This window comes from Pseudomonas sp. BMW13 (assembly GCF_013357275.1).
GTDB classification, from domain to species: domain Bacteria; phylum Pseudomonadota; class Gammaproteobacteria; order Pseudomonadales; family Pseudomonadaceae; genus Aquipseudomonas; species Aquipseudomonas khazarica.
Map to the genome: position 1 here is coordinate 172732 of NZ_SUKD01000012.1, position 115343 is coordinate 288074.

A 115343-nucleotide genomic window follows, 5' to 3' on the forward strand; every position below is an offset into this window, starting at 1 on the left:
CCGTCGGCGTTCTATCTCGGCCTGCGCCTGGACAAGGCGCGCCAGCTGCTGCGCCAGAGCGATCTCAGCGTGCTCGAGGTGAGCCTGGCCTGCGGTTTCGAGTCATCGAGCTACTTCTCCCGCAGCTACAAGGCGCACTTCGGCAGCACGCCAAGCAGGGACAGGCACGAGCACCCGTCCCACGCCTGAGCGGGGTGCTAGACGGAGCGGCCCATTTCGGCCAGCGCGGACTGCACCAGGGGGTGCAGGTTCTCGCCGTGGCGCTCCAGTTGCCAGGCCATCAGTTCGATGCGCATCGCCGGCGTCCAGAAGTTCTGCAGGTGCTGATGAACCCCCTTGACCGCCTGCTCCCTGTCCGGCTCGGTGGCGAAGAACTGGGCGATCTGATTGGCCATCTTGACCAGGTTCTCGGCGCTCATCGACGCACCTCCGCTTTCTCCTGCCTGCGCCGCTCGGCGAGCAGACGCCGCTGCTCGTCACTGAAGGCCTGGTAGCGTTTCTGCCACTCCGAAGGCTGGTAGACCCGGGTGACCTCCACCGCCGTGACCTTGTACTCCGGGCAGTTGGTCGCCCAGTCGGAGTTGTCGGTGGTGATCACGTTGGCGCCGGACTCCGGGAAGTGGAAGGTGGTGTAGACCACCCCCGGCGCCACGCGCTCACTGACCCGCGCGCGCAGTACGGTCTGCCCGGAGCGGCTGCCCACGCCGACCCAGTCGCCGTCGCCGATACCGCGGCTCTCGGCATCGCTGGGGTGGATCTCCAGGCGGTCCTCCTCGTGCCAGGCGACGTTGTCGGTACGCCGCGTCTGCGCGCCGACGTTGTACTGGCTGAGAATGCGCCCGGTGGTGAGCAGCAGCGGGAAGCGGCTGTTGACCTTCTCTTCGGTCGGCACGTAGCCGGTGAGCATGAAGCGCCCCTTGCCCCGCACGAACTGGTCGATGTGCATGGTCGGCGTACCGTCCGGCGCGGCATCGTTGCACGGCCACTGCAGGCTGCCGTGACGGTCGAGTTCGGCGTAGCTGACACGGGCGAAGGTCGGCGTCAGGCTGGCGATCTCGTCCATGATCTGCGCCGGGTGCTGATAGTCCATCCGGTAGCCCAGCGCCTCGGCCAGGGCGATGGTGGCCTGCCAGTCGGACTTGCCGGCCAGTGGTTCCATCACCTTGCGCACCCGCGAGATGCGCCGCTCGGCGTTGGTGAAGGTGCCGTCCTTCTCGAGGAAGGAACTGCCCGGCAGGAACACATGGGCGAACTTGGCGGTTTCGTTGAGGAAGATGTCCTGCACCACCACGCACTCCATCGCCGACAGCGCGGCGGTGACGTGCTGGGTGTTGGGGTCGCTCTGGGCGATGTCCTCGCCCTGGCAGTACAGCGCCTTGAAGCTGCCGCCGAGCGCGGCCTCGAACATGTTGGGGATGCGCAGGCCCGGATCGGGTTGCAGGGTGACGCCCCAGGCCTGTTCGAACTGGGCGCGGACCTCGGCGTTGGAGACATGCCGGTAACCCGGCAGCTCGTGCGGGAAGGAGCCCATGTCGCAGGAACCCTGCACGTTGTTCTGCCCGCGCAGCGGGTTGACCCCCACGCCTTCGCGGCCGATGTTGCCGGTGGCCATGGCCAGGTTGGCGATGCCCATCACGGTGGTACTGCCCTGGCTGTGCTCGGTGACGCCCAGGCCATAGTAGATGGCCGCATTGCCACCGGTGGCGTACAGGCGCGCCGCCTGACGAATCAGCTGCGGCTCGACGCCACAGACCGGGCCGAGCACCTCCGGCGAATTCTCCGCCTGGCCGACGAAGGCGCTCCAGCGGGCGAAGTCCGCGGCTTCGCAGCGCGCGTCGATGAATGCCTGGTCGAGCAGGCCCTCGCTGACGATGACGTGCGCCAGCGCGTTGAGCATGGCCACGTTGGTGCCCGGACGCAGCGCCAGGTGCAGCTCGGCGCGGGCGTGCGGCGAATCCACCAGGTCGATGCGCCGCGGATCGATGACAATCAGCCGTGCGCCCTGACGCAGGCGGCGCTTGAGCTGGGAGCCGAACACCGGGTGCGCGTCGGTGGGGTTGGCGCCGATCACCAGGATCACGTCGGCCTGCATCACGGAATCGAAGTTCTGCGTGCCGGCCGACTCGCCGAGGGTCTGCTTGAGGCCGTAGCCGGTCGGCGAGTGGCAGACGCGCGCACAGGTATCGACGTTGTTGTTGCCGAAGCCGGCTCGCACCAGCTTCTGCACCAGGTAGACCTCCTCGTTGGTGCAGCGGCTGGAGGTGATGCCACCGATGGAGTCACGCCCGTAGGCCAGCTGGATGCGGCGGAACTCGCTGGCGGCGTAGGTCACCGCCTCGTCCCAGCTGACCTCCTGCCACGGATCGCTGATGCGTTTGCGGATCATCGGCTTGGTGATGCGATCCGGGTGGGTCGCATAGCCCCAGGCGAAGCGCCCCTTGACGCAGGAGTGGCCGTGGTTGGCCTGGCCGTTCTTGTCCGGCACCATGCGCACCAACTCGTCGCCCTTCATCTCGGCGCGGAACGAGCAACCGACACCGCAGTAGGCACAGGTGGTGATCACACTGCGCTCGGGCTGGCCCTTCTCGACCACGCTCTTTTCCATCAGCGTCGCGGTCGGGCAGGCCTGCACGCAGGCGCCGCAGGAGACGCACTCGGAGCTGAGGAAATCCTCGCCCCCCGCCGCCGCCACTCGCGAGTCGAAGCCACGCCCGTCGATGGTCAGGGCGAAGGTGCCCTGTACCTCCTCGCAGGCCCGCACGCAGCGGCTGCAGACGATGCACTTGCTCGGGTCGTAGTCGAAGTAGGGGTTGGAGACGTCCTTGGCCTCGCTCAGGTGGTTGGCCCCCTCGTAGCCGTAACGCACCTCGCGCAGGCCGACCTGGCCGGCGACGGTCTGCAGCTCGCAGTTGCCGTTGGCCGAGCAGGTCAGGCAGTCCAGCGGGTGATCGGAGATGTACAGCTCCATCACGTTGCGGCGCAGGGTCGCCAGCTTCGTGGTCTGGGTACGCACCACCATGCCCTCGCTGACCGGCGTGGTGCAGGACGCGGGGTAGCCGCGCATGCCCTCGATCTCGACCAGGCACATGCGGCAGGAGCCGAAGGCTTCCAGATTGTCGCTGGCGCAGAGCTTGGGAATGCTGGTGCCGAGCATCGCGGCGGCGCGCATCACCGAGGTGCCGGCCGGCACGCTGATGCTGCGTCCATCGATGTTCAGGCTGACCTGCACCTCGCTCTCGCGAGCAGGGGTGCCGAAGTCGGTGTCCGTGGCGGGGTCGAAGTAGCTGATCATTGTTCTGCCTCCGAGGTCTTGAGCCCGAAGTCGCCGGGGAAGTGCTTGAGCGCACTGCTCACCGGAAAGGCCGTCATTCCACCCAGGGCACACAGGGAGCCGTGGGTCAGGGTGTCGCACAGGTCCTTGAGGATGATCACCTGCTCGTCACGGGCAGCGTCATCGCTGGCCGCCAGCAGGCGGTCGACCACCTCGACGCCGCGGGTGGAGCCGATGCGACAGGGCGTGCACTTGCCGCAGGACTCCTCGGCGCAGAACGCCAGGGCGAAACGCGCCATCTGCGCCATGTCCAGGCTGTCATCGGCCAGCACCACGCCACCGTGCCCGAGCATCGCGCCCATGGCGGCAAAGGCCTCGTAATCCAGCGGCGTGTCGAACTGCGCCGGAGGCACCCAGGCGCCCAGCGGGCCGCCGACCTGCGCCGCCTTGATCGGCCGGCCGCTGGCGGTCCCGCCGCCGTAGTCCTCCACCAGCTCGCGCAGGGTCAGGCCGAAGGCGCGCTCGACCAGGCCGCCCTGGCGGACGTTGCCGGCGAGCTGGAACGGCATGGTGCCGAGCGAGCGCCCCATGCCGAAATCGCGGTAGAAGGCGGCGCCACGCGCCAGGATGACCGGCACCGAGGCCAGGGTCAGCACGTTGTGCACCAGCGTGGGCTGGCCGAACAGCCCCTGCAGCGCCGGCAGCGGCGGCTTGGCCCGCACCGTGCCACGCTTGCCCTCGAGGGATTCGAGCAGCGAGGTCTCTTCGCCGCAGATGTAGGCGCCAGCGCCGACACGCACCTCCAGGTCGAAGGCGCGGCCACTGCCGCCCACATCGGCGCCGAGCCAGCCGGCTGCGCGGGCGACCTCGATGGCCTCGCGCAGGACCTGCACGGCCTGCGGGTATTCGGAGCGCACGTAGATGTAGCCCATGCTCGCCTCGACCGCCAGGCCGGCAATCGCCATGCCCTCGATCAGCACGAAGGGGTCGCCCTCCATCAGCATGCGGTCGGCGAAGGTGCCGGAGTCGCCTTCGTCGGCATTGCACACCACGTACTTCTGCGCGGCCTGGGCGCCGCGCACGGTGCGCCACTTGATGCCGGCCGGGAAGGCCGCGCCGCCACGCCCGCGCAGCCCGGAATCGAGCACCTCGGTGACGATGGCGTCGCCGTCCATGCCGATGGCGCGGGTCAGCCCCGCGAATCCGCCGCTGGCGCAATAATCCTCCAGCACCGTGGGCCGGGTCAGACCGGCACGGGCGAAGATCAGTCGTTGCTGGCTATGGATGAACGGCAGCGCCTCGACCAGTCCGACGGCAGCCGGCGCCGGGTTGCCGGCATCGGTCAGGGCATCGAGCAGCGCGCCGGCCTGGTCGGCAGACAACGGGCCGAAACCCTGGCGCCCTTCGGCGCTGTCGACCTCCACCAGCGGCTCCAGCCAGTACATGCCGCGCGAACTGCTGCGGCGGATCTCCAGCGGCAACTGGCGGCGCTCGGCCTCCTCGCGCAGGGCCTCGGCCAGCAGATCGGCACCCACTGCGCGGGCGAGCGAATCGCAGGGAACATGGAGCGTCAGCATGATTCTTTCTCCAGGCAGCCTTCGACCAGTTCGTGCAGGCGCTGCGGCGTCACCCGCGCATGCACCTGGCCATCCAGTTCCAGGGCCGGAGAACAGGCGCAGGCACCCAGGCAGTAGACCGGGCGCAGACTGATCTGGCCATCCGCGCTGGAGCCGTGGTCATCCAGGTCGAGGTGCTCGCGCACCTGGGCGGCCAGCGCCTTGGCACCACGGCTCTGGCACGACTCGGCGAGGCACAGGCGCAGGATGTGCCTGGCCGGCGCGACGCGGCGGAAGTCGTGGTAGAAGCTGATCACGCCGAGCACCTCGGCCTGGGTCAGGTTCAGGGCATGGGCGATCTCGCCGATGGCGATATCCGGTATGTGACCGATACCGTCCTGGATGGCGTGCAGCACGGGCAGCAGGGCGCCGGGGGTGTCCTTGTGCGCGTGCAGAACGCCTTGGATCAAAGGCAGGTGAAGCGTCTCATCAGGCATTACAGCGTTCCTCTGTCACAGGCCGTTGTTGTTCTTGGGGCCTGGAGGTTTCGGCTGTGGCGAGCGGCCCGCCACGGTTGCGGGCCGATCACCATCGAAGATGGCCAGGGCGGTGCATCTGCGCGCACGCGCCTGGGCATTGGCTGAGCTTGCCATTCCCGCACCGGCGGGATTGCACCGCAGCGACGCCGCGCATACTGAAACCGACGCCCGGCGACGAAGCACTGCCACACCCATCCTTTATAGGCGTTGACGACAGGATTCGCCGCGCCATCGCGCCCGTCATCGCGAACGCGCCATGGCCCGGAGCCCGCCAGGCAGACGCGAAAGCGGCGCAGCGAAGCCCGCATGTCTATCCGCGACCGGTTTGACGTTTTCGGCAATACCCCAGTCGTTTTTACGCGATAGCGCCCAAAGTCCCGGGGATATGCTCCCCCCAAAGCGCCGACAGTCGATTCGGCGCAGAAGAACCCAAGGGGACAGCCTGATGAGCCCAGCCGAATTGCACGCCGACAGCATCGTCATCGACGGTCTGATCATTGCCAAATGGAACCGCGAACTGTTCGAAGACATGCGCAAGGGTGGCCTGACCGCCGCCAACTGCACCGTGTCCGTGTGGGAGGGTTTCCAGGCCACCGTCAACAGCATCGCCGCCAGCAGCAAGCTGATCCGCGAGAACAGCGACCTGGTGATGCCGGTACGCACCACCGCCGACATCCGCAAGGCCAAGGAACTGGGCAAGACCGGCATCCTCTTCGGCTTCCAGAATGCCCATGCCTTCGAAGACCAGATCGGCTACGTGGAGGTGTTCAAGCAGCTCGGCGTCGGCATCGTGCAGATGTGCTACAACACCCAGAACCTGGTCGGCACCGGCTGCTACGAGCGTGACGGCGGCCTGTCCGGGTTCGGCCGCGAGATCGTCGCCGAGATGAACCGTGTCGGCATCATGTGCGACCTGTCGCACGTCGGCTCCAAGACCAGCGAGGAGGTCATCCTCGAATCGAAGAAGCCGGTCACCTACTCCCACTGCCTGCCGTCCGGCCTGAAGGAGCACCCGCGCAACAAGTCCGACGAAGAGCTGAAGTTCATCGCCGACCACGGCGGCTTCGTCGGCGTGACCATGTTCGCGCCGTTCCTGGCCAAGGGCATCGACTCGACCATCGACGACTACGCCGAAGCCATCGAGTACGTGATGAACATCGTCGGCGAAGACGCCATCGGCATCGGCACCGACTTCACCCAGGGCCACGGCCAGGACTTCTTCGAGTACCTGACCCACGACAAGGGCTATGCCCGTCGCCTGACCAACTTCGGCAAGATCATCAACCCGCTGGGCATCCGCACCGTGGGCGAATTCCCCAACCTCACCGAGACCCTGCTGGGGCGCGGCCATTCCGAACGCGTGGTGCGCAAGATCATGGGCGAGAACTGGGTACGCGTTCTGGCCGATGTCTGGGGCGAGTAAGCCCTTCACGATAATCAATCGACTGCATCTCGTAGGGTGGATGACGCTTCTTTCATCCACCAACCCCGCACGCGGCGGGCTTAACGCTGCGGTGGATGGATGAAGCGCCATCCACCCTACCTACAACCTGATTCCGGAGTTGCCAACATGTCCACCCACGCCCCCGAAATGCCCATCCTGGTCGACGACGAAACCGGCGTCTGGACCACCGACGCGCTGCCGATGCTGTATGTGCCGCGCCACTTCTTCGTCAACAACCACATGGGCATCGAGGAAGTGCTCGGCGCCGACAAGTACGCCGAGATCCTCTACAAGGCCGGCTACAAGTCCGCGTGGCATTGGTGCGAGAAGGAAGCCGAGTGCCATGGCATCGAAGGCGCGGCGGTGTTCGAGCACTACATGAAGCGTCTGTCGCAGCGCGGCTGGGGCCTGTTCGAAACGCAGAAGCTGGACCTGGAGACCGGCTACGCCGAGGTCAAGCTCAAGCATTCGGCCTTCGTCTACGTGTACGGCAAGGTGAACCGCAAGGTCGACTACATGTTCACCGGCTGGTTCTCCGGCGCCATCGACCAGATCCTGGCCGCCAAGGGCAGCCCGATCCGCACCGTCACCGTGCAGGAATACAGCGGCTCCGAAGAAGGCCATGACGACGGGCTGTTCATCACCCGGCCACTCTGAGTCACCCATAAGAAATCCGCGAGAGGGCCTCAGCCGCGACGGCAGCCCTCTAGCGGAACCGCTACAGCGCTTACCGTGAGGATGCCGTAATGGCCTTCGAAGCAATGTTCCAGCCGATCCAGATCGGCAAGCTCACCATCCGCAACCGCGTGCTCTCCACCGCGCATGCCGAGGTCTACGCCACCGATGGCGGCATGACCACCGAGCGCTACGTCAAATACTACGAAGAGAAGGCCAAGGGCGGCATCGGCCTGGCCATCTGCGGCGGCTCCTCGGTGGTGGCCATCGACAGCCCGCAGGAATGGTGGAGCTCGGTGAACCTGTCCACCGACCGCATCATCCCGCACTTCCAGAATCTCGCCGACGCCATGCACAAGCACGGCGCCAAGATCATGATCCAGATTACCCACATGGGTCGTCGCTCGCGCTGGGACGGCTTCAACTGGCCGACCCTGATGTCGCCGTCCGGCGTGCGTGAGCCGGTGCACCGCGCCACCTGCAAGACCATCGAGGTCGAGGAAATCTGGCGCGTGATCGGCAACTACGCGCAGGCCGCACGCCGCGCCAAGGAAGGCGGCCTGGATGGCGTCGAGCTGTCCGCCGTGCACCAGCACATGATCGACCAGTTCTGGTCGCCGCGGGTGAACAAGCGTACCGACGAATGGGGCGGCAGCTTCGAGGGGCGCATGAAGTTCGGCCTGGAAGTGCTCAAGGCCGTGCGCGCCGAGGTCGGTGACGACTTCTGCGTGGGCATGCGCATCTGCGGCGACGAATTCCACCCGGACGGCCTGTCCCACGAGGACATGAAGCAGATCGCCGCCTACTACGACGCCACTGGCATGATCGACTTCATCGGCGTGGTCGGCTCGGGCTGCGACACCCACAACACCCTGGCCAACGTCATCCCCAACATGAGCTACCCGCCGGAGCCCTTCCTGCACCTGGCGGCCGGGATCAAGGAAGTGGTCAAGGTGCCGGTGCTGCACGCGCAGAACATCAAGGACCCGAACCAGGCCACGCGCATCCTCGAGGGCGGCTACGTCGACATGGTCGGCATGACCCGCGCGCACATCGCCGACCCGCACCTGATCGCCAAGATCAAGATGGGCCAGGTCGACCAGATCAAGCAGTGCGTCGGTGCCAACTACTGCATCGACCGTCAGTACCAGGGCCTGGACGTGCTGTGCATCCAGAACGCTGCGACCAGCCGTGAATACATGGGCGTGCCGCACATCATCGAGAAAACCACCGGGCCCAAGCGCAAGGTGGTGGTCGTCGGTGGCGGCCCGGCCGGCATGGAAGCGGCGCGCGTCGCCGCCGAGCGCGGCCACGACGTGACCCTGTTCGAGAAGCAGGACCAGCTGGGCGGGCAGATCACCCTGGCAGCCAAGGCGCCTCAGCGTGACCAGATCGCCGGCATCACCCGCTGGTACCAGCTGGAACTGGCGCGCCTGGGCATCGACCTGCGCCTGAGCACTCCGGCGGACGAGGCGACCATTCTCGACCTGCGCCCGGATGTCGTGCTGCTGGCCAACGGCGGCCACTCCTTCCTCGAGCAGAACGAACACTGGGGCGCCGCCGAAGGGCTGGTGGTGAGCAGCTGGGACGTGCTGGCAGGCAAGGTCGCACCGGGCAAGAACGTGCTGGTGTACGACACCATCTGCGAATTCACCGGCATGTCGGTGGCCGACTTCCTCGCCGACAAGGGTGCGCAGGTCGAGATCGTCACCGACGACATCAAGCCGGGCGTGGCCATGGGCGGTACCACCTTCCCCACCTACTACCGCAGCCTGTATCCGAAGGAAGTCATCATGACCGGTGACATGATGCTGGAGAAGGTCTACCGCGAGGGTGACAAGCTGGTGGCGGTACTCGAGAACGAGTACACCGGCCAGAAAGAGGAGCGCGTGATCGACCAGGTGGTGGTGGAGAACGGCGTGCGTCCGGACGAAGGCCTCTACTACGCGCTCAAGGAAGGCTCGCGCAACAAGGGCCAGATCGACGTCGAGGCGCTGTTCGCGATCAAGCCGCAGCCCTGCCTCTCCGAGCCGGGCGACAGCTATCTGCTGTTCCGCATCGGCGACTGCGTCGCGCAGCGTAACGTGCACGCGGCGATCTACGACGCCCTGCGGCTCTGTAAAGACTTTTAAGCAGCCTCCTGTAGGAGCCGGCTTGCCGGCGACAGACGATGACGTGACTGCGTTGCTCGCGCGTCCGAATCGCTGGCCAGCCGGCTCCTACAAGACCCTTGCGGGAGCTTCACCATGCTTGGCACTCTACTTCCCATCCTGCTCTTCGCCGCCCTCGGCCTCGCCGTGCTGGGCGCGCTGAAGCGCTTCTTCATGTGGCGCCGTGGCCGGCCGGCCAAGGTCGACTGGATCGGCGGCCTGCTGCAGATGCCGCGCCGCTACCTGGTCGATCTGCACCATGTGGTCGAACGCGACAAGTACATGTCCAGGACCCACGTCGCCACCGCCGGCGGCTTCGTCCTGGCAGCCGTGCTGGCCATCCTCGTGCACGGTTTCGGCCTGCACAACCGCATCCTCGGCTTCGCCCTGCTGGCGGCCACCGTGCTGATGTTCAGCGGCGCCCTGTTCGTCGCCAAGCGTCGTCTGGACCCGCCGTCGCGCCTGTCGAAAGGCCCATGGATGCGTTTGCCGAAGAGCCTGCTGATGTTCGCGGCCAGCTTCTTCATCGCCACCCTGCCGGTGGCCGGCATTCTCCCCGCCGGTTTCGGTGGCTGGGTTCTGGCCATCCTCCTTGCCGTTGGCGTGGCCTGGGGCGTGTCCGAGCTGTTCTTCGGCATGACCTGGGGCGGGCCGATGAAACATGCCTTCGCCGGTGCCCTGCACCTGGCCTGGCACCGCCGCGCCGAGCGTTTCGCTGGTGGCCGCTCCAGCGGCCTGAAAGCGCTGGACCTGAACGACCCGAAAGCACCGCTGGGGGTGGAAAAACCCAGCGACTTCACCTGGAACCAGCTGCTTGGCTTCGACGCCTGCGTGCAGTGCGGCAAGTGCGAGGCCATGTGCCCGGCCTTCGCCGCCGGCCAGCCGCTGAATCCGAAGAAGCTGATCCAGGACATGGTCATCGGCCTGGCGGGCGGCAACGACGCCAAGTTCGCCGGCAGCCCCTACCCAGGCAAACCGCTCGGTGAACACAGCGGCGGCCCGCACCAGCCGATCGTCTCGCTGCACGGCAAGGCGCTGGTCGATGCCGAAACGCTGTGGTCGTGCACCACCTGCCGCGCCTGCGTCGAGGAATGCCCGATGATGATCGAGCACGTCGACGCCATCGTCGACATGCGTCGCCACCTGACCCTGGAGAAAGGCGCCACGCCGAACAAGGGTGCCGAGGTGCTGGACAACCTGATCGCCACCGACAACCCCGGCGGTTTCAACCCGGGCGGCCGCCTGAACTGGGCCGCCGACCTGAACCTGCCACTGCTCGCCGACAAGGGCGAGACCGACGTGCTGTTCTGGGTCGGTGACGGCGCCTTCGACATGCGCAACCAGCGCACCCTGCGCGCCTTCGTGAAGATCCTCAATACCGCCGGTGTCGACTTCGCCGTGCTCGGCCTGGAAGAACGCGACAGCGGTGACGTGGCCCGTCGCCTGGGTGACGAGGCGACCTTCCAGCACCTGGCCAAGCGCAATATCGCGACCATGGCCAAGTACCGCTTCAAGCGCATCGTCAGCTGCGACCCGCACAGTTTCCACGTACTGAAGAACGAGTACGGCGCGCTCGGCGGCAACTACCAGGTGCTGCACCACAGCACCTTCATCGACGAGCTGGTGCGCAATGGCTCGCTCAACCTCGGGCAGAGCAAGGCCGCCAGCGTCACCTACCATGACCCCTGCTACCTGGGTCGCTACAACGGCGAGTACGAAGCGCCGCGCGCGGTGCTCAGGGCCATCGGCATCGAGGTCAGGGAGATGGAACGTTCGGGCTTCCGTTCGCGCTGCTGCGGCGGCGGTGGCGGCGCGCCGATCACCGACATCCCCGGCAAGCAACGCATCCCCGACATGCGCATGGTCGACATCAGGGAAACCGGCGCCGAGCTGGTCGCCGTCGGCTGCCCGCAGTGCACGGCGATGCTCGAAGGCGTGGTCGCACCGCGCCCGGAAATCAAGGACATCGCCGAACTGGTCGCCGAGGTGCTGATCGAGCCCACCGAAGTGCCGGCCAAGCGCCCGAACGCCCAGCGTGCAGCCGCGGAGGTGCAGTGATGAACGCGAGCGACGCAGGGCGGGGGCAACCCGCCAGCACCTGTCCGGCGGGTTGCACCCGCCCTACGCACCGTCTGGAGGCCATGCAATGAGCGACATCATCCGCCGCGACCCACGCGCCGAGTGGATCGCCCGCAACCGCCTGCATCCGCTGCATGCGTCGATGCAGAAGGCCGAGACCAGCTGGATGGGCCCCAACGGCATCATCCGCAAGAACCCGCACGCGCTGGCGGCCGGCTTCATCGGCCCGGCCGGCATCAAGCGCATCGACCGCAGCGGCGCCCAGCAGGGCACCAGTGGCAAACGACAGAGCGCCAGCGTGGAGGTGCAGCTGCCGCTGCACGTGGTCGAGCAACCGGCCTACCACATCGTGGTGGTGCCCGACATGGTCGGCGGCCGCCTCTCCAGCCACGACAAGGACCTGCTCGGCCTGGCCCACAAGCTGGCGGCCGATGGCGGTGCAGTGGTCGCCGTGCTGTTCGGTGACGACAAGGAAAGCGCCTTCGATACCGCCGGCGTGGACCGCATCCTGCGCATCGCCGGCGACACCTTCGACGGCTATGCGCCGGAGGCCCGTGTGCTCGCCCTCAGCGCCGTCGAGGCGCAACTGGCGCCGCGCCACTGGTTGCTGCCCGACAGCCGCACCGGCGGTGGCGAGCTGGGCCGACGCCTGGCCGCCAAGCTCGGCGAGCGTCCGGCCACCCGCGTCTGGCAGGTAGCTGGCGAACAGGTGACCGGCCGTGCCGGCAGCGGCCAGCAGGACCTGCAGCGCGCGCTGCCCCGGCTGCTGCTGGCCGCCGCCGAATGCGCCGAGCCGGTCAGCGAAACGCGTCATGAGGCGCGCCCGCTGGAGCTCAGCAGCAAGATCGCGCAGAGCCTGCCACGCATCGAGGACCTCGGTTCCGTCGCCGTCGACCCGGCGCAGATTCCCATGGCCGAGTCCGAGTTCATCCTCTCCGGCGGCAACGGCGTGAAGGACTGGGAACTGTTCCACCAGGCCGCAGTTGCCCTGGGCGCCACCGAAGGCGCCTCGCGCGTGGCGGTGGACGACGGTTTCATGCCGCGCAACCGCCAGGTCGGCGCCACCGGCACCTGGGTTACCGCCCGCGTGTACGTTGCGGTGGGGATCTCCGGCGCCATCCAGCACCTGCAGGGCATCGGCGCCTGCGACAAGGTGGTGGCGGTGAACATGGACCCCGGCTGCGACATGATCAAACGTGCCGACCTCTCGGTGATCGGCGACTCGGCGCTGATCCTCCAGGCGCTGATCGAACGTGTCGCCGCCTGGCGCCAGGAGGGCAAGCGCGATGCAGCCTGAAACCTGCGTAGCCCGGATGCAATCCGCAGCCCTCACAACCCATCCCCGGAGTGCATCCGGGCCAAGGGGGAGCCATGCCTGATCTGAATATCGTCGCCCTGGTTTCGGTTGGCGCACACCCGACCTCGGGACGGGCGCGCCGCGCCGAACAGGACGCCCGCGCGGTGGAACTCGGCCTGCGCCTGGCCGGACAGAATCTGCAACTGCTGCATGCCGGCGACCCACAGGCCGAAGCGCTGCGCGGCTACCTGGGCATGGGCCTGGAGCAGCTCGACGTCCTCGAACAGACCGAGGGCGCCGACGCCCTGCCGTTGCTGGTCGACTACCTGCAAGGCAGCCGTACCCAACTGGTCCTGACCGGCAGCCAGGCGGAAACCGGCGAGGGGTCGGGCATGCTGCCGTTCCTCCTCGCCGAGCACCTGGGCTGGCCGATGGTGGTCGGCCTGGCCGAAGTGGAGAAGGTCGAGAATGGCGTGGCGCAGGTACTGCAAGCCCTGCCCCGTGGCCAGCGGCGACGCCTCAAGGTCCGCCTGCCGTGTGTCGCCAGCGTCGACAATGCCGCCCCCGTGGCGCGGCAGAGTGCCTTCGGCCCGGCCCGACGCGGCCTGATCGAGGCGCATGAAGTCGCGGTGGTGGACGACCCGCTGCTGGCCGCAGCCAGCCTGCAACCGGCCAGGCCGCGCCCGAAGCGGCTCAAGGTGATCAAGGCCAAGACCGGTGCCGAACGGATGAAGGCCGCGACGGCCAAGGCCAGTGGCGGCGGCGGTCAGGTGCTCAAGGATGTCTCGCCACAGGAAGGCGCAGAGGCTATCTTCAAGCTATTGATCGAAGAAGGCGTACTGCGCTAGCAGGCGGCTGAACGACGACCTGCGCTGCCAAGAGGAGCCACGACCATGATGCATGCCGACCTGATCGACCAGGAAGACTTCCGCGAACACCTGATCGCCCTGGGCCTGAACATCCCCCCGGGCGCCTCGCCGGAACAGGCCTGCGAGCTGGCCGTCAGCGGGCTCAGCGCCGAGCGCGCCATCGCCCTGCGGCGCCTGGTGGAAGAACTGCTGGGCGGCAGCGCCACCCTGCTGCCCAACGTGCGCGAGGCCATCAGCCGGCATCTGCTGCCGGCGCTGGTGCCCAAGCCCAGCTGAACGCTACAGCAAAGCTGCCTCCCAGCAGACTCCTGCTGCGTGGGAGGGGCAAAAAAAGGGGCGCCACTGGCGCCCCTTTTTCATTGCCGCGCGGTCAGATGCGCACGCTGGCGAAGGTCGACTCGCCCTGGGCTCGGTTCAGCGCCAGCACGGCACTGGAGTTGACCTGCTGATCGGGGATCGGCAGCAGCACCACCAGGTTGTTGCCCTGCTGACCCGCGCGCTCGTCACGCGGCGGAATACCGAAGTACTCGCGGTAGCACTTGGAAAAGTGTGGGGTGGAGACGAAGCCGCAGACCGAGGCGACCTCGATGATCGACATGCTGGTCTGCTTGAGCAGCTGGCGTGCGCGAATCAGGCGCAGCTTGAGGTAGTAACGCGACGGCGAGCAGTGCAGGTATTTCTGGAACAGGCGCTCCAGTTGGCGCCGGGAGATGTCGACGAAGCAGGCCAGTTCGTCGAGGTCGATCGGCTCCTCCAGGTTGGCTTCCATCAAGGCGACGATTTCCTGCAGCTTCGGCTGATTGCTGCCCAGCATGTGCTTGAGCGGCACGCGCTGATGATCCTGTTCGTTGCGAATGCGTTCGTAGATGAACATCTCGGAGATGCCGGCGGCCAGTTCACGACCATGCTGCTGGCCGATCAGGTGCAGCATCATGTCCATCGGCGCGGTACCGCCGGAGCTGGTGTGACGATTGCGATCGATGGAGAACAGACGCGTGGTGATGGCCGCACGCGGGAAGGCTTCCTGCATCGACGCCAGGCATTCCCAGTGCACACTGCAGTCATAGCCATCGAGCAGGCCGGCCTTCGCCAGCGCCCAGCTGCCGGTGCACACCGCACCGAGCTGCCGGCCCTGGCGCGCCTGCAGTTGCAGCCAGCTGACGTGCTCGCGCTTGACGCTGTGCTGGATGTCCACACCGCCGCAGACGATCACCGCATCCAGCGCCGGCGCGTTGTGCATGGCCGTGTCCGGGGTGATCTGCAGGCCGTCGCTGGCGCTGACCGGCTGACCGTCGTGGGTCAGGGTGTGCCAGCGGAACAGTTCCTTGCCGGAAAGCTGGTTGGCCATGCGCAGCGGTTCCACCGCCGAGGCGAGGGAAATCAGGGTGAAGTTGTCCAGAAGCAGGAAGCCGATGGACTGAGAAACGCGATTCTGGGGTTGTCCCCCCTGGCCTAACTGCGACATCGATGAACACCTCACGCCAAGCACGGTATGAACCCCGCTCGAGGAGGGGCTCTCTTCTAGTTCTGCCGCCGATCAAGGGACCCGCGCAGCTATGCAAATTCACGCAAAGGCCATGCCTAAATTGATTACGCGTTCAAAAATAAATCGCGCGCGACGCACACCGCGAAAATGCCGGCTCGGACTGCCTGGAAAGAGGCGACCCAGGCACACGCAAAGCCACGTGAGCAGAGGGTTTGAGCATTTCGGTAGCACTCGTCTGACAACGTGCTACGGGGCGCCGTTCGCGCAGTAACGCTTGCCCGGTAACAGCCGCGACCGACCGGTCATTTTGCATGATCTGGGCGCCCGTATCGGCCGCACCAAAATCTCGCGAAAGAGGGCCATCTGGGGCGACTTTGCACCAGCAAGGATCAGCACGCGCCGGCACATCTGAACGCACCTCTCGAAGCCCCGCGAGGCCGCGCGCGTGACGCCTGCGCAACGCGAACAGCGTCGACCCGAGCGCGCCGGAATCCGGCTGCACATCTGCTCGCCGCACGCTGCCCATGATCGGGTTTTCACCATCCGCATCACGCCTGACACCGACCCCGGCATGCTCGGGCGCGGCGCCGCGGCAGGCGCACCGGCCACGTCTCGATTCGGCATGCGGAGGTCGTTTTTCAGGCGGCCCGGCGGCCTGTCTCTTGCTACGAAATAGCCCGCACGCGCTGCACCGCAAGAGGATCTACCCATCTCTGGCCACCCCGCACACAGGACTGCTCATGAACAGACTTAGCCCGCTGCTGCTCGCCACCACCCTGCTCTGCTCCGCCACGCTGCAAGCCGCCGAAGATGCACGCTGCGAGCTGGTACGCCTGAGCGATGTCGGCTGGACCGATATCACCATGACCACCGCAGTGGCCCGACTGGTACTCGGGGAAATCGGCTATCGCACCCAGGTGCAGCGCATGTCCCTGCCCGATACCTACCGCAGCCTGTCGGAAGGTCAGCTGGATGTGTTCCTCGGTAACTGGATGCCGGCACAGGCCGACCTGGTCCAGAACCACCTCGACAGCGGCAAGATCGAAAAACTGCACACCAACCTGCCGACGGTGCGTTACACCCTGGCCGTGCTGACGCCAGGCTACGAGGCCGGACTGAAGGATTTCGCCGACATCCACCGCTTCAAGGACCAGCTCGGCGGGCAGATCTTCGGGATCGAGCCCGGTAACGAGGGCAACGAGATGGTCAAGGGGATGATCCGCGACAACACCTTCGGCCTTGCCGGTTTCACCCTGGTGGAGTCCAGCGAGAGCGGCATGCTCAACCATGTCGAGCGCGCCCAGCGCCTGGACAAGTGGGCGGTCTTCCTCGGCTGGGAACCGCACCCCATGAACGAGCGTCTGAAAATGAACTACCTGGCAGGCGGTGACGACTTCTTCGGCGCCAACTACGGTGCCGCCCAGGTCAATACCGTGGCCCGGGGCGACTTCAGCCGGCAATGCCCCAACCTGGCGCGACTGTTTCGCAACATGACCTTCACCATCTCGGCGGAGAACCACCTGATGAGTGCGGTACTGGAAGGCAATACCAACCGCCGGCGCGTAGCCAAGCAATGGATCGAGGAGAACCCGCAGATAGTGGCCAGCTGGCTCGAAGGCGTCACCCGCTACCAGGGCGGGCCGATTACCACCGCCTTTGATACGCCTTTGGCCTCCAGCAACTGAAAAACGGCGAAAAGACGAGAATAAGCGATAAAAATCACTCATCTTTCAAGAACACAAGAAAACCCAGACACCTTCGCCGACGTGTTCCCGCGCAGCGCGGTTCCGCGGTCCGGGTGACTCCCGAGTCAGCTCGAACCGATAGCCGTTTTCACTCGCCACGGAGTGGGCGAATGCACCTTTCTGTAAATTTTTTTCAACATCGCCACAGCCCCCGCGATACGCTGCCTGAGCCACTCTGGAAGGGCAAGAACCACGCCCGGCGCGGCTTCCAGCCTTGGCCAAGGGGTAAAAAAGTCTGTTAAGGTTTTTAAGGCACGCGCTCGAAACCGTCTCCCGGCACCTGCCCGGAAACGGTTCGAGAGCGCATCGAGCAGTGGAATCGGGAGCCCGGAAAACGTCAGAACGACGGGAATGCACACCACGTGATGGGGTATGTCGTCGCCCAACACGTCAGGGTCGCAAATCGACAATTGCGCAGACCCCAAGACTATATCGTTGAGTCAGCCGATGACGTCGCTGCCGCATCTCAAGAGAGAGCGGCAGACCGGGGCCCTCCGCCCCGGACCGAAGAACAGAACAAGCGCTGGCCCCCCCGCGATTGGGCGCCAGCCCAACAAGAAATTTCGGATGTACGCATGCGCCAGGATGGCGCATGAAATCCCAAGGGAATGGGCTTCGAAACACTGCCAGAGGGTTTGGAAAGCGGTTTGCAGCACGGCAAGACAGTGGTCACTCATCAACAGGTCGCGACGACGCAGCGGGCAGTTCCTGCCAACGGCCGCGTGCGTTGCGGTGTGCCCGAGTGTCACCAACCCGGCCAGCAGCGAAACGCCCACCAGCCTCGACACTTCAGCAAACACCCACACAGGTATCAGAGACCTGACACAGCTGACCTACGCTTCGACGACGCGTGCTCGGCCGTGCCAGCGTGACCTGAATATCGCTTGAAGGGGAAACGTCCCATGCAGTCTGGAAAGATCGTGGTCGAACACCTGTACAAGGTTTTCGGCTCAAACCCACAAGAAGCCATCGACTTGCTCAAGGAAGGCTGGAGCAAGGAGAAGATCCTGGCCGAGAAAGGCGCCGTGATCGGCGTCAGTGATGTCTCGTTCAGTGTCGAAGAAGGCGAAATCTTCGTTCTCATGGGCCTCTCCGGCTCTGGCAAGTCCACCCTGATCCGCCTCATCAACCGCCTGGTCGAACCCAGCGCCGGCGATGTCTACATCGATGGCCAGAACGTCGCCAAGCTGCCGCAGTCGCAACTGATCGACCTGCGTCGTCGCGACATGAGCATGGTCTTCCAGTCCTTCGCCCTGATGCCTTCGCGCAGCGTGCTGGACAACGCCGCGTTCGGCCTCGAAGTCGCCGGCGTCGGCCGCAAGGAACGCGAGAAGCGCGCCATGGACGTGCTCACCCAGGTCGGCCTGGACACCTTCGCCCACAAGTACCCGCATGAACTCTCCGGCGGCATGCAGCAGCGCGTTGGCCTGGCCCGCGCGCTGACGGTGAACCCGTCGATGATCATCATGGACGAGGCCTTCTCCGCCCTCGACCCGCTCAAGCGCCGCGAAATGCAGGACGTGCTGCTGGAGCTGCAGAAGACCCATCGCCGCACCATCATCTTCGTTTCCCACGACATCGAAGAAGCCATGCGCATCGGTACCCGCATCGGCATCATGGAAGGCGGCAAGCTGATCCAGGTCGGCACCCCGCAGGAGCTGATCGAGAAGCCGGCCAACGAGTACGTGCGCAACTTCTTCGACACCGTCGACACCAGCCGCTACCTCACCGCCGGCCAGCTCAAGGCCGACAGCGTGCCGACCTACGTCTACAACGGCAAGGCGCCGGATGCGGCGAAGATCTGCAAGGAACTGCAGGCGCTGGACAAGCACTACGCCTTCATCGTCGACGAGCAGAACAATTTCCAGGGCTCCATCAGCCTGGAGAAGATCGCCCTGATGGTCGATGGCGACGAGCCCAGGCCGCTGGAAAGCGAGGCGCTCAAGCAGGTCGTTCCCGTTCCGGAAGACATGCCGCTGGAAGACGTCATCACCCGTCTCGTGGACAACGAGGGGCCGATCCCGGTGGTCGACGCCGAAGGCCACTACTGTGGCGCCATCAGCAAGGGCCGCCTGCTGACCCGACTGCAGGGTGAAGCCAATGAATGACAAGAAGCTCGACCTGGGTAGCTGGGTCAACGACGTCGTCCAGCACCTGCTGGACAACTACAGCGGTGCCTTCGACAGCATCGGCCAGGTCGTCAGCGGCTTCTCCGAAGCCATCGAAAACCTGCTGATGCTGCCGCCGGCCTGGCTGCTGATCGCCATCTTCGTCGCCCTCGGCCTGTGGCGCATCGGTGCCCGCTTCGCCGTGTTCACCGCGGTGGCCTTCATCCTCATCGTCATGACCGGCTTCTGGGAGCAGACCGTCGTGACCCTCGGCCTGACCTTCTCCTCGACGCTGATCAGCCTGCTGCTGGGCATCCCGCTGGGCATCTGGGCCGCCAGGAGCGAGCGCGTGGCGACCATCATCCGGCCGATCCTCGACTTCATGCAGACCATGCCGGCGTTCGTCTACCTGATCCCGGCGGCCATGCTCTTCGGCCTGGGTCGCGTGCCCGGCATCATCGCCACGGTGATCTTCGCCATGCCGCCGGCGGTACGCCTGACCAGCCTGGGCATCCGCCAGGTGAACAAGGAAATCGTCGAAGCCGGTCAGTCCTTCGGCTGCACCAGCCGCCAGCTGCTGTTCAAGGTCCAGCTGCCCAATGCCATGCCGTCGATCATGGCGGGCGTCAACCAGACCATCATGATGGCCCTGTCGATGGTGATCATCGCCTCGATGGTCGGCGCCGGTGGCCTGGGCAACGACGTACTGGCCAGCATCCAGCGCCTGGATATCGGGCTAGGCTTCGAAAGCGGCATGGCCGTGGTGTTGCTGGCGATCATCCTCGACCGCATTACCGAAAGCTTCGGCACCCCGCAAACGAACAAGCGCGGCATCGTCGCCTGGTTCAGCGGCAAGCTGCAGCGTCAGTCCACCTAATTCCGTTTCACTTCACAGGGAACCGCAGATGAAAACGATCAAGACCACCGCCGCCATCGGCCTGCTGTCGTGCGCACTGATGCAGGGTGCGATGGCAGCCGAGCCGGCCAGCTGCAAGCAGGTGCGTTTCGCCGAGATCGGCTGGGCCGACATCGCCGCGACCACCGGCGTGGCCATGACCCTGGTCGAAGGCCTGGGCTATCAGCCGCGCAAGATCATGGCATCGGTGCCCATCGCCTTCACCGGCGTGAAAAGCGGCCAGGTCGATGTGTTCCTCGGCTACTGGGCCCCGTCGATGGACTCGGTGATCGAGCCGTTCCTCAAGGACAACGGCGTCAAGGTGCTGGAGAAGGCCAACCTCGAAGGGGCCAAGTACACCCTCGCGGTACCGACCTATGCAGCCGAGGCCGGCCTCAAGAGCTTCCAGGACATCGCCAAGTTCAAGGACCAGCTGGGCGGCAAGATCTACGGCATCGAGCCGGGCAACGACGGCAACCTGCTGATCGACGGCATGATCAAGAACAACCAGTTCGACCTCGGCAGCTTCCGCATGGTCGAGTCCAGCGAGGCTGGCATGCTGGTGCAGGTATCGCGCGCCATCAAGAAGAAGGAGCCAGTGGTCTTCCTCGGCTGGGCGCCGCACCCGATGAACACCCAGTACGACATCACCTACCTGTCCGGCGGTGACGACGTGTTCGGCCCCGACTACGGCGCAGCCAAGGTCTACACCGTGGTCCCGCCGGACTACGAGGCTCGCTGCGAGAACGTCGGCAAGCTGCTGGGCAACCTGCAGTTCACCGTGGAAATGGAAAGCCAGCTGATGGAGAAGGTGCTGGAGAAGGAGAACCCGCAGACCGTCGCCAAGGAGTGGATCAAGGCCAACCCGGCGATCCTCGACCAGTGGCTGAGCGGCGTCACCACCTTCGACGGCCAGGACGGTGTAGCTGCCGTGAAGAAACACGTCGGGCTGTAACAGGCCACGACCCGATTCAGGCCCGCGACCTCAGGTCCGGGCCTGGAATCTCCCCTCCAGCACCCAGGTGCCGACCTCTGGTCGTGGCGGGGAGAATCTGCCCGCGAACCGGCAATCTGCTGCGCAACACGGATTCGCAAGGCCCGCAATGAGAACGAGCCAGTCAACGATATTGCAACTGCCACTCAACTGACGGAGCACAAGAACATGCGCGTATTCAAGCATCTCTGCCTCGGCGCCGCCGCCCTGGCCATCGGCATGGGCAGCGCCCTCGCTGCCGAAAAACCCACTCTCAAGATCGGTTACGTCAACGGCTGGGACGACAGCGTCGCCGTCACCCATGTCGCCGGCGAGATCCTGCAGAGCAAACTCGGCTACAAGGTCGAATTGAAGCCGGTCGAGCCGGCCATCATGTGGCAGGGAGTGGCCCGTGGCGACCTCGACGCCACCCTCTCCGCCTGGCTGCCGGCGACTCACGGCGAGTACTACGAGAAGCTCAAGGACAAGGTCGAGATCCTCGGCACCAACTACTCCGGCGCCAAGATCGGCCTGATCGTGCCTGAGTACGTGCAGGCCAAGAGCATCGAAGACCTGGAGAAATACGCCAAGGACTTCGACGGCAAGATCACCGGCATCGACGCCGGTGCCGGCGTGATGCGCCGCACCGAAGACGCCATCAAGGAATACAACCTGGCCAGCATCAAACTGATGCCGAGCTCCGGCCCGGCCATGGCCACCGCCCTGACCCGCGCCGAAAAGGCACAGAAGCCGATCGTGGTCACCGGCTGGATCCCGCACTGGATGTTCGCCAAGTGGAAACTGCGCTTCCTCGAAGATCCGAAGAAGGTCTACGGCGATGACGAGCGCGTCGACACCGTGGCCAACCCGGAACTGAAGGGCAAGGCCGCCGACGCCGCCGCGTTCCTCTCCAAGCTGTCCTGGAGCGGCGAGGAAGTGGGCGCCGTGATGCTCGCCATCCGCGAAGGCGCCAAGCCGGAGCAGGCCGCCAAGGACTGGATCGCCGCCCACCCGGAGCGCGTCGACAGCTGGCTGAAGTAAGGCTCGGTTTCATCGAGCAGACGCAGCGGGCCCCTGGCCCGCTTCGTCGTTTCTGACGCTCGCTCGAGCGCAGGTTTAATTGATCGCCCGATCAAAATCCGCCTAGACTTCGGCTCCCCCGCCCGCACGGAGAGACCGATGCCCAAGGTCGGCATGCAGCCCATTCGCCGTTCTCAACTGATCGCCGCCACCCTGGAAGCCGTGGACCAGGTCGGCATGGCCGACGCCAGCATCGCCTATATCGCACGCCTGGCCGGGGTCTCCAACGGCATCATCAGCCACTACTTCAAGGACAAGAACGGCCTGCTCGAGGCGACCATGCGCCACCTCATGCAGGCGCTGCGCGACGCCGTGGCCGAACGCCGCCTGGCACTCGGCGACGACGCCCCCCGCGCCCATCTGCGCGCGATGATCGACGGCAACTTCGACGACAGTCAGGTCAGTGGCCCCGCCATGAAGACCTGGCTGGCATTCTGGGCCAGCAGCATGCACCACCCGGCGCTGCGGCGCCTGCAGCGGGTCAACGACCATCGCCTCTACTCCAACCTCTGCGGCCAGTTCCATCGCGCCTTGCCGCAGGATCAGGCACGCCTCGCCGCTCGCGGCCTGGCCTCGCTGATCGACGGCCTGTGGCTGCGCGGTGCGCTCTCCGGCGAAGCCTTCGACACCGGGCAGGCGCGCCGCATCGCCTACGACTACCTCGACCTGCAGCTGAGCAAGACGCCATAAGCGCGGTGTAACCCGCCGCACAGCCCCCCGGCCTGGCTGACTCCGGGATCAGTCGCCATGTCGTGATTGGCTGCGTGCTGTCGTTTTTATTGATTGATCGTTCAATTTAAATAAAATAGGCTGTTCTCAAGCAGATGACCGAATCCAGAGGACAGCCCATGCCCCGTTTCGCCGAACAGCAGCTCTACATCGGTGGCCAGTACGTCGCCGCCAGCAGTGGAGAAACCTTCGACAGCATCAACCCGGCCACCGGCGAGGTGCTGGCCAAGGTGCAACGTGCCAGTCAGGCGGATGTCGACCGGGCCGTGGCCTGCGCAGCCGAGGGCCAGAAGGTGTGGGCGGCGATGACCGCCATGCAGCGCTCGCGCGTGCTGCGCAAGGCGGTGGACATCCTGCGCGAGCGCAACGACGAGCTGGCCGAGCTGGAAACCCTCGATACCGGCAAGCCGCTCTCCGAGACCCGCTACGTCGACATCGTCACCGGCGCCGACGTGCTGGAGTACTACGCCGGCCTGATTCCGGCCATCGAGGGCGAGCAGATTCCGCTGCGCGACACCTCCTTCGCCTACACCCGCCGCGAGCCACTGGGCGTGGTCGCCGGCATCGGCGCCTGGAACTACCCGATCCAGATCGCCCTGTGGAAATCCGCCCCGGCCCTGGCCGCCGGCAACGCGATGATCTTCAAGCCCAGCGAGGTCACCTCGCTGACCGCCCTGAAGCTGGCCGAGATCTACAGCGAAGCCGGTCTGCCAGCCGGCGTGTTCAACGTGCTCACCGGCAGCGGCCGGGAGGTCGGCCAATGGCTGACCGAGCATCCGGGCATCGAGAAGGTCTCCTTCACCGGCGGCACCGTCACCGGCAAGAAGGTCATGGCCAGCGCCTCCAGTTCCAGCCTCAAGGAAGTGACCATGGAACTGGGCGGCAAGTCGCCGCTGATCGTCTTCGAGGACGCCGACCTGGACCGCGCCGCCGACATCGCAGTGATGGCCAACTTCTACAGCTCCGGCCAGGTCTGCACCAACGGCACCCGCGTGTTCGTGCCGCGCATGCTGCAGGCGCGCTTCGAAGCCAAGGTGCTGGAGCGGGTCAAGCGCATCCGCCTCGGCGACCCGCTGGCCGACGCCACCAACTTCGGTCCGCTGGTGAGCTTCGCGCACATGGAAAGCGTGCTCGGCTACATCGACAAGGGCCGCAGCGAAGGCGCGCGCCTGCTGATCGGCGGCTCGCGTGTGACCGACGGCGACTACGCCAGCGGCGCCTACGTGGCCCCCACCGTGTTCACCGACTGCCGGGACGACATGACCATCGTGCGCGAGGAAATCTTCGGCCCGGTGATGAGCATCCTCGTCTATGACGACGAAGAAGAAGTGATCCGCCGCGCCAACGACACCGACTACGGCCTCGCCGCCGGCGTGGTGACCCGCGACCTGAATCGCGCGCACCGGGTCATCCACAAGCTGGAAGCCGGCATCTGCTGGATCAACACCTGGGGCGAATCGCCGGCCGAGATGCCCGTCGGTGGCTACAAGCAGTCCGGCGTGGGCCGCGAGAACGGCCTGGTCACGCTCGGCCACTACACGCGCATCAAGTCGGTGCAGGTGGAGCTGGGCGACTACGCCTCGGTGTTCTGACCACCCGCCAGGGCAGGAGCGATCCGCACCTGCCCGAATTGCCGCCCCCTAGCCCCGGCCCTGATCCGGGGACAGTCACCCGCGTTCTCCCGGATAACCGCCGGGCAACAGGAGGAGCCATGCCTCAGGAATTCGACTACATCATCATCGGTGCCGGTTCGGCCGGTAACGTCCTGGCCACCCGCCTGAGCGAAGACGCGGACGTCAGCGTCCTGCTGCTCGAAGCCGGCGGCCCGGACTACCGCCTCGACTTCCGTACCCAGATGCCCGCCGCCCTGGCCTACCCGCTGCAGGGGCGCCGCTACAACTGGGCCTACGAGACAGACCCCGAGCCGCACATGAACAACCGGCGCATGGAGTGCGGGCGCGGCAAGGGCCTCGGCGGTTCGTCGCTGATCAACGGCATGTGCTACATCCGCGGCAACGCCCTGGATTTCGACAACTGGGCCAAGGCCAAGGGCCTGGAAGACTGGACCTACCTCGATTGCCTGCCCTACTTCCGCAAGGCGGAAACCCGCGACATCGGACCCGACGACTACCACGGCGGCGACGGCCCGGTCAGCGTGACCACGCCCAAGGCGGGCAACAACCCGCTGTTCCACGCCATGGTCGAGGCCGGCGTGCAGGCCGGCTACCCGCGCACCTCCGACCTCAACGGCTACCAGCAGGAAGGCTTCGGCCCGATGGACCGGACCGTGACCCCGCAAGGTCGTCGCGCCAGCACCGCACGTGGCTATCTGGACCAGGCCCGCGAGCGTCCTAACCTGACCATCGTCACCCATGCCACCAGCGACCGCATCCTCTTCGACGGCAAGCGCGCCAGTGGCGTCAGCTACCTGCTCGGCAGCTCGAACGACACCCACACCGCCCACGCCCGCCGCGAGGTGCTGCTGTGCGCTGGCGCCATCGCCTCGCCGCAGATCCTGCAACGCTCCGGCGTCGGCCCCGCGGCGCTGCTCGGCGAACTGGACATCGCCCTGGTCCACGATCTGCCAGGTGTCGGCCAGAACCTGCAAGACCATCTGGAGATGTACCTGCAGTACGCCTGCACCAAGCCGGTGTCGCTGTACCCGGCGCTGAAGCTGCACAACCAGCCGGCGATCGGTGCGCAGTGGCTGTTCGCCGGCAAGGGTATCGGTGCCAGCAACCAGTTCGAGGCTGGCGGCTTCATCCGCACCCGCCCGGAGTTCGCCTGGCCCAACATCCAGTTCCATTTCCTGCCGGTGGCGATCAACTACAACGGCAGCAACGCGGTGAGCGAACATGGCTTCCAGGCCCACGTCGGCTCCATGCGCTCACCGAGCCGTGGCCGCGTCCAGCTCAAGTCCAAGGACCCGCGCCAGCACCCGAGCATCCTCTTCAACTACATGAGCAGCGAACAGGACTGGCAGGAATTCCGCGACGGCATCCGCCTGACCCGCGAGATCATGGCGCAACCGGCACTCGACCCCTACCGCGGCCGCGAGCTCAGCCCGGGCGCCGACGTGCAGAGCGACGCGCAGCTCGATGCCTTCATTCGCGAGCACGCGGAAACCGCCTTCCACCCGTCCTGCTCGTGCAAGATGGGCGAGGACGACATGGCGGTGGTCGACGGCCAGGGCCGCGTGCATGGCCTGCAGGGCCTGCGCGTGGTGGATGCGTCGATCATGCCGGAGATCATCACCGGCAACCTCAACGCCACCACCATCATGATCGCCGAGAAGATCGCCGACCGGATTCGCGGGCGCCAGCCCCTGCCGCGCAGCACCGCGCCCTACTTCGTGGCGGGCGAGCGCCCGGTACGCGAGGCGCCGCTGCGCAACGCCAACGACCGCCTAGTCGGGTAGTTCCTGGCGGATCATCCAGTGCCCCTCGGGCGGCATCAGCCGGCCGAGGTCGAAATGCCTTAGCGAGGCGGCATCGAGCATCTCGATCTGCGGGCTGACCAGCTGCGGCAGCTTCTCGCCGTGCAGGCCACGCACCGCCAGGTCCAGCGCAACGCGCGCCTGGATCACCGGCGAATCGGTCGGTGCGGCCAGCACCTGACCCTCGCGAATCTGCTCCAGCACCCGCTCGGTGGCATAGAAGGACAGCACCTGCGCCCCGGAACCGGTGTTGCGCACCAGCTGCGCAGCGAACGCAGCCGCTTCGGCATTGCCGATCAGGTAGTCGAGTTGCGGATGCTGCTTGAGCAACTCGCGAACCAGCTTGGCCTGGCGGCTGCGATCCACCGGCCCGTAGCCGCCATGGGCCAGGGTGATGGCCTTGCCAGCCAGCGCCTCGCGTAGCCCGCGCTCGGCATCCTGCACCCAGCCGGCATCGGCCGGACCTGGCAACCAGCCGACCCGGATCGGCCGGCCGCCACTGACGCGCACCAGGTAGTCCAGCGTGGCGCGTGTCATGTCGGCGAAATCGACCCGCGAATGGGCACTGAGCCCCGTGCAGTCCAGGCGATTGATCAGATCGATGACCGGCCTTCCGGCCTGCAACTGCACTTTCGCGGCACTGCACAGGTCATAGGTGTTGATGCTGGCGACGACGAAGGCATCGGCCCCTTCGGCCACACAGCGGTCGAACTGTTCGAGCTGCACGTCGCCATGCTCGTAGCCGCCGGCTTCGTAGATGCCGAGACGCACACCCAGGCGCTGCGCCTCCTGATCCAGCCCCCAGGCGACGCCCCACCAGTAGCGGTCCTTGCCGTGCGGCAACAGCGCGCAGATTCGCCATGGCTGGGCGGCCGCCGGCAACGGCCGGTAGTCCAGCATGCGGCCATCGGCCTGAACCGGGTAGGGAAACCATTCCGCTGCCAGGAGCGATTGGCACGCGAGGGAAAGCCACAGGGATATCCAACGCATCAAGCCATCCTTAGCCCGTAACGGGCGATATGCCACCAGAACCAGCGTAGCACCCTCTCCGCCCCACGTTCGGGTTTGCCTGAGCGCTGGCGGCAGCCTAGAGTGAAGCGCGCAGATCACGAGAACAGCATGACCAGCCCCACCCCGCTCGATCCGAGTACCGCCCGCCTGCTGCCATGGATAGTCGCCATCGCCTTCTTCATGCAGACGCTGGACGGCACCATCCTCAATACCGCCCTCCCGGCCATGGCCCGCGACCTGGCCGAGGACCCGCTGCGCATGCAGTCGGTGGTGATCGCCTACATGCTCACCGTGGCGCTGCTGATCCCGGCCTCGGGCTGGATCGCCGACCGTTTCGGCACACGGCGCATCTTCTTCGGCGCCATCGCCCTGTTCAGCCTGGGCTCGCTGCTGTGCGCCCTGTCCACCTCGCTGGGCATGCTGATCGCGGCGCGCGTGATCCAGGGCCTCGGTGGCGCCCTGATGATGCCGGTGGGGCGCCTGGTGGTGCTGCGCGCCTACCCGCGCTCGGAGCTGGTGCGCATCATGAGCTTCATCACCCTGCCCGGCCTGCTCGGACCGCTGATCGGTCCCACGCTCGGCGGCTGGCTGGTGGAAGTGGCCAGCTGGCACTGGATCTTCCTGATCAACCTGCCGGTCGGGCTGCTCGGTTGCTGGGCCGCACTGCGGCACATGCCGGACCTGCGCGGCCCGGAGCGCAGCCGCTTCGACACGGCGGGCTTCCTGCTGTTCGGCGCCGCCATGCTGCTGATCACCGTGGCCCTGGAAGGCCTCGGCGAACTGCACCTGCCGACCCTGCGCGTGGTCCTGCTGCTGCTCGGCGGCATGGCCTGCCTCGCCGCCTACTGGCTACGCGCCGGGCGTATCGAACACCCCCTGTTCGCCCCTTCGCTGTTCCACACCCGCAGCTTCGCCGTGGGCATCATCGGCAACCTCTTCGCCCGCCTGGGCAGCGGAGCGCTGCCCTTTCTCACGCCGCTGCTGCTGCAACTGGCGATGGGCTATTCCCCGGCTCAGGCCGGCATGAGCCTGATTCCCCTGGCCCTGGCCGCCATGGCGGTGAAGCCCCTGGCCAAGCCGCTGATCGAACGCATCGGCTACCGCAACATCCTCACCAGCAACACCCTGCTGCTCGGCACCCTGATCGCCAGCCTGGCGCTGGTGGATGCCGGGACCTCGACCCTGCAACTGATCGTCCAGCTGAGCCTGATCGGCGCCTGCAACTCGCTGCAGTTCACCGCGATGAACACCGTGACCCTGATCGACCTGGACAACCGCGACGCCAGCAGCGGCAACAGCCTGCTGTCGGTGGTGGTGCAACTGGCGATGGGCCTCGGCGTCGCCTCCGCAGCCGCCCTGCTCAGTGGCTTCAGCCAGGAATTCGCAGGTGACGGCCAGGTGCTCCAGGCGTTCCAGGCCACCTACCTGTGCGTGGGCCTGCTGTCGATGCTGGCCGCCGCGATCTTCCTCCAGCTGGATCCCCGGGAGGGACGCGGCGGGCGGACCGTGCAGCTGCCGACGGACGACTGAAGAACTACCGGCATCGTTACAGAAGCGCCGGACCCGGCCTGCTACACTGCGGCCCTGTTTCACCAGCCCCGAGCCCTTGCCGTGACCGCCAACGCCTTCGCCAACCTTCCCCTTTCCGCCGCCATGCAGGCCAATCTCGCCGCCATCGGCTATGCCGAGATGACGCCCATCCAGGCCGCCAGCCTGCCGCTGATGCTCAAGGGCCGTGACCTGATCGCCCAGGCCAAGACCGGCAGCGGCAAGACCGCGGCCTTCGGCATCGGCCTGCTGCATCCGCTCAACCCGCGCTACTTCGGCTGCCAGGCCCTGGTGCTGTGCCCGACCCGCGAGCTGGCCGATCAGGTGGCCAAGGAACTGCGCCGCCTGGCGCGAGCCGCCGACAACATCAAGGTTCTCACCCTCTGCGGTGGCGTACCCTTCGGCCCGCAGATCGGCTCGCTGGAGCACGGCGCGCACGTCATCGTCGGCACACCGGGACGCGTGCAGGAGCACCTGCGCAAGGGCACGCTGAAGGTCGACGGTCTCAACACCCTGGTGCTCGACGAGGCCGACCGCATGCTCGACATGGGCTTCGTCGACAGCATCAGCGAGATCATCGAGCAGACCCCGGCCCGGCGCCAGACGCTGCTGTTCTCCGCCACCTATCCGGCCGGCATCGAACAGCTCGCCGCACGTTTCCTGCGCAACCCGGAGCGGGTCGAGGTCGAGGCACTGCACGACGACGGGCAGATCGAACAACGCTTCTACGAGATCGCCCCGAGCCAGCGCATGGAGGCGGTCAGCACCTTGCTGCGGCATTTGCGCAAGCAGCCGGTCGTGGCCTTCTGCGCCACGCGCCAGCAATGCGACGAACTGGCCAGGCAACTGGAGGCGGAGAAGATTTCCGCCGCAGCCCTGCACGGCGACCTGGAGCAGCGCGAACGCGACCAGATCCTCGCCCTGTTCGCCAACCGCAGCCTCAGCGTGCTGGTAGCCACCGACGTCGCCGCACGCGGCCTGGACATCGCCGGCCTGGAGATGGTGGTCAACGTCGAGCTGAGCCGGGATGCCGAGGTGCACATCCACCGCATCGGCCGCAGCGGACGGGCCGGTGAGAAAGGCCTGGCCCTGAGCCTGGTGGCGCCGGCCGAAGCCGGCCGCGCCCAGGCCATCGAAGCCCTGCAGGGCAAAGAACTGGCCTGGTACCCGCTGCCCGCCGCGAAAGCCAGCGGTGAGCCGCTGCTGCCGCCGATGCACACCCTGTGCATCGCCGCCGGGCGCAAGGACAAGCTGCGCCCGGGCGACATTCTCGGCGCGCTGACCGGGGACGCGGGCATCGGCGGCGACCAGGTCGGCAAGATCGCCCTGTTCGATCACCAGGCCTATGTCGCCGTTCAGCGCGACGTCGCCCGCAAGGCCCTGAGTCGCCTTGCGGAGGGCAAGATCAAGGGCCGATCTTTGCGTGTGCGTCTAGTGTAAGGCTGATATAAAGCATTAAATGGCCTGGGGCCGGAGTCACCCATGCGCAATATTCTGGTCATCGAAGACAGCCCGCTGGTACTGAAGATCCTCGAGCATCTGTTCCGCCAGGAACCGGATCTGGAGCCGATCTTCTGTGCCTCGCTGGCCGAAGCCGAAGTGATGCTGGACACCTCCTCCGACCTGTTCTTCGCCGCCATCGTCGACCTGCACCTGCCGGACGCGCCCAATGGCGAGAGCGTCGACCTGGTGATGCGCTATCACCTGCCCTGCATCGTGCTCAGTGGCAGCTACAACGAGCAGCGCCGCGACGAGCTGCTGATGAAGGGCGTGGTCGACTACGTGCTCAAGGAAAGCCAGCACTCCTACGAGTACGCCTTCCGCCTGTTGCACCGGCTCGATCACAACAGTCACATCAAGATCCTCATCGCCGACGACTCCGACGCCCAGCGCCACTACATCCGCCATATTCTCGAGCCGCACCACTACCAGATCATCGAGGCCCGCGACGGCAAGGAGACCCTGCGCCAGCTCAACGAGCATCCGGACCTCGACCTGCTGGTGCTCGATCACTCCATGCCCGGCGTCAGCGGCTTCGAGCTGGTCAAGCTGCTGCGGCAGAAACTGCGGCTCAACGACCTGATCATCATCGGTGTCTCCGCCGACCCCAAGGGTTCGCTCAGCGCCCAGTTCATCAAGCACGGGGCCGACGATTTCCTGCGCAAGCCGTTCTGCCCCGAGGAACTGAACTGCCGGGTGATGTCGACCCTGGAACGCCGCGACCTGCTGCGCGCCCTGAAGAAAGCCGCCGAATACGATGCCCTGACCGGGCTGAGAAACCGCCGTGCGTTCTACGAACAGGGCATGCAGATTCTGCAGCAGGCCCAGCGCGACAGCCGCCACATCAGCGTGGCGATGCTCGACCTCGATCATTTCAAGCAGATCAACGACGGCTTCGGCCACGCCAGCGGCGACAGCGCGCTGGTGGTCTTCGCCCGCGCTCTGAGCAGTTTTTTCCCGGACATGCTCCTGGGGCGCCTCGGCGGCGAGGAATTCGCCCTGCTCACGCTGCACGGCGCCGATCACGTGAACCAGGCACTGGAGAAGCTGCGCCAGCACTGCGCCGGCCTGCACTACGCCGTCGGTGCGCCGCCGCTGTCGTTCAGCGCCGGGCTGTACCACGGTGAGCCGGAGGACCTGGAGAGCCTGCTGCACGAGGCCGATATCCGCCTGTACCGGGCCAAGCAGCAGGGCCGCGCCCGCACCGTTCTGGCCTGATCAGAAGCCGTGGCGGCGAAACGTCGCGGTGTAGCTGCCATCGTCGCGCATGGCCTGGATCGCCGCATCGAAGCGTTCGACGATCGCCTTGTGCTCGGGATGACTCAGGCGCACCAGAATGTGCAGGCCGTTCTCGCTCAGCGGCTGCGGCAGGAACTCCAGGCCATCACGCAGCATGCTCAGGCTGCGCCCTAGCTGATGCCGCGCCACCAGTTCATCCTCGAGCGCCAGCTCCACCCGCCCGGCGTTGAGCATGCGCGCGGCGATCTCGAAGCTGCTGACGCCGACCTTGTGCAGGTCCGGGTCGTTGTCGAATGCCTTGGAGTAGGCGTAGCCCCTGACCACCGCAATGCTGTGCGGATAGAGATCGGCCAGGCGCTGAAAGCGGATATCGCCGCCCTTGCGCTGCAGGAAGCGGATGCGATTGATCAGGTACGGCTGCGAGAAATGACCGAACCGCGTGCGTTCCACGCTGTACCAGGCATTGATCAGCACATCGTAGTCACCCCGCTTGAGCCCCAGCACGGCACGCTCCCAGGGCACCTCGGCATAGTGGGTACGGTATCCGGCACGCTCGAGGGCCTGCTCCACCAGGTCACTGGCCAGGCCGTTGCCGGGTAGCCGCTGATCGGTGAACGGTGGCCAGGGGTCGGCCACCAGCCGCAACGATTCGGCCGCCGCCAACGCAGGCAACGACATCAGCAGCAACAGCCAGGCGCGCAACAGGGGCATCGACGGCGGTCCATCCGGGGTGGGCCCCTGTAGTGATAGCAGCCCTGATGGCCAGCGTCACTGTCTCGCCCCTGACACAGCCACAAATGCCCTGGGATCTGCACACTTCGCCGCCATGCCGGCCTCGACCGCTTCGGGTAAACTTCGCGGGTTTTCGCGCAGCCGATCCTGCGCCAGCCAGGGGAATCTTTCGTGTTGCAAACCGAGGTACTGATCATCGGCGCAGGTGCCGCCGGCCTGATGTGCGCAGCCACTGCAGCGGCCCGCGGGCGCAAGGTGCTGGTGCTGGACCATGCCAACAAGGCCGGCAAGAAGATCCTCATGTCAGGAGGCGGGCGCTGCAACTTCACCAACCTGTACTGCGAGCCGGCCAACTTCCTCTCCGGCAACCCGCACTTCTGCAAATCGGCGCTGGCGCGCTTCACCCAGTGGGACTTCATCGGCCTGGTGGCCAAGCATGGCGTGCCCTACCACGAGAAGAAACTCGGCCAGCTGTTCTGCGACCACAAGTCCAGCGACATCCTCGAGCTGCTGCTGGCCGAATGTGCCGAGTCAGGCGCCGAGATTCGCCTGAACACCGCCGTGCAGAGCATCGACAAGGCCGCACAGGGCTTCCTCCTGCACACCGACCTGGGCGAGGTGGCCTGCCAGTCGCTGGTGATCGCCACCGGTGGCCTGTCCATCCCGACCCTGGGCGCCAGCGGTTTCGGCTACCAGGTGGCCAGGCAGTTCGGCCATACGCTGCTGCCGACCCGCGCCGGCCTGGTGCCCTTCACGGTCACCGAACCGCAGCTCAAGGCACTGTGCACGGAACTGTCCGGCACCTCGGTGGAGGACTGCCGGGTCAGTTGCAACGGCCAGAGTTTCGTCGAGAACATCCTCTTCACGCACCGTGGCCTCTCCGGCCCGGCGATCCTGCAGATATCGTCCTACTGGCAACCCGGCGACACCCTGCATATCGACCTGCTGCCGCACATCGACCTGCCCGAGTGGCTGGCCACGCAGCAGCGCGAGCGGGGCAACAGCGAGCTGAAGACCCTGCTGGCCGAGCTGTTCACCCGCAAGATGGCGACGCTGCTGGTCGACAGCTGGTTCGTCAACAAGCCGCTGAAGCAGTACACCCCGGCGGAACTGACGGCGATCGCCGAGCGCCTGTCCGACTGGCAACTGGTACCGGCCGGCACCGAGGGCTATCGTACCGCCGAGGTCACCCTGGGCGGGATCGACACCCACGAGGTGTCCTCGAAGACCCTGGAGTCGCTCAAGGTCCCCGGGCTGTACTTCATCGGCGAGGTGCTGGACGTCACCGGGCATCTCGGCGGCTTCAACTTCCAGTGGGCCTGGGCCTCGGGCTACGCCGCCGCCCAGTTCGTCTAGCAGAAGGCCGGGAACTGCCGGGGCAGCGCGCACTCTGCTACATACAGCACATGCGCCCGTGCGCACCACAAGGACAGTCCCGCCCCATGACCCTCGAACAAGGCCAGATCTTCGCCATTCTCGTCGCCAGCATGGGGTTGTTCATCTGGGGCCGCTGGCGGCACGACGTGGTCGCCCTCGGCGCCCTGCTGGCCTGTGTCATCGTCGGCCTGGTGCCCGAGCGCGAGGCCTTCACCGGCTTCGGCCACCCGGCGGTGATCACCGTGGCCTGCGTGCTGGTACTCAGCTACGGCCTGCAACGTACCGGCGCGGTCAACCGCCTGGCCCTGCGCCTGATTCCCAGTGGCTCCGGCGTGCTGCTGTCGATCGCCGCCCTGACCGGCCTGGGCGCCCTGCTGTCGGCGTTCATGAACAACGTCGGCGCCCTCGCCCTGCTGATGCCCATCGCCCTGCAGATCGCCTCGCGCCTGGAAATGCCGCCGGGGCGCATCCTCATGCCGCTGGCCTTCGGCACCATCCTCGGCGGCATGACCACGCTGATCGGCACGCCACCGAACCTGATCGTCTCCAGCTTTCGCGCACAGCACGGCGACGGCCCCTTCGCCATGTTCGACTTCAGCCCGGTCGGTGTCGCCGTGGCGCTGGCCGGCGTGCTGTTCATCACCCTGCTCGGCTGGCGCCTGGTTCCCAGACGCGAGGTCGGCAATGCCGCCAGCTTCGATACCGGCCACTACCTGACCGAGGCCCGGGTCAAGGAAGGTGGCGTGGCACAGGGCAAGACCCTGCGCGAGATCGAGCAGTTGCTCGACGAAGCCGACGCCCAGGTGGTCGCCATGGTGCGCAACAAGCTGCGCCTGAGCGCGCCCAACCCGCGCCGGGTGCTGCAGGCCGACGACGTGCTGGTGATCGAGGCCGACCCGGAGGAGCTGGGTGAAGTACTCAGCCAGCTGGACCTGCTGCTGGAGGCCGCACGCGAGGCCGAAGAAGCGGAACAACGCGAGGAGCAGGACAACGACAAGGACGCGGAAAAGAAGGACAGCAACGGCGACGAACGCACCCTGCTGGAACTGCTGGTCAAGCCGGACTCGTCGCTGATCGGACGTTCCGCCAGCAGCACGCGCCTGCGCAGCCGCTACGCCATCAACCTGCTGGCCATCTCGCGCCAGAGCCATCGTTCGATCAAGCGCCTGCGTTCGACCCTCATCCAGAACGGTGACGTGCTGCTGATGCAGGGCAGCGCCGAGGACATCGGCGAGTTCGCCAACGACTACGGCTGCGTGCCCCTGGCGGCGCGCGCCATCAACATCCCCGACCCGCGCCAGGCCAACCTGGCCCTCGGCATCATGCTCCTGGCCATTGCCGCAGCAGCCTTCGGCCTGCTCTCCGCGGCGATAGCCTTCGCCACCGGCGTACTGGCCTACATGCTGCTGCGCCTGGTACCCCTGCGCGCCGTCTACGAGGCCATCGACTGGCCGGTGATCGTCCTGCTCGGCGCCCTGATTCCGGTGGCCGGGGCGATGTCATCGAGCGGCGCGGCCGACCTGCTGGCCCGCCTGCTGATGGAGCACCTGGCCCAGGGCAATCCGATCATCATCGTCACCCTGCTGCTGGTGGTGACCATGACCCTGTCGGACTTCATGAACAACGCCGCTACCGCCGCCGTGATGTGCCCGATCGCGCTGAGCGCTGCGAGCCAGCTCGGTGTCAGCCCGGATGCGCTGCTGATGGCCGTGGCCATCGGTGCCTCGTGCTCGTTCCTGACCCCCATCGGTCACCAGAACAACACACTGATCCTCAGCCCCGGCGGTTTTCGCTTCGGCGATTACTGGCGCCTGGGCCTGCCACTGGAGATTCTCGTGGTCGCGCTGAGCGTACCGATGCTGCTGTGGGTCTGGCCGCTGTAGAGGGTCGTCAGGGCGGCAGCGGCAGGCCGGGCAGCCATTTGTGGTAGATGGCGGCGAAGCTGCCATCGGCCTTCATCGCATCGAGCGCCTGTTGCCAGCGCGCCAGCAATCGCGGGTCGGTGTCCTGCGAAAAGGCGATGTAGGAATCACTGTGCAGGAACACCAGCAACTGCTCCACCTCCCCCACGGCCAGCCCGCCGCCGTCGAGCAGGGCATTGAGGCTGAGGTCATCCAGCGCCATCAGCTTGACCCGGCCACGCTTGAGCATGCGTATCACCTGGTCCGGGCCCGCGACCGGATACAGGTTGGTGAAGCCATGCGCCAGCAGGTGCTGATGGCTGTACCAGTCACGCGGTACCGCGATTTTGCCCACCTGGCGGGCCTGCTCGAAGTCATCCAGCTGCAGCCCGTTCCTGCGCAGGGCATAGAAGGACGTGGTGTTGCGCGTCAGCGGCCCGACCCAGTGAAACAGCTTCTCGCGCTCGGGGATGCGCATCGTGACGAACAACCCGGTATTCGCTCTGACCTGCGCCTGCTGGTAACCCCGTGCCCAGGGCACGACCTCGATGGGCGCCGTGTCGCCGGTGCGCCGCATGATCTCGAGCACCACCTCGGTGGCCAGGCCGGTCGGCTTGCCATCGTCCCGGCTGAAGTTGATCGGCGGGTACTCTTCGGTATACAGCCGCAAGCGTTCGGCCTGCGCAACGCCCTGGAAACCGAAGCCAACGAGCAACGCCAACAACACATGCACATAGCGAGCGAACACGGCCGTATCCTCAAGCGCGAGATACCTCATCCAGCTTAGTCAGTGCACACGCCACCTGCCGCCAACGCTGGCGAACGGCGCGACACAGGACGACATCCGCCGCGGCTAGAGCTGCTCGAGCAGGCTGGCCGGTGAATGGAATTTCAACCCGTGCGCCTCGGCGACGCTGCCGCAGGTGATCACGCCGCGCGCGACGTTGAGACCGGCAAGCAGATGCGCATCGTCCTCCAGCGCCCTGCGCGTGCCCTTCTGCGCCAGCGCAACGACGAAGGGCAAGGTGGCGTTGTTCAGCGCCAGGGTCGAGGTGCGCGCGACCGCCCCCGGCATGTTGGCCACGCAGTAATGCACGACATCGTCGACCACGTAGGTGGGCTCGGCATGCGTGGTGGCATGCGAGGTCTCGGCGCAGCCGCCCTGGTCGATGGCCACGTCCACCAGCACAGCCCCGGCCTTCATCCGCTTGACCATCTCGGCGCTGACCAACTTGGGCGCCGCCGCGCCGGGAATCAGCACACCACCGATCACCAGGTCGGCGGCAAGCACCTGCTCGCGCACCGCCGCGCGGGTCGAGTAGAGCGTGGTGATGCGGTTGCCGTACTGGCTGTCGAGGCGGCGCAGGGCGTCCACGCTCCGGTCCAGCACGGTGACATCCGCCCCCAGCCCTACCGCCATCGCCAGTGCATGGCTGCCGACCACGCCACCGCCAAGAATCACCACCTTGCCAGGCGCCACGCCCGGCACGCCACCAAGCAGCACGCCACGGCCGCCGCGCGCCTTCTCCAGGCAGCCGGCGCCGGCCTGGATCGACATGCGCCCGGCCACCTCCGACATCGGCGCCAGCAACGGCAAGCGCCCCCGTGCATCGGTGACCGTCTCGTAGGCGATACAGGTAGCGCCGCCGGCCATCAGCTCTTCAGTCTGTGGACGATCGGGGGCCAGGTGCAGGTAGGTGAACAGCGTGTGCTGCGGCCGCAGCTTGGCGCGCTCCACCGCCAGGGGCTCCTTGACCTTGACGATCAACTGCCCCTGCTGGAACACCTCGCTCGAATGGCTGGCGATCTGGGCGCCCGCCTCACGGTAATCCTCGTCGGCGAAGCCGATGGCCGCACCGGCCTGGGTCTCGACCCAGACCTCATGCCCCAGGGCCGTCAGCTCGGCAACCGACTGCGGCGTAAGGCCGACGCGATATTCGTGGTTCTTGATTTCCTTGGGTACGCCGATTCGCATGACCGTCTCCAACCATTGCGGGCCAACAACCTCAAGTCTAGGAAAACGTGCGGCAGCTCACAGGAAAATCCATGAGAAATTTCGGCGCCGGCGTATTGATGGGGGAAGCCATGCGGACAGCGAGGCGCCAGACCGAGAGCAATCAGGCGCCACGCAGCGGTAGCCGCTGACGGGTCCGAAGGAGGAACTCCAGCCGGCCAGACAGCGCATGCCGGACGAGGCCCGGCACTCGGGTTCGCCGGTACGGCTGCCGTCACTGCCCGAACAGCAGCTTGCGCGCTTCGGCGGTCAGCAGTGCCTGGGGGTCTTCGTTGACCTTCTCCACCAGCGCATAGGCCCGTTGCACGGCCGGGCGTGCGCCGATGCGTTCGAGCCAGGCGGCCATGTTGGGGAAGTCCTCCAGCCGTTGCCGCTGCATCTCCCACAGCTTGGCCCAGGGATAGATGGCCATGTCGGCGATGGAGTAGTCGCCCGCCACGTAGTCGCGCCCGGCCAGCTGGCGATCCAGCACGCCGTACAGTCGCGCGGTCTCTTTCACGTAGCGCTCGATGGCATAGGGAATCGGCTCCGGCGCGTAACGCACGAAATGGTGGTTCTGCCCCGCCATCGGTCCGACACCGCCCATCTGCCAGTACAGCCACTGCAGGACCTCGAAGCGGGCACGCGTCTCGCTCGGCAGGAACTGGCCACTCTTGTCCGCCAGGTATTCGAGGATCGCCCCGGACTCGAACAGGGCGATGGGCTCACCGCCGTCGGCCGGGGCATGATCGACGATGGCCGGAATGCGGTTGTTCGGTGCGATCTTGAGGAACTCGGGAGCGAACTGCTCGCCCTTGCCGATATGCACCGGGCGCACGCTGTACTCCAGCCCGGCTTCCTCGAGCAGGATGCTGACCTTGTGACCGTTCGGGGTGGTCCAGTAGTAAAGGTCGATCATTGGCTTTCCTCCACTTGGGTCGGGGCCCGCCTGACCGGGCCATGAGTGCTTTCGTAAGCCTGCAGAATGCGCGAGAACCAGGCGCCGAAGGCCGAATCATCGGCCCAGGGCTGCACGCCCAGGCACCAGGCCCAGAACATCAGCCCGGCCAGCAGGTAGTCGCAACCGCCCGCTTCCTGGCCATCCAGGTACGGCTGCTCGCTCAACCAGCTCTCCAGCGGGGCGATGGCCTCGCGAAACAGCCGCTCGCCGCCTTCCGGGTCGGCGAACGCCTCCAGGCTCATGCCCAGCGCCTTCTCCCGGGTGCTGCGGAAATAGTCACGGTCGACCGGGTCGATCACCTGCCAGACGCGTGGCACCAGCATCTTCAGCAGCGGCATGCGCACCGCATGGAAGCTCAACTTCTCGACCAGGCGTGCCCGTTGGCTCGCCTGCGCGTCGCCCAGCAAGGGCTGCTGCGGGTAGCGTCGGTCGAGGTAGGCGAAAATGGCCAGGCTGTCATTGATCGTTTCGTCGCCATCGGTCAGCACCGGCACCAGCTTCTGCCCGGAGAAGGCGATGGCCTCCTTGTCGGTGAAGTGAATCGGCCGGCTCTGCCAATCCAGCCCCTTGTGGGCCAGCGCCAGACGCACTCGCCAGCAGTAGGGTGAGAACAGCAGCTCGCGGTCGGCACCGCACAGTTCGAACAATTCCCGCATATCGCCTTCCTTTAAGAACCAATCAGTCCAAAATTAAGCGAACGAAGCCCCGCACAGGCGTCTTCATCCGCTGTTCAAGCTCGCCATCACCACCGCCACGGTGGTTCGAATCGATGCGGCAGGCAGCCCCGACTTGACCTGGGTGCGCAGCCCGCTCATCACGCATTGCAGATAGCCGGCCAGCGCCACCCGATCGTCGCAGCCGCTCAGCTCGCCGCAAGCGACGGCGCGTTCCAGCGCCTGTTCAAAAATCTGGCAGATACCGGCCGTGGCCTGCTGCAGGACCGGCACCAGGGCCGGCTCCGACAGCGAAAACTCGTTGGCCACGTTGACCAGCATGCAACCACGCGGCACGCCATCGGGCCCATCGTCCTCGAGCACGCTGAGCAGACGCTCGCGAATGAAGCCCAGTGGCGAGGCGCTGGCGGCCAGTTGCTCGAGCATCAGGGCACGACGCTGCGCCACGTACAGGCTGAACGCGGCGACGAACCAGGCCTGCTTGCTCGGGTAGGTCTGGTACAGGCTGCTCTTGGACAGGCCGGTGGCTGCCTGCAGGTCCTGTAGCGACGCGGCTTCATAGCCGCGCTGCCAGAACAGCTGCATGGCATTCTCCAGCGCCCGGTCCGGGCAGAAGCTCTTGGGGCGTCCACGTGTCGTCATGCCGCGAACTTTAGAACCGATCAGTCCATAAATCAATCCCAGCGCTGCGCGACTTCGCCGATATCCAGTGACCGCCGAGTTCCGGTAGGCTGCTCGCATCTTCTGCGATCAGGTCCGCCATGCCCCGTCCACGCCTTCGCCAATCACTGCGCCGCCTCTGGGCGCTGGACAAGTTCAGCGCCAGCCTGCGGGTGTTCATCGCCCTCGCCGGCGCACTGGCACTGTGTGGCTGGCAGGGCTGGACACATGCGCTGATCCCGCTGTTTCTCGGCATCATCGCCAGCGCCCTGACCGAGACCGATGACAGCTGGCAGGGGCGCCTGGGCACGGTGCTGGTGACGCTGGTCTGTTTCAGCGCGGCGGCGTATGCCGTCGAGTGGCTGTTCCCTTATCCCTGGCTGTTCGTCGCCGCCCTGGCCCTGTCGGCGTTCTGCCTGACCATGCTGGGCGCCCTTGGCGAGCGCTTCGCCACCCTCGGCTCCGGCACACTGATTCTCGCGGTATACAGCATGATCGGCGTGGAGCAGCGCGGCGGCGTCGCCGGCCTGTGGCTGGAACCCTTGCTGCTGGTGGCCGGCGCGGCCTGGTATGGCGTGCTGTCGGTGATCTGGCAGGGATTGTTCGCCCATCAGCCGGTCCAGCACAGCCTGGCCCGCCTGTTTCGCGAGTTGGGCAAGTACCTCAAGCTCAAGGCGGCGCTGTTCGAGCCGCTGCGCCAGCTCGATGTCGAGCAGCGACGCCTGGCCCTGGCGCAACAGAACGGCCGGGTGGTGTCGGCACTCAACGCCGCCAAGGAGATCATTCTGCATCGGGTCGGCAATGGCCGCCCCGGCCCCAAGGTCAATCGCTACCTGAAGCTGTACTTTCTCGCCCAGGACATTCACGAGCGCGCCAGCTCGTCGCACTACCCCTACAACGAACTGGCCGAGGCCTTCTTCCACAGCGACGTGCTGTTCCGCTGCCAACGCCTGCTGCGTTTGCATGGCGAAGCCTGCCAACGCCTGGCCGGCGCCATCGAGCTGCGCCAGCCGTTCGAGTACCGCGAACTGTGCAGCCAGGCCCTGGAAGACCTGCACGCCTCGCTCGATCACCTGCACCTGCAGAGCAACCCGGCCTGGCGCCACCTGCTGCGCTCACTGGGGGCGCTGGCCGGCAACCTGGCCACCCTCGACCAGTTGCTCGGCAACGCCAGCAACCCCGATGCCCTGGCCGACGAGCAGGACAGCAGCCTGCTGGACCGCGAGCCACATTCGCTGCGTGAAGTCGGGGAGCGCATCAGCCAGCAGCTCACCCCTACCTCGCTGCTGTTCCGCCACGCCCTGCGCCTGTCCATCGCCCTGGCCGCAGGCTATGGCCTGCTGCACCTGATCCACCCGACGCAGGGCTACTGGATCCTGTTGACCACGCTGTTCGTCTGCCAACCGAACTACGGCGCCACCCGTCTCAAGCTGGTGCAGCGCATCGCCGGCACGCTGCTCGGCCTCGGCATCGGCTGGGCGCTGTTCGACCTGTTCCCCGACCCGCGCATCCAGGTGCTGTTCGCGGTGGTCGCCGGGGTGGCGTTCTTCGCCACCCGCAGCACGCGCTACACCCTGGCCACGGCGGCGATCACCCTGCTGGTGCTGTTCTGCTTCAACCAGATCGGCGACGGTCACGGCCTGTTCATGCCACGCCTGATCGACACCCTGCTCGGTGGCCTGCTCGCCGGCCTGGCGGTGTTCCTGATCCTCCCCGACTGGCAGGGGCGGCGCCTGGGCAACATGCTGGCCAACACCCTGAGCTGCAACAGCGCCTATCTGCGGCAGATCATCGCCCAGTACGCCCAGGGCAAGCGCGATGACCTCGGTTATCGCCTGGCGCGGCGCAACGCGCACAATGCCGACGCCGCACTGTCCACGACCCTCGGCAACATGCTCATGGAGCCGGGGCACTTCCGCAAGGACGCCGACCTGGGCTTCCGCTTCCTGGTGCTCTCGCACACCCTGCTCAGCTACCTCTCGGGACTCGGCGCACACCGCGGCGAGCAACTGCCCCAGGCGACCCAGGCCCAGTTGCTGGAACAGGCCGAGAAACTCGCCGGCAGCCTGGACGACATCGCCGCCGGCCTGCGCGGCGAGCGGCCACTGGCGATCCACAGTGACGAGGAGCAGACCCTGGCGCAGAACCTGGAGCAGATCGCCGATGACGCCGACGAGCGCCAGCGCCTGGTACAGACGCAGTTGGCGCTGATCTGCCGCCAGCTGGCACCGTTGCGGACCTTGGGCGCGCACCTGCACAAGGACGCCCGAACCCCGAGGCACTAGCTGTCACGGGAGGCTTTCTGCCACTATTCGTGGCATGCCGGTTCTCCAGGCCCAGCCCATGCCAGCCAATCGACGCCCTACCGCTGACTTTTCGGTCTCGCTGCCGGGCCTGCTCATGGTGCTCTGCCTGCTGCTGGCCGGCCCGGCGGCGCACGCCGAGATGCGCCTCGCCGAGCACACGCCGACGCAGGACCTGTACGGCCAGGTCGACTTCCTGGCCGATCCGCAGGGCACATCAAGCCTGGCCGACGTCATGCGCAACGATGCGCCATTTCACACCTCGCTGACCCGACGCGACCTGAGCTTCGGCTATGTACCCGGCGTGATCTGGTTGCGCCTGCCGCTGCTGTCGGAGGCGAAGCACACGCGCACCTGGCGCCTGGAGCTCAGCTACGCCTCGCTGGACGAAGTGCGCCTGTACGATGTCGGTGCCGACGGCATCCGGCAGTCACGCAGCGGAGACACCGTGCCCTATGCGCAGCGCAGTGTCGGCCACCGCAACCCCGTGTTCGACATCGTCCTGCAACCGGGAGAGCGCCGCACGCTGTACCTGCGTGTCGACTCACGCGGCAGCATGACCCTCAGCGGCAGCCTGATGTCGCTGCGCGACTTCGAACAGCACAGCCAGATTGGTTACCTGGTGCATGCCATCTACTTCGGCGTGCTGATCGCCCTGGGCCTGTACAACCTGCTGCTGTTCCTGGCACTGCGCGAGCGTCCCTTTCTCAGCTACGTGTCGTTCATGTTCGCCTTCGCCCTCAGCGTGCTCTCGCTGAACGGCCTCGGCGCCCAGTACCTGTGGTCGCAGGCTGCCCCCTGGAGCAATCGCATGCTGCCGGTCAGCCTGACGCTGGCGGCACTGCTCTCGGTGGTATTCGCCCGTAGTTTCCTCGACACCCGCCAGTGGCTGCCGCGCTGGGACAAGGGGCTGCTGGTGCTGTGTGCCGCCATCGCCGCTGCCGTGCTGGCGACCATCGTGCTCCCCGTGCAACGGGCCCTGCAGCTCATGTCACTGACCGGCCTGAGCGCCACCCTGACCCTGCTGCTCACCAGCTTCGTCTGCGTCGGCTACCGGGTACCCGGTGCCCGTCTGTTCGCCCTGGCCTGGTTGATGCTGCTGAGCGGCGCGGTGCTGCTGGCGCTACGCAATTTCGCCCTGATCCCATCGAACTTCCTCACCCTCTACTCCATGCAGATCGGCTCAGGGCTGGAGATGATCCTGCTGTCCTTCGCCCTGGCAGCACGCTTCAACGAACTGAAACGGCAGCGCGAAGCGGCCTTGCAACTCAACGAGCAGGTGCTGGCCAAGCGCGTGACCGAACGCACCCAGGCGCTCGAGCATGCCAACCTGCGCCTCAGCGAGCTGGCCATGCAGGACCCGCTGACCGGCCTGGCCAATCGCACTGCCCTGCAACAGCACCTGGAGCAGGCCCTGGCGCGCAGCAGCAGGCGCAACGAGCTGTTGGCGGTGATGCTGATCGACCTGGATGGCTTCAAACCGATCAACGACCAGCACGGCCATGCCTTCGGCGATCAGGTGCTGGCCGAAGTCGCACGGCGCATGCGCCAGTACGTTCGCGACGTCGACCTGCCCGCCCGGCTCGGCGGCGACGAGTTCGTGGTGGTCTGCGAGAACGTGCAGTCGGCCGACGCGGCGCAGGACCTCGCCAGGCGTTTGCTGGAGGGGCTCGACACCCCCATGTACCTGGAGGGTCGGGCCGTACGGGTCGGTGCCAGCATCGGTGTAGCCCTGACTCAGGGTCACGAGGATGCCACCGGCCTGATCCGCCAGGCCGACAGTGCCATGTACCTGGCCAAGGCCCAGGGCCGCAACCGCGTCTGCCTGGCGCAGGCCTGACGGATCAGGCCTTGACGCACTCTTCCAGCTGCACCGGCATGCAGTGCTCGAGCAGCCCCATTTCTATCGAATAGCGGATCAGCTCGGCGTCGCGTTCCAGCCCCAGCTTCTGCATGGCGGTAGTCTTCTGCGTACTGATGGTTTTCTTGCTGCGATGCAGGCACTCAGCAATCTCGTTGACCTTCAGCCCCGAAACGAACAGGCGCACCACTTCCAGCTCGCGCGGGCTCAGCACACCGAAGCCGGCCCTGCGTGAGCTGTTGTTCATCAGCGTGGCGATGCGCGGTGACAGGTAGCGCCCCTTGGCCATCGCCACCTGGATGGCCGGCAGCAGATGGCTGAGCGGGTCGCGCTTGCTGAGGATGCAGGAAATACCCGACGAAGCCAGTGCATGGAGGATGCTCGGATTCTCCTGCATGGTCAGCACCACGATATTGAGGTCGGGATACTTGCGCCGGATAAGCTGGAACAGGCTCAACCCACCGCTGTGCCCGGCGGCGGGGAGGATATAACCCGAAAGCAGCACATCGAAGTCCTGGTCATGGCCTTCGAGCCGCTCCAACAAACGCGCCGGCCCCTGCACCGAGTCCACGATGGAAACAGCATGGCTGGCAAACAGCGTCTGCCTTATACCGGCACAGACAACGGGGTGGTCGTCCGCGACCAGCAAGCGAATCATGTCGTTGTTCATTGTAAAAACCCTATCTCTGATGACAGTCCCTGTCGCAGGCTTGCTCGGCGTGCCTCAGCTGGCGGCCAGAGCCCCCGGCACGCAAAACATGACGCAGCAAAAGCCGATAGCAACGCACGCCGTAGCATCAACAGCGCCAACCAATGATAATGACTTGCAAATACATTCTCTGATCTTGTGACGTTATCTCAGAATTGCCCGCGCTCCTGGCGATGCGCGGGTGGCGGCTGCTCACTGATAAGTCAGCGTCAAGGTCACCGAGGCAAGCGCTGCACCAGCCCCCACCGGTGTAGAGGTCTGGTAGTAGCGCACCCGGTACGGCAGGGTATTCAAACCATTGGTCAGCCCGGCCAGTTGCCTGGTGCGACCGAGGTCGACTGGCGCACTGGTGGTGCCGTCGAGTACCTGCAAGCCCACCCCCGTTGCCGCCGCGCTCGACGTCAGCGCAAGCACCCCAGGAGCGTTGGAGCTGTGTGGCGTTCCGTCCATGCGCAGTTGAACGATGCCATTAGCGACCTTCTCGCACTGCAGAACGATGTCGAATGACTGCTCGCCCTGCGTCGACCCCACCCCTGAAAAGCGGTTGCGGTACACAGGTGCCAATGTAACCGTCTGATCAGGGTTGCCGAAGAGGCGACACGATGGCGGTGAAGGAGCGATCCTGGCGGACTGGATATTGACCTGCAAATAGCGGTTGTAACGAACGGTGCGCAGGGTCGCGTAGCTGCCAGGCGTGATGGCTCCAGTCCCTACCGTGGAGCCGATGGCAACCAGTTCGAGCTTGATTTCTCTCCATACGTCTCCTGCCGTCAACAGACCGGTGAACAGTGGCGGGATGGATCGCCTCCATTCGCTTCCGACGTAAAGCCCCTCCGGCTGCAAACTGACCCGATAGCCGACCCCCGGGACGTTGGTCTCGTAGACCCCCTGCAGCCCTGCGCTCGCCCTTTCAGCTACAAACGAGCCTGTGGCGTTGCCTTGGCCCAGCTGACATCTCAAGAGATAGAACGGATACCTAACCGGCTGTCTCGACTCCGCGAGCACCTGCCCCATCCGGGGCGAACCTGACGGGGCAATGATCGGGGTGGGGAAGTTGAACGTATAAACACCCTGATCGAAGTCGCTCTCCCATGAGCAGGTTGCATGGGCGAATGGTACTGCAGCGCCTAGCACCACCATCCACAGCAATCGGAACAAAGGATGCGAAACCCGCGACTTGCTCATAGACAGCTCTCCTTCAAGCCTCTAACTGGCGTCTGCGGCGCCCCCGGCGGCACACGGTAGGCCACTGTGCAGCTCCGGCCAGCACCCCAGCGGACGTTCAGCTTGCCTGCAGGTTCAGCACCTGCGACATAGGCCAGCCCCTCGGGACCGACCAGCCCCAGTTCCTGGCCATTGGCGCCGACGATTCGTGCTCCAAAGGGCAAGGGCTCCCCCTGCGCATCGCTCAGCCGCAACATGAGCCGGTAACCACTGCGAGCCTCGAACGGCGCCAGCACCACTGCGCCACGAGTCGGTACCACCTCCTGGGCCGCCGTCATGACCTCGACGTTCTCCCCCAGCCCGCTCATCGACAACGACAGACGATTGCTTCGATAAGGCGTCAGGCTCGGCACTACCGCATAGCCACGGCCATCCGTGCGCACCCCCACCTGCGACTGCAGCGCCAGCCCCTCGGCGTCGGGCACCTGTACCAGAGCAACGGTCTCCCCCAGTGGTTGTGACAGTGTGAGTCCATTGGCATGCGCCACCATCCCTCCGGACAGCTCGAGATTGGTCTGTTCATAGCCCTGCCCCTGGCTGTGCCCAAAATCGACCTGCCCATAACGCCCCTGGTAACCCAGATTGAGGCTGCCCCGAGAGCCTTGCTCGTCGGAACGATCAAAGGTCACGCCGTAATCGAGGCGATGGTCATCGAGAGCATTGCCGAAGACGCTTGCCTGCTGATAGAGACGCTGGTCAGCACCGCGTGAGACCGAATACATGCCCGAAGCGCCAGACGAGCCAAGCGGTATGCTCACAGAGATCATCAACTGACGCTCAGGAGCACCGAACAGCGTGCGGTACTGGTTGTAGTAGAGGTTGTAACTGAGCTGCCGGTAGCTGCCGGAGTAACCCAGCTGTACGAAGTGTTCCAGGTCGTTACTGCCCCAGTAGCGCTGCTGTCGGGCTGAGACGAACAGCGCTCCCCAACGCCCCATCGATTGCGACAAATCCACCTGCAACTCACTGCGGACGCTTGGAAACGACAGTCCATCGCCCTCCAGCGCCTGCATCTGCACCGCCTCGGGAAAGCTGTAGTACTCAGGACCAGAATAGCGGTAGCCAGTCATGCTGAAGGTCGTAGCCGTACGCTCCAGCGTCTTGCCATAGAGCACCCGCAGCGCCTGCCCGGAAAGACACCCCACTTTGCTACACGTGCGCGCATCTGAAAGGTCAAGGGACAGTGCTCCGAAACCCAGCATGTTCCTGCCTATTCCCAGCAACCCCGCCTGATAGCCCTGCCCTAGCAGCGCACCGCCATACAAAGAGAAGTCGCCAGACAACCCACGCGCAAGGGTGCCCTGGAAGAAGTAGGGGCGCAGCTGTTCATCTTCATACCCAGTGCGGTACTCCCCGGCGCTGACTTCATAACGCCAGCGACCATCACGCAGTAGCGTCGGCACCGAGGAAAAGGCCTGGCTGTAACGGACCTGACGGCCATCGGCCTCCAGAATGGTTACGTCCAGATCGCCACCGTTGGTGGTCGGGTAGAGGTCGTCCAGCGTGAACGGCCCTGGCGCGACATAGGCGCTGTAGATGATGAAGCCGTTCTGCCGCACCACTACCCGCGCATTGCTCTGAGCCACGCCGCGAATAGTCGGGGCATAGGCGCGCAGACTGTCTGGAAGCATCGCCTCGTCAGAGCTGAGCTGTACACCGCGAAACTGGAAACCCTCGAACAGCTCACCCAGGGTGTAGCCGTCGCCCATCATCAATTGGCCATTCAGCGCCTGAATATCCCGTTGGACATAGGTGCGCCCTGCCTGCCAACTGCCCTGGCCAACACTGTCACGGTTATAGGTAAAGTACTGACGCAAGCGCCAACTGCCCAGGTTGATCCCGCCACGCAAACGACCGAACAGCGTGTTGCCCGAGCCCCCCTGTGCACGCCCTTCGTCATTGCGCGCCAGGCTCAACTGATAGTCGAACAAGGCCGCGTCTATCCCACTGTCCCAGCGACTCGAATCGATCGACCCACGCGCCTTGCGCGACAGCGCCGCTTGCGGAATGCTCAAGCGCAGACGCTGCGCGGCCGCATCATAAGCCACACGGGCCTCGGGAAACGCCGCTTCCAAATCGATACAGGCCGGTGGTGGCGAGCTCATGGCAGGCAGGGCCGCCAGGTTCAAACCCCACTCAACCAACTGCTCGGCACTCAAACACGGCACTGCATCGCGCCCTGCATCGTGCTCGATGAAGCGAATGGTGAATCGCCCCAGCAGGTCATCGTTGCGCAGCACATCGACCCGGTACTCACCTGCCAACACCCGGCTACCGAAAGCGAACATCGACAGGTCCACGTCAGCCTGCCCACCACCCAGTTCGAGAAACGCCTCATTGAACATCGTGGCAACGGGCTCAGCGGAATGGACGAGCGCCGCGACCAAGAACGTCCACGCACACAGGCACCGGCCCAGAAGGCCTTGCCAAACCACGCGCACCTCAGAAGGCTCGTTTTTTTGAGCTGATCGAGGGATGAGACTCGACACGCACCAAGGGTACCTCGATGCGTTCCTCCTCCGAGAGGCCGCCGTAGTCATTGATGACGGCGAACTCCACGCTAACGGCTTGCGGCGCACCAATCGACGTCAGTGGGTACTCGCGCACTTCATAGGGAGGCACCATATCTGGCGCGATGTTTTCCATTCCCGGACGGACCCGCATCACACCGAAGGTCACATGATACGGCGTGGGATTTTCCACACGCAGCAAAACGCCACCGTCGCGATCGGCCAGCACGGACCACTTCAACTCCTTGCGCGCCTCGACGGCACCACTACCGGCCAGCTTCAACGGACGGTAAAACAGCTTGATTCGCGTGCGGATGGCCAGTTGCAGCACGTTATCCTGCTGCACCTTTTCCGGAATCTCCTTGACGTTGATCCAGAACACCGACTCACGGTCTTGTGGCAGCTCATCCGATACCCGCATCACCCGCAAGACGTTCTCCACGCTTGGGTCAAGCCGAGACAACGGCGGCACCAGCAGAAAAGGAGTGTCGTTACGCCCTTCTCCGGCGTCCACCCATGCCTGCACCACATAGGGGTGACTGTCCCCATTCTTGATAGGAAGTGAGGCCTCGCGGTTCGTCTCCTGAAAGATCACTCTTGTGGCCCCCACCTGCACGGCTGCGCCAGCTGACGCGCACGACGCAACGAACATGATGGGCACCGACGACATACGGATGAGCCGGCATAAACGGTTGAACAAAAACATAAGCCCCCCCAGAACGGCGGTGCGTGACAGCCAGGGCACGGAGCCCTACACGCAACCCAACTCCAGCGCAGGCAGGCGCTGGAGGGTGACAGAGCCTTTAGTGATAATTCACTGTGAACTGGGCCGTGGCGTTGGCAGCCCCCGGCTCGACCTGAGCCCGCGTGGCTACATAGGCCGCGTAGAATTGCAGCTCGCTGTCTCCTGGTCGTAGAGGGATGGCCATGCTGCCATTTCCAGGTATCACGCCGACCCGCTGGCCGCCTTCCTCTGTGTAAATTTGAATACCGACACCAACCGCGCCTCCCGTAACCGCCATCAAGCCCGCGTTGAGCGGATCTCGCGGTGCGTTGAAGGTCACCGATGCCCTTCTGGCTGTCGGGACACTGCAATCCGTCAACTTAATGGAGAAACTAACGCCGGGAGAGCGAGCGCCAATTGCTGTCAACGTGTTGACAGAAACCCGCCCCAGCTCCACGGTTTGATTCGTACTGCCCGTCGCAACCACGCAGGCCGCGTCGACAATCGAACCGTTGAAGATCACAGTACCATCCCTAGCAAGCACCCCCTGTGCAGCTACAGCCATGGCCAACGCGACAGCAGCTTTGAGCGTGGTAATAGCGTTCATAAAATCCTCCACCTATGTGCTCGTAAACTAACGATTGTTGTAATAAGGCATATTTGCCAATAGCCGAGAAATGATCCCAGAACACTCACAACCAAAACATAGGGATAACCCCAAAACACAATAGGAATTAACTTATTTCACAAGAAACAGATAGGACTATCCTTATAGCAACTGATGCATACCGGCCAATTGCAACAACGACCCTAATTGAACACACGCAACGAACCGTGCCTAAAAACAACGACAGCGTCACCCCATGCAACTTATTCGCATGTCCGCACGCAAAACTTCCGACACGACAGACAAGACTAAAGTAGTGTTCAGCGGATAAACGAGACAGGTTGACTGAACAGCGTCGGTCGAACTCAGAGCGGGTCAACCCGCTCAAGGCGATAGCCGTAGCCATAGATAGAAGCCAGGCACCAACCATATTCGGACGACAGCTTCAGTTTGCTGCGCAAGCGATAGATCATGGTATCCAGCGGGCGCGAGGAATAGCGCTCGCCTTGCGGCCAGAAGCGGTCGTAGAGATACGAGCGCGACAGCGAGCGGCCGAGATTTTCCATCAGGCAACGCGCCACACAATACTCCCGCTCGGTCAGCAACGTAGCACTGCAGTCACGCGTCACGGTGCGCCCGGCGTCATCGAACAGCAGGTCGAAGTAGACATGAAAGCGCTGGACCTGGCCCTCGGCGGCCTGAATGCGACGGCGATTCACCACCAGAATGCGTGCATGCAGTTCATATTCGCTGAACGGTTTGTGGATGAAGTCCTCGGCGCCAGCGTTGATGGCCTTGACGATATCTGCCCCCGAGCTGCCGCCAGTCAGCACAATGACCGGAGGGGGTACTTCAAGGTGCTCCTGCACCCAGCACAACAAGGTGTAACCGCTCATGCCTGGCAGGCACCAGTCGATGATCAGCAGGTCGAAATTCTCGCGTTTGAGACGCCGCAGGAGGTCCTCCCCCGAACTGAAGCCGTGCACCGTCCAGTCGAAACCGCTCGCCCTGGAATAGCTACTGATAACCTTTAATGCCCGATTCAGACAGATCTCTTCATCATCCAAGACAGCTATCCTCATGGACGCCCCCTATTATTATTAGTAACAGCGCCGCGAATCTATCGTTCAGAGCGCACTCGGATTCCCCCTAGAATCTGAGATAGTGTTACAAGCAGATACCGAACAATATCACCGCTGTAGCATTAAACCGGGAACTTATTGAGTTATAGGCCCTAGCCTATTGATCTATAGGTTTTCCCCTAGTCCTTAGTCCTAGCTTTAACCACGAACTTCCGGAGCACCGTCTCCGATCACCGGGCACTGTTAAAACCTGGAGCAACAAGTATCTGCAGCCACCTGGCCACATACTACTCGGACGATTTCACAGTACCCCAACGACACGTTACGACGGCAACTGAGCAAGTACAGACCGTACTTTGGCCAGAAAAGACCGGAATACTTCAGATGCTCGAAAAGAAACTGCGTATTCTGCTTATCAGCGAGAAACCTGCGACAGCCCGGGGCCTGGAACATGCATTGAATCGGCTGGGCTACTTCCGCGTGACTGCCATCGACTCGCTGGTCGATGCCCTGCCACTGGCCGACTCCATCAAACGGCGCTTCGATCTGATCCTGATTGCCCCGCACATCCGCCGCAACGGCAAGGCCCGGCAGCTCGAGCAGGCCCTGAGCAGCAATAGGCTGGCAGACAATCCGGCAGTCGAGGGCCCTCCCGTCGTCAGCTTCGTCTCGATCATCACCGGCATTCGCGAACTGCAGTGCCTGATCAGCCGCTGCCAGCCTGCTTACGAGGACTGATCAGCGCGCCAGGCAAGGCGACGGCGCCATTTTCTTCAGCAAAACATGATCCGCGATGCGGCAGCGGGGCCGATAAGCCCTACAATCGGCCAACCGAACGCCTCCCCCGACTCGACATCGTCCATGGACAAGACCCTATTGCTGCAACAGGTGCTCACGCACCTGCAGTCTGACCTGGAGCAGGCTCACCAGGCGGCGCTGAACGCCCACGAAGCGGCTACCCATGAGGAGAACGTCGCCGAGAACAAGTACGACACCCTGGGCCTCGAAGCAGCCTACCTCGCCAGTGGCCAGGCACGCCGCGTCGAGGAGCTGCGCCAGACACTGATCACCTGGCGCCAGCTGCGCCTACGGCCCTTCGACGAGAACCAGGGTGTCGAACTGGGCGCACTGGTCCAGCTGCTCGATGCGCATGACCAGGTGCGCTGGCTGTTTCTCGGCCCCCAGGGCGCCAGCATGAAGCTGCAGCATGCCGGCCAGACGATTCAGGTGCTCGGCAGCGCCGCGCCACTGGGCCGCGCTTTGCTGGGCAAGGTTCCGGGCGAACAGATCAGCGTACCGCTGGCCGGCACGGCACAGGATTTCGAGGTACTGAGCGTCGAGTGACGGGGAACTATCTGGGCTAGGGTTGGTAGAGAACCTTAAAGCCACCACCGTCCGGGAGCTCAGCATGGAACCGCCTGTTCACGACCTGTCTTCGCTGTTCAAACAACTCGGTCTGGCCGACGACAGCGCCAGCATCGACGCCTTCATCAGGACCCACGCGCCACTCCCCGCAGAGCGCAAGCTGGCGGACGCCTCGTTCTGGACCCCGGCACAGGCGGCCTTCCTGCGCGAGGAGATCCTCGAAGACGCCGACTGGGCGGAGGTAGTCGATCAGTTGAACGTGCGCCTGCGCGGCTGACGCATGAACTAGGCGCCGCTCATCTCGCGCCAGGTGAGGTACATGCGCAGGTCGAACTCGATCTGCGCGTAGCCGGGCAGCATGTAGTCGCAGAGTTTGTAGAAGGCCTTGTTGTGCTCGGCCTCCTTCAGATGCGCCAGCTCATGCACCACGATCATCTGCAGGAAGACTGGTGCGGCATCGCGAAACAGCGAGGCCACGCGGATTTCCTTCTTGGCCTTGAGCTTGCCGCCCTGCACCCGCGAGATCGCCGTATGCAGCCCCAGCGCGCGATGGGTGAGATCGAGGCGATTGTCATAGAGCACCTTGTCGATGCCGGGCGCGTTCTTCAGGTGCTCCTGCTTCAGCGCCATCACATAACCGTAGAGCGCCTTGTCGCTCTGCACGTCATGGCGTCCGGGATAACGCTGCGCCAGGTAGCCGCCCAGGCGGTCATCGGCGATCAGCTGGCGGACCTGCTGCTGCAACTCGACCGGATAACCCTGTAGATACTTCAATGATGCCGCCCCACACATGACTGGAGCACCAGTGTAACGGATGCCCGTCTATTCGCTCGGCAGTACGCGCAGTATCCGCCCCTGCGGATTGTCGGTCAGCAGGTAGAGTGCCCCGTCGGGCCCGCTGCGGACATCGCGGATACGCTCGCCCAGTTCCTCGAACAGCACCTCCTCGCCAGCCAGCATGCCATCGCGCAGGCGGATGCGCCGTACGCTGCGCTCGGCCAGGGTCGAGGCGAACAGGTCTCCCTTCCAGTCGGGAAACAACTCACCGCGGTAGAGCATAAGACTCGACGGCGCGACCGAGGGCGTCCAGTGCAGCAACGGTGCGACCAGCCCCGGCAGCTCGGTGTAGGGGCTGACCCTGGCGCCGGTGTAGTCGACACCGAAGGTCGCCAGCGGCCAGCCGTAGTTGCCGCCCGGCTCGATCAGATTGAGCTCGTCGCCACCACGTGGGCCGTGCTCGTGGCTGTACAGGCGCCCCTGCTCGGCGTCGAAGAAGATGCCCTGCACATTGCGATGGCCCAGGCTGTAGATCTCCGGCGCCGCACCCTGCTGCCCGAGCAACGGATTGTCCTGCGGCATACTGCCGTCACGGTTCAGGCGCACGATCTTGCCGAGGTGGTTGGCGGGATTCTGCGCCTGTTCACGCCAGTCGAAACCATCACCGAGGGTCAGCACCAGCGTGTTGTCCGCCAGGAAGGCGATGCGCCCGCCATAGTGCGCGGCGCCGGCCTTGAGCGGCTGGGCGGTAAACAGCACCTCGAGATCCTGCAACTCGCCATCCACCAGGCGCGCACGTATCAGGCGCGTGTTGTTGGCCTCCAGCGAACCCTGGGCGTGGGTCAGGTAAAGCCAGCGGTTGTCGCTGTAGTCCGGATCCAGCGCCACCTCCATCAAGCCGGCCTGGGCGGCGATGAACCCCTCGGGCACGCCCGCTACCGGCTCGGGGTCGAGCCGGCCATCGGCCTCGACGATACGCAGGCGGCCGACGCGCTCGGTGACCAGCAGGCGGCCATCCGGCAGGAACGCCATCGACCAGGGGTGCTCCAGCCCTTGGCTGAAGGTTTCGATGCGGTAATCGTGCGCGGCCAGCGGTGCGCTGGCGAACAAGGCGCCGAGCGCCAGCACGCGGAAGGTGTTCAACATGGGCAGCGCCTTGTCACGGAGTATCGGAAGTAGTCGGCTGCGTCCGGTAGCGCACCCGCCGGCCCAGCAGGCCAAACAGCAACGCGCCGGCACTGCCGCAGGCCATCAGGGCCAGGGTCCCCAGGGGATGGCGATCAGCGGCGATCAGCGTCGGCATGGGCGCCAGCGTGTTGGCCAGGGCCAGCGCCAGCCAGATCGCAGTGGCGCCTGCCACGACGAGAATGGCCCAGCGCAACGACGGCAGGCGCCGCGCCAGCCAGAGCGAAAGCGGCAGGGCGACGACAAAACCCAGCCCTGCCAGCAGTGCGAAAGTGGGGGCAAAACCGAGCAGATCCAGGCAGGTGGTGCCGAGGCGCACATCTAGCGGCACGGGCGCCCCCAGCGCTTGCAGGGCCGCGAGATTGCTCTGCGTCTGAAAGATCGAGGCAAAGGCGCTGGTCAGCAGCACGGCGAGGACGAAGGCGAGCAGCAGGCGCGGCATGAACGAGGTTTCCGGAACGGCAGTGCCCGAATTATGGCGTAGGCCGCCCGTTGCATCGGCCTGGGTGTTTTACAGGGTTTTACCTGATGCGCCGACCTGCATGACAAACGGTGGCCATGCAATCGACCAGGATGCCGCTACAAAATTGCGCCGCGAGTGCAGGCCGCGCTCAGAACGAGCAATGACTCCTGCCGCATGACCGCCCCGTACGCTGCACCAGCCATCAGCACAGACGTATTGGTGCCGTGCTGCCAGCCCGCCACGGCGCGGCTCGGCCGCCTGCGCTGCAGCGACATGGCACTCATTCCTGGCGCCAAGCATCGCGAATGGCACCACGTCGTTTTCCAGTGGCAACCTGCTTTCGCCAACGACAAGCGCTGATCGGCCGACTGAAGACGCTGCCCGCATCAACGAAGGATCTTGCCCTGCACCAGAGCAAACAGCTGATTGCGAAAGTTGATGCCCAGGCGGTCGAAGGCCCGATTGCGATAGGTCTTGACCGTACTCTCCTTCAGCCCCAGATCGACTGCAATTCCAGCATGGGTCATGCCCTGGAGCAGCCGCATGCAGACCTCCAGCTCCTGCTCCGTCAGTTGTGGGCTCTGGCGCAGCAATACCTGCCGCCAGTCGCCGGCGTGCTCTACGCGACGACTCATTGCCAGATGTCCGCGCAGCAGTTGCAGCACAATGGGCGTCAGCTGTTCGAATGCCTCAATCTCATCATCCGGAAAGTAGCCGGCCTCATGATGACGGTAGAGGTTGAACAGCACCGGTACGCCCTGGTCGTCCCAGGAAAGACCGGACAGGCGCTCGCTCATGCCGTTGCGCAGGTAGACGTTCTGCCGGTACGGAGCGAACTGGATGTCCTCCGCAAGAATGTGGCCAAGCAGAACCGCGCCATCATGTCGCTGCTCACCCTGCATGCGTGAAAACAGCTGGTCGTGACTGTGGAACTGCTGCGCATAGGCATGCCAGCAACGCCAGACCAGCCGTGAGTCATGATGACGGGTGCCGGCCATCAACATGCTCGGCTGCGACAGGTCCATGCGCATGACACAGAAATGCTGGGAACTCACCCAGTAATCCAGGCAATCGAGCAGTGACGAGGAAAAGCGCTCACTGCCCATCAGGCCTGTGAGTTCGACGAACCGCTGCAGGTCAAGCCCTGGCGCCGTGCCGGTGGACGACCAGACGTTGATCATCGTAGTCCCTCCTGAGGTGTTCGGCAGGTAACGGCATTCTGCGTCCACATCCGCTCTGACGCCAGCTGCACCTGTCCACCTCTCGGGGGACAGAGACATCCGATCAAGTCGATAACCTGAACGACAGCAAGCCCGCTGCCTGGGCTGACGAACAGGTACAAGAACAATGAGCAACGTAACCGAAAGCCTGGTGCTGAGGGTGGAGCATGTCCGCGCCGAAGCCAAAGATGTACTTGCCTTCGAACTCGCATCCCTCGACGGCTGCGACTTGCCGCCCTTTACGCCGGGTGCGCATCTAGAACTGCAGCTGCGCAACGGAAAGATCCGCCATTACTCACTGCTCAACGACCCAGCGGAGCGACATCGCTATGTAATCGCCGTTGGCCTCGCGCAGGAAACACGCGGTGGCTCACGCTTCATTCATGAGTCACTGCGTCAGGGCGATACCTTGGTGGTGAACGGACCACGCAACAACTTTCCACTCGATGAGGAGGCATCACGCTACTGCTTCGTCGCCGGTGGCATCGGTATCACACCGATCCTCTCGATGATTCGCTGGTGTGCACGGCATGCCAAGGAGTGGCGACTTGTATACGCAGCACGCAATCGCACCCGCGCCGCCTTCTATGAAGAACTACTGGCTCTCGACCCACAGCGCACACACTTTCACTTCACTGACGAACACCAGGGCGCGCATCTGCCAGTGGGCACGCTGGTCACCTCGCTTGGCGCCGATGAACAACTTTACTGCTGCGGCCCCGAGCCGCTGATGCAAGCAGTCAAGAGCGCTAGCTCGACAGTTGCCAACCGCGTGCACTTCGAATGGTTCACGCCGCCCGAGCTGCCACAGCCAGAAGTGGTTGGCAGCGCAGGCTTCGAGGTCGTGCTGCGGCGCACTGGCAGATCCATCCAGGTATCGGACGACCAAAGCATTCTTGACGCGCTGGAAGCAAATGGCATCGAGGCGCCCTTTTCCTGCCGTGCTGGCATCTGTCGCACCTGCGAAACAACCGTCTGCGCCGGCACACCGGATCATCGCGACCATGTGCTCTCCGCAGAAGAACGGGCGGCAGGCACGAGCATGATGATCTGTGTTTCCCGTGCTCTGGGCCCCTCGCTAGAACTCGATCTCTGATCATTACCGCCACCCGGGTGGCCCAAACGGAGACTCCAACCATGACTCTGCCTGCTGAAAATCTAATCCTCAGCTCACGCAAGGCGGCTAGCCAGATGGCTACCCGAGACACGCCGTTCGTATTCAACGAATGGTACGTGGCCGCTTTTGCCGCTGATGTCGGCCGCGAGCTGTTGCCCCGGACCTTGCTGGGCAAGCGGATACTGATGTACCGCACCCAGAAAGGTACGGCGATAGCGATGGATGATCGCTGCGTGCATCGCTCATACCCGCTCTCCAAGAGCACCCTGGACGGCGACACGGTCGTCTGCAACTACCATGGTTTTCGCTACAGCGAGCGCGGCGAGCTGATCGAGGTGCCCTCGCAGAAAGCCTGCCCCCGGGGGATCGGTATTCGTACCTACCCACTGGTCGAACGTGGCCCGCTGCTCTGGATCTGGATGGGTGATACGCGACTCGCCGACGACAGCCGAATCCCTGACCAGCCCTGGACAGCCGATCCTACATGGGAGTGCTCGTCAGGCTACTTCCACCATCCAGGCAACTACGTGAGCATGCATGAAAACCTGCTCGACCTGACGCATCTGCAGTTCCTCCACGCCAACACCATCGGTACGCCGGACTATGCCAGCGCCCCCTTCGATCTGGATATCGAGGAGGGCCACTACAAGCTGGTTCGTCGTGTCGTGCCCACTACCCTGTCGGCGGTCTGGGCCAAGACCACCAAGATAGAGGGTCCAACCGCCGCGCGCATCGTCACCTCGGAGTTCATCAGCCCTGCTCTGCACAGGGTCAGCGTCACCTTTTACGATACAGCGTTACCAGAGCACAGCCGCCCGATCTTCCACATCCATACAGCCCATATTCTTACCCCAGAGACGGAACACACGATGCACTACCACATCATCCACGGACGTGACTTCGCCCAGGATGATCATGCACTGGGCGAATTCATGCACGAGCAGCTCTTTGCAGCCTTCGAGGAGGACGTCGAGGGGCTCGGGACGCTGGAAGAAGTGATTGGCGATGTCGACGAGAATCACTACGAGATTTCCGTGGCCAGCGATGCTCCGGCCGTGGCCATGCGCGTTTACCTCAAGCGACGCGCAGCGCTGGAAGCGGCAGCTCGCTCCACACCTCGGGTAGCCGGATCTTCCGAACAGTTCCGGCCCTGATTCACTCTTGCACGCAGACCACTGGCTTCCGATTAGAACAAAAAGAGAGACCACGCCATGAAATGCCTCAAAGTTCTTTCCCTGCTTGCCCTCAGCGCCGTTGCCTCCGCCAGCCTGGCAACCGAGACCGTAACGCTGAAAGTCGCTCATTTCCTTCCTGCGGTTTCCAACGCTCAGCGCAGCGTGATCCAGCCCTGGTGCGACAAGATCGCAAAAGAATCGGACAACCGCCTCCGGTGCCAGATCTACCCGTCAATGCAATTGGGTGGAACTCCTGCGCAGCTGCCCGACCAGGTTCGCCGAGGTGTGGCGGACATCGTCTGGACGGCACCTGGATACGCAACCGGCCGTTTCCCACGCAGCGAGGCCGTCGAGCTGCCATTCATGCTGCCGGCCAATGGCGAACTCGGCTCCAAGATCATCTGGGAGTTCTATGAGCAGGCGTTGAAGGACGATTACACCGATTACAAGGTACTTGCCCTGCACAGCGATGGCGGCATGCAATTGCACAACAGCAAGAGGGATATCACCTCGCTTGCCGACTTCCAGGGTGCCAAGCTGCGCGCTTCGACGCGCATGACCTCGCGCCTGCTCGACTCTCTCGGCGCCACTCCCGTCAGCATGCCACCGGCACAGATGACCGAGTCAATGTCCAAAGGTGTGATCGACGGAGCGCTGGTGGGCTGGGAAGTGGTACCTGCGCTGAAACTCGATGAAATCACTCGTTTTCACTCAGAGCCCGTGAACGGCCAGCCAATCTTCTCCACCACACTGCTCAGCTTCCTGATGAACAAACAGCGCTACGAGCAACTACCGGATGACCTTCGCGCGGTGATCGACCGCAACAGCGGCTTGTCGCTCTCCACCACGTTCGGCGCGAGCTGGGACAGGGAAGCGGCACGTGCCCGCCAAGTGGTGCAGGACAAGGGGGCGACGCTCACCACGATCGACGATACCGACTACCTGCAGATGCGCGAAGCTGGTCAACGAGTGACGGAGGCCTGGTCGAGCGAAGGAGATGAAAAAGGAATCAACGGCACCTGGCTGGCCAACACCCTTCGCGACATCGCCAAGGCCAACGGCCAGAGTTACTGAACCAAAGCCCTTGCCATGATCAACTCGCAGCGACGCAGCCAACGATGACCCTCCCCTCGAAATGAAACACCCCGCAAAAGCTTCGCCTTTACGGGGTGTTTGGGATCAGAGCCTCAGCCGCGACGCGGTCCGGCTGAGGCTGAACGCGGCGGGCTCTTGCCCGTCGTCGATCAGTTGACCTTGGCGTTCAGCTCGCCACTGGCGTAGCGCTGGAACATGCCTTCCAGGGAGACCGGCTTGATCTTGGAGGCGTTGCCGGCGGTGCCGAAGGCTTCGTAGCGGGCGATGCAGATGTCACGCATGGCGACGATGGTCTTGGCGAAGAACTTGCGCGGGTCGAACTCGCTCGGGTGCTCGGCCATCATGCGGCGCATGGCACCGGTAGAGGCCAGACGCAGGTCGGTGTCGATGTTGACCTTGCGCACGCCGTGCTTGATGCCCTCGACGATTTCCTCGACCGGCACACCGTAGGTTTCCTTGATGTCGCCGCCGAATTCGTTGATCACCTTCAGCCATTCCTGCGGAACGGACGAGGAACCGTGCATCACCAGGTGGGTGTTGGGGATGCGCTTGTGGATTTCCTTGATGCGCTCGATCGACAGCACGTCACCGGTTGGCGGCTTGGTGAACTTGTAGGCGCCGTGGCTGGTACCGATGGCGATGGCCAGGGCGTCGACCTGAGTCTTCTTGACGAAGTCGGCGGCCTCTTCCGGGTCGGTCAGCAGCTGGCTGTGGTCCAGCACGCCTTCGGCGCCAACGCCGTCTTCTTCACCCGCCATGCCGGTTTCCAGGCTGCCCAGGCAACCCAGCTCACCTTCCACCGACACACCGCAGGCGTGGGCGAATGCCACGGTCTGCTGGGTCACGCGGACGTTGTACTCGTAGTCGGCCGGCGTCTTGCCGTCTTCTTTCAGCGAGCCGTCCATCATCACCGAGGAAAAGCCCAGCTGGATCGAGCGCTGGCAGACGTCAGGGCTGGTGCCGTGATCCTGGTGCATGCACACCGGGATGTGCGGGAACTCTTCGATGGCAGCCAGGATCAGGTGGCGCAGGAACGGCGCACCGGCGTATTTGCGGGCACCAGCGGACGCCTGGACGATGACCGGCGAATCGGTCTTGTCGGCGGCTTCCATGATGGCGCGCATCTGCTCGAGGTTGTTGACGTTGAAGGCCGGCACGCCGTAGCCGAATTCGGCGGCGTGGTCGAGCATCTGGCGCATGCTGATAAGTGCCATGGTGTTACTGTCTCCCGGTTTGGAGGTCGTTAATCGTGCAAGCCTGCCGCAGGGGCCGGCGTTGTTCAAGTAATCCGGAAGGGACGCGTCGCCCACTTCCGCTGCGCGCGGCGAGATGACCGCGCGGTGTTGCAAAGTTCTCGCTACTCAGCGCGGCTTGCAGCCGCGACCGACCACCTGCTCGGTGCCGACCCGGTAGACCAGCCCCTCATCACCCTTGGTGTGGAAGGCCAGCATCGGATCGCTGTACAGCGCCCCCGAGGCAGAGGGTGTGAGCCTCAGGCGGTGGGCGATGTCGCTGCCGCCCAGACGCAGATCTATGGCGTCCTCACCTGCCGGGCGCCATAGCACCTCGGTCTTGTTGTCACAGATCCAGCTGATCCAGCGATCACTCGCCGCCGGCTGCTCGGCGCACGCCGTCAGCAACAGGATGGCGCTGAGCAATCCCACATTCCCTGCACTGTTCATTCGCCCTCCTCAATCACAACGCTGGCTGGGCATTCCACCATTGGCGCCGCTCTGTCCGTCGATACTGCCACTGCCCTGGCTGCTGGGCGTTTCGATCTGTGCCGGGCTGAACACCCGACAGGCCTTTTCGCGGGCCGTATGGGGATCACCCGCACAACCGCCCAACAGCACACCGACAATACCCAGCAGCATCCACCTGACCATGGTCTTGCTCCTTGCTCGAGGAATCGGACAACCCGATTCGCCCAGGGTTTAACCGGAGCAGAAACGGGATTCGCCTTTCATCCTAGCAGGGCCACACCCATGACGCGCCGCATCAGGCCTTGGCGCGCGCCTCGAGCACTTCGACGGCCGGCAGGACCTTGCCCTCGACGAACTCGAGGAAGGCGCCGCCGCCGGTGGAGATATAGGAGATCTTCTCGGCCACGCCGTACTTGTCGATGGCCGCCAGGGTGTCACCACCACCGGCGATGGAGAACGCTGCGCTGTCGGCGATGGCCAGGGCCAGGGCCTTGGTGCCGTTACCGAACTGGTCGAACTCGAACACGCCGACCGGGCCGTTCCACAGGATGGTCTGCGAAGCCTTGAGCATCTCGGCGAACTGCGCGGCGGTCTGCGGGCCGATGTCGAGGATCATGTCGTCCTCGCTCACGTCGGCGACGGCCTTGACCGTGGCCTCGGCATCTTCGGCGAAGGCCTTGGCCACCACCACGTCGACCGGCAGCGGCACGCTGACCTTGGCGGCGATGGCCTTGGCGGTGTCGACCAGGTCGGCCTCGTACAGCGACTTGCCCACCGGCAGGCCTGCAGCGGCGAGGAAGGTGTTGGCGATGCCGCCGCCGACGATCAGCGAGTCGCAGATATCGGCCAGGGAGTTGAGCACGTCCAGCTTGGTCGACACCTTGGAACCGGCGACGATGGCCAGCATCGGGCGGGCCGGCTTGTCCAGGGCCTTGCCCAGAGCATCCAGCTCGGCCGCCAGCAGCGGGCCGGCACAGGCGACCTTGGCAAACTTGGCCACGCCATGGGTCGAGCCCTGGGCGCGGTGGGCGGTGCCGAAGGCATCCATCACGAACACGTCGCACAGGGCCGCGTACTGCTGGGCCAGTTCGTCGCTGTTCTTCTTCTCGCCCTTGTTGAAACGCACGTTCTCCAGCAGCACCAGTTCGCCAGCCTTGACCTCGACACCGCCGAGGTAGTCCTTGACCAGCGGCACGTCGCGGCCGAGCGCCTTGCTCAGGTAGGCCGCCACCGGTGCCAGGCTGTCTTCTTCGCTGTAGACGCCCTCTTCCGGACGGCCCAGGTGCGAGCAGACCAGCACGGCCGCGCCTTTTTCCAGCGCCAGCTTGATGGTCGGCAGGGAAGCGAGGATGCGCGCGTCGCTCTTGACCACGCCATCCTTCACCGGGACGTTGAGGTCTTCGCGAATCAGCACGCGCTTACCGGCGAGGTCGAGGTCGGTCATCTTCAGAACGGTCATGGCATCAGTCCTTCACGGGGGCTGGTTGTACAGAGGAGGTGGATACAGCAAGAAAATGTTCGGCGACATCGAGCATGCGGTTGGCGAAACCCCACTCGTTGTCGAACCAGGCCAGCAGGTTGACCAGGCGCGGGCCGGACACGCGGGTCTGGCTGCCGTCGACGATGGCCGAATGCGGGTCATGATTGAAGTCGCAGCTGGCATGCGGCAGCTCGGTATACGCCAGCAGCCCCTTGAGCGGGCCGCTTTCCGCTGCCTGGCGCAGCACGCGGTTGATTTCCTCGGCGGAGGTGTCGCGCGCGGTCTGCAGGGTGATGTCGAGACAGGACACGTTGACCGTCGGCACACGGATGGCCTTGGCCTGGATACGCCCGGCCAGCTCCGGCAGCAGACGCTCGATACCGCGCGCCAGGCCGGTGGACACCGGGATCACCGACTGGAAGGCCGAGCGCGTGCGGCGCAGGTCTTCGTGGTGGTAGGCATCGATAACGGGCTGATCGTTCATCGCCGAGTGGATGGTGGTAATGGAGACGTACTCCAGACCCACCACTTCGTCGAGAAGTTTCAGCAGCGGCACGCCGCAGTTGGTGGTGCAGGACGCATTGGACACCAGGCGCTCGCTGCCATCGAGGCCATCCTGGTTGACCCCGTAGACGATGGTGGCGTCGATATCCGCCTCACCGGCCATCGGCTGCGACAGCAGCACGCGTGGCGCACCGGCAGCGATGAAACGCTGCGCCTCGCTGCGGGTGACGTACTGCCCGGAGCACTCCAGCAGCAGGTCGATATCCAGCGCGGCCCAGTCGATCGCTTCCGGCTCGCTCTGGCGCAACACCTTCACGCAGTCGCCGTTGATGTGCAGGCAGTCGCCGTCGACCTTCACCTCACCCGGGAAACGCCCATGAGTGGAGTCGAAACGGGTCAGGTACTCGATGCTGGCCTGATCGGCCAGGTCGTTGAGGGCGACGATTTCCAGGCTCGCCCCGTCTCCGCGCTCATGCAGCGCGCGCAGCACGCAGCGACCGATGCGGCCGTAGCCGTTGAGGGCGACGCGAAAAGGGCGATTGGACATGGGCGATCTCGATAACGTGGCGACTCCCTCTGCCATTCACTGGAGAGGGCCGGGGAGAGAGCGGCAACGCAACCCTCTCCGCTCAGCCCCCCGCACGCGGCGGAGGGGAGTCAGCGGTTCAGGCGTCGAGCAGCTCTTCAGCCGTGGCAACGACGTTGTCGACGGTGAAGCCGAACTCTTCGAACAGGGCGGCAGCCGGCGCCGACTCACCGAAGGTGGTCATGCCGATGATGCGGCCTTCCAGGCCCACGTACTTGTACCAGTAGTCGGCATGCGAGGCCTCGATGGCGATACGCGCCCCCACCTCGACCGGCAGCACGGACTGCTTGTAGGCAGCATCCTGCTGGTCGAACACGCTGGTCGACGGCATCGACACCACGCGCACCTTGCGGCCCTTCTCTTCGAGCTTGGCGGCAGCCTGCATGGCCAGGCCGACTTCCGAGCCGGTGGCAACGAGGATCAGTTCCGGCTCGCCAGCGCTGTCCTTGAGCACGTAGCCGCCGCGCGCGACATCGGCCAGCTGCTGGGCATCACGTGCCTGGTGCGGCAGGTTCTGGCGACTGAACACCAAGGCGGACGGGCCGTCGGCGCGTTCGATGGCGTGTTTCCAGGCCACGGCGGACTCGACCGCATCGGCCGGGCGCCAGGTGTCCAGGTTCGGCGTGCCACGCAGGCTGGCCAGCTGCTCGATCGGCTGGTGGGTCGGGCCGTCCTCACCGAGACCGATGGAGTCGTGGGTGAACACGTACAGCACGCGCTGCTTCATCAGTGCGGACATGCGCACGGCGTTGCGGGCGTATTCCATGAAGATCAGGAAGGTCGCGCCATAGGGCACGAAACCGCCGTGCAGGGCGACACCGTTCATGATCGCGCTCATGCCGAACTCGCGCACGCCATAGAACATGTAGTTGCCGGAAGCGTCCTCGGCGGACACGCCCTTGCAGCCCTTCCACAGGGTCAGGTTGGAGCCGGCCAGGTCAGCCGAGCCACCGAGGAATTCCGGCAGCAGCGGGCCGAAGGCATTCAGTGCGTTCTGGCTGGCCTTGCGACTGGCGATGGTCTCGCCCTTCTCGGCCACTTCACGCACATAGGCGGCGGCCTTCTCGGCGAAGTCGGCCGGCAGCTCGCCGGCGATGCGGCGCTTGAACTCGGCAGCCAGCTCGGGGAAGGCGGCGGCGTAGGCGGCGAACTTCTCGTTCCAGGCGGCTTCGGCGGCAGCACCGGCGGCCTTGGCGTCCCACTCGGCGTAGATCTCGGCCGGCACTTCGAACGGGCCGTGGTTCCAGCCCAGGTTGGCGCGGGTCAGGGCGATTTCGTCATTGCCCAGCGGCGCACCGTGGCACTCTTCCTTGCCGCCCTTGTTCGGCGAACCGAAACCGATGGTGGTCTTGCAGCAGATCAGGGTCGGCTGGTCCACGCTCTTGCGCGCGGTCTCGATGGCCATCTTGATCTCTTCGGCGTCGTGACCGTCGACATTGCGGATCACCTGCCAGCCATAGGCCTCGAAACGCTTCGGCGTGTCGTCGGTGAACCAGCCTTCGACCTCACCGTCGATGGAGATGCCGTTGTCGTCATAGAACGCGACCAGCTTGCCCAGGCCGAGGGTGCCGGCCAGCGAGCAGACTTCATGGCTGATGCCTTCCATCATGCAACCGTCGCCGAGGAACACATAGGTGTTGTGGTCGACGATGGTGTGACCGTCACGGTTGAACTGCGCGCCCAGCACTTTCTCGGCGATGGCGAAGCCGACGGCGTTGGCGATGCCCTGGCCGAGCGGGCCGGTGGTGGTTTCCACACCCGGGGTGTAGCCGTATTCCGGGTGGCCCGGAGTGCGGCTGTGCAGCTGACGGAAGTTCTTCAGATCGTCGATCGACAGGTCGTAGCCGGTCAGGTGCAGCAGCGAGTAGATCAGCATCGAACCATGGCCGTTGGACAGCACGAAGCGGTCACGATCGGCGAAGTTCGGGTTCTGCGGGTTGTGCTTCAGAAAGTCGCGCCACAGCACTTCGGCGATGTCCGCCATGCCCATGGGGGCACCGGGGTGGCCGCTGTTGGCTTTCTGCACGGCATCCATGCTGAGGGCACGAATGGCATTGGCTCGCTCACGACGGCTGGGCATCGCTGAATCTCCTGCGGGGGGCTGTTCACGGAAAAAGGCGGCTATTTTCGCCCAGCCGCACCCCGCGGGGCAATGACAGATGGTCGTAGATCCGTCGACTCAGCCGACGCGCTCGCTGAGAACCCCCACCGCAGGGCTGCCCGGCCCACCCAGGCAAGGCGCCTGGAACAGCTCGCCATGCCAGACGCCGGCCAGTGTGCGACTGAATACCAGGCACCACACGCCCAGCAACTGCAGGGCCAGCACCACACCGGCGAAGCTGAAGAAGGCCAGGCCCGTCAGCGCCTGCAGCTCGAAGGTGGCCAGGGCGAACACCCCCAGCGGGAAGGTGAACCCCCACCAGCCGAGATTGAACGGCATGTTGTCGCGAATGTAGTGACGGGTGAAGAGCGTGGCGATCACCAGCCACCACAGGCCCGCGCCCCACAACGCCAGGCCGCCGACCAGGCCGAGGTCACGCGCCAGCTCCGCGGCGCCGGCCAGGGGTGTGCCGGCGAATGCCAGCGGCGCCGCCTGCCCCATGCTGAGCAGGCCCAGGCAGCCGGTGGCCAGCGGGCCCAGCGGTAACCAGCTGGTGGCAGCGAAGTCGGTATCCGGCAGTTTGTGCAGCGCCAGGCGCAGCAGCACCAGCGTGATCAGCGAGAAGGCCAGCGACAGCGACATCCCCCAGAGCACGAAGCCGGCCGCCAGCAGTTGCTGCGCGGCGGCTGCGGAAAGATGTGGGGCCAGGGCGCCCGCCGCGCTGGCCGCCACCTCGGGTGCGACGATCGGTAGCAGCCAGACTGCGGTGAGCTTCTCCAGCGCATGATGCTGACGGGTGAACATCAGATAGGGCACGAGCAGCGCACCGAGCAATGCCAGCACCGCGTCCAGCCACCACAACGCATGCGCCAGCGCATAGACGCCCTCGCCCCAGCGCGGCACGCCGAACAGCAGCAGGCCCTTGATCAGCACCGCCATACCCATGGGGATGGCACCGAGAAACATCGACTGCACCGGATGCAGCAGCATGGGCCAGAGCGTGTCGCGAAACAGCGCCAGACGCAGCAGGAACAACAGGCTGAAGAGAACGAACAGGCCGACGGCGAAAAACCACAACCCCTCCGCCAGCATGACCAGGCCCGGCAGATGCCAGGGCAGATGGGCGAGCACCAGCGCCAGAACGCCGGTGCCCATGGTCATGGCGAACCAGTTGGGCGTGAAGTGACGAATGAAGGCGAGCGGTTCGGGTAAACGACTGAAAGGGCGCGACATGAATCGGGTGGTCCCGTGACATGAGTGACGCCGACAAGGTTAAGAACCGGCTTGCCATATGAAAAATACATATTCAGCATCCATGGCATACCTTTAATGCATGGATATGCCATGAACCTCCACCATCTCAAGGTGTTCCTCGCCGTCGCCGAAGCCGGCAGCATCAGCGCGGGCGCCGAGCGTCTGCACATCAGCCAGCCGGCGGTCACCCGCGAGATACGCGACCTCGAAGCCAGCCTCGACCTGCGCCTGTTCGACCGCCAGCCGCGCGGCGTGCAACTGACCGAGGGGGGCCGGCGCCTGCTCGACTACGCCCAGCGCATCTTCAACCTGGAGCGCGCCGCAGAGCGCGACCTGCGCGACTTCGCCCAGCTCGGCCAGGGCGAACTGAACCTGGGCGCCAGCGCCACGCTCGGCTCCTACCTGCTGCCATCGCTGATCAGCCGCTTCCGCACCCTGCACCCGCAGATCTTCGTCAGCCTGGAGGTGAGCAACACGGACGTGGTGACCCGCCAACTGGACGAGGGCCTGGTCAGCCTGGGTTTCGTCGAAGGGCCGTTCGTCCGCAGCGCCTACGCCCACCGACTGCTGGCACGCGACGCCCTGCTGCCGGTCGCGGCGCCCCATCACCCACTGGCCAGCAGCGGTCGACTGGCCGCGCGCATGCTGCAGCGCTACCCGCTGTACATGCGCGAACCCGGCTCGGGCGCGCGGGTCAGCATCGAGCAGGCCTATCGCGCCCACGGCCTGGAGCCCGAGGCCAGCATGGCCATCGGCAGCACCGAGGCCCTGAAGCGCCTGCTCGCCGACGGCCAGGGCATCGCCTGGCTGTCGCAGCGCATCGTCGAGCGCGAGTTGGCCAGCGGCGAATTGCGCCACCTCCAGGTGCAGGACCTGCAGATCGAGCGCGACCTGCACGTACTCTGGCGCCAGGGCGCGAGCCTGAGCCCGGCACCCGCGGCCTTCCTGGCCTTGAGCGGCGCCACGGAGCAACCGGACAGCAATATCAAAATATTTTGATATTGCTGTTGCTGTATGAAAAATGACCGACTAGACTGCGCCACCATGACCCTGCGCGCATCCCAGCTGGAATTCGACCCCTGCGACGAGCTCGCCGCCCTGTGCAAGGCCGGCGGCGATCCGCTGCGCCTGAACGTGCTGCGCGCGCTGAGCAACGACTCGTTCGGCGTGCTGGAGCTGGCGCAGATCTTCGCCATGGGCCAGTCGGGCATGAGTCATCACCTCAAGGTACTGGCCCAGGCCGGCCTGGTGGCCACCCGCCGCGAAGGCAACGCGATCTTCTATCGCCGTGCGCTGCCCAACGGGCGTCTGCACGCCGCACTGCTGGAAGATGTCGACGAGCTACCCGTGCCGACCGACAGGCAAGCGCGGATTGCCGCGGTACACCAGCAGCGCGCCACTGTCAGCCGCGACTTCTTCGCGCGCATGGCCAGCAACTTCCAGGCCCAGCAGGACCTGATCGCCGGCCTGCCGCAGTACCGCGACAGCCTGCTGGCCCTGCTCGACAGCCTGCACTTCGCCCCCGGCGCCACGGCAATGGAAATCGGCCCGGGCGACGGCGCCTTCCTGCCCGAGTTGGCGCGCCGTTTCGCCCAGGTCATGGCGCTGGACAACAGCCCGGCCATGCTCGAGCTGGCGAGCCAGCGCTGCGCCAGCGCGGGGCTGGACAACGTCGCGCTGACACTCGGCGATGCCCTGCAGAGCGAGCATGGAGCAGCCGACTGCGTGGTGCTCAACATGGTGCTGCACCACTTCGCCACCCCGGCCGAGGCTTTCCGCCAGCTGGCACGGCACGTAAAACCCGGCGGCAGCCTGCTGATCAGCGAGCTGTGCAGCCACGACCAGAGCTGGGCCCGCGAGGCCTGCGGCGATCTCTGGCTAGGCTTCGAGCAGGAGGATCTGTCGCGCTGGGCCAGCGCCGCCGGTCTGCTGCCCGGCGAGAGCCTGTACATCGGCCTGAAAAACGGCTTTCAGATTCAGTTACGCCACTTCGCCCAGCCCCTTGAGCGAGCGGCCTTCAGTTACGGCACAAAAGGAATCCATCCATGAGCGAATACTCCCTGTTCACCTCCGAGTCCGTGTCCGAGGGACATCCGGACAAGATCGCCGACCAGATCTCCGATGCCGTGCTCGACGCCATCATCACCCAGGACAAGCACGCCCGCGTGGCCGTGGAAACCCTGGTCAAGACCGGCGTCGCCATCGTCGCCGGCGAAGTGACCACCAGCGCCTGGGTCGACCTCGAGCAGATCGTCCGTGACGTGATCAACGGCATCGGCTACACCAGCAGCGATGTCGGCTTCGACGGCTCCACCTGCGGCGTGCTCAACATCATCGGCAAGCAGTCGGTGGACATCGCACAGGGCGTCGACCGCTCCAAGCCGGAAGACCAGGGTGCCGGCGACCAGGGCCTGATGTTCGGCTACGCCAGCAACGAGACCGATGTGCTGATGCCGGCGCCGATCCGCTTCTCCCACGCGCTGGTCGAGCGCCAGGCCGAAGCCCGCAAGTCCGGCCTGCTGCCGTGGCTGCGCCCGGATGCCAAGTCCCAGGTCACCTGCCAGTACGAGAACGGCAAGGTCGTCGGCATCGACGCCGTGGTGCTGTCGACCCAGCACAACCCGGACGTGTCGCTGAAGGACCTGCGCGAAGCGGTGATGGAGCTGATCATCAAGCACAGCCTGCCGGCTGAACTGCTGCACAAGGACACCCAGTTCCACATCAACCCGACCGGCAACTTCGTCATCGGCGGCCCGGTGGGCGACTGCGGCCTGACCGGGCGCAAGATCATCGTCGACAGCTACGGCGGCATGGCCCGTCACGGCGGCGGCGCCTTCTCCGGCAAGGACCCGTCCAAGGTCGACCGTTCGGCTGCCTACGCCGGCCGCTACGTGGCCAAGAACATCGTCGCCGCCGGCCTCGCCGACCGCTGCGAGATCCAGGTGTCCTACGCCATCGGCGTGGCCCAGCCGACCTCCATCTCGATCAACACCTTCGGCACCCACAAGATCGCCGAAGACAAGATCATCCAGCTGGTACGCGAGGTGTTCGACCTGCGTCCGTACGCCATCACCAAGATGCTCGACCTGCTCCACCCGATGTACCAGGCCACCGCGGCCTACGGCCACTTCGGCCGCACCCCGGAACAGAAGACCGTGGGCGACGACAGCTTCACCACCTTCACCTGGGAGCGTACCGACAAGGTCGAGGCACTGCGCGCCTCTGCCGGCCTGTAACCAGCGCCTGAAGCAAAGCCCCGCCAGCCTCGGCTGTGCGGGGCTTTTTCGTTCCTGACCCGGGCAAACCTCGGAGCGCCACAGGATAGAAGCTCAGCCCAGGCCCTTGCCCCCGAGGAGCCCCCTCGTTTCGCGAGACAGGCCCAGCGCCGGCCTGCCGATTCGGAAGCACCCTGCGGATCACTGACCCTGATCAAGGGAGCGGCTCGGCACCGCGAACCTCGTGAGCCATTGGCGGTCACTTCGAGAGAGAGACTCACGAGGAAAGACCATGATTCGCCAAGCCACCGTTCTCGGCCTGATGCTGGTCGCCGGACTGAACGTCACCCCCATCCTGGCCGCCAAACCCGAAGGCGACTGCGCCGCCAAGCGTCAGGTCATCCAGGAGAAGATCGAAGCCGCCCGCCAGAGCGGCCACTCACACGAGCTGCTGGGCCTGCAGCGCGCGCTGGGCAAGGTCGAGGCGCACTGCGATGACGCCGCGCTGCGCCAGGAGCGCCTGGCCGATGTGAAGGACGCGCGCCAGGAGGTCGAGGAGCGCGAGATGGACCTGCGCGACGCGATGGGCAAGGGCGACCAGGAGAAGATCGGCAAGCGCCAGGCCAAGCTGGCCGAAGCCCGCGCCGAACTGGAACAGGCCGAAGCCGAAGCCCGTTCGCCTCAGTAGGCGCGAAACGCCTTGTGGCAGGCTTCGCAGCTGTCCTCCACCGCCTGCACGGCTGGCTCGAGCTCGGAACGGCGCAACGGCGGTGCGCTGGTCGCCTGGACCAGCGCCGCCGTGGTCTGCTCCAGATCACGGGCCATCTTCTGGAACTGCTCCTGGCGCTCCCAGACCTCGGGGTTGGCCTTGCTGCGCTCGTCATCACGCACCTGCGGGAAATGCTGCCAGGGCTCGCGCGACAGGCGGTCCAGCTCGGCAGCGCCCGTGATGAAGCCGGCCTCATCGTAGGGAATACGCCCCCGCAGCATGCCCCCCAGGTCCTCGCTGACCTTGAGCATTTCCTTGAACAGGGCCTGACGCTTGCCCAGCGGCGAGTTGGGATCGACACCACCACAGGCGGCCAGCGCCATGCAGGCGCAGACGAGCAGCAGTTTCTTCAGCATCATGACGACAGGTTCCAGGCACAGAAAGGGGCGCCAGTATCGCCACTTGCCAGCACCAGGCCAAGGCACCTGATGTCGCAACACCCGCCAGGCGCCATCTGGTCAGCGGAGGTTCAGGTACTGAAACGCTCGAGCTGCTGGTTCAGTCGCAGCACTTCTCCCTGAATCATCGTGCTGACACCGACCACCTGCTCGACTTCCTCCTGAGTGCGCTGAGCCAGCCCGGCAATGTGAGTGATGCGCTGATCGATGTCCTGTGCGACCTGGCTCTGCTGCTCGGAAGCCGTGGCGATCTGAGCATTCATGACATTGATGCTGTCCACCGCCCCCGCGATGGTGCCGAGCACATCGGTGGCCTCTCGGATATTGGTCAGATTGCCCTCGGCCAGGGCCGCGCTCTGCTGCATCGCCACCACGGCGTCGCGCGCCCCACTCTGCAGACGCTGGATCATCGCCTGGATTTCTCCGGTCGACTGTTGAGTGCGGCTGGCCAGGGTCCGCACCTCGTCGGCAACCACGGCGAAGCCACGTCCGGCTTCCCCTGCGCGGGCAGCCTCGATCGCGGCATTGAGCGCCAGCAGGTTGGTTTGCTCGGCAATTCCGGTGATGACTTCGAGCACCCGCCCCACGCCATTGCTTTCCTGCTCCAGGCGCTGCACCTGCTCACTGCTGTGGATCAACTGCGAGGCGAGCCTCGACACCTCGTCGGCCCCTTGCTGGATCACGCCAAGTCCCTGCTGTACGCAACTGTCGGCGTGCCGGGCCGACTGCGCGGCCTCGGCAGCATGGCGCGCCACCTGGGCGACGGTGGCACTCATTTCATTCATGGCCGTGGCAACCTGCTCGATATCCTCGTGCTGCTGACGCACACCATCGCCGGCCACATTCGCCGCACCGACCACGCCCTGCACGTCTTCGGCGGTACGCTCGCCGCTGACCTTGACCTCACCGAGAAGCTCGCGCACCTGCGCCTGCATGCGGTTGTAGCCGGCGAAAATACGACCGATCTCGTTGTCGCTCAACTTCCCCATGAGGGTCTTGGTGAAGTCGCCAGAACCTACCCGGGTCAGTGAGTCTTCCACTTCGCGCAAACTCTGCATCAGCGGCCGCAGACCGAACTGCCGCCCCAGCACCACCAGCAGCAGAATGCCGAGCAGGCAGCCGAAGGCCAACAGCATCTGACTGCGCTGCCAGCGCTCGACATGCGCGGACATCAGCCCAACCGCCATGTTCATCTCGCGCAGCAGGTCGACCGACTGCCTGCCCAACTGCTTCATGTCCACAGCGCTATCCCCTCCTGCTGCCTGCAACAGAGGCCCCCTGAAGGCTTGCCACAAGTCGCCGACCTTTTGCATCTGCGCCCTGATCTCGGGTGTCGCCAGCACCGCGACCTTGCGCTGCTCATTACCGCTCAGCAGATCGCGATGAGCCTGATCGAACTGGGCCATGGTGGCTTCCAGTGTCGCCATGTCCAGTTGCCCCTGGCGAATCAGCAGGGCCTCCTTGGTCATTTTCTGGCTGAGCATGCGCTGCGCACCGGCAACGTTGATCGTTTCCGGAGAGACCGACAGGCTGAGATAGAGAGCGACGGACGCCACGAACGCCATGGCGAACATCAGCGCATAGGAAAACAGGAACTGGTGATTCAGCGTACGCAGGCCAATGCTGCGCAGAAGCTGATCAAAGAAGGCGCTAGCTGACATGGCGAACTCCTGTCGCGTGCAGAAGCGAACCTCGCCAACCCTCCCTGGCTTGGGAATCCCGGCACCAGAACCCTGGCACCGGAGGGAGGAACGCCATGGCGGGGCGTTCCACTGGTTGCAATCGAACGATCAGACTGGAGCATAGATCACTCTCCAGCCGGCATGGCCTGCCGGAGAGAATTTCCGCCGAACTGTCGGCCCGTGGCGCCAAAGCCAGGGCGCTAGGTGCCGAGACGGTCCTTCACATAGGTGATCTCGGTCTTGCCGTGCGGCGCGGGCAGACCATCCTCGCCGAGGTTGACGAAGACCAGCTTGTCGATGGTGAGGATGCTCTTGCGGGTGATCTTGTTGCGCACCTCGCAACGCAGGGTGATCGAGGTGCGGCCGAACTCGCTGGCGGTGATGCCCAGTTCGATGATGTCGCTCTGGCGCGCCGAACTGACGAAGTTGATCTCGGAAATGAACTTGGTGACCACGCGCTGGTTGTCGAGCTGGACGATGGCGTAGATCGCCGCCTCCTCATCGATCCACTTCAGCAGGCTGCCGCCGAACAGGGTGCCATTGGGGTTGAGATCCTCAGGCTTGATCCACTTGCGGGTATGGAAATTCATGCATGGTTCTCCTTGCCAGGTTGGGCGACCATCATGCACCGCCGTCACCGTGCCTGTCGTGGCAGGCACGGCTATGGTTTCGATAGCCGGGCAAATACGACGGAAAGCCTTGGGCTGTGCCGCACGGGCAGCTATAATTTGCCGGTTACACGCGACCGGCACCGCTCCGGTCGCTCCCGCCACCCGGTCGAGGGGCGCTGCAGCAAATCCGCATCACGCGGTTTTGTCAGGCTCGCCCGGGGCGTTATCCAAACGCATCAACGGCGCCCATTCGCAGACAACGAATGGAGAGTTACTGCATGAGCGCTTTCAACGACTACAAGGTCGCCGATATTTCCCTGGCCGACTGGGGCCGCAAAGAGCTGATCATCGCCGAATCCGAAATGCCGGCACTGATGGGCCTGCGCCGCAAGTACGCCGCCAGCCAACCGCTGAAAGGCGCGAAGATCCTCGGCTGCATCCACATGACCATCCAGACCGGCGTGCTGATCGAGACGCTCACCGCCCTGGGCGCCGAAGTGCGCTGGTCCTCGTGCAACATCTTCTCCACCCAGGACCAGGCCGCTGCTGCCATCGCCGCTGCCGGCATCCCGGTATTCGCCTGGAAGGGCGAGACCGAGGAAGAGTACGAGTGGTGCATCGAGCAGACCATCCTCAAGGACGGCCAGCCGTGGGACGCCAACATGGTGCTGGACGACGGCGGTGACCTGACCGAGATCCTGCACAAGAAATACCCGCAGATGCTCGAGCGCATCCACGGCGTCACCGAAGAGACCACCACCGGTGTGCACCGCCTGCTCGACATGCTCAAGGCCGGCACCCTGAAAGTCCCGGCGATCAACGTCAACGACGCCGTGACCAAGAGCAAGAACGACAACAAGTACGGCTGCCGCCACAGCCTCAACGACGCCATCAAGCGCGGCACCGACCACCTGCTGTCGGGCAAGCAGGCGCTGGTCATCGGCTACGGTGACGTGGGCAAGGGCTCGGCCCAGTCGCTGCGTCAGGAAGGCATGATCGTCAAGGTTTCCGAAGTCGACCCGATCTGCGCCATGCAGGCCTGCATGGACGGCTTCGAGCTGGTTTCCCCGTACAAGAACGGCCTCAACGACGGCACCGAGGCCAGCGTCGACGCTGCTCTGCTGGGCAAGATCGACCTGATCGTCACCACCACCGGCAACGTCAACGTGTGTGACGCCGGTATGCTCAAGGCGCTGAAGAAGCGCGCCGTGGTGTGCAACATCGGTCACTTCGACAACGAGATCGACACCGCCTTCATGCGCAAGAACTGGGCCTGGGAAGAGGTCAAGCCGCAGGTGCACAAGATCCACCGCACCGGCGCCGGCAGCTTCGACGCCGCCAACGACGACTACCTGATCCTGCTGGCCGAAGGCCGCCTGGTGAACCTGGGCAACGCCACTGGCCACCCGAGCCGCATCATGGACGGCTCCTTCGCCAACCAGGTGCTGGCGCAGATCTTCCTGTTCGAGCAGAAGTTCGCCGATCTCTCCGCCGAGAAGAAAGCCGAGCGCCTGACCGTGGAAGTGCTGCCGAAGAAACTGGACGAAGAAGTGGCCCTGGAAATGGTCAAGGGCTTCGGCGGCGTGGTCACTCAGCTGACCAAGCAGCAGGCCGACTACATCGGCGTGACCGTGGAAGGTCCGTTCAAGCCCGATACCTACCGCTACTGATCACAGCCACAAGCGGCAAGCCGCAAGCTGCAGGACGGGCCCCGCTCCCCTTGCAGCTTGAGGCTTGCAGCTTGCCGCTGGGAAGGGAACCTTCTCCATGAGTCAAGAACGCCGTTACAGCTTCGAGTTCTTCCCGACCAAGACCGAAGCCGGACACGAAAAACTGCTGAACGTGGCGCGCCAGCTGGCGAGCTACAACCCCGATTTCTTCTCCTGCACCTACGGTGCCGGAGGCTCCACCCGTGACCGCACGCTGAACACCGTGCTGCAGCTCGACGGCGAAGTGAAGGTGCCGACCGCACCGCACCTGTCCTGCGTCGGCGACAGCAAGGCCGAGCTGCGCGAACTGCTGACCCTGTACAAGGACGCCGGCATCAAGCGTATCGTCGCCCTGCGTGGCGACCTGCCCTCGGGCATGGGCATGGCCAGCGGCGAGCTGCGCTACGCCAACGAGCTGGTCGAGTTCATCCGCAACGAAACGGGCGATCACTTCCACATCGAAATCGCCGCCTACCCGGAAATGCATCCGCAGGCGCGCAACTTCGAGAGCGACATCGCCAACTTCGTGCGCAAGGCCAAGGCCGGCGCCAACAGCGCCATCACCCAGTACTTCTTCAACGCCGACAGCTATTTCCACTTCGTCGAGCGCGTGCAGAAACTGGGCGTCGACCTGCCGATCGTGCCGGGCATCATGCCCATCACCAACTACAGCAAGCTGGCGCGTTTCTCCGACGCCTGCGGCGCGGAGATCCCGCGCTGGGTGCGCAAGCAGCTGGAAGCCTACGGCGATGACGTCGAAAGCATCCAGGCCTTCGGCCAACAGGTGATCAGCGAGATGTGCGAACGCCTGCTCGACGGTGGCGCACCGGGCCTGCACTTCTATACGCTGAACCAGGCCGACCCCAGCCTGGCCATCTGGAACAACCTCAAACTGCCACGCTGAGGCAGTTCACCCGCAGGCTGCCTTCGGGCAGCCTGCTCGCGTCACACCCCGCCTTGCCGCCGAAGGATCGCCTGCCATGCTCAAACGCTCCACGATCAATGCCTCAGTCAGCCCCAAGGGCAGCCTGGAAACGCTCTCGCAACGCGAGGTGCAGCAACTGCGTGAAACCGGTTCGGGCAGCGTCTATCGCCTGTTCCGCCAATGTGCACTGGCAATCCTCAACACCGGCTCGCACAGCGACAACGCCAAGACCATCCTCGAGGCATACCCGGATTTCGAGGTGAAGATTCACCAGCAGGATCGCGGCATTCGCCTGGAACTGCTGAACGCTCCCGCCGACGCCTTCGTCGATGGCGAGATGATCGCCAGCACCCGTGAAATGCTCTTCAGCGCCCTGCGCGATATCGTCTACACGCAGAGCGAGCTGGAGAACAAGCGCATCGACCTGGACAGCTCGGAAGGCATCACCGACTACGTCTTCCACCTGCTGCGCAACGCTCACACGCTGCGCAGCGGCGTCGAACCGAAGATGGTGGTGTGCTGGGGTGGCCACTCGATCAGCTCCGAGGAGTACAAGTACACCAAGAAGGTCGGCCATGAGCTGGGCCTGCGCGGCCTGGATATCTGCACCGGCTGCGGCCCCGGCGTGATGAAGGGGCCGATGAAGGGCGCCACCATCAGCCACGCCAAGCAGCGCAACCTCACCGGCCGCTACCTGGGCCTGACCGAGCCGGGCATCATCGCAGCGGAAGCACCGAACCCCATCGTCAACGAGCTGGTGATCCTGCCGGATATCGAAAAACGCCTGGAAGCGTTCGTGCGCGTCGGGCACGGCATCATCATCTTCCCGGGCGGCGCCGGCACCGCCGAGGAATTCCTCTACCTGCTGGGCATCCTCACCCACCCGGACAACCAGGACCTGCCCTTCCCGGTCATCCTCACCGGGCCGAAGAGCGCCAGCACCTACCTGCAGCAGTTGCACGACTTCATCGGCGCGACCCTCGGCGAAGCCGCGCAGCAGCGCTATCGCATGATCGTCAACGACCCGGCCGAGGTGGCCCGCGAGATGGCGGTCGGGATCAAGGCCGTGCGCCAGTTCCGCCGGGAACGCAACGACGCCTTCCACTTCAACTGGCTGCTGAAGATCGACGAGAGTTTCCAGCATCCGTTCGAGCCGACCCACGACGCCATGGCCAGCCTCAATCTGACCCGCGAGCAGCCGCTGCATCATCTCGCGGCCAATCTGCGTCGGGCCTTCTCCGGCATCGTCGCAGGCAACGTCAAGGAAAACGGCATTCGCCTGATCGAAGAGAACGGCCCTTACGAGATCAAGGGTGACGCCAGCATCATGGCGCCCCTGGACCGACTGCTGCAGGCCTTCGTCGAACAGCACCGGATGAAGCTGCCCGGTGGCACGGCCTACGAGCCCTGCTACCGCGTCGTGTCCTGAACGCGCCTGCCGGGGCGCACCCTTGCTGCGCCCCAGCCCCTTGCCGAAGGGGGACTATGCTTAAGCCATGAGAGCAGTCGTACGCGTCGTCATTGGCCTGCAGCTGATGTGCTGCGTGGCCCTCGGCCTACGGGCCGAACCCTTGCGCCTGGTCACCGAGGCGTGGCCGCCTTATGTCTACGAGGAAAACGGCCAGCCGACCGGGCTCGACTACGAGATCACCCGCGAGGTGCTGCGCCGTCTGGGCCGCGAGATGCAGCTGCAGTTCATGCCCTGGAAGCGCTGCCTGCTGGCCATGCAGCAAGGGCAGGCCGACGGCATCCTGGACGTCTTCTACCACCCGTCGCGCGAGGCCAGCATGCAGTTCGCCTCGGAGCCGCTGAGCGACATCGAGTTCGTGCTGTTCTACTCGCGCAGCCGGCCCTTCTACTATCGCCACATCGACGACCTGCGCGGCCTGGTGATCGGCATCTCCCCTGGCTACTGGTACAACGACGAGGCGTTTCGCACCGCGCAGACCTTCCGCCGCGAGGAAGGCCCCAGTCACGAGGCCAACATCGGCAAGCTGGCGCGCCACCGTGTCGATCTGGTGGTGAATGATCGTCGCACCGGTATCTTCCTGGCCAGCCGCCTGGGGCTGGGCCGCAAGATCAGCTACAACGCGACGCCGGTCGGCCATGACCATCTCTACCTGGCGCTGGCCAGGACAGCGGAGTTGCGCGCCCTGGCCCAGGCCTTCAGCGAGGAACTGCGCCGTTTCAAGGCCGAGCCGGCCTATGCCGAGCTGCAGGCGCGCTACGCCGAATTGTCCGGCGCCGACGAAGTCTCCGCGCCGTGAACCAGCCGACAGGCTGGTAGATGCGCAACGCGCAAGCTCTGTTATACTCGGGCCTTCCCGCAAGGCTTGCGCCCGGATGCTGGTTCTCGGAAGCCAGCAGTACCGGACGGGATCATGCCCCCCACGCGTGATTCAAGCCAGGCAATATCACCCCATAGGGCCACGCCCTCACTACGTACAGGATTGCCCATGTCCTTTGCTTCCCTCGGTCTCTCCGAGGCTCTAGTCCGTGCGATCGAATCCGCCGGCTATACCCAGCCCACTCCGGTGCAACAGCGGGCCATTCCCGCCGTGTTGCAAGGTCGCGATCTGATGGTGGCGGCCCAGACGGGCACGGGCAAGACTGCAGGTTTCGCCCTGCCGATTCTCGAACGCCTGTTCCCGGCCGGCCATCCGGACCGCGAACAGCGCCATGGCCCGAAGCAACCGCGCGTGCTGGTGCTGACGCCCACCCGCGAGCTGGCTGCCCAGGTGCATGACAGCTTCAAGATCTACGCCCGCGACCTGAAGTTCGTCAGCGCCTGCATCTTCGGTGGCGTCGGCCTGAACCCGCAGGTCCAGGCGCTGGCCAAGGGCGTCGACGTACTCGTCGCCTGCCCCGGCCGCCTGCTCGACCTCGCCGGCCAGGGCAGCGTGGACCTTTCCCACGTGGAAATCCTGGTACTGGACGAAGCCGACCGCATGCTCGACATGGGCTTCATCCATGACGTCAAGAAGGTGCTCGCGCGCCTGCCGGCGCAGCGCCAGAACCTGCTGTTCTCGGCGACCTTCTCCAAGGACATCACCGATCTCGCCGGCAAGCTGCTGCACAATCCCGAGCGCATCGAGGTCACGCCGCCGAACACCACCGTCGAGCGCATCGAGCAGCGTGTGTTCCGCCTGGCCGCCAGTCACAAGCGCGCACTGCTTGCGCACCTGATCACTCAGGGTGCCTGGGAACAGGTACTGGTGTTCACCCGTACCAAGCACGGCGCCAATCGCCTGGCCGAGTACCTCGACAAGCATGGCCTGCCGGCTGCCGCGATCCACGGCAACAAGAGCCAGAACGCCCGCACCAAGGCCCTGGCCGACTTCAAGGCGAACAAGGTACGCATACTGGTCGCCACCGATATCGCCGCCCGCGGCCTGGACATCGACCAACTGCCGCACGTGGTCAACTTCGAGCTGCCCAACGTCGAGGAGGACTACGTTCACCGCATCGGCCGCACCGGCCGTGCCGGACGTAGCGGCGAGGCCATCTCGCTGGTCGCCCCGGACGAGGAGAAGCTGCTCAAGAGCATCGAGCGCATGACCAAGCAGAAGATCCCCGATGGCGATCTGATGGGCTTCGATGCCAGCACCGTGGAGGCCGAGCGCCCCGAGGCGCGCGAACCACGCCAGCCGCGCAACGCCGGCCAGAAGAAACAGAAGGCCGAGTCCGGCGCCAAGCCCAAGGGCGAGCACCAGAACGGCGGCCGCAAGGACAAGGGCAAGGACGGCGGCAAGGATCAGAAGGCCAAGCCGCAGGGGCAGAAGCGCCGCCGCGGACAACGCGATGACACGGGCCAGGGCCAGCCCGCAGCGGCGATTCCCGCCCTGCCGCCAGATCGTGACCCGGAAGAGTTCCTCGACGACGATATCGACAATTTCGGCAACCGCGTCGACTACGTCAGCCCGGTCCAGAACAAGCAACAGGGGCGTGGCCGTCGTTCGAGCGGCACCCCCGGCAACGGCGGTACCCAGCAGGGTCAAGGCCAGCGCCAGAGCAACAAGGGCCCGCGCAACAACAATGGCGCTGGCGTCGGCAATGGCGCCAACAAGAACCGTCGCCAGGGCAATGGCCAGGGCGGCCAGGGCCAGGGGCGCAACGGTGCCAACCGCGGCCGTGGCCGCGCTGCCCATGACGGCCGCGTCACCTCGCTCGACCGTGACGAGCTGCCGCGTGCAGAGGCTGCCGTGCGCAGCCCGCGCGACAAGCAGCCAGTCATCGTGCACAAGAGTTCGCGCCTGGACCGTTTCCCCACGGCCGAGCAACTCGATGAGCTGAGCAACAGCAACCGCCCTCGCGGCGAGAAGCCGGCACTGCTGACGCGCAACCGCGACGAGTGAGCGCCGACGCAGCAACGAAAACGCCGCCCCTGAGGGCGGCGTTTTCGTTTAGGGGAAAAGGCGAGTGGATCACCACCCCTCTCCCCTCGGGCTCCTTTCCCATGAATGGGAGAGGGTCATCAGACGGCCGCTGGCTGGCGGCCGCCTTCCTTACTGGCGAACGCCTTCGATCGAAATGATCAGCTCGACGGTCTCCGAAGCCGGGCCGAGGTCCATGGCGATGTCGAAGTCCTTCAGCTTCAGGGTCGTGGTGCCTTCGAAACCGGCGCGGTAGCCGCCCCACGGGTCCTTGCCTTCACCGATGAACTTGGCCGCGATCACCACCGGCTTGGTCACGCCGTTGAGGGTCAGGTTGCCGGTGACGTCAGCGCTGCCTTCACCAGTGGACTTGACCGAGGTGGACTCGAAGGTCGCGGTGTCGTGCTTGCTGGCATTGAGGAAGTCGGCACTGCGGATGTGCTTGTCGCGCTCGGCGTGGTTGGTGTCGACGCTGGCGGTCTTCAGGCTCACGCTGACCTTGCTGGCCTCGGGGTTGGCGGCGTCGAAGCTGAACTTGCCGTCGAAATCCTTGAAGGTGCCGTATAGCCAGCTGTAGCCCAGGTGGCTGATCTTGAAGTTGACGAAGGCGTGCTGGCCTTGCTTGTCGATGGCATAGTCGGCCGCCATGGCCTGCCCGCCGATCAGGGCGGAACCCAGAACCAGTGCAGCGAGGGCATTCTTCAACATGGGTGTTCTCCTTGCGAGGTTGTCGATCTAGGTGGGCCTTGGCCCGATGATGAATAGCTTCAGCGCCCGAACATCCGCAGCAGGGTGCTGTCGCGGTCGATGAAATGGTGCTTGAGTGCGGCCAGGCCGTGCACGACCGCGAAGATCACCAGGCCCCAGGCCAGGTATTCGTGGATATCACCGGCGATATCTTCCTGGTGCTCGATGCCCGTCAGGGTGGCGGGCACGCTGAACAGCCCGAATACCTCGATACCACGGCCATCCGCGGTGGAAATCAGGTAACCGGAGACCATCACGCCGAACAGGCCCAGGTAAAGCGCGGCATGGCCCAGCTTGGAAGCCAGGCGGGTGAGCGCGCCATGGTTCTCCAGCGCCGCTGGCGCCGGGTTGAACAGGCGCCACAACACGCGCAGCAGCATGGTCGCGAACAGCAGGATGCCGATGCTCTTGTGCAGGTCCGGCGCACTCTGGCGCCAGGGGTCGTAATAGCTGAGCCCGACCATCCAGAAACCGAGGGCGAAGAGGCCGAACACGGCCAGCGCCACCAACCAGTGCAACAGCACGCTGACCAGACCGTAACGAGCAGAGGTATTACGCCATTGCATGGGGACTTCCTGATTCAATTTCCGAGCAAGACTAACGGCAAATATATCGATTTAAAGCGGAAAATTTCGCTATGAAACATCGAGAAATGCGATAGCTAATTTCCATGCCTTCAAGCCGATCGGATTAGTGCGCCGCCGCTGCCGCAAAGTTCGCAAGCATGGCTACAGGCGGCGCAAAACACCGGACCAGCGGCAGTTTCCATCCCCACGCGCGCCTTCTGGTAGGCTGTGCCGCCGAACAGCGGGAGATTTCTCATGACCCAGAACGACCATTGGATGCAGCGCGACCTCGACGTGCTGTGGCACCCCTGCACCCAGATGAAGGATCACGAACGCCTGCCGCTCATCCCCATCCGCCGCGGCAAAGGCGTCTGGCTGGAGGACTTCGACGGCAACCGCTACCTGGATGCGGTCAGCTCCTGGTGGGTCAACGTCTTCGGCCACGCCAACCCGCGCATCAACGCGCGCATCCGCGAGCAACTGGACAGCCTCGAGCACGTGATGCTGGCCGGCTTCAGCCACGAACCAGTGGTGGAACTGTCCGAGCGCCTGGTGCGCCTCACGCCCGCGGGCCTGAACCGGGTGTTCTACGCCGACAACGGTTCCTCGGGCATCGAGGTGGCGCTGAAGATGAGCTTCCACTACTGGCTCAACAGCGGTGCGCCGGCCAAGAAGCGCTTCGTCACCCTGACCAACAGCTACCACGGCGAGACGGTCGCGGCGATGTCGGTGGGCGATGTGTCGCTGTTCACCGACACCTACCGCGCCCTGTTGCTCGACACCCTCAAGGTGCCGACCCCGGACTGCTACCTGCGTCCCGAGGGCGTGAGCTGGGAAGCGCACTCGCGCAGCATGTTCGCCCACATGGAACAGACCCTGGCCGAGCATCACCACGAAGTCGCTGCAGTGATCGTCGAACCCCTGATCCAGGGCGCCGGCGGCATGCGCATGTACCACCCGGTCTATCTCGAGCTGCTGCGTGACGCCTGCAACCGCTACGGCGTGCACCTGATCGTCGACGAGATCGCCGTGGGGTTCGGCCGTACCGGGACGATGTTCGCCTGCGAACAGGCCAACATCACCCCGGACTTCATGGTGCTGTCCAAGGCGCTCACCGGCGGCTACCTGCCAATGGCCGCCGTACTCACCACCGACGATGTCTACGCGGCGTTCTACGACGACTACGCGACCCTGCGTGCCTTCCTCCATTCGCACACCTACACCGGCAACCCGCTGGCCTGTGCGGCGGCGCTGGCGACCCTGGACATCTTCGAGCAGGACAACGTGATCGAGGCCAACAAGGCCCTCGCCACGCGCATGGCCAGCGCCACCGCGCACCTGGCCGAACACCCGCACGTCGCCGAGATCCGCCAGACCGGCATGGCCCTGGCCATCGAGATGGTGCAGGACAAGGCCAGCAAGACCGCCTACCCCTGGCAGGAGCGACGTGGCCTGCGCGTCTATCAGCATGCCCTGCAGCGTGGCGCGCTGCTGCGTCCGCTCGGCAGCGTGGTGTACTTCCTGCCGCCCTACGTGATCACCCCCGAGGAAATCGACTTCCTCGCCGAGGTGGCCAGCGAAGGGATCGATATCGCCACCCGTGAATCGGTCAGCGTCGCGGTGGACAATCGCTTCCCCGATCACCGCGATCCAGGCTAGCGACGACGGCCAGCGGCAAGTAACAGCGCAGAGGCGCAGTGCTTTACACTTGCCGCTTCGAACTCGTCGCTCGGTAGCTATTCATATGCGCCTATCCCGCTTCTTCATCGACGCCCCGCTCTCCCTCGGCCAGCACGAGCTGCCCGAGGCCCAGGCGCACTACATCGGCCGGGTGCTGCGTCATGCCGTGGGCGATGCCGTGCAGCTGTTCGACGGCAGTGGCCGCGAGTACCTGGGCGAGCTGATCGAGGTGGGCAAGAAAAGCGTGCGCGTGGAGCTGCGCGAGGCGCTCGATGGCCTGGCCGAGTCCGCGCTGCGCATTCACCTCGGGCAAGGCCTGTCACGCGGCGAACGCATGGACTGGGCTATCCAGAAAGCCACCGAGATGGGCGCGACGGAAATCACCCCCATCGTCTCGACGCGCTGCGAAGTGCGCCTGAAGGACGAACGGGCCGACAAGCGCATGGCCCACTGGCGCCAGGTGGCGATCAGCGCCTGCGAACAGTGCGGGCGCTCGGTGCTGCCGGTGATCTACCCACCACTGGAACTGGCCGCCTGGCTGCAGCAGACCGAAGCCGATCTGAAGCTGGTACTGCACCCGGTCGCCGCGCCGCTGCAGAGCCATGAGCAGCCAGACAGCCTGGCCTTCCTGATCGGGCCGGAAGGCGGCCTGAGCGATGCGGAAGTGGAACAGGCCATGCACGCCGGCTTCCACGCAGCACGCCTGGGACCGCGCGTTCTGCGCACGGAAACGGCGCCAGTGGTGGCCCTGAGCATCGCTCAGCAGCTGTGGGGCGACCTCCAGGCGTAAAATGTCGCCTTGGCGTAACAAAATGTGACCTCAAGAGATTGCAAGCCGAGCAGTCTTTGTCATGCTCTGCGCGCCGCGTGCGCGACCTGCTTTACCAGCGACCTGCGCCCGGCCGAGGCCGGCGCCCCGCTGCGTCGTTCCTCTTCCAATAACAAATCAACGGGCTTCGGCCCCGCCCAAAAGGCGGCCGCATGCCCAGGAGCATTGCATGAACGAACTGGTCTCGACCCTCAACGGTCTGGTCTGGAGCCCGGCGCTGATCTATCTATGTCTCGGCGTTGGTCTCTACTTCTCCCTTCGCGGCCGCTTCCTCCAGGTCCGCCACTTCAAAGAAATGATCCGCCTGATGTTCACCGGCAAAACCGATGAGCACGGCATCTCCTCCTTCCAGGCCCTGACCATGACCCTCGCCGGTCGCGTCGGTACCGGTAACATCGCCGGTGTGGCCACCGCCATCACCTTCGGCGGCCCGGGTGCGATCTTCTGGATGTGGATGGTTGCCTTCCTCGGCGCCAGCTCGGCGTTCGTCGAGTCCACCCTCGGCCAGGTGTACAAGGAAAAGCTCAACGGTGAATACCGTGGTGGCCCGGCCTTCTACATCGAGAAAGGCCTGGGTCTGAAGTGGTACGCCTGGCTGTTCGCCGTGGTCACCGTGTTCGCCTGCGGCCTGCTGCTGCCGGGCGTACAGGCCAACTCCATCGCCTCCAGCGCGCAAACCGCATTCGGCATCGACCCGAACGTGACCGCTGCCCTGCTCGCCGTCCTGATCGGCCTGATCATCTTCGGTGGCGTCAAGCGTATCGCCCACTTCACCCAGGTGGTGGTGCCGTTCATGGCGCTGGGCTACATCCTGGTCGCCCTGGTGATCATCCTGCTGAACATCGAAAAGCTGCCGGAAGTGATCGCTCTGATCTTCCGTAGCGCCTTCGGCCTCGAAGCCGGTTTCGGTGCCATCATCGGCATGGCTATCCAGTGGGGCGTGAAGCGTGGCGTCTACTCCAACGAAGCAGGTCAGGGCACCGGCCCGCACGCCTCCTCCGCGGCAGCTGTCAGCCACCCGGCCAAGCAGGGCCTGGTACAGGGCTTCTCGGTCTACATCGACACCCTGTTCGTCTGCTCGGCGACTGCCTTCATGCTGCTGATCACCGGTCAGTACAACGTACAGGCTCCCGATGGCAGCGCGCTGTTCACCGGTATCGCTGGCGTCGCCGCCGGCCCGGGCTACGTGCAGACCGCGATGGAGAACATGATGCCCGGCTTCGGTAACGCCTTCGTTGCCATCGCCCTGTTCTTCTTCGCCTTCACCACCATCCTGGCCTACTACTACATCGCCGAAACCAACATTGCCTACATCAACCGCAAGGTGAAGCGCCCGATCCTCACCCTGCTGCTGAAGTTCGGCATCATCGCGGCCACCGTATACGGCACCGTGCGCAGCGCCACCGTTGCCTGGGACCTGGGTGACCTCGGCGTGGGCCTGATGGCCTGGCTGAACATCATCGCCATCGTGCTCATGCACAAGATTGCCTACAAGTGCCTGAAGGACTATGAGCAACAGCAGGACGAAGGCAAGGACCCGGTGTTCCACCCGGAAAAACTCGGCATCAAGAACGCCGACTACTGGGGTAGCCACACCTCGGAAGACAATCTGCAAGAAGAAAAGAAAGCCGAAGCTGCAGAGGCTAACGCGCAGCGCTGATTGCGCTCGCTGACGGCATAAAAAAGCCCCGGCCATGTGCCGGGGCTTTTTCGTTGGGGCCTGCTGCGCCGTGCGGCGCGACTCAGATCAGGCCGGCATCGTCCAGCATCTGCTCCAGGGCCACCAGATCCGGAATCCGCACCACCTCATCGGCAATGCGTGCGGCCCCCAGTTCGAGCGGCGCCAGCTCGACATCGGCCGCAGCCAGGTCGCTACCGACCTTCAGCGAGCGGGGAATGCCCTGCACCAGCAAGGCGATGAACTTGACCTTGGGGCGACCGCCCAGTGCGTTGATCACCGCGACCCGTGCCCCGCTGGCGACCTGCGCCTGGCCACCACTGGCGGCCTCGAAGGAGAACAGCGGCAGGCTCAGGTCACGCCAGGCGATCTGGCCGAGAAACCACGCCGGCGCACCTTCGCTCACCTGGGGCGCGCGATAGGGAATCAGCTCGGCGACCGCCACGTTGGGCAGCAGCAGGGTGCGGTCGGCCAGCGGCACCAGCAACCCGGTGAGGTTGGCTGCACTGTTCTGGGTGGCGACGGCTTGACTCATGAAAACGTCCTATACGGGGGCAACCCCCGATCAACTGCAATGTTCGGCAAGGTGATTGACCAGGGCCACGGCCAGCTCGCGCGGGTCCGCGCTGAAGCTGCTGTAGCCACCCTCGCGCAGGCTGTCGGGCATGCTCGGGCAGGCGCAGCTGTCGCCGCGCTGGGTCCAGATCACCCCGCCCTGGCGTTTGACGTACGCGGCGGCGGCACTGCCGTCGCTGCCCATGCCACTGAAGACGATGACGCCACACTGGGCACCGAACTGTTGCGCCAGATTGAGCATCATCTGGTCGATGGAGGGGCTGTAGGGCTCCGGCCAACCGCGCTCGGCGATCTGCATGGCGCCCTGATCGTCGAAACCCAGCTCGCTGGCGATCGGCACCACCACCACTTCGCCACAGCGCACCGGGTCGCCCTGGCGTGCCGGATTGACGTGCCACTGGCTGTGCCGCCCGACGGCCTGCGGCAATGCCGCTTCGAAGCTGGCGTCGATGTGCTGGGCGTAGATGAAGCCGATGGGCAGGCCACCCGGCAGTGCATCGAGAAAGGCTTTCACCGCCGCCGGACCGCCCAGCGAGGCCGCCAGCAACCAGACCTGACGCGCCGGTTCGCCAGCCTTCAGCGGCGTATCGGCGAGCGCCTGCGGCAGCTCGAGGCGGGTCGGCCGCTGCGCTTCGTCCAGCAGGGCCTGCAGGCTGGGGCCAACGGCCTGGGCCGGGTCCCCGACCAGACGCTTGAGCTTGCCGAACAGGCTGCGCTCCCAGCGCGGATAGTTTTCGGACTGCCGTTCAGGGGCATGCCCCTCGCCGAACAACACCGGCGCGCTGGCGCGCTCCAGCAGGCTGTCGACCAGCGGCGAATCGTCCGACTGGGCCAGGTCCACCAGCCACAGGTCGGTCTCGCAAGCGGCCAGGGCATCCTCGTCGAGACGCGCCGGATCGCTGTTGAGCACCACCTGGTAACCACCACCTGCCAGCGCCTGCTGCAGCACATGGCGCTGCAGCGAGGTGTCGGCGATGACCGCAATGCGCGCGAGGGATTTCTCTGTCATGTCCGCTTGACCTGATGGCTATCCACCAACTGAGCGATGGTTTCGAGCAGCAAGGACTCCTGGTAGGGCTTGCCGAGGTACTGGTTGACGCCGATGGACATCGCCCGCTCACGGTGTTTTTCACCGGTACGCGAGGTGATCATGATGATCGGCAGGTCCTTCAGGCGTTCATCGTGGCGCACCAGGGTCGCCACCTCGAAGCCGTCCATGCGCGGCATCTCGATGTCCAGCAGCATGATGTCCGGCTTGTGCTCCTGCAGCTGGGCGATGGCATCCACCCCGTCCTTGGCAGTGACCACGTTCATGCCGTTACGCTCGAGCAGACGGCTGGTGACCTTGCGCACGGTGACCGAATCGTCCACCACCATGACCAGGGTCGGCCGGTCGACTTCGACCTCTTCGCTGATCGCCACCTGGCGCGAAGCCAGACGCGGCAGCAGCTGATTCTGCAGGTGCGCGTGCAGCACGCGGATGGTCGCCAGCAGGTCGAGAATGACCACCACGCGCCCGTCACCGAGGATGGTCGCACCGGAGATGCCGTGCACCCCGGCGAACTGCGGGCCAAGGCTCTTCACCACGATCTCGCGCGAACCGGCCAGGCTGTCGACCTGCACGGCCACGGCGTGCTCGCTGGAGCGCACCAGGATCACCGGCAGCGGCAGGCTCTGGCCCACCAGCTTGGGCTGCTGGCCATTGTTCAGCAGGTCGCCGAGGTACTTCAGTTCGTAGGCCTGGCCGGCGTACTCGAAGCGCGGCGCATCCGGGGCGTAGTAGGCCTCCAGTTCGTAAGGCGAAACGCGCACGATACCTTCGATGGTGTTCAACGGAATGGCGTACAGGTCCTCGCCCGAGTACACCATCAGCGCGCGGTTGACCGACACGGTGAACGGCAGGCGGATGGTGAAGCGCGTGCCCTGACCCAGGGTCGAGTCGATGCTCATCGAGCCACCGAGCTGCTTGACCTCGGAGTGCACCACGTCCATGCCGACGCCGCGTCCGGAAATCTGCGTGACCTTCTCGGCGGTGGAGAAACCGGCCTCGAGGATGAACTGCAGGATCTCGTGATCGCTCAGGTCGCTGTCGGCGTCCATCAGGCCACGTTCGATGGCCTTGCGGCGCACGGCTTCCAGACGGATACCACCGCCATCGTCATCCAGCGTGAGGACGATATCACCGCCCTCGCGCCCCAGATTCAGGCGGATGGTGCCGGCATCCGGCTTGCCTGCGGCGCGGCGTACATCAGCCACTTCGATCCCGTGGTCGACGGCGTTGCGCAGCATGTGCTCCAGCGGCGCGACGATACGTTCGAGCACGGTACGGTCCATTTCCCCCTCGGCGTTGCCGACGACGAACTCCACCTGCTTGCCGAGCTCGCCGGCCACCTGCCGGACGATGCGCCGCAGGCGCGGGACCAGGCGGTCGAAGGGCACCATGCGCGTACGCATCAGGCCTTCCTGCAACTCGGTGTTGACCCGCGCCTGTTGCAGCAGCAGGGTCTCGGCGTCGCGGTTCTTCGCGGCCAGGGTTTCCTTCAGGTCGAGCAAGTCGGACGCGGACTCGAACAGCGCACGCGAGAGCTGCTGCAGCTGCGAGTGACGGTCCATTTCCAGCGGGTCGAAATCCTCGTAGCCGGCACGTTCGGCCTCGGCCTGGTAGCGGCTGAGAATCTGCGCCTGGGTCTCGGTGTCGAGACGACGCAGCTGGTCACGCACACGGTCGATGGTCGCTTCCATCTCGCTCAGGGTGAAGCTCACGTCACTGACCTGCTGCTCGACACGGCCGCGGAAGATCGAGGTCTCACCGGCCAGGTTGACCAGCCCTTCGAGCAACTCGGCAGGAACCTTGACCAGTTCCTGTGGCGCGCGGCGCGCGGCAGCCTCGGCAGCCGCCTCTTCGGCCCGGCGCACGAACGGCAGGACCTTGGGTGCCTGCAGCTGCGTCGGCGCGTCGCTGGCGGCGACGATCGGCGCACTGCTCTGCACCGGCAGCGTGGCAACCTCGACCGGTTCGACCGGCGCGGCAGCCGGCTCATCGGCCAGGCTGGCACTGAGGCGCTGGCGCAGCAGATCGAGTTCCTGCTGCAGGCCTTCGAAACCGGACTGCACATCGAGGAACAGGCTTTCCGGCCACGGTGCGCCCTGCTGCAATGCCTCGCTCAGATGCTGTTCAAGGTCGTGGCTCATGTCGCCCAGGCGTTTCTGCCCGGCCAGGCGCGCACCGCCCTTGAGGGTGTGCAGGATGCGCAGCATCTCGTCGATCGGCGCGCTGTCCTCGCGCTGATCTTCCCAGCGCCCGATGGCCGTTTCCATCGCCTCGAGCAGGTCATCGCCCTCTTCGAGGAAGATGTCGAGAATGTCGCTGTCCGCCTCATCGGCGTCGTCGCTCTCGACCACCGCCTTGAGCTGAACGGCCGACGGCATGCTCAGTTGTTCGTCAGGATTGGCGCGGAAGCGTTTGATCGTATCGATCAGGTCCTCGCCCGAGGGCACCGCACGCTGGCCACGCACCGCTTCCAGCATCTCGGCCAGGCGGTCATGACAGGCCTGCAGCAGGGTGAAGAGTTCCGGGCTGGCACGCAGACGGCCGCCGCCGAGACCTTCGTAGAGGAATTCGAGCTCATGGGCCAGATCGCCGATTTCGCGGATCTCGGCCATGCGCGCACCACCCTTGAGGGTGTGCAGATCGCGCTGCAGGGCTTCCAGTTCCAGGCTGTTGTCGACATCGCCCATCCAGCGCTGCAGGGCTGCGCCCGCGCTTTCGATGATGTCGAAGCCTTCCTCGAGGAAGATCTCCACCAGCTCGGGATCGCGTTCCTCGTGCCAGCTGTCCACGACCTGCGCTGCAGGTGCAGGCGCAGGTTCCGGCTCGGGCTCGGGCTCGGGCTCGGGCTCGGGCTCGGCAGCAGTCTCGGCCAACGGCAGCAGCGGCTCGTCAGGCAGTTCCAGCTCCACTTCGTCGACGAGCGGCAGGTTGTCTTCGAGCGGTACGTCGATGACCTCGTCGACGACGACGTCGTCCTCGACCAGGGCCAGAGGCGGCGTGTCATCGTCAGCGAGATCGAATTCGAGCGGCTCGTCAGCCTCGCTGGCCGGTGGTTCGTCGAGCATCGGCGCCTCGACCTGGGCAGCGGCTGCCGACAGGCTCTGTGCTGGCCCGCCCTGGCGGAACTGACGGATCGCCTGGATCAGGTCATCACCGGAAACCAGCGGCTGGCGCGCCTGCAGCTGGTCGAGCATCTGCGCCAGGCGGTCGTGGCTCTGCTGCAGCAGGTTACCCAGCTCCGGCGAATGGTTGTAGCGGCGGTCGACCAGGCCTTCGTACAGGGACTCCAGCTCATGGCCCAGATCGCCTATCGGACGAATCGAGGCCATACGCGCACCACCCTTGAGGGTGTGCAGGTCACGCTGCAGCGACGACAGCGGCATGGTGTTGTCCGGCTCGCTCAGCCAGCGCTCCAGCGCCTGCCCCGCGCTTTCCAGAATGTCGACGGCTTCTTCGAGGAAGATCTCGACCATCTCCTCGTCGAGTTCGGCATCGGCCGGGCTGAAGCTCGCGTGCGCTTCAGGCATCGGCTCGGCCTCGACGGCCTCGAACGGCTCCTCGGTCAGCTGCGGCTCGGCGGGGGCATCGCTCGCGGCCGACTGTTCGGCCTGCTCGAGTTCGGCGGTGGCCTGGTCCAGTTCGACGACTTGCAGGCCTTCGACATCGGGCGACAGCAACGCCAGGGTGTTCGGGTCGATGGCCTCGGCCAGCAACTGACGCAGCGCCTCAACACGCTCGGGCTGAGGGCTGACCTGCAGCGCGGCGGCCACCTGGTCCATCATGCCGATCAGCGCTTCGTGGGCTTTCTCTGCCTCGTCGAAGAAACGCTCGCTGACGGCCAGACTGCCTTCCTCGACGGCGCCATAGAGGTCGAGCAAGGCTTCGCAGAGCTCGTCGATCTGCGGCAGTTCGGCCATTTCCGCGCCACGCCCCAGGGTCGTCAGCTCTTCCAGCAGCGCGGACAACTCCTGACGCTCGGAGGGGTGCTCGCGCCACTTGCGCAGCAGGTCCTCGGCATCCAGCAGGATGTCCATGCCTTCGGCGAGGAAGATGCTGATCAGCTGCGGATCACGGCTCTCGCCGCTTTCTCCGCTACGCTCGTCCTCGGCACTGGCGAGGCGATCCTGATGCAGTGCCTGGACCCGGGCAAGGAATGCCTCGGCACCGGGAATCGCTGCCAGTGGCTGGCTTTCCAGGTTGTCCAGGCCGATGCGGAACAGCCCCTCGGCACTGCTCAGCAGTTCCGCAGCGGCGAGGTCGACCTGAATCAGGTTGGTCTTGAATTCCTTGACCAGCTTCTCCAGCGGCGCGGCGATTTCCGCCACGGGGAGAATGCCGGCCATGTAGGCGCTGCCCTTGAGCGTGTGCAGGGCACGCTGCAGGTCGTCGGTTACCGGTTGCGGCAACTCCTGCGCACAATCGGCGAGGAAGCCGACCAGGGTATCCAGATGAGTCTCGGCCTCGTTGCGGAAGATCTCCAGCAGCTGAGGATCGAGGGGCTCGCCATCGAGGTCCTGATCCAGGGCGACCGGGGCCTGCTCGACGGCGGCGGTAGCTTCGGTTACGCCCACGGGCTCGGCTACCTGCGGAGCGGCCGGGGCGTCAGATTTTGGGGGCGTTTGCCCCTTGGCCAGGGCGTGCGCCGTGGCGGCCAGCAGGTCGACATCATCGCGCTGACGCTGGGCCTTGGCGGCGAACTCCTCGACCAGTGCCGGCATCAGGGCGACGACGTCGAGCACGACCTGCTGCACCGGTGCAGCGGGCTCGATGCTGCGATCCAGAACACGGTTGAGCAGGTTCTCGATGGACCAGGCCAGCTCCCCGATGACCAGCGCGCGCACCATGCGCCCGCTGCCCTTGAGGGTGTGGAAGGCGCGCCGCACTTCGATCAGCGCATCCTTGTTGTCGGTATCGGCCTGCCACTGCGGCAGGTACTCGGCGATGGTTTCCAGCACTTCACCGGCTTCTTCGATGAAGACTTCCAGCAGCTCCTCGTCCACCGGTTCTTCGTCGGCAGGCGGCGGCAGCAGGCTGGGCGGAACGTCGGCGGCAGGCGGGTTGATCGCCTGTACCGGTGCGGCCATCACGTCGGCCATCGACAGCGGCTTGTCCGCCTCCGCCTCGGCGGCTGGCGGCGCAACCTCGGGCGCGCTGGGCAGTTCGACTTCCGGCAGCTCCAGGTCCGCCAGTTCCAGCTCGTCCCACTGCGGCGTCTCGCTCAGTTGCTCGAGGCTCAGCTCTTCCAGCTCAGGTTCCGCCTCGATCTCGATCAGCGCGGCAGGGGCAAGCTCGTCGTCCTGCAGCGACGGCAGCTCATCGAGCTCCGCCAGCTCGAAGGTGAAGCCGTCAGCGGAATCAGCGACGACCGGCAGCTCCGCGTCGCCCTCCAGCAATTCCAGATCGGCCGGTGCCTCGGCGGGCTGCTCGTCGATCTCGTCAACCTGGGGCGCGATCTCGGCCAGCGGCTCTTCCAGCAGTTCGTCCTCGGCGCCGAGCAGTTCGATTTCCTGCAGCGGGTCGGCCAGTGGCGCCAGGGTTTCTTCCTCCGGCTCGACACGGTCGAGAATCGAAGGCTTTTCCTTGAGCGGATAGCCCAGGGTCTCCAGGCTTTCCTCGGCAACGTCGAGGATCAGATCGCCCTGGGTGCCATGGTCTTCGGCCAGACGTTCGAGGTAGTACTCGACGCTGGTGATGGCGTCGGCCAGGGTATCCAGGCTCTGCCAGTTGGGCACGGCCTTGCGTGCCAGCAACTGCTCCTGAATGTAGCGGTTGCAGGCATTGAGCAGGTCGGCGGCGCGCTGCAGCGGAATCATCGCCAGGCCCCCACGGACCTGGGTCAGCAGCTCGGGCACGCGCGCCAGGTGTTCGTGGTTCCACTGCGAGGCAATGAACTCGATGATCGCGTCCTTGGCCTGCTCCAGGCCATTGCGCGCTTCCTTGATGACGAGCTGGTGAATCTGTCCGACATCGGTGGTCGGCAGGTGGCTTTGCTCGTTCTGGCTGTCATCGCCCGGGCCGACCATGCCGGCCAGCGTCGCTTCGACGTAGAGCAGCGCGCCAGCCACGTCCATCAGCACCGCGTCGTTGGGTTCGCGCTGGCCGAGGGACAGCGCATGGATCACGTCGATCTGGTCGAGAATGACCTTGCGCGGCTGGCCGAAGCCAAGCACCGCGAGGGTATCGGCGATCTGCTTCAGCGGTGCCAGCAGGGCATCCAGCTCGCCCGGACGACTGCGGTCGCTGCGCACGAACAGGTCGAGGCTGTCCTTGACCCGCACCAGTTCCTCGCACAGTGCCGCCACCACCGAGCGCATGGCATCGCGGTCGGGGCCAGCCAGGCGGGCACGCTCTTCGTCCACCACCTCGGTATCGGGCAGGGCATCGTCGAGGCGGTACTGCGCCTTCAGGCTGCGGATGCGCGGCGATTGCGCCGGCGCCTTGGCCACATAGAACAGCAGGTTCTTGGTCAGCTCGTCGGGAGCGGACTGGTTGATGCCGTCAGCACCTTCCTCGACCAGGCGCTTGAGCTCCTTGTCGACCTGGCGCAGCAGGGTGCGCACCGAGGTGCCGTTGACCACGCTGCCGTTGGCCAGCCCTTCGATCAGGCCGGAGGCGATCTGCCACAGGCCGCCCAGCGGGGCGTCCTTGCACAGGTTCTCCAGACGGGCGAAGACCCGCGCCATGTAGCCGAGGTTGGTGGCCAGGTCCTGGTTGCGGATGACGCCGACCAGCGCCATCTGCAGCATCTGCCGCAGTTTGCGCAGCAGCACCGGCAGTTCGGCGGTACGCAGACGCGCCAGGCCACCCTCCGGCAGCGCCGGCAGGCGGACGGACATGTCCGGGGAGAACAGGCTGGTTTCCGACAGCAGCTTCTCGCCACGGGCGGCGCGCAGGTCGTTGAGCAGTGGCAGCACGACCATCGGCAGGTCGCGACGGGCGGTCTGGATGCGGTCGAGGTAGACCGGCAGCTGCAGGATAGCCTGCATCAGCACTTCCAGGGCCTCGCCCTGGTTGGCGACGCGGCCTTCCATCAGTGCCTTGGCCAGCTGCTCCATCTCTTCGGCGAGCAACGCAGCGCCGTAGAACTCGACCATCTGCAAGGTGCCGTGAACCTGGTGCACGTAGGTCAGGCAGAAGCGCATGCGCGTGGGGTCCTGCGGGTTCTCGACGAACGCCTCCAGGGCCTGCCGCGCCTGCTTCAGGGTTTCCCCGATCTCGCCTTTTACCCACTCCAGGGCGACATAATCATGCCGATCACCCATAGCCACTCCACTCATAAACTTGGCCTTATCCCTTGCGGGTAAACGCCAGAACTCGCTCGTCGGCCACCGGCACCAGGTGCGGGTGCTGCCAACCGGCTACTTCGCCCACACCTACGACCAGCAGGCCACCCGGCGCCAGGCTTTCGGCCAGGCGGTTGAGGATGTCGCGGCGACGCCAGCGGCGGAAATAGATCAGCAAGTTCTGACAAAAAATCACATCCATGCCGGACATTGGCGCCTTGGCCAGTTCCAGCACATTGAGCCTGGCGCAACACACGCGAGCTGCCAGGCTCGGTACTACCTTGAAACGTCCGTCTGCCTGCGCGAGAAAGTAGCGTTCACGCAGTTCATCACCCACCTGCTCCAGGCGCCGCGCCGAGTAACTGGCTTCACGCGCCCGGCTCAACGCACCCTGACTGATATCGGTACCGGTGACCGCGAAATGCTCCGGCAACTCACTGCCCTGCAAGGTCTCGGCGGCCTGGATGGCCAGCGAATAGGGCTCCTCACCACTGGAGCAACCCACGCTCCACAACTCCCAGGGTTTGCTCAGCCCTGCGGCCAAGCGCTCCTGCAGATACTGCGCGAGCACCTCGAACGATGGCTGATGGCGAAAGAAGCGGGTTTCCTGCACGGTCAGACGATCCAGCAGGGTCGACCACTCCACCGCGCCACGGGGGCCATCGGTGACCTGTCGGTAGTAACTGGCGTAGTCCGTGACGCCCAACTCGCGCATCCGCGCACTCAGGTTGGTCTGCAGAAAGGCACGTCGCTGTTCGCTGATCACCACACCGGTACGCGCTTCGAGCAGCGTCTGCCAGTCGTGGAAATCGGCTTGCGACATGTCGGTCACTGGGCGCAATGCCCATACGCCCGCTGACTGCATACCTTCGCCCTGGGTCATGGCTATGTCGCGGAGGCTGCAGCCAGCCTCCGCACTCCTTTATCAGGCGTCCGGGAGGGTGAAGCCAGACACCGACTTGCGCATCTCACTGGCCATCTTGGCCAGGTTACCAATGCTCTTCGCGGTGGCGGTGGTACCCGAGGACGTCTGCGAGGTGATTTCCTGAATCACGTTCATGGTGTTGGAGATGTGACCAGCCGACGAGGCCTGCTGACGGGCAGCGTTGGAGATGTTCTGGATGAGGGCCGCGAGGGTCTTCGATACCTTCTCGATCTCTTCCAGTGCCACACCGGCGTCCTGCGCCAGGCGTGCACCGCGCACCACTTCGGAGGTCGTCTGCTCCATGGAGATAACGGCTTCGTTGGTGTCGGTCTGAATGGTTTTCACCAGCGCTTCGATCTGCTTGGTCGCCGCAGAGGAACGTTCTGCAAGGCGCTGTACCTCGTCCGCTACCACCGCGAAGCCTCGGCCTGCGTCACCGGCCATGGAGGCCTGGATCGCGGCGTTCAGTGCGAGGATGTTGGTCTGGTCGGCAATGTCGTTAATCAGGCTAACGATGTCACCGATCTCCTGGGACGATTCACCGAGGCGCTTGATCCGCTTCGAGGTGTCCTGGATCTGCTCACGGATGTTATCCATGCCGGTGATGGTGTTGTGTACGACCTCGTTACCCTTGTTGGCGATGGCTACCGAACGTTCCGCTACCGCGGACGATTCGCTGGCGTTCGCCGATACCTGGTCAATCGACACGGCCATTTCGTTGATCGCCGCAGAAGCACCGGCGATTTCCTGGGCCTGGTGCTCGGAAGCCTCGGCCAGGTGCATCGCCGTGGCCTGGGTTTCCTGGGCAGCACCGGCTACCTGAACGGCGGTCAGGTTAATGGTCGCTACCAGGTCGCGCAGCTGGTCGATGGAGTAGTTGATGGAGTCAGCGATGGCACCGGTGAAGTCCTCGGTTACCGTCGCGGCCACGGTCAGGTCACCGTCGGCGAGGTCGGCGATCTCATCGAGCAGTCGCAGAATCGCCGCCTGGTTACGCTCGTTCTTCTCGGCGGTTTCAGCGAGACGGCGGTTGGTCTCACGCACCATCACCAGACCGATGAGGATGATCGCAGCCAGCGCCAGCGCACCCAGCACGTAGCCGAACAGGGTGTTCATGGCACGACCGTCGGCCAGGTCTTCGAAGCCGCCGGCCAGATCGGATGCCTTGTCCAGCAGGGTCTGGGAAACGGTGAAGATGGAGTTCGCCGATTCACGCACCTGGAACAGTTCCGGCGAGGTTTCGAGAATCTCGTCCACCGAACCGGATACGAATTCGAACAGTTCGGAAATCTCCGCCAGACGCTCGAGAGCCTCCTCGTCGGTCACCTGGGTGATTTCCATTGCCGCGTTGCCCTCGAGCATCGCAGCCAGTACGCGGCCGAACAGGCTGGCGTCGCGGCCGAACATGTCAGCGGCCTGTACCGAGTCTTCGTCACCCGCCAGTACCTTGTTCACCGAACCCAGGATACGTTCTGCCAGCAGCGACTGACGCTGGGCCACGGAAACCTGCGCGGCCGGCGCACCACTTTCCAGCAGGATGTCGACCACTTCCTCGTACTCGACCTGCAGCTGCGGAATGGTTTCCGCCAGGGTGGCGGCTACCTGGTGCAGCGACAGCACGGTCTGCTCACTGGCGAGAATGGCGTCGGTGTTCTGCCGCAGGCTGTCCCAGTCCTGCTGCACCGTGGCCATCTGCGGCTGTACGGCCTCGGGCGCCGGCGGCAGACCGCTGGCGGCGTCGCCGTCGGTCAGGTAGCCCCAGCGTTGCTGGAAGTCGTTGCGCGCATCGCGCAACAGGCCGAAGGCCTCGGCAGTACCTGCCGCCGCCTCCGTGGCGTTCTTGGCGATACGCTGGGAGAGTACGCGCAGCTCACCGGAGTGGCCGATGTACTCGGTATCGTAGTTGGATTGGGTGTTGATGTAGGCGAAGTTCGCGAACAACAGCACGATGGAGACGATGAGCACGACGAACAGCGCCGCGATCAGCGTGCTGCTGCGTGCCCCGACCAACAAATTGCCTGTATTGAGTTTTTTCATTATCTGGCCCCCGCCTGGACCGACCGCACTACGGTTCCCATGTAACGCCAAAGGGCCGGAAGAACCGACCCAACCGAATTTCTGTTAGTAGGCAACATCGAGAAACCCCTGATCGGCCGCCAACGCATGCGGGCTGAATACCAACCAGGGCTGTTCTCGCTGAAAGACTCCGTGAATGAACGGTGCAATGCTCGCCTCGAGAGGCGGCAGCTGTTCTGAAAACGCATCCACGGGAAAATGTTGCATGCCGAAGACCTCGTCGACCGTCAGGCCGGCGAAGATCTCCTGGTGGTCGACCACCAGCACGCGTCGCAGCTTGCGCAGCGGCGACAGTTCGCTGCCGAAGAACCCGCACAGGTCCATCACCGGCAACAGGCGGCCACGCACGTTGGCCACCCCTTTGACCCAGCCTTTCACACCCGGCAGCAGGGTGTAGCGTGGCTCGTGCAACACCTCACCCACCTCCCCCATCGGCGCAACGAAGAATCGCTCGCCCATGCGAAAGCCGATGCCGCTCCAGGTCTGCACCGCCGTCTGCTGCGACGGCAAGCCGGCCGCCAGGGCTCGGCAACGCTGGTCGATCTCGAGGAGAATCTGGAATGGAGTCTGCACGTCCGCCATGCCGGCCTTGGCCTTTTCTTATCTGCTTCGCGACCTGCCCGGCATCAGCCGGCCAGTACCGCATTGAGGGTTTTCAGCAAGGTCTCTTCGTCAACCGGCTTGGTCAGGTAGTCCTTGGCGCCTTGGCGCTTGCCCCAGACCTTGTCGGTTTCCTGATCCTTGGTGGTGACGATGATCACCGGGATGTGGCTGGTTTCGGCGTCCTTGGTCAGCTGACGAGTCGCCTGGAAACCATTGAGCCCGGGCATGACGATGTCCATCAGCACCGCATCCGGTTTCTCCTGGCGAGCCAGGGCGACGCCATCGGCGCCGTTCTCCGCCTTCAACACCTGATGGCCATGCTTTTCCAGCATGGCCGTCAGCTTGTACATCTCGGTCGGTGAGTCATCAACAATCAGAATTCGAGCCATGGTGTTTCCCAATACAGAAGAGGCGTACGGCCCTGCAGGCCGACACGTCAGGAGGCTTGTTCTACCGGGGTGAAGTCCGGCACGTGGGCTTTGATCGCTCCGAGCAGCTCTTCTTTGCTGAAGGGCTTGGTCAGATATTGATCGGAACCGACGATCCGCCCCTTGGCCTTGTCGAACAGACCGTCCTTGGAGGACAGCATGATCACCGGGGTGGACTTGAAAGCACTGTTGTTCTTGATCAGGGCACAGGTCTGATACCCATCGAGACGCGGCATCATGATGTCGACAAAGATGATGCTCGGGTGAGTGTCGGCAATCTTGGCCAGGGCATCGAAGCCATCGACCGCGGTGATGACATCACAACCCACTTTTTTCAGCAGAGTTTCCGCGGTGCGACGAATCGTCTTCGAATCGTCGATCACCATCACTTTCAAACCCTCGGAATGCTGTTCCATGTTCGCCCTACCATCGCCTCGGTGAGTCGTTATATTCGCGTTATCAGTATGCCTGAGGCCCAGTCGCCGATTGGTCTTGCCCCAATCGTCGGGCCTTTTTAGCACACTCTCCACATGCAATCTATAAGGCCGCCAGGGCAGCACCGGCCCTTGACCAAGGCCCCGGCCGACGCCACCCTGACAGCCATTGTTCGGTACGGCCAACCCGGCTTTCACCCTTTATCTCGCGGAGATTTTCCCCATGAGCCTTCGTCTCGGGATCGTCATGGATCCGATTGCCAGCATCTCCTTCAAGAAGGACAGCTCGCTGGCCATGCTGCTGGCCGCTCAAGCACGCGGCTGGTCGCTGTTCTACATGGAACAGCAGGATCTCTACCAGGCCCAGGGCCAGGCCAGAGCCCGCTTGCGGCCGCTGGAAGTATTCAACGACCCGCAAAAGTGGTTCACCCTTGGTACGGAACAGGACATGCAGCTCGCCGAGCTGGACGTGATCCTGATGCGCAAGGACCCGCCCTTCGACAATGAATTCGTCTACTCCACCTATCTGCTCGAGCAGGCCGAACGTGACGGCGTACTGGTGGTGAATCGACCTCAGAGCCTGCGCGACTGCAACGAAAAGTTCTTCGCTACCCTGTTTCCCCAATACACACCGCCGACCCTGGTCAGTCGGCGCCCGGACATTCTGCGCGAGTTTGCGATACAGCACCGTGACATCATTCTCAAACCCCTGGATGGCATGGGCGGATCGCAGATATTTCGCCATCGCGAGGGCGATCCCAACCTCTCGGTGATTCTGGAAACCCTCACTCAGCATGGCCAACAGCAGATCATGGCGCAAGGTTATCTGCCGGCCATCAAGGAAGGCGACAAGCGCATCCTGATGATCGACGGCGAACCGGTGCCCTACTGCCTGGCGCGTATCCCCGCCGCCGGCGAGACCCGCGGCAACCTCGCGGCCGGTGGCCGGGGCGAGGCACGCCCGCTGACCGAGCGTGACCGCGAGATCGCCGCGGCAGTGGGCCCGAGCCTGCGCGACAGGAGGCTGATCTTCGTCGGACTCGACGTGATCGGCGAACACCTGACGGAAATCAACGTCACCAGCCCCACCTGCATCCGCGAGATCGATGCGGCCTTCGACACCCGCATCGGCGACCGGCTGATGGACTGCATCGCGAGCAAACGCGGCCTAAAAGCTTGACGCAGGTGGCAGCCTGGCGCCTGCAACTTGCAGGCGCACACCCCGACCCGGCAGACTGCGCGACATTCGAAAGCAGACCCGAAACGCGATGAACGCAGCAGCCACCCCACCGCCCACCACCTCCGCCACCGTCCGTCCGGCGGACCGCCTGGGGTTCACCCTGTTTCTCGCCGCTGCGCTGCACGTGGCACTGATTCTCGGCATCGGCTTCGGCCTGGAGTCGCCACCGGACATCAGCAAGACGCTGGAAATCACCCTGTCCACCTTCAAGAGCGAGGAAAAGCCCAAGGAGGCCGACTTCCTCGCCCAGGACAACCAGCAGGGCAGCGGCACCCTGGAACACGTCGCCGCCCCCAAGACCACGGAGCAGGCGCCGTTCCAGGACAGCGAGGTGCGCAAGGTCACGCCGCCGGCCACCCCGCAGCAACCCGCCACCCGCCAGGAAGCGCCCAAGGCGGCGGTGGCCACGCGCGCGCCGCAACAGCAGAAGACCCCGGTCAAGCGCGAGGAAGCCAAGCCGGTGCCGGACACGCGCCCGGCGCCGGTCTTCGACTCCGCGCAGCTGTCGGCGGAGATCGCCAGCCTCGAGGCCGAACTGGCCCAGGAAGTCCAGCAGTACGCGAAACGCCCGAAGATCCATCGCCTCAACGCCGCCTCGACCATGCGCGACAAGGGCGCCTGGTACAAGGACGAGTGGCGCAAGAAGGTCGAGCGCATCGGCAACCTCAACTACCCGGATGAAGCCCGCCGCAAGCGTATCTACGGCAGCCTGCGCCTGCTGGTGTCGATCAACCGCGACGGCAGTCTCTACGAGGTGCAGATACTGGAGTCCTCGGGCCATGCCGAACTCGACCAGGCGGCCCAGCGCATCGTGCGTCTGGCTGCGCCCTATGCCCCGTTCACCGGTGACCTGGCCGATATCGACCGCCTGGAAATCATCCGCACCTGGCGCTTCGAGCGCGGCGACCGGCTGTCGAGCAACTGACCCCGCGCCGGGACGATGCACCCGCCTGAGCGGCCGCGCTTGTAGCTTGTCGCCAGCCGCTCCAAACTAGGCGCCATGAACACATCAGCCCCGACCTCGCTTAAGCACCATTTCCTGATCGCCATGCCGCACATGGCCGATCCGAATTTCGCGCAGACCGTGACCTACCTGGTCGAGCACAACGACCAGGGCGCGATGGGTCTGGTGATCAACAAGCCCAACGGCCTCAACCTGGCCGACGTCCTGGAGCAGTTGCGCCCGGACGAGGAGCCCGCCGCGCTGTGCCACAGCCTGCCGATCTTCGCCGGCGGCCCGGTGCAGACCGACCGTGGCTTCGTCCTCCACCCCGCCGGCCCGCAGTTCCAGGCCACCCTGGAGCTGGGCGAGCTGGGCCTGTCCACCTCGCAGGACGTGCTCTTCGCCATCGCCGACGGCAGCGGCCCGGACAAGTACCTGATCACCCTGGGCTACGCCGGCTGGGACGCCGGGCAGCTGGAGGCCGAGCTGGTCGACAACGCCTGGCTGACCTGCCCGGCCGACAGCAGCATCCTCTTCGACCTGCCTTACGACCAGCGCCTGAATGCCGCCGCCGCACGCCTGGGCGTCAATCTCAGCCTGCTCACCTCGCAGGCGGGCCACGCCTGATGAGCGACAAACCACTGCGCCTGCTGCTGGGCTTCGACTACGGCAGCAAGCAGATCGGCGTCGCCGTCGGCCAGATGATCACCGGCCAGGCCCGTGAACTGTGCGTGCTCAAGGCCCAGAACGGTGTGCCGGACTGGAACCGCGTGGAAGCATTGATCAAGGAGTGGCAGCCCGACGCCGTGGTGGTCGGCCTGCCGCTGAACATGGACGGCACGCCCAGCGAGATGAGCGCCCGTGCGGAAAAGTTCGCGCGCCGCCTCAACGGCCGCTTCAACCTGCCGGCCTACACCCACGACGAGCGCCTGACCACCTTCGAGGCCAAGGGCCAGCGCCTGCGCGAGGGCCAGAGCGGCGGCTACCGCGAGCGCCCCGTCGACGCCATTGCCGCCGCCCTGCTGCTGCAGGGCTGGCTGGAGGAAAACTGCACGGGCTGAGAACCGGTTGCGCTGCCGGCGCTCGGCAGCCTCGCTCACGCTCTCAGCAGCCGTTTAATCAAGGAGTTTCGCCATGCTACCGAACCCCAACGACCTGCTGCCGGCCATGGCCAGCGCCCTGACCCAGCACCTCAACCAGCGGCAGATCAGCGAGCCACGCTTCATCGGCATCCGCACTGGCGGCGTCTGGGTCGCCCAGGCCCTGCTCCAGGCACTCGGCCGCGAGGACGCGCTGGGCATCCTCGACGTCTCCTTCTACCGCGACGACTTCACCCAGAACGGCCTGCACCCGCAGGTACAGCCCTCGGAGCTGCCATTCGAGATCGAAGGCCAGCACCTGGTGCTGATCGACGACGTGCTGATGAGCGGTCGCACCATCCGCGCCGCCCTGAACGAACTGTTCGATTACGGCCGCCCGGCCAGCGTGACCCTGGTCAGCCTGCTCGACCTCAACGCCCGTGAACTGCCGATTCGCCCCGATGTGGTCGGCGCCACCCTGTCACTGGCGGCCAACGAGCGGGTAAAATTGTCCGGCCCCACGCCCCTGACCCTCGAACTCCAGACGCTCGCCAACTGAGACCCCCGCGATGACGCCACTCGCCGCCAAGCGCCCGCTGCAGCTCAATGACCAAGGCCAGCTGTGCCATTTCCTCTCGCTCGACGGTTTGCCCCGCGAGCTGCTGACCGAAATCCTCGACACCGCCGACTCCTTCCTCGAGGTCGGCGCGCGTGCGGTGAAGAAGGTCCCGCTGCTGCGCGGCAAGACCGTGTGCAACGTGTTCTTCGAGAACTCCACGCGCACCCGCACCACCTTCGAACTGGCCGCCCAGCGCCTGTCGGCTGACGTCATCAGCCTCAATGTGTCGACCAGCTCGACCAGCAAGGGCGAAACCCTGTTCGACACCCTGCGCAACCTCGAGGCCATGGCCGCCGACATCTTCGTCGTGCGCCACTCCGACTCCGGTGCCGCTCACTTCATCGCCGAGCACGTGTGCCCGAACCTGGCGATCATCAACGGCGGTGACGGCCGTCACGCCCACCCGACCCAGGGCATGCTCGACATGCTCACCATTCGCCGGCACAAGGGCAGCTTCGAGAACCTTTCGGTGGCCATCGTCGGCGACATCCTGCATTCGCGGGTGGCGCGCTCCAACATGCTCGCCCTGAAGACCCTGGGCTGCCCGGACATCCGCGTGATCGCGCCGAAGACCCTGCTGCCCATCGGCCTGGAGGAGAGCTACGGCGTGCGCGTGTTCAGCGATGCCGACGAAGGCCTCAAGGACGTCGACGTGGTGATCATGCTGCGCCTGCAGCGCGAACGCATGCAGGGCGGTCTGCTGCCCAGCGAAGGCGAGTTCTACCGCCTGTTCGGCCTGACCGAGCAGCGCCTGGCCCTGGCTAGGCCCGATGCCCTGGTGATGCACCCGGGACCGATCAACCGCGGCGTGGAGATCGAGTCGGCGGTGGCCGACGGCCCGCAATCGGTGATTCTCAACCAGGTCACCTACGGCATCGCCATCCGCATGGCCGTGCTGTCCATGGCCATGAGCGGGCAGAACGCGCAACGTCAACTCAACGCCGAGGAGGCCAACTGATGCGTACCGCAATCCTCGGCGCCCGTGTGATCGATCCCAGCAGCGGCCTGGATCGGGTCAGCGACCTGTACCTCGACCGTGGCAAGCTGGCCGCCATTGGCCAGACGCCCGCCGGCTTCACTGCCGACAAGACCCTCGACGCCCAGGGACTGGTCGCCGCCCCCGGCCTGGTCGACCTGTCCGTGGCGCTGCGCGAGCCCGGCTACAGCCGCAAGGGCAGCATCGCCACCGAGACCCTGGCAGCGGCTGCCGGCGGCGTCACCAGCCTGTGCTGCCCGCCGTTCACCAAACCCGTGCTGGACACCCCGGCGGTGGCCGAGCTGATTCTCGACCGCGCCCGCGAGGCCGGGCACACCAAGGTGTTCCCCATCGGCGCGCTGAGCAAGAACCTGGCCGGTGAACAGCTGGCGGAGCTGGTGGCCCTGCGCGACACCGGCTGCGTGGCCTTCGGCAACGGCCTGGACAACTTCCGCAACAGCCGCACCCTGCGCCGCGCACTGGAATACGCCGCGACCTTCGACCTGCAGGTGATCTTCCACTCGCAGGACTTCGACCTGGCCGAAGGCGGCCTGGCCCACGAGGGCCCCACCGCCAGTTTCCTCGGCCTGGCCGGCATCCCGGAAAGCGCCGAAACCGTGGCCCTGGCCCGCGATCTGCTGCTGGTGGAACAGAGCGGCGTGCGCGCGCACTTCAGCCAGATCACCAGCGCCCGTGGCGCCGAGCTGATCGCCGCCGCCCAGGCCCGTGGCCTGCCGGTGACGGCGGACGTGGCGCTGTACCAGCTGCTGTTGACCGACGAGGCACTGATCGACTTCTCCAGCCTCTACCACGTGCAACCGCCGCTGCGTTCCGGCAAGGACCGCGACGGCCTGCGCGAGGCGCTCAAGGCCGGCGTGATCTCCGCCATCGCCAGCCATCACCAGCCACACGAGCGCGATGCCAAGCTGGCGCCCTTCGCCGCCACCGAGCCGGGCATCAGCAGCGTGCAACTGCTGCTGCCGCTGGCCATGACGCTGGTGCAGGATGGCCTGCTGGACCTGCCGACACTGCTCGCACGCCTGTCCAGCGGACCGGCCAGCGCACTGCGCCTGCCTGCCGGGCAACTGGCCGTCGGCAGCGCCGCGGATATCGTGCTGTTCGACCCTCAGGCCTCGACCCTGGCTGGCGAGCGCTGGTACTCCAAGGGCAGGAACTGCCCCTTCCTCGACCACAGCCTGCCTGCGGCAGTGCGCTATACGCTGGTCGATGGTCACATCAGCTACCAGAGCTGAGCCCTCCGCGCCCGCCACCCGGCGGGCGCGCGTCTCGCGGGGCGCACCCCGCCTCCCACGCATCGCCCTGAACACGGCCTGTCTCATCCGCGACATGCCTTGCCCGCGCCACGACATTGGACGAATGAGTGACTCGACAGTCATGATCCACGTCAGGTTAGGCAGCCGAGATTTTCCAAACGCCACCGCCCTATGACTCCCGCCCGCGCCCAAGGCGCCGGCCTGGCGTCGCGCTGGCCTTGTTCAGGAGCTTTTGAGTTATGTCGCGCTTACCTGTGATCGTGGGTTTTGGGGGTTACAACGCAGCCGGGCGCAGCTCCTTCCACCATGGTTTCCGTCGCACCGTACAAGAGTCGCTGCAGCCCCAGGCCCGCCAGGAGACGCTGGCCGGTCTGGCGCAGATGATGAAACTGGTGCGCGTGGTCGACGGCCAGTACCGGGACCAGGACGGCCAGCCACTGAGCCTGGCAGACATCGAAAGCCGCTACGCCGAGCAGATCCTCGCCGGCACGCTGGTCCGCCGTATCGAGAAGCAGCACCTCGATCCGGATGCCGCCCACTGGCACAAGAACATCGGCATCGCGCCTGCCAACGGCACGGCCCTGAGCTTCGTCACCCAGCGCAAGCAGCTGCCCGAACCCTTGCCGGCCAACTGGTCGCTGGAAGCGCTCGACGGCAACGACGTACGCGTCACCCTGCACGACAGCTGCGAATTCAAGGTCGACAGCTACCGCCCGCTGGCCGTGAAATCCGCCGGACAACTGCCCACCGGCTTCGAGCCGAGCGAACTGTACAACTCGCGCTTCCACCCGCGCGGCCTGGCCATGACCGTGGTCGGCGTCACCGACGCGCTGCGTTCGGTGGGTATCGACTGGCAGCGCATCGTCCAGCACGTCGCGCCGGATGAAATCGCCGTGTTCGCCAGTTGCATCATGAGCCAGCTCGACGAAAACGGTTTCGGCGGCATGATGCAGTCGCGCCTCAAGGGTGGCCGCGTCACCGCCAAACAGCTGGCCCTGGGCCTGAACACCATGCCGGCCGACTTCATCAACGCCTACGTGCTCGGCAGCGTCGGCACCACCGGCAGCATCACCGGCGCCTGCGCCACCTTCCTCTACAACCTGCAGAAAGGCATCGAGCAGATCGCCAGCGGCAAGGCCCGCGTGGTGATCGTCGGCAGCAGCGAGGCACCGATCAACCAAGAGTGCATCGAAGGCTACGGCGCCATGGGCGCACTGGCCACCGAGGATGGCCTGCGCCAGCTCGAAGGCCGCGACAGCGTCGACTTCCGCCGCGCCAGCCGCCCGTTCGGCGCCAACTGCGGTTTCACCCTGGCCGAGGCCTGCCAGTTCGTGGTGCTGATGGACGACGAACTGGCCCTGGAGCTGGGTGCCGAGATCCACGGCGCGGTGCCGGACGTGTTCATCAACGCCGATGGTTTCAAGAAGTCGATTTCCGCCCCGGGCCCGGGCAACTACCTGACCGTGGCCAAGGCCGTGGCCAGCGCCGTGCAGCTGCTGGGGCTGGATGCCGTGCAGCAGCGCAGCTTCGTTCACGCACACGGTTCCAGCACCCCGGCCAACCGCGTCACCGAGTCGGAAATCCTCGACCGCGTCGCCGAGGCCTTCGGCATCGAGCAGTGGCCGATCACTGCGGTGAAGGCCTTCGTCGGCCACTCCCTGGCCACCGCCAGCGGTGACCAGGTGATCGCCGCACTCGGCGCCTTCAAGTACGGCATCGTGCCCGGCCTGAAGACCATCGACGCGGTGGCCGACGACGTGCACCAGAAGCACCTGAGCCTGTCCACCGAGGACCGCAAGGTCGGCGAGCAGGCACTGGACGTGGCCTTCATCAACTCCAAGGGCTTCGGCGGCAACAACGCCAGCGCCCTGGTGCTGGCTCCGCACGTGACCGAGCGCATGCTGCGCAAACGCCACGGCCAGGCCGCCTTCGACGCCTACCTGGCGCGCCGCGAGGGCACGCGCACTGCCGCAGCGGCCTACGACAGCCAGGCACTGCAGGGCAAGCTGGACATCATCTACAACTTCGGCAACGACATGATCGACGACCAGGCGATCTCCATCACCCGCGACGAAGTGAAGGTGCCCGGTTTCGACCAGCCGCTGGTGTTCAGGAAGGACGAGCGCTACAGCGACATGCTCGACTGAGCATGATGCCCCGGGGAGTGGCTTTCGCCGCGCAAGTCGCCGCTGAAGCGCCTCCCACGGCCACACCCTGCGGCCTCAGGTAGGGCGGGTGCAACCCGCCACCCCCGCAGAAAATGCCTCAACCTTCCAGATCGCGCGCCAGCTCGATCAGCTCGCCGCGCCACTCGGCTGCGGCCGGCAGCGCCAGGAACGACGGGTTGAGGAAGGACTCACGCGCGTCGTAGGTCAGTGCCTCGCCGGCCAGATCAAGCACCTCGCCCCCTGCCCCCTCCAGCACGCCCTGCGCTGCCGCCGTGTCCCACTGCGAGGTGGGCGCCAGGCGTGGGTAGCAATCAGCGTCGCCTTCGGCCAGCAGGCAGAACTTCAGCGAGCTGCCGATATTGGCCAGCAGCGGCGCGCCGAAACGGGCGGTCAAGCCCGCGAGCAAGGTTTCCTGTGCCGGGCTCGAATGGCGCTTGCTGGCCACCAGGGTAAAGCCCCGTGCCGGCGTCAGGCGAACGCTGATCGGGCGCTCGTCACCCGCCACGTCGCTGCGCCAGGCACCCAGGCCGGTACCGCCGTGGTAGCAGCGGCCATTGGCCGGGATGCCGACCACGCCGAACACCACGCGGCCCTGCTCGATCAGCGCGACATTGACGGTGAACTCCTCCGAACCGGCGATGAACTCCTTGGTGCCGTCCAGCGGATCGACCAGCCACCAGCGCGTCCAGGCCGAGCGCTCGCTCAGGGGGATGTCGGCGGCTTCCTCGGACAGCACCGGAATGTCCGGCGCCAGGGCCTTCAGTCCGTCGGCGAGAATGTGGTGCGCGGCCAGGTCGGCAGCGGTCACCGGCGAGGCATCGGCCTTCTCCGTCACCGCGACGCCACTGCGCCAGTACGGCAGGGTCGCCGCACCGGCGGCGCGCACCAGTTCGATCACCCGCGGAACGAGAGGATGGCTCACAGGCTGAACTCCCCGCGTGCGCTCAACAGATCACGCACCAGGTATAGCGCCGCCAGGGCACGCCCCTCGCTGAACTGCTCATGCCGGGCCAGGCTCGACAGCTCGCGCAGGCTGATGCGGTCCACCCGCATCGGCTCCGGCTCGTCACCGGGCAGGCGCTCCTCGAACAGGTTGCGCGCCAGCACCACCTGGATCTTCTGACTCATGTAGCCGGGGGACAGGCTCAGCTCGGTGATGTATTCCAGCTCGTGGGCGCCGAAGCCCGCCTCCTCCTTGAGCTCGCGGTTGGCCGCCACCAGCACGTCCTCACCCGGTTCGATCAGGCCCTTGGGCAACGACAGCTGGTAGTCGTCGGTGCCGCCGCAGTATTCCTCCACCAGCACCGCATGCTCGGCATCGAGCATCGCCACCACCATCACCGCACCATAGCCCGAGCCCTTGCCGACCAGACGTTCGTAGGTGCGCTCCGCGCCGTTGGAGAAGCGCAACTGCACTTCCTCGACACGAAACAGACGACTGCTGGCGACTATTTCACGGGCGAGTACCGTGGGCTTCTGACGCATGGGCTGACTCCTTGGCGTGACCTGGTCGGTTATCATACAGCGGCTTTTGTCATTGTCCCTGGCCGAGATTGCATCAAGGCGAAACAGGTCGACGGATTCACTCTTTGCACGAGGCCAGCATGCCCGCACTGCCCTGGCACCAGATCGACACCGTCCTGCTCGACATGGACGGCACCCTGCTCGACCTGCACTTCGACAACCACTTCTGGCTGAGCCATCTGCCACGGCGCTATGCCGAGCACCACGGCATCAGCCTGGCGCTGGCCGAGGCCGAACTGCTGCCGCTGTTTCGCGAACATGCCGGCACGCTGAACTGGTACTGCACCGACTTCTGGAGTCGCGAACTGCGCCTGTCGATCCGCGATCTCAAACGCGAGGTCGCCCACCTGATCGCCCTGCGCCCGGATGCCGAGCTGTTCCTGCGCGCGCTGCGCGACGCCGGCAAGCGCGTGGTGCTGATCACCAATGCACACCGCGATTCGCTGTCGCTGAAGATGGAGCGCGTGGAACTGGCGACCTGGTTCGAACGCCTGATCAGCTCACACGACTACGGCTATCCCAAGGAAGACCAGCAGTTCTGGTTCGCCCTGCGCCAGGACGTCGACTTCGATCCGGCACGCAGCCTGTTCATCGACGACAGCCTGCCGATCCTGCGCAGCGCCGGGCGCTTCGGCGTCGCCCAGTTGCTCGCCGTGCGCCAGCCGGACAGCCAGGCCGGCCCCAAGGACAGCGAAGAGTTCGCCGCCGTGGAGGACTACCGCGAGCTGCTGCGGGGGCTGTAGGGTGGAAACCGCGAAGGCTTTCCACCCGAGACCGCCGAAGCCGGCGGCGAGAAGCGGGCTGCGCCCTAGGGGATGCGCAACACCTGGCCCGGATAGATCTTGTCCGGATGGCTGAGCATCGGTTTGTTGGCTTCGAAGATTTTCATGTAGGCGTTGGCGTTGCCGTACTCGCTCTTGGCGATGGCGCTCAGGGTGTCGCCCTTCTTCACGGTGACGAAACGCGCGGCTGGGGCCGGTGTGGTCACGCTGATCTGATCCTCGACCTCACCGACGCCAGCCACGTTGCCCAGAGCCAGCAGGATTTTCTCCTTCTCTTCCTGGGTGGCCACCTCGCCGCGCGCGATGACCTTGTCACCTTCGACGCTGACGTCGATATTCGGGTTGCCCAGGCCGACCTTGGCAACATGTTCCTTGAGCGATTCGGCGGCCTGCGCCTCCTGCCCCACCAGTGACTCCCACAGCTTGACCCCAGCATCTTTGACAAAGGCAAACAGACTCATGGCAATTCCTCTCTTTCCTTGTGGATGACCGGGCACAGCTCCCGGAGCGCAAAGTCTAGTTCAGCAGACGCCCCGGATTGGCCCGCGCACATTAGAATCCGCCCAGACCAGGAGTTCCCATGGATATCAAGCAACTGAAATTTCTCGTCGCCCTCGACGAAACACGCCACTTCGGTCAGGCGGCCGCGCGCTGCCACGTGACCCAGCCGACGCTGTCCATGCGCCTGCGCCAGCTGGAGGACGAGCTGGGCCTGGAGCTGGTGCGTCGCGGCCAGCGTTTCGAAGGGTTCAGCGCCGAAGGCGAACGCATCCTGGCCTGGGCACGCAGCCTGCTGGCAGCCCAGGATGGCCTGCTCGCGGAAGCGGCGGCCTGTCGTGGTCACCTGGTGGGTACCCTGCGCCTGGGCGTCGTGCCGCTGGCCAGCTTCGACCCGATGCGCCTGATCGGCCTGTTCGCCGCCCGTCATCCGGGCCTGCGCTTCCAGTTGCAGGCGTTGAGCAGCGAACAGATTCTCGAACAGCTGGCGCGCAATCAGCTCGACCTGGGCCTGTCCTATCTCGACCGCCTGGACCGCGAACACTTCGCCGGCCTGGAGCTGGCCGAAGCCCGCATGGGCCTGCTCTACGACCAGCGCCATTTTCACTTCGCCAGCAGCAGCCTGCGCTGGGAGCAACTGGCCGGCCTACCCCTGGGGCTGCTGTCGACCGGCATGCACTTCCGCCAATCCATCGACCACAGCTTCCGCGCCCGTGGCCTGAGCCCGCAGGTGCGCGTGGAAGCCGACGCCGTCCATCACCTCACCCAAGCCGTCAGCGCCGGGCTGTGCTGCTGCATCATGCCATTGCCGATAGACGGCACCCCGGCCGAAGGCCATCTGCGCCTGCTGCCCATCGAAGATGCCCACACCCTGGCCCCGCAGGGCCTGATCATGCGCCGCAGCGCGCCAGGCTCGCCCCTGGCCCAGGCCTGTTTCGAAGAGGCCCGGGACTGGCTGCAAACACCACGATAGATACGCTCGATCAAGGTATCAAAGCCAACGATTAGACGCTCCTCGTCCATGAGCCTAGGCTTGCCTGTGTCAATCTGTCACAGAGCACGCCTCGATGGCCAAGCCAGACGCCTCGCCGCAGATTGCCAGTGCCTACGCCTACGCCGAACTTGGTGACGGCCGTGCGCAGCATGCCGCACTCGCCGAAGAATGCGCCCTGGCGATCAGCTACAACGACCTGAACCAAGCCGTGATGATGGTTTCGCCCCATCACCTGGAAGATTTCGCCGTGGGTTTCAGCCTCGGCAATGGTCTGATCTCGTCCATCGACGATATCTATGACATCCAGCTGCGCGGTCTCGGCGACAGCCGCGAAGCCCGCCTGGAAGTCAGCAGCCGCGCATTCTGGGCCATCAAGCAGCAGCGCCGGCAACTGGCTGGCAGCAGCGGTTGCGGCCTGTGCGGCGTGGATGCACTGGAGCAGGCCCTGCCCGCCCTGCAGGCGTTGCCCGGCGCACCGCTGCCGGCACTGCAGCACCTGAGCGGGTTGCGCGAACGCATCGGCGAACAGCAGCAGCTGGCACGCCACAGCGGCGCCCTGCATGCCGCCCTGTTCATCGACGCGGCGGGCGAGATCCGCCTGTGCCGCGAAGACATCGGCCGCCACAACGCTCTCGACAAACTGATTGGCGCCCTGGCCCGCGAACGTATCGACACCCGCGGCGGCTTCGCCCTGGTGACCAGCCGCTGCAGCCTGGAACTGCTGCACAAGGCCGTACGTGCCGGCATCGGCACCCTGGTGAGCCTGTCCGCCCCCACGGCACTGACCGTGGAATGGGCGCGACGCCATCGCCTCAACCTGATCCACCTGCCTCATCACAGCACGCCGCGCGTCTACAGCCCGGCGCCTGACGAAGAAGACCGACCATGAGCCTGCAACCCGTCAACCCTCGTTACAAACCCTACAACGGCCCCGCTGCGGGCTGGGGTGCGCTGAACGCCGTCACCCGCTTCTGGCTGGACAGCAAGCAGCCGTTCAAGAACCTGCGCGCCCTGCTCAAGACCAACCAGAATGGCGGCTTCGACTGCCCCGGCTGTGCCTGGGGCGACTCCCCCGAGGACGGTCGCATCAAGTTCTGCGAGAACGGCGCCAAGGCGGTCAACTGGGAAGCCACCAAACGTCGCGTGGATGCGGCGTTCTTCAAGCGCTACAGCGTCAGCCAGCTGCGCGAGCAGAGCGACTACTGGCTCGAATACCAGGGCCGCCTGACCCACCCGATGCGCTACGACGCTGCCAGCGACCGCTACGTGCAGACCAGCTGGGACGACGCCTTCGCCCTGATTGCGCAGCACCTCAAGGCGCTGCCGAGCCCGGATCACGCCGAGTTCTACACCTCCGGCCGCGCCAGCAACGAGGCCGCGTTCCTCTACCAGCTGTTCGTCCGCGCCTACGGCACCAACAACTTCCCCGACTGCTCGAACATGTGCCACGAAGCCAGCGGCGTGGCGCTGATCCAGAGCGTCGGCATCGGTAAGGGCAGCGTCACCTTCGACGACTTCGAGCACGCCGACGCCATCTTCGTGCTCGGCCAGAACCCCGGCACCAACCACCCGCGCATGCTCGAACCGCTGCGCGAGGCGGTCAAGCGTGGCGCCCAGGTGGTCTGCTTCAACCCGCTCAAGGAGCGTGGCCTGGAGCGCTTCCAGCACCCGCAGAACGCCCTGGAGATGCTCACCAACGGTTCCGAGCCGCTGAATACCGCCTTCTTCCGTCCAGCCCTGGGCGGTGACATGGCCGCCCTGCGCGGTATCGCCAAGTTCCTCCTGCAGTGGGAGCGCGAGGCGCAGGCCAAGGGCGAGCCCGCGTTGTTCGACCACGCCTTCATCGCCGAACACACCGATGGCGTCGACGCCTACCTGGCGCTGCTCGACGACACCTCCTGGGAGGTCATCGAGAACCAGTCGGGGCTGAGCCTCAGGGACATCGAGCAGGCCGCACGCATGTACCGCCGTGCCGAGCGGGTGATCATCTGCTGGGCCATGGGCATCACCCAGCACCACCATTCGGTGGCCACCATCCAGGAAATCGTCAACCTGCAACTGCTGCGCGGCAACCTCGGCCGCCCCGGCGCCGGCCTGTGCCCGGTGCGTGGCCACAGCAACGTGCAGGGCGACCGCACCATGGGCATCAACGACCGCCCACCGGTGGCGTTGCTCGACGCCATCGAGGAACGTTTCCAGTTCAAGGTGCCGCGCGAGAACGGGCACAACACCGTGGAAGCGATCAACGCCATGCTCGACGGCCACGCCAAGGTGTTCATCGGCCTCGGCGGCAACTTCGCCCAGGCCACCCCGGACAGCCCGCGCACCCACCAGGCACTGCAGAGCTGCGACCTCACCGTGCAGATCAGCACCAAGCTCAACCGCAGCCACCTGACCATGGGCAAGGATGCGCTGATCCTGCCGTGCCTCGGCCGCACCGACATCGACCGCCAGGTCGACGGTCCACAAGCGGTGACGGTGGAGGATTCGTTCAGCATGATCCACGCCTCCTACGGCCAGCTGGAACCGCTTTCCGGCAGCGAGATGCGCTCGGAGCCGGCCATCATCGCCGGCATCGCCAAGGCGACGCTGGGTGATCACCCGGTGGCCTGGGACGCACTGATCGCCAACTACGACCGCATCCGCGACCTGATCGCCGACACCATTCCCGGCTTCCAGGACTTCAACCGGCGTGTCGCCAACCCCGGCGGCTTCTACCTCGGCAACTCGGCCGGGGCCCGGCAGTGGAGCACCGCCTCCGGCAAGGCCAACTTCAAGGCCAACGCCCTGCTCGAGGACCTGCTCCCCCCGCAGGTTCGCGAAAGCGGTGAGACCCCGGACCTGATCCTGCAGACCCTGCGCTCGCACGATCAGTACAACACCACGGTGTACGGCCTCGATGACCGCTACCGGGGCGTGCGCGGCCAGCGCGACGTGCTGTTCGCCAACGAGGCGGACATCCTGCGCCTGGGCTTCAAGCCCGGCCAGAAAGTGAACATCCGCTCGCTGTGGAACGACGGTGTCGAGCGCTGCGTCAGCGGCTTCACCCTGCTGGCCTTCGACATTCCCGCCGGCCAGGCTGCGGCCTACTTCCCCGAGGCCAACCCGCTGGTGCCGCTGGAAAGTGCCGGTGTCGGCAGCAGCACGCCGACCTCCAAGTTCGTCGCCATCTGCCTCGCGGCAGCGACCGGCAGCAACCTGCTGGGCAGCAGCGCGACCAACTGACCGGCGGCCAGGAACCTCGAACGGAAATCGCCGGTCAATGGCGTAACCCCTGCCATCTGGCGGTTTCTGCATTCGAGGTGTCCATGAAGTCTCTGCAACTCTTCTTCCTTTCCCTTGGCCTGAGCAGCGCGGGCTATGCCTTTGCCGGCAGCACCGAAGCCGGCCTCGGCGGCGCCCTGGGCGGAGCGGTGGGTGCGATGGTGGGCCAGCAGGTCGGTGGCAACACCGGTGCCGCCGTGGGCGCTGGCCTGGGCGGCGCAGCCGGCAGCATGGTCGGAGCCGATCGCCGCAGCCGTACGGAAGCAGCCATCGGTGGCGCACTGGGTGCGGCGGGCGGCAACGTCGTCGGTCAGCAGGTTGGCGGCAACACCGGCGGCGTGGTCGGTGCCGCGGTCGGCGGCGGTGCCGGTGGCGCGCTGGGCAACTACATGGGCAACGCCAGCTACGACGACGATCGCCGTGGCAAGCATCGCCACTACAACGGCAAGAA

99 protein-coding genes and 1 riboswitch (2 of these 100 only partly in view) are annotated in these 115343 nt (G+C 65.2%); of the genes, 54 read left to right on the plus strand and 45 right to left on the minus strand.

What is annotated here, in order from left to right; all coding sequences use genetic code 11:
• Positions 1-189, plus strand: partial view of a GlxA family transcriptional regulator gene (locus E4487_RS09885; RefSeq protein WP_134676134.1) — the final stretch only. 762 nt of this gene lie to the left of the window's left edge; the window shows 189 of its 951 coding nt (coding positions 763-951); its start codon lies off the left edge, out of view; it ends in the stop codon at positions 187-189.
• A gap of 8 nt (positions 190-197) precedes the next feature.
• On the opposite strand, the gene E4487_RS09890 is transcribed toward E4487_RS09885, so the two are convergent.
• The 4 genes from E4487_RS09890 to E4487_RS09905 are packed head-to-tail and all read right to left on the minus strand — an operon-like array spanning position 198 to position 5324.
• The gene (locus tag E4487_RS09890) at positions 198-419 is read right to left on the minus strand and encodes a formate dehydrogenase subunit delta (protein WP_037049955.1); all 222 of its coding nucleotides are present in this window, start codon (positions 417-419) and stop codon (positions 198-200) included.
• On the minus strand, positions 416-3292 hold the full coding sequence (fdhF, locus tag E4487_RS09895) for a formate dehydrogenase subunit alpha (RefSeq protein WP_037049957.1): 2877 nt from the start codon (positions 3290-3292) through the stop codon (positions 416-418). The genes E4487_RS09890 and fdhF overlap by 4 nt, the downstream gene beginning before the upstream one ends.
• A complete protein-coding gene (locus E4487_RS09900) occupies positions 3289-4848 on the minus strand; it encodes an NADH-quinone oxidoreductase subunit NuoF (protein ID WP_175253252.1) in 1560 nt (519 codons plus the stop codon). The genes fdhF and E4487_RS09900 overlap by 4 nt, the downstream gene beginning before the upstream one ends.
• The gene (locus tag E4487_RS09905) at positions 4842-5324 is read right to left on the minus strand and encodes a formate dehydrogenase subunit gamma (RefSeq protein WP_150607715.1); all 483 of its coding nucleotides are present in this window, start codon (positions 5322-5324) and stop codon (positions 4842-4844) included. The genes E4487_RS09900 and E4487_RS09905 overlap by 7 nt, the downstream gene beginning before the upstream one ends.
• 487 nt (positions 5325-5811) lie before the next feature.
• Here E4487_RS09905 and E4487_RS09910 point away from each other — a divergent pair, with 487 nt between their 5' ends.
• The 7 genes from E4487_RS09910 (at position 5812) to E4487_RS09940 (ending at position 14156) form a co-directional block, all read left to right on the plus strand.
• Positions 5812-6789 (plus strand): dipeptidase, encoded by a 978-nt coding sequence (locus E4487_RS09910; protein ID WP_037049964.1) that lies wholly within the window; start codon positions 5812-5814, stop codon positions 6787-6789.
• Between the two features lie 147 nt (positions 6790-6936).
• A complete protein-coding gene (locus E4487_RS09915; RefSeq protein ID WP_037049967.1) occupies positions 6937-7467 on the plus strand; it encodes a DUF5943 domain-containing protein in 531 nt (176 codons plus the stop codon).
• An 89-nt stretch (positions 7468-7556) separates the two neighbouring features.
• The gene (dgcA, locus tag E4487_RS09920; RefSeq protein ID WP_175253253.1) at positions 7557-9617 is read left to right on the plus strand and encodes a dimethylglycine demethylation protein DgcA; all 2061 of its coding nucleotides are present in this window, start codon (positions 7557-7559) and stop codon (positions 9615-9617) included.
• A gap of 114 nt (positions 9618-9731) precedes the next feature.
• On the plus strand, positions 9732-11693 hold the full coding sequence (gene dgcB, locus E4487_RS09925) for a dimethylglycine demethylation protein DgcB (RefSeq protein WP_175253254.1): 1962 nt from the start codon (positions 9732-9734) through the stop codon (positions 11691-11693).
• A gap of 88 nt (positions 11694-11781) precedes the next feature.
• Positions 11782-13011 (plus strand): electron transfer flavoprotein subunit alpha/FixB family protein, encoded by a 1230-nt coding sequence (locus E4487_RS09930; protein WP_037049978.1) that lies wholly within the window; start codon positions 11782-11784, stop codon positions 13009-13011.
• A gap of 74 nt (positions 13012-13085) precedes the next feature.
• Entirely contained in the window at positions 13086-13859 is a 774-nt protein-coding gene (locus tag E4487_RS09935; RefSeq protein WP_037049981.1) for an electron transfer flavoprotein subunit beta, read from the plus strand.
• A gap of 45 nt (positions 13860-13904) precedes the next feature.
• On the plus strand, positions 13905-14156 hold the full coding sequence (locus tag E4487_RS09940) for a hypothetical protein (RefSeq protein ID WP_037049983.1): 252 nt from the start codon (positions 13905-13907) through the stop codon (positions 14154-14156).
• 94 nt (positions 14157-14250) lie between these two features.
• Here E4487_RS09940 and E4487_RS09945 read toward each other — a convergent pair whose 3' ends face one another.
• Positions 14251-15345 carry a GlxA family transcriptional regulator gene (locus E4487_RS09945; RefSeq protein ID WP_037049985.1) on the minus strand — a complete coding sequence of 365 codons (1095 nt, stop codon included), beginning with the start codon at positions 15343-15345 and terminating at the stop codon, positions 14251-14253.
• A 761-nt stretch (positions 15346-16106) separates the two neighbouring features.
• Between E4487_RS09945 and E4487_RS09950 the strand changes: the two genes are divergently transcribed.
• The 8 genes from E4487_RS09950 to betA all read left to right on the plus strand — a co-directional run bounded on the left by E4487_RS09950 (position 16107) and on the right by betA (position 26314).
• Entirely contained in the window at positions 16107-17051 is a 945-nt protein-coding gene (locus E4487_RS09950) for an ABC transporter substrate-binding protein (RefSeq protein ID WP_134676142.1), read from the plus strand.
• Between the two features lie 962 nt (positions 17052-18013).
• Complete coding sequence (locus tag E4487_RS09955) at positions 18014-19219, plus strand: glycine betaine/L-proline ABC transporter ATP-binding protein (RefSeq protein ID WP_037049990.1); 1206 nt, start codon at positions 18014-18016, stop codon at positions 19217-19219.
• On the plus strand, positions 19212-20096 hold the full coding sequence (locus tag E4487_RS09960; RefSeq protein ID WP_037049993.1) for a proline/glycine betaine ABC transporter permease: 885 nt from the start codon (positions 19212-19214) through the stop codon (positions 20094-20096). Before E4487_RS09955 ends, E4487_RS09960 begins: the two co-directional genes overlap by 8 nt.
• 28 nt (positions 20097-20124) lie before the next feature.
• Positions 20125-21069 carry a choline ABC transporter substrate-binding protein gene (locus tag E4487_RS09965; RefSeq protein ID WP_175253255.1) on the plus strand — a complete coding sequence of 315 codons (945 nt, stop codon included), beginning with the start codon at positions 20125-20127 and terminating at the stop codon, positions 21067-21069.
• A gap of 207 nt (positions 21070-21276) precedes the next feature.
• On the plus strand, positions 21277-22128 hold the full coding sequence (locus E4487_RS09970) for a glycine betaine ABC transporter substrate-binding protein (RefSeq protein ID WP_037049999.1): 852 nt from the start codon (positions 21277-21279) through the stop codon (positions 22126-22128).
• 138 nt (positions 22129-22266) lie between these two features.
• Positions 22267-22857, plus strand: a complete 591-nt coding sequence (betI, locus tag E4487_RS09975) for a transcriptional regulator BetI (RefSeq protein WP_037050001.1) — start codon at positions 22267-22269, stop codon at positions 22855-22857.
• Between the two features lie 158 nt (positions 22858-23015).
• Positions 23016-24488, plus strand: coding sequence for a betaine-aldehyde dehydrogenase (gene betB, locus E4487_RS09980; RefSeq protein WP_037050004.1), 1473 nt, complete (start codon positions 23016-23018; stop codon positions 24486-24488).
• A 119-nt stretch (positions 24489-24607) separates the two neighbouring features.
• Positions 24608-26314 (plus strand): choline dehydrogenase, encoded by a 1707-nt coding sequence (gene betA, locus E4487_RS09985; RefSeq protein WP_175253256.1) that lies wholly within the window; start codon positions 24608-24610, stop codon positions 26312-26314.
• Here the strand turns inward: betA and torT are convergent.
• Positions 26303-27322: a TMAO reductase system periplasmic protein TorT gene (gene torT / locus E4487_RS09990; protein WP_175253257.1), complete on the minus strand. Its 1020-nt coding sequence runs from the start codon at positions 27320-27322 to the stop codon at positions 26303-26305. The genes betA and torT overlap by 12 nt on opposite strands.
• 129 nt (positions 27323-27451) lie before the next feature.
• Here torT and mdtD point away from each other — a divergent pair, with 129 nt between their 5' ends.
• The 3 genes from mdtD (at position 27452) to E4487_RS10005 (ending at position 31609) form a co-directional block, all read left to right on the plus strand.
• Entirely contained in the window at positions 27452-28873 is a 1422-nt protein-coding gene (gene mdtD / locus E4487_RS09995; RefSeq protein ID WP_175253258.1) for a multidrug transporter subunit MdtD, read from the plus strand.
• A gap of 81 nt (positions 28874-28954) precedes the next feature.
• Positions 28955-30331 (plus strand): ATP-dependent RNA helicase DbpA, encoded by a 1377-nt coding sequence (dbpA, locus tag E4487_RS10000; protein WP_175253259.1) that lies wholly within the window; start codon positions 28955-28957, stop codon positions 30329-30331.
• Between the two features lie 42 nt (positions 30332-30373).
• On the plus strand, positions 30374-31609 hold the full coding sequence (locus tag E4487_RS10005; protein ID WP_037050016.1) for a diguanylate cyclase domain-containing protein: 1236 nt from the start codon (positions 30374-30376) through the stop codon (positions 31607-31609).
• Here E4487_RS10005 and E4487_RS10010 read toward each other — a convergent pair whose 3' ends face one another.
• Entirely contained in the window at positions 31610-32341 is a 732-nt protein-coding gene (locus tag E4487_RS10010; protein WP_175253260.1) for an ABC transporter substrate-binding protein, read from the minus strand.
• A gap of 192 nt (positions 32342-32533) precedes the next feature.
• Here E4487_RS10010 and E4487_RS10015 point away from each other — a divergent pair, with 192 nt between their 5' ends.
• Both E4487_RS10015 and E4487_RS10020 read left to right on the plus strand, forming a co-directional pair.
• The gene (locus E4487_RS10015; protein ID WP_175253261.1) at positions 32534-33718 is read left to right on the plus strand and encodes an NAD(P)/FAD-dependent oxidoreductase; all 1185 of its coding nucleotides are present in this window, start codon (positions 32534-32536) and stop codon (positions 33716-33718) included.
• 86 nt (positions 33719-33804) lie between these two features.
• Positions 33805-35622 (plus strand): SLC13 family permease, encoded by a 1818-nt coding sequence (locus E4487_RS10020; RefSeq protein ID WP_037050024.1) that lies wholly within the window; start codon positions 33805-33807, stop codon positions 35620-35622.
• 7 nt (positions 35623-35629) lie between these two features.
• On the opposite strand, the gene E4487_RS10025 is transcribed toward E4487_RS10020, so the two are convergent.
• The 5 genes from E4487_RS10025 to E4487_RS10045 form a co-directional block, all read right to left on the minus strand.
• Entirely contained in the window at positions 35630-36388 is a 759-nt protein-coding gene (locus tag E4487_RS10025) for a substrate-binding periplasmic protein (protein WP_373921514.1), read from the minus strand.
• 105 nt (positions 36389-36493) lie between these two features.
• Positions 36494-37615, minus strand: coding sequence for an alanine dehydrogenase (gene ald / locus E4487_RS10030; protein ID WP_175253263.1), 1122 nt, complete (start codon positions 37613-37615; stop codon positions 36494-36496).
• Between the two features lie 253 nt (positions 37616-37868).
• Positions 37869-38552: a glutathione S-transferase N-terminal domain-containing protein gene (locus E4487_RS10035; RefSeq protein ID WP_175253264.1), complete on the minus strand. Its 684-nt coding sequence runs from the start codon at positions 38550-38552 to the stop codon at positions 37869-37871.
• The gene (locus E4487_RS10040; protein WP_175253265.1) at positions 38549-39250 is read right to left on the minus strand and encodes a glutathione S-transferase family protein; all 702 of its coding nucleotides are present in this window, start codon (positions 39248-39250) and stop codon (positions 38549-38551) included. The genes E4487_RS10035 and E4487_RS10040 overlap by 4 nt, the downstream gene beginning before the upstream one ends.
• Before the next feature lie 63 nt (positions 39251-39313).
• Positions 39314-39910 (minus strand): TetR/AcrR family transcriptional regulator, encoded by a 597-nt coding sequence (locus E4487_RS10045; RefSeq protein ID WP_257229388.1) that lies wholly within the window; start codon positions 39908-39910, stop codon positions 39314-39316.
• 119 nt (positions 39911-40029) lie between these two features.
• Between E4487_RS10045 and yccS the strand changes: the two genes are divergently transcribed.
• Together yccS and E4487_RS10055 are read left to right on the plus strand one after the other, a co-directional pair.
• Complete coding sequence (gene yccS, locus E4487_RS10050) at positions 40030-42213, plus strand: YccS family putative transporter (RefSeq protein WP_152487677.1); 2184 nt, start codon at positions 40030-40032, stop codon at positions 42211-42213.
• 58 nt (positions 42214-42271) lie between these two features.
• Positions 42272-44071 (plus strand): diguanylate cyclase, encoded by a 1800-nt coding sequence (locus E4487_RS10055; protein WP_175253266.1) that lies wholly within the window; start codon positions 42272-42274, stop codon positions 44069-44071.
• 4 nt (positions 44072-44075) lie between these two features.
• Here the strand turns inward: E4487_RS10055 and E4487_RS10060 are convergent, their stop codons facing one another.
• The 6 genes from E4487_RS10060 to E4487_RS10085 form a co-directional block, all read right to left on the minus strand.
• Positions 44076-44750: a response regulator transcription factor gene (locus E4487_RS10060; protein ID WP_197035095.1), complete on the minus strand. Its 675-nt coding sequence runs from the start codon at positions 44748-44750 to the stop codon at positions 44076-44078.
• A 243-nt stretch (positions 44751-44993) separates the two neighbouring features.
• A complete protein-coding gene (locus E4487_RS10065; protein WP_175253267.1) occupies positions 44994-45986 on the minus strand; it encodes a fimbrial protein in 993 nt (330 codons plus the stop codon).
• A complete protein-coding gene (locus E4487_RS10070) occupies positions 45983-48514 on the minus strand; it encodes a fimbria/pilus outer membrane usher protein (RefSeq protein WP_167494329.1) in 2532 nt (843 codons plus the stop codon). Before E4487_RS10070 ends, E4487_RS10065 begins: the two co-directional genes overlap by 4 nt.
• Positions 48468-49241, minus strand: coding sequence for a molecular chaperone (locus E4487_RS10075; protein ID WP_134676158.1), 774 nt, complete (start codon positions 49239-49241; stop codon positions 48468-48470). Before E4487_RS10075 ends, E4487_RS10070 begins: the two co-directional genes overlap by 47 nt.
• Positions 49242-49338: 97 nt before the next feature.
• On the minus strand, positions 49339-49866 hold the full coding sequence (locus E4487_RS10080) for a fimbrial protein (RefSeq protein ID WP_037050046.1): 528 nt from the start codon (positions 49864-49866) through the stop codon (positions 49339-49341).
• Positions 49867-50231: 365 nt separating this feature from the next.
• Positions 50232-50948: a response regulator transcription factor gene (locus E4487_RS10085; protein ID WP_037050049.1), complete on the minus strand. Its 717-nt coding sequence runs from the start codon at positions 50946-50948 to the stop codon at positions 50232-50234.
• Positions 50949-51332: 384 nt separating this feature from the next.
• Between E4487_RS10085 and E4487_RS10090 the strand changes: the two genes are divergently transcribed.
• The 3 genes from E4487_RS10090 (at position 51333) to E4487_RS10100 (ending at position 52590) form a co-directional block, all read left to right on the plus strand.
• Positions 51333-51686: a response regulator transcription factor gene (locus tag E4487_RS10090; protein WP_037050052.1), complete on the plus strand. Its 354-nt coding sequence runs from the start codon at positions 51333-51335 to the stop codon at positions 51684-51686.
• 123 nt (positions 51687-51809) lie between these two features.
• Complete coding sequence (locus E4487_RS10095) at positions 51810-52292, plus strand: GreA/GreB family elongation factor (RefSeq protein ID WP_175253268.1); 483 nt, start codon at positions 51810-51812, stop codon at positions 52290-52292.
• A 64-nt stretch (positions 52293-52356) separates the two neighbouring features.
• The gene (locus E4487_RS10100; protein ID WP_152487667.1) at positions 52357-52590 is read left to right on the plus strand and encodes a DUF2789 domain-containing protein; all 234 of its coding nucleotides are present in this window, start codon (positions 52357-52359) and stop codon (positions 52588-52590) included.
• Positions 52591-52598: 8 nt separating this feature from the next.
• Here the strand turns inward: E4487_RS10100 and E4487_RS10105 are convergent, their stop codons facing one another.
• The 4 genes from E4487_RS10105 to E4487_RS10120 all read right to left on the minus strand — a co-directional run bounded on the left by E4487_RS10105 (position 52599) and on the right by E4487_RS10120 (position 55919).
• Complete coding sequence (locus E4487_RS10105) at positions 52599-53105, minus strand: YgjP-like metallopeptidase domain-containing protein (RefSeq protein ID WP_172979121.1); 507 nt, start codon at positions 53103-53105, stop codon at positions 52599-52601.
• Between the two features lie 30 nt (positions 53106-53135).
• Positions 53136-54236: a PQQ-dependent sugar dehydrogenase gene (locus E4487_RS10110; protein ID WP_175253269.1), complete on the minus strand. Its 1101-nt coding sequence runs from the start codon at positions 54234-54236 to the stop codon at positions 53136-53138.
• 13 nt (positions 54237-54249) lie between these two features.
• Positions 54250-54717, minus strand: a complete 468-nt coding sequence (locus tag E4487_RS10115) for a hypothetical protein (RefSeq protein WP_037050066.1) — start codon at positions 54715-54717, stop codon at positions 54250-54252.
• Positions 54718-55124: 407 nt separating this feature from the next.
• Entirely contained in the window at positions 55125-55919 is a 795-nt protein-coding gene (locus E4487_RS10120) for a LuxR family transcriptional regulator (RefSeq protein WP_175253270.1), read from the minus strand.
• A gap of 166 nt (positions 55920-56085) precedes the next feature.
• On the opposite strand from E4487_RS10120, the gene E4487_RS10125 reads away from it, so the two are divergent.
• Genes E4487_RS10125 through E4487_RS10135 form a run of 3 tightly spaced genes read left to right on the plus strand, consistent with a single transcriptional unit; the run spans position 56086 to position 59324 of the window.
• The gene (locus tag E4487_RS10125; RefSeq protein WP_175253271.1) at positions 56086-57054 is read left to right on the plus strand and encodes a PDR/VanB family oxidoreductase; all 969 of its coding nucleotides are present in this window, start codon (positions 56086-56088) and stop codon (positions 57052-57054) included.
• Positions 57055-57095: 41 nt separating this feature from the next.
• The gene (locus E4487_RS10130; protein WP_175253272.1) at positions 57096-58229 is read left to right on the plus strand and encodes an aromatic ring-hydroxylating dioxygenase subunit alpha; all 1134 of its coding nucleotides are present in this window, start codon (positions 57096-57098) and stop codon (positions 58227-58229) included.
• 57 nt (positions 58230-58286) lie between these two features.
• Entirely contained in the window at positions 58287-59324 is a 1038-nt protein-coding gene (locus E4487_RS10135) for a TRAP transporter substrate-binding protein (RefSeq protein ID WP_175253273.1), read from the plus strand.
• Positions 59325-59494: 170 nt separating this feature from the next.
• Here E4487_RS10135 and fba read toward each other — a convergent pair whose 3' ends face one another.
• The 7 genes from fba to E4487_RS10170 all read right to left on the minus strand — a co-directional run bounded on the left by fba (position 59495) and on the right by E4487_RS10170 (position 66952).
• Entirely contained in the window at positions 59495-60559 is a 1065-nt protein-coding gene (gene fba / locus E4487_RS10140; RefSeq protein ID WP_037050072.1) for a class II fructose-bisphosphate aldolase, read from the minus strand.
• A gap of 147 nt (positions 60560-60706) precedes the next feature.
• Positions 60707-61027 carry an MliC family protein gene (locus tag E4487_RS10145; RefSeq protein WP_175253274.1) on the minus strand — a complete coding sequence of 107 codons (321 nt, stop codon included), beginning with the start codon at positions 61025-61027 and terminating at the stop codon, positions 60707-60709.
• A gap of 9 nt (positions 61028-61036) precedes the next feature.
• Positions 61037-61231 carry a hypothetical protein gene (locus tag E4487_RS10150; RefSeq protein WP_037050078.1) on the minus strand — a complete coding sequence of 65 codons (195 nt, stop codon included), beginning with the start codon at positions 61229-61231 and terminating at the stop codon, positions 61037-61039.
• 112 nt (positions 61232-61343) lie between these two features.
• Positions 61344-62507 (minus strand): phosphoglycerate kinase, encoded by a 1164-nt coding sequence (locus E4487_RS10155; RefSeq protein ID WP_037050080.1) that lies wholly within the window; start codon positions 62505-62507, stop codon positions 61344-61346.
• Between the two features lie 4 nt (positions 62508-62511).
• Complete coding sequence (epd, locus tag E4487_RS10160; protein ID WP_037050082.1) at positions 62512-63579, minus strand: erythrose-4-phosphate dehydrogenase; 1068 nt, start codon at positions 63577-63579, stop codon at positions 62512-62514.
• Positions 63580-63697: 118 nt separating this feature from the next.
• A complete protein-coding gene (gene tkt, locus E4487_RS10165; RefSeq protein ID WP_037050084.1) occupies positions 63698-65698 on the minus strand; it encodes a transketolase in 2001 nt (666 codons plus the stop codon).
• 99 nt (positions 65699-65797) lie between these two features.
• Positions 65798-66952 (minus strand): TDT family transporter, encoded by a 1155-nt coding sequence (locus tag E4487_RS10170; RefSeq protein WP_037050086.1) that lies wholly within the window; start codon positions 66950-66952, stop codon positions 65798-65800.
• Positions 66953-67063: 111 nt separating this feature from the next.
• Between E4487_RS10170 and E4487_RS10175 the strand changes: the two genes are divergently transcribed.
• The 4 genes from E4487_RS10175 to E4487_RS10190 all read left to right on the plus strand — a co-directional run bounded on the left by E4487_RS10175 (position 67064) and on the right by E4487_RS10190 (position 70876).
• Positions 67064-67972, plus strand: a complete 909-nt coding sequence (locus E4487_RS10175) for a LysR family transcriptional regulator (RefSeq protein ID WP_175253275.1) — start codon at positions 67064-67066, stop codon at positions 67970-67972.
• Positions 67973-68017: 45 nt separating this feature from the next.
• Positions 68018-69022 carry a metalloregulator ArsR/SmtB family transcription factor gene (locus E4487_RS10180; RefSeq protein WP_037050090.1) on the plus strand — a complete coding sequence of 335 codons (1005 nt, stop codon included), beginning with the start codon at positions 68018-68020 and terminating at the stop codon, positions 69020-69022.
• Entirely contained in the window at positions 69019-70209 is a 1191-nt protein-coding gene (gene metK / locus E4487_RS10185; protein ID WP_047591644.1) for a methionine adenosyltransferase, read from the plus strand. The genes E4487_RS10180 and metK overlap by 4 nt, the downstream gene beginning before the upstream one ends.
• A 271-nt stretch (positions 70210-70480) precedes the next feature.
• Positions 70481-70876 (plus strand): DUF1090 domain-containing protein, encoded by a 396-nt coding sequence (locus tag E4487_RS10190; RefSeq protein WP_175253276.1) that lies wholly within the window; start codon positions 70481-70483, stop codon positions 70874-70876.
• Here the strand turns inward: E4487_RS10190 and E4487_RS10195 are convergent.
• The 3 genes from E4487_RS10195 to E4487_RS10205 form a co-directional block, all read right to left on the minus strand.
• The gene (locus tag E4487_RS10195; RefSeq protein WP_037050097.1) at positions 70870-71316 is read right to left on the minus strand and encodes a cytochrome c; all 447 of its coding nucleotides are present in this window, start codon (positions 71314-71316) and stop codon (positions 70870-70872) included. The genes E4487_RS10190 and E4487_RS10195 overlap by 7 nt on opposite strands.
• A 110-nt stretch (positions 71317-71426) precedes the next feature.
• Complete coding sequence (locus E4487_RS10200; RefSeq protein ID WP_150607673.1) at positions 71427-73016, minus strand: methyl-accepting chemotaxis protein; 1590 nt, start codon at positions 73014-73016, stop codon at positions 71427-71429.
• Positions 73017-73237: 221 nt separating this feature from the next.
• Positions 73238-73627 (minus strand): hotdog domain-containing protein, encoded by a 390-nt coding sequence (locus E4487_RS10205; RefSeq protein ID WP_175253277.1) that lies wholly within the window; start codon positions 73625-73627, stop codon positions 73238-73240.
• A 183-nt stretch (positions 73628-73810) separates the two neighbouring features.
• Positions 73811-73903: riboswitch (S-adenosyl-L-homocysteine riboswitch) on the plus strand.
• 8 nt (positions 73904-73911) lie between these two features.
• On the opposite strand from E4487_RS10205, the gene ahcY reads away from it, so the two are divergent.
• The 5 genes from ahcY (at position 73912) to E4487_RS10230 (ending at position 80637) form a co-directional block, all read left to right on the plus strand.
• Complete coding sequence (gene ahcY / locus E4487_RS10210; RefSeq protein WP_134676168.1) at positions 73912-75318, plus strand: adenosylhomocysteinase; 1407 nt, start codon at positions 73912-73914, stop codon at positions 75316-75318.
• A gap of 97 nt (positions 75319-75415) precedes the next feature.
• A complete protein-coding gene (gene metF / locus E4487_RS10215; protein ID WP_037050106.1) occupies positions 75416-76261 on the plus strand; it encodes a methylenetetrahydrofolate reductase [NAD(P)H] in 846 nt (281 codons plus the stop codon).
• Between the two features lie 76 nt (positions 76262-76337).
• Entirely contained in the window at positions 76338-77711 is a 1374-nt protein-coding gene (ppnN, locus tag E4487_RS10220; protein WP_037050109.1) for a nucleotide 5'-monophosphate nucleosidase PpnN, read from the plus strand.
• A gap of 67 nt (positions 77712-77778) precedes the next feature.
• Positions 77779-78549, plus strand: a complete 771-nt coding sequence (locus E4487_RS10225; RefSeq protein WP_037050110.1) for an ABC transporter substrate-binding protein — start codon at positions 77779-77781, stop codon at positions 78547-78549.
• A 189-nt stretch (positions 78550-78738) separates the two neighbouring features.
• Positions 78739-80637 (plus strand): DEAD/DEAH box helicase, encoded by a 1899-nt coding sequence (locus E4487_RS10230; RefSeq protein WP_175253278.1) that lies wholly within the window; start codon positions 78739-78741, stop codon positions 80635-80637.
• Positions 80638-80787: 150 nt separating this feature from the next.
• Here E4487_RS10230 and E4487_RS10235 read toward each other — a convergent pair whose 3' ends face one another.
• Positions 80788-81363, minus strand: a complete 576-nt coding sequence (locus E4487_RS10235) for a YceI family protein (RefSeq protein ID WP_175253279.1) — start codon at positions 81361-81363, stop codon at positions 80788-80790.
• 59 nt (positions 81364-81422) lie between these two features.
• Positions 81423-81968, minus strand: coding sequence for a cytochrome b (locus tag E4487_RS10240; RefSeq protein ID WP_037050118.1), 546 nt, complete (start codon positions 81966-81968; stop codon positions 81423-81425).
• A gap of 255 nt (positions 81969-82223) precedes the next feature.
• Between E4487_RS10240 and E4487_RS10245 the strand changes: the two genes are divergently transcribed.
• From E4487_RS10245 to E4487_RS10255, 3 genes are all read left to right on the plus strand, one after another.
• Entirely contained in the window at positions 82224-83627 is a 1404-nt protein-coding gene (locus tag E4487_RS10245) for an adenosylmethionine--8-amino-7-oxononanoate transaminase (RefSeq protein WP_175253280.1), read from the plus strand.
• Positions 83628-83712: 85 nt separating this feature from the next.
• A complete protein-coding gene (locus tag E4487_RS10250) occupies positions 83713-84438 on the plus strand; it encodes a 16S rRNA (uracil(1498)-N(3))-methyltransferase (protein WP_175253281.1) in 726 nt (241 codons plus the stop codon).
• 208 nt (positions 84439-84646) lie between these two features.
• Entirely contained in the window at positions 84647-86137 is a 1491-nt protein-coding gene (locus tag E4487_RS10255) for a sodium:alanine symporter family protein (protein ID WP_037050126.1), read from the plus strand.
• An 82-nt stretch (positions 86138-86219) separates the two neighbouring features.
• Here E4487_RS10255 and E4487_RS10260 read toward each other — a convergent pair whose 3' ends face one another.
• The 8 genes from E4487_RS10260 to pilG form a co-directional block, all read right to left on the minus strand.
• A complete protein-coding gene (locus tag E4487_RS10260) occupies positions 86220-86690 on the minus strand; it encodes a chemotaxis protein CheW (protein WP_047589664.1) in 471 nt (156 codons plus the stop codon).
• Positions 86691-86720: 30 nt separating this feature from the next.
• Entirely contained in the window at positions 86721-87740 is a 1020-nt protein-coding gene (locus E4487_RS10265) for a chemotaxis protein CheB (RefSeq protein ID WP_037050131.1), read from the minus strand.
• On the minus strand, positions 87737-95044 hold the full coding sequence (locus E4487_RS10270) for an Hpt domain-containing protein (RefSeq protein WP_175253282.1): 7308 nt from the start codon (positions 95042-95044) through the stop codon (positions 87737-87739). The genes E4487_RS10265 and E4487_RS10270 overlap by 4 nt, the downstream gene beginning before the upstream one ends.
• Before the next feature lie 25 nt (positions 95045-95069).
• Positions 95070-95930, minus strand: a complete 861-nt coding sequence (locus tag E4487_RS10275) for a protein-glutamate O-methyltransferase (protein ID WP_037050283.1) — start codon at positions 95928-95930, stop codon at positions 95070-95072.
• A 60-nt stretch (positions 95931-95990) separates the two neighbouring features.
• Complete coding sequence (locus E4487_RS10280) at positions 95991-98027, minus strand: methyl-accepting chemotaxis protein (protein ID WP_037050137.1); 2037 nt, start codon at positions 98025-98027, stop codon at positions 95991-95993.
• A gap of 84 nt (positions 98028-98111) precedes the next feature.
• A complete protein-coding gene (locus tag E4487_RS10285) occupies positions 98112-98648 on the minus strand; it encodes a chemotaxis protein CheW (protein ID WP_037050140.1) in 537 nt (178 codons plus the stop codon).
• Between the two features lie 44 nt (positions 98649-98692).
• Positions 98693-99058 (minus strand): twitching motility response regulator PilH, encoded by a 366-nt coding sequence (gene pilH / locus E4487_RS10290; RefSeq protein WP_004373130.1) that lies wholly within the window; start codon positions 99056-99058, stop codon positions 98693-98695.
• Positions 99059-99105: 47 nt separating this feature from the next.
• The gene (pilG, locus tag E4487_RS10295) at positions 99106-99513 is read right to left on the minus strand and encodes a twitching motility response regulator PilG (protein WP_003458788.1); all 408 of its coding nucleotides are present in this window, start codon (positions 99511-99513) and stop codon (positions 99106-99108) included.
• A 241-nt stretch (positions 99514-99754) separates the two neighbouring features.
• On the opposite strand from pilG, the gene gshB reads away from it, so the two are divergent.
• From gshB to E4487_RS10335, 8 genes are all read left to right on the plus strand, one after another.
• Complete coding sequence (gene gshB, locus E4487_RS10300; protein WP_175253283.1) at positions 99755-100711, plus strand: glutathione synthase; 957 nt, start codon at positions 99755-99757, stop codon at positions 100709-100711.
• A gap of 88 nt (positions 100712-100799) precedes the next feature.
• Positions 100800-101696: an energy transducer TonB gene (locus E4487_RS10305; protein ID WP_175253284.1), complete on the plus strand. Its 897-nt coding sequence runs from the start codon at positions 100800-100802 to the stop codon at positions 101694-101696.
• Between the two features lie 75 nt (positions 101697-101771).
• Positions 101772-102341 (plus strand): YqgE/AlgH family protein, encoded by a 570-nt coding sequence (locus E4487_RS10310; RefSeq protein ID WP_037050146.1) that lies wholly within the window; start codon positions 101772-101774, stop codon positions 102339-102341.
• Positions 102338-102775 (plus strand): Holliday junction resolvase RuvX, encoded by a 438-nt coding sequence (ruvX, locus tag E4487_RS10315; RefSeq protein ID WP_134678179.1) that lies wholly within the window; start codon positions 102338-102340, stop codon positions 102773-102775. Before E4487_RS10310 ends, ruvX begins: the two co-directional genes overlap by 4 nt.
• A 73-nt stretch (positions 102776-102848) precedes the next feature.
• A complete protein-coding gene (pyrR, locus tag E4487_RS10320; protein WP_134678176.1) occupies positions 102849-103352 on the plus strand; it encodes a bifunctional pyr operon transcriptional regulator/uracil phosphoribosyltransferase PyrR in 504 nt (167 codons plus the stop codon).
• A gap of 10 nt (positions 103353-103362) precedes the next feature.
• The gene (locus E4487_RS10325; protein ID WP_037050152.1) at positions 103363-104370 is read left to right on the plus strand and encodes an aspartate carbamoyltransferase catalytic subunit; all 1008 of its coding nucleotides are present in this window, start codon (positions 103363-103365) and stop codon (positions 104368-104370) included.
• Positions 104370-105641, plus strand: a complete 1272-nt coding sequence (locus E4487_RS10330) for a dihydroorotase (protein WP_175253285.1) — start codon at positions 104370-104372, stop codon at positions 105639-105641. The genes E4487_RS10325 and E4487_RS10330 overlap by 1 nt, the downstream gene beginning before the upstream one ends.
• A 260-nt stretch (positions 105642-105901) precedes the next feature.
• Positions 105902-107809, plus strand: coding sequence for a beta-ketoacyl synthase (locus tag E4487_RS10335; RefSeq protein WP_175253286.1), 1908 nt, complete (start codon positions 105902-105904; stop codon positions 107807-107809).
• A 118-nt stretch (positions 107810-107927) separates the two neighbouring features.
• On the opposite strand, the gene cysQ is transcribed toward E4487_RS10335, so the two are convergent.
• Positions 107928-108752 (minus strand): 3'(2'),5'-bisphosphate nucleotidase CysQ, encoded by an 825-nt coding sequence (gene cysQ, locus E4487_RS10340; RefSeq protein ID WP_175253287.1) that lies wholly within the window; start codon positions 108750-108752, stop codon positions 107928-107930.
• Entirely contained in the window at positions 108749-109315 is a 567-nt protein-coding gene (gene nudE / locus E4487_RS10345; protein WP_037050162.1) for an ADP compounds hydrolase NudE, read from the minus strand. Before nudE ends, cysQ begins: the two co-directional genes overlap by 4 nt.
• A 119-nt stretch (positions 109316-109434) precedes the next feature.
• On the opposite strand from nudE, the gene yrfG reads away from it, so the two are divergent.
• Positions 109435-110097 (plus strand): GMP/IMP nucleotidase, encoded by a 663-nt coding sequence (gene yrfG / locus E4487_RS10350; RefSeq protein WP_037050285.1) that lies wholly within the window; start codon positions 109435-109437, stop codon positions 110095-110097.
• 65 nt (positions 110098-110162) lie between these two features.
• Here the strand turns inward: yrfG and lysM are convergent, their stop codons facing one another.
• Positions 110163-110597 carry a peptidoglycan-binding protein LysM gene (gene lysM / locus E4487_RS10355; protein WP_037050164.1) on the minus strand — a complete coding sequence of 145 codons (435 nt, stop codon included), beginning with the start codon at positions 110595-110597 and terminating at the stop codon, positions 110163-110165.
• Positions 110598-110716: 119 nt separating this feature from the next.
• On the opposite strand from lysM, the gene E4487_RS10360 reads away from it, so the two are divergent.
• From E4487_RS10360 to E4487_RS10375, 4 genes are all read left to right on the plus strand, one after another.
• Positions 110717-111607, plus strand: coding sequence for a LysR family transcriptional regulator (locus tag E4487_RS10360; protein ID WP_047585580.1), 891 nt, complete (start codon positions 110717-110719; stop codon positions 111605-111607).
• Positions 111608-111701: 94 nt separating this feature from the next.
• Positions 111702-112517 carry a formate dehydrogenase accessory sulfurtransferase FdhD gene (fdhD, locus tag E4487_RS10365; protein ID WP_134678171.1) on the plus strand — a complete coding sequence of 272 codons (816 nt, stop codon included), beginning with the start codon at positions 111702-111704 and terminating at the stop codon, positions 112515-112517.
• Positions 112514-114853 (plus strand): FdhF/YdeP family oxidoreductase, encoded by a 2340-nt coding sequence (locus E4487_RS10370; protein WP_175253288.1) that lies wholly within the window; start codon positions 112514-112516, stop codon positions 114851-114853. The genes fdhD and E4487_RS10370 overlap by 4 nt, the downstream gene beginning before the upstream one ends.
• 83 nt (positions 114854-114936) lie before the next feature.
• Positions 114937-115343: the 5' portion of a glycine zipper domain-containing protein gene (locus E4487_RS10375; RefSeq protein WP_150607647.1), read on the plus strand. It continues 37 nt past the right edge of the window; the window shows 407 of its 444 coding nt (coding positions 1-407); it begins with the start codon at positions 114937-114939; the stop codon falls past the right edge of the window.

Excerpts from the sequence above, each read along its gene's own strand:
- yccS (WP_152487677.1), top strand. The coding sequence starts at position 40,030 with ATGCCCCGTCCACGCCTTCGCCAATCACTGCGCCGCCTCTGGGCGCTG.
- E4487_RS09960 (WP_037049993.1), top strand. The coding sequence starts at position 19,212 with ATGAATGACAAGAAGCTCGACCTGGGTAGCTGGGTCAACGACGTCGTC.
- E4487_RS10045 (WP_257229388.1), bottom strand. The coding sequence starts at position 39,910 with ATGACGACACGTGGACGCCCCAAGAGCTTCTGCCCGGACCGGGCGCTG.
- E4487_RS09935 (WP_037049981.1), top strand. The coding sequence starts at position 13,086 with ATGCCTGATCTGAATATCGTCGCCCTGGTTTCGGTTGGCGCACACCCG.
- E4487_RS09970 (WP_037049999.1), top strand. The coding sequence starts at position 21,277 with ATGCGCGTATTCAAGCATCTCTGCCTCGGCGCCGCCGCCCTGGCCATC.
- E4487_RS10310 (WP_037050146.1), top strand. The coding sequence starts at position 101,772 with ATGAACACATCAGCCCCGACCTCGCTTAAGCACCATTTCCTGATCGCC.
- E4487_RS10360 (WP_047585580.1), top strand. The coding sequence starts at position 110,717 with ATGGATATCAAGCAACTGAAATTTCTCGTCGCCCTCGACGAAACACGC.
- pilG (WP_003458788.1), bottom strand. The coding sequence starts at position 99,513 with ATGGAACAGCATTCCGAGGGTTTGAAAGTGATGGTGATCGACGATTCG.
- E4487_RS10260 (WP_047589664.1), bottom strand. The coding sequence starts at position 86,690 with ATGAGTCAAGCCGTCGCCACCCAGAACAGTGCAGCCAACCTCACCGGG.
- E4487_RS09900 (WP_175253252.1), bottom strand. The coding sequence starts at position 4,848 with ATGCTGACGCTCCATGTTCCCTGCGATTCGCTCGCCCGCGCAGTGGGT.
- tkt (WP_037050084.1), bottom strand. The coding sequence starts at position 65,698 with ATGCCCAGCCGTCGTGAGCGAGCCAATGCCATTCGTGCCCTCAGCATG.
- E4487_RS10130 (WP_175253272.1), top strand. The coding sequence starts at position 57,096 with ATGACTCTGCCTGCTGAAAATCTAATCCTCAGCTCACGCAAGGCGGCT.
- E4487_RS09890 (WP_037049955.1), bottom strand. The coding sequence starts at position 419 with ATGAGCGCCGAGAACCTGGTCAAGATGGCCAATCAGATCGCCCAGTTC.
- epd (WP_037050082.1), bottom strand. The coding sequence starts at position 63,579 with ATGTCCAATCGCCCTTTTCGCGTCGCCCTCAACGGCTACGGCCGCATC.
- E4487_RS10120 (WP_175253270.1), bottom strand. The coding sequence starts at position 55,919 with ATGATCAACGTCTGGTCGTCCACCGGCACGGCGCCAGGGCTTGACCTG.
- E4487_RS10090 (WP_037050052.1), top strand. The coding sequence starts at position 51,333 with ATGCTCGAAAAGAAACTGCGTATTCTGCTTATCAGCGAGAAACCTGCG.
- E4487_RS10010 (WP_175253260.1), bottom strand. The coding sequence starts at position 32,341 with ATGCCCCTGTTGCGCGCCTGGCTGTTGCTGCTGATGTCGTTGCCTGCG.
- E4487_RS10325 (WP_037050152.1), top strand. The coding sequence starts at position 103,363 with ATGACGCCACTCGCCGCCAAGCGCCCGCTGCAGCTCAATGACCAAGGC.
- E4487_RS10195 (WP_037050097.1), bottom strand. The coding sequence starts at position 71,316 with ATGATGCTGAAGAAACTGCTGCTCGTCTGCGCCTGCATGGCGCTGGCC.
- E4487_RS10240 (WP_037050118.1), bottom strand. The coding sequence starts at position 81,968 with ATGCAATGGCGTAATACCTCTGCTCGTTACGGTCTGGTCAGCGTGCTG.
- E4487_RS10230 (WP_175253278.1), top strand. The coding sequence starts at position 78,739 with ATGTCCTTTGCTTCCCTCGGTCTCTCCGAGGCTCTAGTCCGTGCGATC.
- pilH (WP_004373130.1), bottom strand. The coding sequence starts at position 99,058 with ATGGCTCGAATTCTGATTGTTGATGACTCACCGACCGAGATGTACAAG.
- E4487_RS10280 (WP_037050137.1), bottom strand. The coding sequence starts at position 98,027 with ATGAAAAAACTCAATACAGGCAATTTGTTGGTCGGGGCACGCAGCAGC.
- E4487_RS10095 (WP_175253268.1), top strand. The coding sequence starts at position 51,810 with ATGGACAAGACCCTATTGCTGCAACAGGTGCTCACGCACCTGCAGTCT.
- dgcB (WP_175253254.1), top strand. The coding sequence starts at position 9,732 with ATGCTTGGCACTCTACTTCCCATCCTGCTCTTCGCCGCCCTCGGCCTC.
- mdtD (WP_175253258.1), top strand. The coding sequence starts at position 27,452 with ATGACCAGCCCCACCCCGCTCGATCCGAGTACCGCCCGCCTGCTGCCA.
- E4487_RS10155 (WP_037050080.1), bottom strand. The coding sequence starts at position 62,507 with ATGACCGTTCTGAAGATGACCGACCTCGACCTCGCCGGTAAGCGCGTG.
- E4487_RS10150 (WP_037050078.1), bottom strand. The coding sequence starts at position 61,231 with ATGGTCAGGTGGATGCTGCTGGGTATTGTCGGTGTGCTGTTGGGCGGT.
- E4487_RS09940 (WP_037049983.1), top strand. The coding sequence starts at position 13,905 with ATGATGCATGCCGACCTGATCGACCAGGAAGACTTCCGCGAACACCTG.
- E4487_RS10225 (WP_037050110.1), top strand. The coding sequence starts at position 77,779 with ATGAGAGCAGTCGTACGCGTCGTCATTGGCCTGCAGCTGATGTGCTGC.
- fdhF (WP_037049957.1), bottom strand. The coding sequence starts at position 3,292 with ATGATCAGCTACTTCGACCCCGCCACGGACACCGACTTCGGCACCCCT.
- metF (WP_037050106.1), top strand. The coding sequence starts at position 75,416 with ATGAGTCAAGAACGCCGTTACAGCTTCGAGTTCTTCCCGACCAAGACC.
- E4487_RS10075 (WP_134676158.1), bottom strand. The coding sequence starts at position 49,241 with ATGTTTTTGTTCAACCGTTTATGCCGGCTCATCCGTATGTCGTCGGTG.
- E4487_RS10125 (WP_175253271.1), top strand. The coding sequence starts at position 56,086 with ATGAGCAACGTAACCGAAAGCCTGGTGCTGAGGGTGGAGCATGTCCGC.
- E4487_RS10170 (WP_037050086.1), bottom strand. The coding sequence starts at position 66,952 with ATGTCGCGCCCTTTCAGTCGTTTACCCGAACCGCTCGCCTTCATTCGT.
- E4487_RS10265 (WP_037050131.1), bottom strand. The coding sequence starts at position 87,740 with ATGACAGAGAAATCCCTCGCGCGCATTGCGGTCATCGCCGACACCTCG.
- E4487_RS09965 (WP_175253255.1), top strand. The coding sequence starts at position 20,125 with ATGAAAACGATCAAGACCACCGCCGCCATCGGCCTGCTGTCGTGCGCA.
- E4487_RS10065 (WP_175253267.1), bottom strand. The coding sequence starts at position 45,986 with ATGAGCAAGTCGCGGGTTTCGCATCCTTTGTTCCGATTGCTGTGGATG.
- E4487_RS09910 (WP_037049964.1), top strand. The coding sequence starts at position 5,812 with ATGAGCCCAGCCGAATTGCACGCCGACAGCATCGTCATCGACGGTCTG.
- E4487_RS10115 (WP_037050066.1), bottom strand. The coding sequence starts at position 54,717 with ATGCCGCGCCTGCTGCTCGCCTTCGTCCTCGCCGTGCTGCTGACCAGC.
- E4487_RS10245 (WP_175253280.1), top strand. The coding sequence starts at position 82,224 with ATGACCCAGAACGACCATTGGATGCAGCGCGACCTCGACGTGCTGTGG.
- E4487_RS10020 (WP_037050024.1), top strand. The coding sequence starts at position 33,805 with ATGACCCTCGAACAAGGCCAGATCTTCGCCATTCTCGTCGCCAGCATG.
- E4487_RS09950 (WP_134676142.1), top strand. The coding sequence starts at position 16,107 with ATGAACAGACTTAGCCCGCTGCTGCTCGCCACCACCCTGCTCTGCTCC.
- E4487_RS10335 (WP_175253286.1), top strand. The coding sequence starts at position 105,902 with ATGTCGCGCTTACCTGTGATCGTGGGTTTTGGGGGTTACAACGCAGCC.
- E4487_RS10055 (WP_175253266.1), top strand. The coding sequence starts at position 42,272 with ATGCCAGCCAATCGACGCCCTACCGCTGACTTTTCGGTCTCGCTGCCG.
- ppnN (WP_037050109.1), top strand. The coding sequence starts at position 76,338 with ATGCTCAAACGCTCCACGATCAATGCCTCAGTCAGCCCCAAGGGCAGC.
- betI (WP_037050001.1), top strand. The coding sequence starts at position 22,267 with ATGCCCAAGGTCGGCATGCAGCCCATTCGCCGTTCTCAACTGATCGCC.
- pyrR (WP_134678176.1), top strand. The coding sequence starts at position 102,849 with ATGCTACCGAACCCCAACGACCTGCTGCCGGCCATGGCCAGCGCCCTG.
- E4487_RS10250 (WP_175253281.1), top strand. The coding sequence starts at position 83,713 with ATGCGCCTATCCCGCTTCTTCATCGACGCCCCGCTCTCCCTCGGCCAG.
- E4487_RS10205 (WP_175253277.1), bottom strand. The coding sequence starts at position 73,627 with ATGAATTTCCATACCCGCAAGTGGATCAAGCCTGAGGATCTCAACCCC.
- gshB (WP_175253283.1), top strand. The coding sequence starts at position 99,755 with ATGAGCCTTCGTCTCGGGATCGTCATGGATCCGATTGCCAGCATCTCC.
- dgcA (WP_175253253.1), top strand. The coding sequence starts at position 7,557 with ATGGCCTTCGAAGCAATGTTCCAGCCGATCCAGATCGGCAAGCTCACC.
- E4487_RS10080 (WP_037050046.1), bottom strand. The coding sequence starts at position 49,866 with ATGAACGCTATTACCACGCTCAAAGCTGCTGTCGCGTTGGCCATGGCT.
- E4487_RS10005 (WP_037050016.1), top strand. The coding sequence starts at position 30,374 with ATGCGCAATATTCTGGTCATCGAAGACAGCCCGCTGGTACTGAAGATC.
- E4487_RS09945 (WP_037049985.1), bottom strand. The coding sequence starts at position 15,345 with ATGTCGCAGTTAGGCCAGGGGGGACAACCCCAGAATCGCGTTTCTCAG.
- E4487_RS09955 (WP_037049990.1), top strand. The coding sequence starts at position 18,014 with ATGCAGTCTGGAAAGATCGTGGTCGAACACCTGTACAAGGTTTTCGGC.
- E4487_RS10285 (WP_037050140.1), bottom strand. The coding sequence starts at position 98,648 with ATGGCGGACGTGCAGACTCCATTCCAGATTCTCCTCGAGATCGACCAG.
- fba (WP_037050072.1), bottom strand. The coding sequence starts at position 60,559 with ATGGCACTTATCAGCATGCGCCAGATGCTCGACCACGCCGCCGAATTC.
- E4487_RS10270 (WP_175253282.1), bottom strand. The coding sequence starts at position 95,044 with ATGGGTGATCGGCATGATTATGTCGCCCTGGAGTGGGTAAAAGGCGAG.
- E4487_RS10330 (WP_175253285.1), top strand. The coding sequence starts at position 104,370 with ATGCGTACCGCAATCCTCGGCGCCCGTGTGATCGATCCCAGCAGCGGC.
- E4487_RS09930 (WP_037049978.1), top strand. The coding sequence starts at position 11,782 with ATGAGCGACATCATCCGCCGCGACCCACGCGCCGAGTGGATCGCCCGC.
- E4487_RS10180 (WP_037050090.1), top strand. The coding sequence starts at position 68,018 with ATGACCCTGCGCGCATCCCAGCTGGAATTCGACCCCTGCGACGAGCTC.
- nudE (WP_037050162.1), bottom strand. The coding sequence starts at position 109,315 with ATGCGTCAGAAGCCCACGGTACTCGCCCGTGAAATAGTCGCCAGCAGT.
- ald (WP_175253263.1), bottom strand. The coding sequence starts at position 37,615 with ATGCGAATCGGCGTACCCAAGGAAATCAAGAACCACGAATATCGCGTC.
- E4487_RS10060 (WP_197035095.1), bottom strand. The coding sequence starts at position 44,750 with ATGATTCGCTTGCTGGTCGCGGACGACCACCCCGTTGTCTGTGCCGGT.
- E4487_RS10135 (WP_175253273.1), top strand. The coding sequence starts at position 58,287 with ATGAAATGCCTCAAAGTTCTTTCCCTGCTTGCCCTCAGCGCCGTTGCC.
- metK (WP_047591644.1), top strand. The coding sequence starts at position 69,019 with ATGAGCGAATACTCCCTGTTCACCTCCGAGTCCGTGTCCGAGGGACAT.
- yrfG (WP_037050285.1), top strand. The coding sequence starts at position 109,435 with ATGCCCGCACTGCCCTGGCACCAGATCGACACCGTCCTGCTCGACATG.
- fdhD (WP_134678171.1), top strand. The coding sequence starts at position 111,702 with ATGGCCAAGCCAGACGCCTCGCCGCAGATTGCCAGTGCCTACGCCTAC.
- E4487_RS10305 (WP_175253284.1), top strand. The coding sequence starts at position 100,800 with ATGAACGCAGCAGCCACCCCACCGCCCACCACCTCCGCCACCGTCCGT.
- E4487_RS10255 (WP_037050126.1), top strand. The coding sequence starts at position 84,647 with ATGAACGAACTGGTCTCGACCCTCAACGGTCTGGTCTGGAGCCCGGCG.
- E4487_RS09915 (WP_037049967.1), top strand. The coding sequence starts at position 6,937 with ATGTCCACCCACGCCCCCGAAATGCCCATCCTGGTCGACGACGAAACC.
- E4487_RS10100 (WP_152487667.1), top strand. The coding sequence starts at position 52,357 with ATGGAACCGCCTGTTCACGACCTGTCTTCGCTGTTCAAACAACTCGGT.
- E4487_RS10200 (WP_150607673.1), bottom strand. The coding sequence starts at position 73,016 with ATGTCAGCTAGCGCCTTCTTTGATCAGCTTCTGCGCAGCATTGGCCTG.
- E4487_RS10110 (WP_175253269.1), bottom strand. The coding sequence starts at position 54,236 with ATGTTGAACACCTTCCGCGTGCTGGCGCTCGGCGCCTTGTTCGCCAGC.
- E4487_RS10035 (WP_175253264.1), bottom strand. The coding sequence starts at position 38,552 with ATGATCGACCTTTACTACTGGACCACCCCGAACGGTCACAAGGTCAGC.
- E4487_RS10105 (WP_172979121.1), bottom strand. The coding sequence starts at position 53,105 with ATGTGTGGGGCGGCATCATTGAAGTATCTACAGGGTTATCCGGTCGAG.
- betB (WP_037050004.1), top strand. The coding sequence starts at position 23,016 with ATGCCCCGTTTCGCCGAACAGCAGCTCTACATCGGTGGCCAGTACGTC.
- torT (WP_175253257.1), bottom strand. The coding sequence starts at position 27,322 with ATGCGTTGGATATCCCTGTGGCTTTCCCTCGCGTGCCAATCGCTCCTG.
- E4487_RS10190 (WP_175253276.1), top strand. The coding sequence starts at position 70,481 with ATGATTCGCCAAGCCACCGTTCTCGGCCTGATGCTGGTCGCCGGACTG.
- E4487_RS09905 (WP_150607715.1), bottom strand. The coding sequence starts at position 5,324 with ATGCCTGATGAGACGCTTCACCTGCCTTTGATCCAAGGCGTTCTGCAC.
- E4487_RS10370 (WP_175253288.1), top strand. The coding sequence starts at position 112,514 with ATGAGCCTGCAACCCGTCAACCCTCGTTACAAACCCTACAACGGCCCC.
- E4487_RS10275 (WP_037050283.1), bottom strand. The coding sequence starts at position 95,930 with ATGCAGTCAGCGGGCGTATGGGCATTGCGCCCAGTGACCGACATGTCG.
- E4487_RS10085 (WP_037050049.1), bottom strand. The coding sequence starts at position 50,948 with ATGAGGATAGCTGTCTTGGATGATGAAGAGATCTGTCTGAATCGGGCA.
- ahcY (WP_134676168.1), top strand. The coding sequence starts at position 73,912 with ATGGAGAGTTACTGCATGAGCGCTTTCAACGACTACAAGGTCGCCGAT.
- lysM (WP_037050164.1), bottom strand. The coding sequence starts at position 110,597 with ATGAGTCTGTTTGCCTTTGTCAAAGATGCTGGGGTCAAGCTGTGGGAG.
- E4487_RS10040 (WP_175253265.1), bottom strand. The coding sequence starts at position 39,250 with ATGCGGGAATTGTTCGAACTGTGCGGTGCCGACCGCGAGCTGCTGTTC.
- E4487_RS10145 (WP_175253274.1), bottom strand. The coding sequence starts at position 61,027 with ATGAACAGTGCAGGGAATGTGGGATTGCTCAGCGCCATCCTGTTGCTG.
- E4487_RS10235 (WP_175253279.1), bottom strand. The coding sequence starts at position 81,363 with ATGTTGAAGAATGCCCTCGCTGCACTGGTTCTGGGTTCCGCCCTGATC.
- betA (WP_175253256.1), top strand. The coding sequence starts at position 24,608 with ATGCCTCAGGAATTCGACTACATCATCATCGGTGCCGGTTCGGCCGGT.
- E4487_RS10175 (WP_175253275.1), top strand. The coding sequence starts at position 67,064 with ATGAACCTCCACCATCTCAAGGTGTTCCTCGCCGTCGCCGAAGCCGGC.